Raw genomic sequence first — 112,395 nt, forward strand, 5'->3', positions numbered from 1 at the left:
ACCACCTGCCACTGCTCATCGGTCAACTCATGCCTGCGCACCACGGCACAAGATCAAAGCAGATCAACCCGACCGGCTTTGAGGACAGGCCCTAGGGTAGAAAGCCCCTTCGGCCGCCCCGTCCGCGGCCACGACCCCCGGAGGAGGCAGGCAGTGTCGCGCGCCCCGCTGGCCCTCCTCGCGGCCGGGTTCCGCCGCTACTCCACCTACCGCCAGGCCACCTTCGCCGGGATCTTCACCAACAGCGTGTTCGGCTTCCTGCGCTGCTACCTGCTGCTCTCGGTCGCCCAGGAGACGGGCTCGGTGGCGGGCTACAGCGGCTCGCAGTTGGTCACCTACGTCTGGCTCGGGCAGGGGATGCTCGCCACGGTCAACAGTTGGACGCCGCTGGACCTGGCCGAGCGGGTGCGGACCGGGGACGTGGTCGCCGACCTGCTGCGCCCGATCGATCCACTGTGGACCTACCTGTGGACCGACCTGGGCCGGGCCTGCTTCGCCGTGCTGACCCGGCTCGCCGTCCCGCTGGGGGTGGGCGCGTTCGCGTTCGGGCTGTACGTGCCGGACGACCCGCTGGTGTACCCGGTCCTGCTCCTGTCGCTGGTGCTGGCCGTGGTCACCGGCTTCGCCTGCCGCTACCTGATCGGCCTCACCGCGTTCTGGCTGCTCGACATCCGCGGGCTGAACATGGTGTGGGTGTTCTTCTCCGGCTTCGCCAGCGGCCTGTACTTCCCGCTGGCGGTCCTGCCGGAGTGGCTCTCGACGCTGCTGTGGGTGGCCACGCCGTTCCCGGTGCTGATGCAGTCCTCGATCGACATCGCGGTCGAGCGCGGCGGGCTCGGGCACGGGCTGCTGGTGCTCGCCGGTCAGGCCGCGTGGGCTCTCCTGCTGCTCTGGGCCTGCCGGGTGGTGCAGCGGCGCGGGGTGCGCAGGCTGGTCGTGCAGGGTGGCTAGCGCCCGCGTCTACGCGCACGTGGTCCGGGCGCAGGTCCGCTCCCAGGCGCAGTACCGCGCCTCGTTCCTGATCGACCTGTTCGGCAGCATGGCGGTCAACGCCCTCGACATCGCCACGGTCTTCGTGCTGTTCTCGGTGACCGGGGGGCTCGGCGGGTTCGGCGGCGGGCCGGTGCTGCTCATGGCGGCGCTGTCGGCGGCGTCGTTCTCCCTGGCCGACATGGCCGTGGGCACCGCCGACCGGCTGCGCGAGTACGTGCGCAGCGGGCAGTTCGACTCGCTGCTGCTGCGACCGCTGTCGACGCTGGCGCAGCTCGTGGCGGTGAACTTCGCCTTCCGCCGGGTCGGCCGCGTCGTGCAGGGGCTCGTGCTCTACGTCGTCGCGCTGGCCGTCGCGGGCGTGCACTGGACCCTCGGCGCGGCCGTGCTGGCGGTGGTCGCGCCGCTGGTGGGCGGGGTCTTCTTCGGCAGCCTGTTCGTCGCCGGGGCCACCGTGGCGTTCTGGTGGATCGAGTCCGGGGAGGTCGCCAACGCGTTCACCTACGGCGGCCGCGACTTCACCTCCTACCCGGTCACCATGTTCGGCGGCTGGTTCCGCGACCTGTTCGCCATCGCCCTGGGGTTCGCGTTCGTGGCGTACCTGCCCGCCCTCGCCCTGCTCGACCGCCCCGACCCGCTCGGCCTGCCGGACTGGCTGCGCTGGTGCTCGCCGGTGGTCGCGCTCGTCGCCGCCTGCCTCGCCGCGCTGTTCTGGCGCGTGGGGGTCCGCAACTACCGGAGCACAGGATCGTGATCATCGAGGTTTCCGGGCTGCGCAAGGACTTCACCGTCACCACGAAGGTGGGGCGGCTGCGCCGCGAGCGCACCGTCGTGTCCGCGGTGGACGGAGTGGACCTGGTCGTCGGGCGCGGTGAGCTGATCGGCTACATCGGGCCCAACGGCGCGGGGAAGTCGACCACGCTCAAGGTGCTCACCGGTGTGCTGACCCCCAGTGCCGGGCGCGTGCGGGTGTGCGGGCTGGACCCGGTGGCCGACCGCACGACGCTGGCCCGCCGGATCGGGGTGGTCTTCGGGCAGCGGTCGCAGTTGTGGTGGGACCTGCCGCTGGGGAGTCCTTCGAGCTGCTGCGCCACATCTACCGGGTGCCCGCCGCCGAGCACGCCGCCCGGCTGCGCACCTGCTCGGACCTGCTCGACCTCGACGGGTTCACCCGCACCCCGGTCCGCCAGCTCTCCCTCGGGCAGCGGATGCGCGGGGAGCTGACCGCGGCGCTGCTGCACGGCCCGGAGGTGCTGTTCCTCGACGAGCCGACCATCGGCCTCGACGTGCTGAGCAAGCAGGCCGTCCGCGGGTTCCTGGCCGAGCTGGACCGCCGCGGCGACACCACCGTCGTGCTGACCACGCACGACCTCGCCGACATCGAGAAGCTGTGCGAGCGGCTGGTGGTGATCGACCACGGCCGGGTCGTGCACGACGGCACCCTCGACGCCCTGCACACCCGCCACGGCTCCCGCCGCACGATCGTCGCCGACCTCGACGCGCCCTGGCCCGCCGGGCAGACCGTGCCGGGCGCCGCGGTGGCGGCGGTGGAGGCCGACGGCACCCGGGTCACGCTGACCCTCGACGGCCGGGCGGCGGGCGAGGTGGTCGCCGCGCTCGCCCGGATCGTGCCGCTGCGCGACCTGTCCGTGCAGGAACCCGACATCGAGGACGTCGTGGCCAGGATCTACCGGGGCTGAGCCAGCTCAACGGCGACCTCGGCGGCCACCCTGGTGTTGTCGGCGACCAGTTCGATGTTGGCGGTGAGGCTGGCGCCGCCACTGCCGCGGTGGAAGTGGTCGAGCAGCACCGGGGTGACGTCCTTGCCGCGGACGTCGCGCTCGCGCAGCAGGTCCATGCCCTCCAGCAGCAGCCGGTCGTGCAGCTCCCGGTCCAGCTCGTGCTCCGCCGGGATCGGGTTCACCAGCAGCACGCCCGCACCGCCGGGCACGTGGTCGCGGTGCGCGGCGATCGCGGCGGCGGCCTGCCTCGGGTCCTCGACCCGCCACGGCACCTCGAAGGCGGACACCCGCAGGTAGAAGCTGGGGAAGGAGTCCGTGCGGTAGCCCAGGACCGGGATCGACCGGGTCTCCAGCACCTCCACCGTCGCGGCGATGTCGAGGACCGACTTCACCCCGGAGCACACCACGGTCACCGGGGTCGCCGACAGCACGTCGAGGTCGGCGGAGACGTCCCAGGCCGCCGCGCCGCGCGGCACGGTCAGGTGCACGCCGCCGAGGCCGCCGGTGGCGAACACGCCGATGCCCGCCTGGGCGGCCAGGGTCGCGGTCGCGGCCACCGTGGTCGCCCCGTCGCGGCCCAGGGCCAGCGCCGGGCCCAGGTCGCGGCGGGAGAGCTTGCGCAGGCCGGAGTCGTCGGCGCACAGCCGCTGCAACCGCCCGTCGTCGAGGCCGACCCTGGCCCGGCCGTCGAGCAGGGCGATGGTCGCCGGGACCGCCCCGGCCGCCCGGACCACGTCCTCCAGGCGCCTGCCGACGTCCAGGCTCACCGACGCGGGCAGCCCGTGCGCCAGCAGGGTGCTCTCCAGCGCGACGACGCCGCGACCCTCGGCCAGCGCGTCGGCGACCTCTTCGGCCAGGTCCAGGTGCTCGGTTCCACTCACGCCGGGCATCATGCGTCAGCCGGGGTCCACCCGCGCGCCCGGGGTCGGCCGGGGCTCAGTCGAAGATGCCGCGCGGGGCCGCGACCTGCCGCAACCAGCCCTCCAGTTGCTGCTCCCAGTTCGCCCCGACCGCGGTGTGGGCCACGGTGAACGAGCCGAGGAACGCCTGCCCGCGGTTGCCCAGGCCACCGCCCCTGGCCACCCGCACCCGCTTGGTCACCTCCAGCACCACCCGCACGTCGGCGGGCCGGGCCAGGAACGTCACCACCACCCGGTCGAAGACGCGCTCGAACGCGGGGGAGGGGCCGAAGACGATCTCCTGGAAGAACGGGAGCTGCTGGTCGACGCCGTCGAGCCGGTCGCGCGCCATGCCCGCCTCGCGGAAGGTGAAGCCGAGCCTGCTCATCGCGTCCAGGACCCGGTGCTGGGCGGGCAGCGGCTCGACCGCCACCGCGTCCACGTCCTGCGGGTCCACCACCGCGCCCGCCAGGTCGAGGTTGGTCTGCAGGCCCACCGCCATGCCGGTCAGGTGCTTGCCGAACACCGTGGTCACCGGCGTCTCCCAGGGCAGGTGCACCTCGAACGGCACCTGCAGCCGAGCGCCCGCCCGGACCACCTCGTGGCCTGCCAGCCGCACGGTCTGCACCGGCAGGTCGGCGGTCTCGCCGTCGTCGCCGGTCTCCACCCTGGTCAGCAGGGTGACGCCGAGCGCGTCGACCTCCTGGTCGACCTGCCCGCCGAGGAGCAGCACCTCGCCGTGCAGGACGCCGCCCGGTCGGACGGCGCGGTCGAGGAGGCGGGCGTCGACCTTCGCCCCGCCGGAGCCGAAACCGGCCAGCACCTTCTGGAACATGCTCGGCATCCTGCCGCACGACGCCACCGCCCGAGCGGGTTTTCGGCGCGGTGTTGCATCATGGAGCCATGAGCGCACCCACCCAGACCCGCCCCGAGGTCGACACCCGCCCGGAGGGCACCGAGACCACCGGCGACGACACGCCGAAGATGTTCCACTACGTCCGCAAGAACAAGATCGCCGAGAGCGCGGTCATGGGCAACATGGTCGTGGCCCTGTGCGGTGAGGTCTTCCCGGTGACCAAGAGCCCCAAGCCCGGTTCCCCGGTCTGCCCCGACTGCAAGAAGATCTACGAGCAGATGAAGGACTGAGCGGCGTTCGCCCCTCCCGCGGCCGCTGCGCCTGGAGTGGGAAGGCCGCAGGAACGGCGAAGGGCCCCGCGCGCGGGGCCCTTCGCCGTCCGGGGGTCAGGCGGAGCTGGTGGCGGGCTCCGGCGACGGTTCGGCCGGGGCCTGCGGCGGCGGGGACTTCTTCGCCCGCCTGCGCTCCTTGAGGTTCTCGACCATCGTGTAGAGGGTCGGCACCAGGACCAGGGTCAGCACGGTCGAGCTGATCAGCCCGCCGATGACCACGATGGCCAGCGGCTTGCCGATGAACCCGCCCTCCCCGGTGACGCCCAGCGCCATCGGGACCAGGGCGAAGATGGTCGCCGCGGCGGTCATCAGGATGGGCCGCAACCTGCGGCGACCGCCCTCCACCACCGCGTCCACGACGGACATGCCGTCGGCCCGGTACTGGTTGACCAGGTCGATCAGCACGATCGCGTTGGTGACAACGATGCCCACCAGCATCAGCATCCCGATCAGCGACGGCAGGCCCAGCGGGGTGCCGGTGGCCAGCAGCAGCCCGATCGCGCCGGTGGCGGCGAACGGGATGGACACCAGCAGGATCAGCGGCTGCACCAGGCTGCGGAACGTGGCCACCATGATCATGAAGACGATCGCGATGGCCGCCAGCATGGCCAGCCCGAGGTCCTGGAACGTCGAGGCCTGGTCGGCGCTGACGCCGCCGATCTCGTACTCCGCGCCCCCGGTGAGGGTGGTCGCGTCCAGCCGGGCGGTCAGGTCGGCGGTGACCGCGCCCAGGTCGGCGCCGGTGGCCTTGGCCGAGACGGTGGTGCTGCGCTCGCCCCCGGTGCGCCGGACCTGGGTCGGACCGTCGACTGTGGACACCTGCGCCACCTCGCCCAGGGTGACCACGCCGCCCGCGCCGGGCAGCGGGAGGGCGCGCAGCGCGTCGACGTCACCGGGCGCGGTCCCGGTGCGCAGCACGACCTGCTGCCGGGTGCCGCCGATCGCCAACTCCGCGACTGGGGTGCCGCGCAGCGCCTGGGTGGCGAACTGGGCGACGGTCTGCGTGCTCAGCCCGCGCGCCGCGGCGGCCCGCTGGTCGACGAGCACCTGCACCCGGGGCGCGCTGACCGCGAGGTCGTTGCTGACCTCGGCCAGCCCCGGGGTCTCCGAGACGACCCGCTGCACGGCGTCCGCGGCGGTCTTGAGCGACGCCGCGTCCGGGGCGGTGACGACGACCTGCACGGTGTCGGAGGCGAACCCGGCCGCCGCCGCGCCGAACTTGACCGTGCCGCTGCCGGGCACGTTCGCCAGCCGCTCGGTCAGCCGGTCCTGCAACGCGGTCAGGTCGGTGCCCTCGCGGACGGTGGCGTTGGCCGAGGTGGCTCCGGTGCCACCGAGCCCGAAGGCCGCGAACTGCTGGTCGCCGCCGACGGTCACCTGGTAGGTCTCGACCTCCTCGGCCTCACCGAGCACGGTCTCCAGCTTGCGCGCCGCCTCGTCGCGGGCGGCCAGGCTCGCGCCGGGCGGCAGCTCCTGGGTCAGCCGCAGGGCCGTGTTGCCGGACTGGTCGAGGAAGTTGGTCGTCAACTGACCGGCCAGCACCCCCGTGCCGATGAAGATCAGCACGGCCACCAGCACCGTCGTCCCGCGCTTGCGGGTGGCGAACCGCAGCACCGGGACGTAGGCGCGTTGCAGCGGGCTCCTGCGCTCCTTGGCGATCGCGGCCTCGCGGGCGGTCTCGGCCGCGGCGGCGTCGGCGGGGACCGCGGGCGGCTTGAGGAACCAGTACGCCACCACCGGCACCACCGTCAGCGACACGACCAGCGAGGCCAGCAGCGCCACCGTCACGGTGATCGAGAACGGCCCGAACAGCTCACCGGCGATGCCGCCGACGAACGCGATCGGCAGGAACACCGCCACCGTGGTCAGCGTCGACGCGGTCACCGCGCCCGCCACCTCCCGGGTGCCGTCGAGCACCGCCCGCTGCTTGGGTTCGCCGTAACCCAGGTGTCGCTTGATGTTCTCCAGCACCACGATCGAGTCGTCGACGACCCGGCCGATGGCGATGGTCAGCGCGCCCAGCGTCAGCAGGTTCAGCGACAGGTCACCGATCCACAGCGCCAGCAGCGCCACCAGCACCGACAGCGGGATCGACACCGCCGTCACCAGCGTCGAGCGCAGCGACAGCAGGAACAGCAGGATCACCACCACCGCGAACAGCAGCCCCAGCAGCCCCTCGGTGGTCAGGCCGCTGATCGCCTTCCGCACCTGCGGCCCCTGGTCGGAGACGACGGTGAGCTTCGTGTCCGCCGAACGGCCCAGCTCGTCGAGCTTGCCGCGCACGGCCTGGGAGATGTCCACCGCGTTGCCGTCGGCGGTCATGGTCATCGACACGCCGAGGGTGGCCTGCCCGTCGGTGCGGGTGATCGCGGTCGGGGCGGCCAGGCCCTGCTCGACGGTGGCGATGTCGGCCAACCGCACCGGGCCCGCGCGGCCGGGGATGGTCAGCGCGCGCAGGTCGTCCACCGACCCCAGTGGGCCGCCCACCTGCACCGACAGCGTGTTGTCGCCCTCGCTGAGGGTTCCAGCGGGCGTCGAGCGGCCCGCGGCGGAGAGGGCGGCGGTCAACGCCGTCGGCTCCACCCCGGCCGCGGCCAGCCTCGCGTAGTCGAGGGTCACGGTGACCGTCTGTTCCCGGGCGCCGGTCAGCGACACCTCCCGCACACCGGGGATCTCCTCCAGGCCGGGCAGCACCTCCGCGCGCAGCCGGGCCGCCGTGGCGGCCTCGTCGGCGCCCACCGTGGCGGCCAGCGTGACGACCGGGATGTCGTCGGTGCTGCCCTGCGCGACGGTCGGCTCCACGTCCTGCGGAAGCTGCGGGCGCAGCCGGTTGACCGCCTGCTGGATCTGCGCGACCCCGTTGTCCAGGTCGGTGCCGTAGACGAACTGCACCTGCACCGTCGCCGAGCCCTCGGCGGAGCGGGTGGTGACCTGCTCGACGCCGGGGATGCCCCGGGCCGCCGCCGCGATCGGCTCGGCGATCTCGCTGTCGACCACGTCGGGCGAGGCACCCGGGTAGGGCGCGACGACCACCGCGGCGGGCAGTTGGATGGACGGGAAGAGCTGTTGGCGCAGCGACGGCAGGGCGATGACGCCGAACCCGATGACCAGCAGGCTGAGCAACCCCACCAGTCCCCGGTTGCTCAGGCTCAGTCTTGCCAGCACGGACATGGCTGTGTGTGTCCCCTCGGTGTGACCCCGGTGAAACCCCGGTGGCACCGCTGCCCGCGCGGGGTGGCGTCAGCCTGGCACACCGAACCTGAGAGCCGTTCCGGTCCACCGGGAACTCCGTCAGGGAGAGGGCTCACCCCGGGTGGGCGACGCCCGGCGCAACCCGTTCTCCTTGGTGCCCAAGGGTTCCGGTCCGTCCACAGTGCCGGCGGGAGGTTGGGCCGACCCGTCCACTGAGTCGGGTCCCCGGGTGCCGTTCCCGGCCGGGGCGTCCGGGTCCTCGTCGTGCCAGGCCCGGGCGCTCTCCTCGGAGTGGATCTGCCCGGCGGCCCGCTCCAGTTCCAGCCGCTGCCAGCGCCGCCGCTCCCGCCGGGTCATCCGCGCGGGCCACAGCTCCTGGATGGCGGAGTTGAAGTAGGCGCCGATCACCACCGCGAGCCCGATGAAGTAGGCGAACAGCAGGAACGCGATCGGGGTGGCCAGCGCGCCGTAGGTGTAGCCGGTGGAGGTGATGGCGCCGATGTAGAACCGCAGGCCGATGCTGGAGAAGATGAAGAACACCATCGCCAGCAGCGCGCCGGGGACCCCGCGGTGCCAGGGCAACTTCCGCGGCAGGGCCAGCTTGTAGAGCGTGGCCAGCGCCAGCACGATCAGCAGCCCGATCGCCGGGTAGTAGGTGAACGACAGGTAAGCGACGATCGTCGGCCGCCAGGACACCGGGAACAGGTTCGGCAACAGGTCCGGTCCCAGCGCCAGCACCGGCAGCCCCACGATCAGCAGCACCAGGCTGGCCATGTAGATCAGCAGCGAGAAGATCCGCTGCCACACCTCGTTGCGCACCCCGTACTGGTCGTGCGCCACGGTGATCGCGTCGACGAACGACGACATCGCCGACGAGCCCGCCCACAGCGAGATGAGGAAGCCGATCGAGACGATCTCGCCGCGCCCGACGGTGAGGATGTCGTTGACCGTCGGCTCGATGATCTGCGTCACCACGTTGCCGCTGAACGCGGTGCGGGAGATGTCGATGATGCTGGCCTGCACCGATTGGATGACGTCGCGGCCGAACCACTCCGCCACGTAACCGAGGCTGCCCAGCAGTCCCAGCAGCAGCGGCGGCAGCGACAGGACCTGCCAGAACGCCGACTCCGCCGCCTCGGAGAAGATGTTCCCGCCCCACGCCTTGCCCAGGGTGCGCTTGACCAGCCGCCACGGTCCCCGGCGCCGCGGGGGCGCGCCGTCGCGGCCGGTCGGGTGTCCGGACAGCGGGTTCATCGCGCCCAGCATGGCTCATCAGTGGTGATCCGGCCGCACGGCCCGGGCGATCGTTACCCGCGTGTCGCGTCAGGCGGCGATCACCGACGGGGGCCGGGTAGTCTCACGGACGCCCTCACACCGGGACCGACCGCCGCGCACCGCCGCCCGGCGCGAGCCGATTGAGGGCGTTCGCATGTGCGCCGAGTGGCTGGAAGGAGCTGGGGCATCCCGTGACCCGGGCCGAGGTTGAACCGGACACCCAGGAACAGCGGACCCCGCCCGCCCGACCGCTGCGGGCCTGGCAGCGCCGCGCGCTGACGATGTACCTCACCCGCAGGCCCAAGGACTTCCTCGCGGTGGCGACGCCGGGCGCGGGCAAGACGGTCTTCGGGCTGCGGGTCGCCGCCGAGCTGCTCGCCGACCGCACGGTCGAGCGGATCACCGTCGTCGCCCCGACCGAGCACCTCAAGCACCAGTGGGCGGCCTCGGCCGCGGCGGCGGGCATCCCGATCGACCCGAACTTCACCAACTCGATGGGCCAGACCTCCAGCGACTACCTGGGCGTCGCGGTCACCTACGCGCAGGTCGCCGCGCACCCCGCGCTGCACCGGGTGCGCACCGAGCAGCGCAAGACGCTGGTGGTCCTCGACGAGATCCACCACGGCGGCGACGCCAAGAGCTGGGGCGACGCGGTCCGCGAGGCGTTCACCCCGGCGACCAGGCGGCTGGCGCTGACCGGGACCCCGTTCCGCTCCGACGACTCGCCGATCCCGTTCATCCAGTACGAGCCGGACGGCGCGGGCTTCCAGCGCTCCAAGGCCGACCACACCTACGGCTACTCCGACGCGCTGCGCGACGGCGTGGTCCGGCCGGTGATCTTCCTGGCCTACTCCGGTGAGGCGAGCTGGCGCACCAGCGCGGGCGAGGAGTTCTCCGCCCGCCTCGGCGAGCCGCTGACCGCCGAGCAGACCGCCCGGGCCTGGCGCACGGCGCTGGACCCGTCGGGGGAGTGGATTCCGTCGGTGCTGGGCGCGGCGAACGTGCGGCTGACCCAGTTGCGCGAGGGCGGCATCCCGGACGCGGGCGGGCTGGTCATCGCCTCCGACCACGTCACCGCCAAGGCCTACGCCAAGATCCTGCACACCATGACCGGCGAGGAACCGGCCCTGGTGCTCTCCGACGACCCGAAGGCGTCGGGCCGCATCCAGGAGTTCTCCGACGGCACCGCCCGCTGGCTGGTCGCGGTCCGGATGGTCAGCGAGGGCGTCGACGTGCCCCGGCTGGCCGTGGGCGTCTACGCCACCAGCGCCTCGACGCCGCTGTTCTTCGCCCAGGCCATCGGCCGCTACGTGCGCGCCCGGCGCCCGGGGGAGACCGCGAGCATCTTCCTGCCGTCGGTGCCGGTGCTGCTCGACCTGGCCAGCGAGCTGGAGGCCGAGCGCGACCACGTCCTGGGCAAGCCGCACCGGGAGGAGGAGGGCTGGGCCGACGGCCTGCTCGCCGACGCCAACCGCACCAAGGACGAACCGGGCGAGGAGGAGAAGGCGTTCACGTCCCTGGGCGCCTCGGCGGAGCTGGACCAGGTCATCTTCGACGGCTCCTCGTTCGGCACCTCGGCGTTCTCCGGCTCCGACGAGGAGCAGGAGTACCTCGGCCTGCCCGGCCTGCTCGAACCCGACCAGGTCCGCGCCCTGCTCAAGCAGCGCCAGGACGACCAGCTCCAGGCCCGCTCGCGCAGGGCGGCGGAGGAGGCGGCCAAGCCCAGGGAGGTCCCGGTCGCCCGCCCGCAGTCGGTGCAGGAACGCCTGGCGACGCTGCGCAAGGAGCTCAACGCCCTGGTCGGCATGGCCCACCACCGCACCGGCAAGCCGCACGGCATGATCCACGGCGAGCTGCGCCGCACCTGCGGCGGCCCGCCCACCGCGATGGCCACCGTGGAGCAACTGGAAGAGCGCATCGCCACCCTGCGCTCCTGGTAGCGGCCCCGCTCGACCCCCGCGGCGGACACAGCCCGCGCCCCGAGTCGACTCGGTGACCTGCGGGAGCGGTCCGATGAGCGGATGCCCCGGTGTGCGCGCCTACGCGCGGCGCCCGATCGGACGCGATCCGTGCACCCGACCGGACGCATTGCGCGCAGATGTCCACTCCGTTGCCAAACCGTGTCCCACCGAATGGACCTGAATCGAGTCAGTCCGGTTTCCGACGCCGGTCGAACGGCATATGTTGTGGCCCACAACATTTGGAACGGTCAGCTCGCCCCGGGTCCAGGCGGCACCGTCCAGCGGCATCGAAAGGGACATCGTGATGCGCAGCAAGACTCTGGCATTCCTGGCCGCGGGGCTGGGTACGGCCCTGACCCTGACGGCGTGCGGGGCCAACCAGGCCGCCCCGCCCGCTTCCGGCGGGTCCAGCGACACCGCGAGCAGCGGCCCGGGCATCCCGGTCGGCGTGATCCTGCCGGAAACCGCGACGTCCGCCCGCTGGGAGGGCTTCGACAAGCCCATGCTGGAAGCGGCGATGAAGGCCAAGGGCCTCGAACCCGACATCCAGAACGCCCAGGGCGACGTGCAGAAGTTCACCACCCTCGCGGACGGCATGATCAGCCAGGGCGTCAAGGTCCTGGTCATCGCCTCGATCAACTCCGAGGTCGGCACCGCGGTGGCGGCCAAGGCCAAGGCCCGCGGCATCCCCACCATCGACTACGACCGCCTCAACCTCGGCGGCAGCTCCGACTACTACGTGTCCTTCGACAACGTGAAGGTCGGCGAACTCCAGGGCCAGGGCCTGGCCGACGCGCTCAAGGACAAGCCGGGCGCGCAGGTCATCGAGATCGAGGGCGCCCCGACCGACAACAACGCGACCCTGTTCTACAACGGCCAGCAGAACGTCCTCAAGCCGCTGTACGAGGCGGGCACGCTCAAGCTGGTGCAGAAGCAGGCCATCGACGGGTGGGACAACCAGAAGGGCGGCACCACCTTCGAGCAGATCCTGACCGGCAACGGCGGCAAGGTCGACGGCGTCGTGGCCGCCAACGACGGCCTCGCCGGTGCGGTGATCACCGTGCTGCGCAAGAACGGCCTCAACGGCAAGGTCCCGGTGACCGGCCAGGACGCCACCGCGGACGGCCTGATGGCCATCCTGCGCGGCGACCAGTACATGACCGTGTTCAAGCCGATCAAGGAGGAGGCGGAGAACACCGCCTCCCTGGCCGCCCTGCTGGCCAAGGGCGACACCGCGGGCGCCGACGCGCTGGCCAAGCAGAGCAGCGACGACACCAAGGCCAACCGCAAGGTGAAGTCGGTTCTGCTGGAGCCGAAGCTGACCACCAAGGACACCGTCAAGGAGGTCGTGACGCAGGGCTACGTGAAGGCGTCGGAGATCTGCGGCGGCGACCTCGCCCCGGTCTGCTCGCAGCTCGGCATCAGCTGACCGAAGTCCTCCGCCCCCGGCGCGGCGCGTCTCCCCCCACGCGCCGGGCCGGGGGCGGTCCTTCCCCGTAGGAGATCGCGCCATGAGCGAACCCATTCTGGAGATCACCGGGCTCAACAAGAGCTTCGGACCCGTCCACGTGCTGCACGACGTGGACTTCACCGTGCGCGCCGGTGAGGTCACCGCGCTCGTCGGCGACAACGGCGCGGGCAAGTCGACCCTGGTCAAGTGCGTGGCGGGCATCCACCCGACCGACTCCGGGCAGGTGTCCTTCAACGGCAGGCCGGTGACGATCAACGGCCCGCGCGACGCCGCCGACCTGGGCATCGAGGTCGTCTACCAGGACCTCGCGCTGGCCGACAACCTCGACATCGTGCAGAACATGTTCCTCGGCCGCGAGCGCGGCAGCGCCTGGATGCTCGACGAGGCCAGCATGGAGAAGGCCGCCCGCGACACCCTGGCCTCGCTGTCGGTGCGCACGGTCAAGTCGGTGCGCACCCCGGTCTCCTCGCTGTCGGGCGGGCAGCGGCAGACCGTGGCCATCGCCAAGTCGGTGCTGTGGGAGAGCAAGGTCGTGCTGCTCGACGAGCCGACCGCCGCGCTCGGCGTCGCCCAGACCCGGCAGGTGCTCGACCTGGTGCGCAGGCTGGCCGAGCAGGGCCTGGGTGTGGTGCTGATCAGCCACAACATGGCCGACGTGTTCGAGGTGGCCGACCGGATCGCCACCCTCTACCTGGGCCGCATGGTCGCCCAGGTGCCGACCAGGGACGTCACGCACGGCCAGGTCGTCGAGCTGATCACCGCGGGCCGATCCGGAGACCTCGGGCTGGCCCGCCCCGAGTCCGCGACAGTCTGATCACCGAGGCACACCAATGACTGAAACCCCAGCCACCGAGAAGACCGACACCGGCGGCGCCATCTCCGACTTCGGCATCGACACCACCACCCAGTCCAGCGGCGAGGCGCTGCGCGACTACTTCGCGCGGCTGCGCGGCGGCGAGCTGGGCTCGCTGCCCGCCGTGCTCGGCCTGGCCGTGATGGTGCTGGTGTTCTGGGTGCTGTCCGACAGCTTCCTCACCCTGGACAACACCGCGAACCTGCTCGCCCAGGGCGCGGGCAAGATGATCATCGCCATGGGGCTGGTGTTCGTCCTGCTGCTCGGCGAGATCGACCTGTCCGCGGGCACCGCCTCCGGTGTGGCCGCGGCGGTGATGGCCATGCACTACGTGCGCTCGGGCAACCTGCTCGGCGGCATGGGCTCCACCGTGTTCTACGTGTTCGTCGCCGGCCTGGTCGTCGCCGCGGGCCTGGCGCTGTTCATGCGCATCTGGGCGGGCGCGGTCATGGCCGGGATCGCCATCGTCATCGCCATGATCGGCGCGGCGCCCAACCCGTGGATCGAGATGCTGCTCGCGGTCTGCGTCGGCACCGCGATCGGCGTGGTCACCGGCTTCCTGGTCTCCAAGATCGGCATGCCGTCGTTCGTGGTGACCCTGGCGCTGTTCATCACCTGGCAGGGCGTCATCCTGCAGTTCATCGGCGACGGCGGCGTGTTCGGCATCGGCACCCAGCCGGTGCTGTTCTCCGTCGCCAACGGCAACCTGCCCGTGCTCGGGAGCTGGGTCCTGTTCGTCGTCGCGGCGGGCGGCTACGCCGCGGTCGTGCTCGGCGAGCACTTCAGCAGGCTCAAGCGCGGCCTGGTCACCATGCCGACGCCGCTGGTGCTGGCCAAGGTCGGCGCGGTCGCGCTCGTCTCCGCGGTGGCCACCTTCGCGCTGACGCTCAACCGCTCGCCCAACGAGTCCGTCGTCATCGAGGGCGTCCCGTACGTGGTGCCGATCGTGCTCGTGGTGCTGGTCATCGGCACCTACGTGCTCAACCGCACCCGCTACGGCCGCCACATCTACGCCGTCGGCGGCAACGCCGAGGCGGCTCGGCGCGCGGGCATCAACGTGGGCAAGATCCGGGCCAGCGTGTTCGTCGTCACCTCCTCCCTGGCGGCCCTGGGTGCGATCGTGTACTCGTCGAAGGTCGGCTCGGTCGACCCGCAGGCCGGTGGCCTCAACACCCTGCTGTTCGCGGTCGGCGCGGCCGTCATCGGCGGCACGTCGCTGTTCGGCGGGCGGGGCAAGGTGTTCCACGCGGTGGTCGGCGGTCTGGTGCTGGCGGTCGTGGAGAACGGCCTCGGCCTGCTCAAGCAGCCCGCCGCCGTGGTCAACATCGTCACCGGCCTCGTACTGTTGCTGGCGGCCACCGTCGACGCCCTCTCGCGCAGGCGCGCGGCGGTCTCCACCAGGTAGGCAACCGGAAGGCAGGCACGTGACCAGCACGCCCACGGCGGGAGCCCGTCCCGACGAGGTGCGCAGGCACAACCGGACCGCGCTGCTGCGCAGGCTGCACGTGGCGGGCCCCACCACCCGGGCGTCCCTGGCGACGGAACTGGGGCTCAACCGCAGCACCATCAAGGCACTGGTCGACGGGCTGGCGGAGTCCGGGGTGGTCGAGGAACGACTGCCCCGGGCCCGCTCCGGCGCGGGCAGGCCGTCGCTGCTGGTCCTCCCACAGGCGCACGCGGCGGTGGTCGTGGCGGTCGATATCCGGGTCGAGCAGGTGGCGATCGCCCTGGTCGGCCTGGGCGGGGAGATGCTCGGCCGCAACAGTTGGAACCTGCACGGCCGCGCCAGCGAACCGGACGAGGTCATCACCCACGTCATCGAGTCCACCCAGGTCCTCGCCGCCGAACTGGGCGTGCGGATGGTCGGGGCGGGCGTGTCGGTCCCGGGCGTCGTCCGCCGCTCCGACGGCTTCGTCCACGAGGCCCCGAACCTCCAGTGGACCAACGTCCCCCTCGGCGACCGCCTCGGCGGCGCCCTCTCGGTCCCCATCCGCATCGCCAACGACGCGGAGATCGCCGCCCTCGCCGAACACCTCCGCGGCGCCGCCCGCGGCTCCCTCGACGCCGTCTACGTCTCCGCCGACGTGGGCGTCGGCGGCGGCGTCATCTCCGACGGCTCGGCCCTGCGCGGCACCGCCGGGTACGTCGGCGAACTCGGCCACATGGTGGTCAACCCGCGCGGTCGCCCCTGCTACTGCGGCAGCCGGGGGTGCTGGGAGACCGAGGTGGGCGAACTGGCCCTGTGCCGCGCCCTCAAGCTGCCGGAGGGCACCCCGCGCGGCGCGGTCGTCGCCGAACTGCGCTCCCTGACCACCCCCGAGCGGATCACCGCCGTCCTGGGCGACTTCCGCGAGTTCCTGACCATCGGCCTGGTCAACATCGTCAACGTGTTCGGCCCGGAACTGGTCGTCCTGGGCGACCTGTTCACCGCCCTGCCCCCGACGCTGATCTCCGCCGTGGGCGCCGAGGTCAGCCGCCGCTCCCTGGTGAGCCGGGCAGTGGGCGGAACCCGCGTCCTCACCTCGGCGATGGGCTCGGACGTCAAGCTGATCGGCGCCGCCGAACTCGCCTTCGAACCGGTCCTCGACATGGTCTGAACCCCCGCGTCCGGGGCCCCAGCTCGCCCACACGCCTCCCGGCGGCGCTTCGAGGCCCCAGGAACACTGGTTCGTCGGTCGGACAACGAGGAGGGCCGGCACCCCGCAGCGGGATACCGGCCCTCGTCGTGTTCAGGCGCGACTGTCAGCCCTTCTGGAGCTCAGCCGCCAGCTCGCGCAAACGGTCCTCGTGCGCCCGAGCGTGGTGGCCGCAGAACAGGAGCTCTCCTCCGGAGGAAAGTACGGCGCGAACCTGAGCGGCCGCGCCGCACCGGTCGCAGCGGTCGGCAGCGGTCAGCTCGGGGCGGGTGAGCGTCGTAGTCGTCGTCATGGGAGTTCTCCCTCCGTCCCGGCACCGGGTGGACCCGGTGCCCTCATCGGCTGCGGTCACGGAGGCGGAAACTCCGCCGTGGTCGCACTTCCTACTCTTACAGACGTTTGGGCCCCCGGCAGTGTTCCCGTTTCCAGAGTTAAAGCCGGTAACCCGGGTTTTACTCGCGACCGTGGTCCAAAAAGGCCCTGGAGCTGGGCCTACGTCGGGCAAACGGAACCTGAATCCCCGATGATCTGAGATCCTGTTCACCACGGGCGAACGCCCCCGACGACCACATCCTGGACTTGATCGGCCGAACGGGGCATTTCACGCGAAGAAGCCGCCCCCATCGGGAGCGGCTTCTTCCGGTCGACCCGGGTTTACTCCAGGTAGTCGCGCAGGACCTGCGAGCGCGACGGGTGGCGCAGCTTCGACATGGTCTTGGACTCGATCTGGCGGATGCGCTCGCGGGTGACCCCGTAGACCTGGCCGATCTCGTCCAGGGTGCGCGGCTGGCCGTCGGTGAGGCCGAAGCGGAGGCGGACGACACCCGCCTCGCGCTCGGACAGGGTGGCCAGGACCGACTGGAGCTGGTCCTGCAGGAGCGTGAACGACACCGCGTCCACCGCGACCACGGCCTCGGAGTCCTCGATGAAGTCACCGAGCTGGCTGTCGCCCTCGTCGCCGATGGTCTGGTCCAGGGAGATGGGTTCCCGGGCGTACTGCTGGATCTCCAGCACCTTCTCCGGGGTGATGTCCATCTCCTTGGCGAGCTCCTCCGGGGTGGGCTCGCGGCCCAGGTCCTGGAGCAGTTCGCGCTGGATGCGGCCGAGCTTGTTGATGACCTCGACCATGTGCACCGGGATGCGGATGGTGCGGGCCTGGTCGGCCATGGCGCGGGTGATCGCCTGGCGAATCCACCAGGTGGCGTACGTGGAGAACTTGTAGCCCTTGGTGTAGTCGAACTTCTCCACCGCGCGGATCAGGCCGAGGTTGCCCTCCTGGATCAGGTCCAGGAACGCCATGCCGCGGCCGGTGTAGCGCTTGGCCAGCGACACCACGAGGCGCAGGTTGGCCTCGAGCAGGTGGTTCTTGGCCCGCTCGCCGTCGCGCACGATCCAGCGGAGGTCGCGGCGCATCTGCGGCTGGAGCTTCTCGTTCTCGTCCTCGGACTTGCGCACGCGCTCGGCGGCGTAGAGCCCGGCCTCGATGCGCTTGGCGAGTTCGACCTCCTCCTCGGCGTTGAGGAGGGCGACCTTGCCGATCTGCTTGAGGTAGGCGCGGACCGAGTCGGCGGAGGCGGTGAGCTCGGCGTCCTTGCGGGCCTGCCGCAGCGCCTCGGACTCCTCCTCGTCCCAGACGAAGTCGCCGTCCTTGGTCTCCTTGCCGCCGGTGTCCTTCTCCTCCGGCTCCTCCACGGCCTCCTCGACCGGGTCGACCTCGACCTCTTCGAGGTCGGCGAGGTCGGGGGCGTCCTCGTCCGGCTCCTCGCCGTCGGGACCGTCCCCGGCCTTCTTGGGGCCGGACTTGGCCGCGGTCTTCTTCGGCGCGCGCGGGGCCTTGGCCCCGGCGGCCTTCCGCGCCGTCGTCTTGGTCCCGTTCACGCCCGTCGGCTCTTCGCCCTCTGCCGGTGCGCTCTTGGTCGTCTTGGCGGCGCTAGCCGACGCGGTGGAGCGTCGGGTTGCGGTTCGTGCGGCTGCCACGTACGCCCTTTCACAACTGTCCATCACGGCTGCGTCCGAGTGTGGAAACGCCTGGTCACTGCCGGAGTTCGGGGGAGTGCCCGGTGGGCTTCTCAGCCGCGGGCCTGTTCCATTGTAGCGACGGGCGGCGTGTCCCGAGGACACGCCAAGCCCGAAATGTGCTCGTGCACCCGCTCAGGGGGCGGTTTCAGGGGTTGGCCCCCGCCGCGGCGGCCACCGCCGCCCCCACGATGCCCGCGTCGTTGCGCAGTTCGGCGGCCACGACCTTGGTCCGTACGTCGAGCAGCGGCAGCCACTTGTCGGCCTTCTTGCTCACCCCGCCGCCCGCGATGATGAGGTCCGGCCAGATCAGGTTCTCCAGGCCGTGGACGTAGCGGGTCACCCGCTTGGCCCACTGCTCCCAGGACAGGTCCTCCTCCTCCTTGGCCGAGGCCGCCGCGCGCGTCTCCGCGTCGTGGCCGTCGATCTCGAGGTGGCCGAACTCGGTGTTCGGGATGAGCTTGCCGTCGAGGAACAGCGCGCTGCCGATGCCGGTGCCGAAGGTCAGCAGCACCACCACACCGGTCTGGTCGTGCGGCTGGCCGTAGCGGACCTCGGCGATGCCCGCCGCGTCCGCGTCGTTGAGCACGGTCACCTGGTCCGCGGGCAGGCCGAGGCGGCCCGCGAACAGCGCGGCGGCGTCGGTGCCGATCCAGCTCTTGTCGATGTTGGCCGCCGAGTGCGCCACCCCGCGCTTGACCACCGACGGCAGGGTGACCCCGACCGGCCCGGTCCACCCGAAGTCCTTCACGATCGAGGCGACCACCTCCGACACCGCCTCCGGCGTCGACGGGGTCGGGGTGGGAATCCTGATCCGCTCGCCCTCGAGCTTGCCCCCGTCGAGGTCCACCACGCATCCCTTGATGCCGGAACCGCCGATGTCCACTCCGAAGCCGCGGGCTGCACCCATCCCCGGTTCCTTTCAAATTCGATTCAGTGGCCGTCGAGCGGTGACATTAGCCGTCCGGTCCCGGCTGTGGTCGGATGGACGGGTGGGCACCTCCGAACGCGACCTCGCCGAGATCGCCGAGACCGTGGCCGTGGCCGCCGCGGCGCTGGCCGAGTCGACGCGGGCCGCGGCGATCCGCGACGTCGACACCAAGAGCACCCGCACCGACGTGGTCACCGCGGGCGACCGGGCCGCCGAGGACCTGGTCCGGGCCCGGCTGGCCGAGCTGCGACCGGGCGACGCGGTGCTGGGCGAGGAGGGCGGCGGTGCGGCCGGACCGGGCCTGACCTGGGTCGTCGACCCGATCGACGGAACGGTGAACTACCTCTACGGCTACCCCTGGTACGCGGTGTCGCTGGCCGCACAGGTCGACGGGGTGTCGGTCGCCGGGGCGGTCGTGGAGCCGGTCAGCGGCAGGCGCTGGACCGCCGCCCGCGGGCACGGCGCCTGGCTCGACGGGCGCAGGCTGCGGGTCTCCGAACCCGCGGGGCTCGACGTGTCGCTGATCGCCACCGGGTTCTCCTACTCGGCGCAGCGCCGCCGCGACCACGCCGCGGTGGTCGCCCGGCTGCTGGGCCGGGTGCGCGACATCCGGCGGGCGGGGGCGGCGTCGCTGGACCTGTGCGCGGTCGCGGCGGGGTGGGTGGACGGGTACTGCGAGCGCGGGCTCTCCCGGTGGGACTGGGCGGCGGGGGCGCTGGTCGCGGAGGAGGCGGGTGCGGTGGTGTCGCTGCCGGGGGAGGCGCCTGAGCTGGGGGCGGACGCGGTGTTCGCGTGCGCGCCTGCCGTGGCGGGGGAGTTGCGGGCGGCGCTGGTGGAGTGCGGGATCGGCGGGTACGAGTAGCGGCTGGGTGTCTACGCGGGGCGTGCTGCGTGCTGCGTGCTCGCGGGTCAGCCGTGGGTTTCAGGGCTCGGGGTTTTGTGGGTGTGCCCGGCTGGGTGGATGTGTTTGGCCGGGGCCCCTATGGCGATCATGTGCTCCAGTGCGTCAGGTGGGGCTGAAAAGATGCCCCACCGCCCAGGCAGGCTGTCACATGATCGCCACCCCCGGCCAAACACATCCACCCACCCGGGCATTCGCTCGCCAGGCCGGCGGTTTTCGGGGTGGCCGGTTGGTGGCTGCGCCAGTGGCATTCGGGTGGCTGGTAGCCGGGCCGACGGTTCCTGGGGTGGTCGGCCTGCGTTCAGGACATCCACCCGCCGGGTAGTTGCTCGCAGGGCCAGCAGGTTCGGGGGTGGTGGCTGGGCGAGCGCATTCGCTCGCCCGGGCGTTTCCGTGGCCGGGCCGCCGGTTTTCAGGTGATCGGCTGGCCAAGCGCATCCACCCAGCCGGGCATTCGCTTGTCGGGCCGGCGGTTTCGGGGGTGGTCGGCCACCCACCCGGGCATTGGCGTGGCTGGGTCGGCGGTTTTGGGGGTGGCCGGAAGTCGGGTGGTGGTGTTCCGGGTGGGGCGAGCGGCGTTGGGCGGGTCTAGCAGCGGGTCTTCTCGATCGCGGCCAGCAGGGTCGGGTCCAGGGCGGGGCCGGTGCCCTCGGCGTTCTGCAGGCCGCCCTGCTGCGGGCCGTTCTGCGCCCAGTCGCTCAGTTGCTCCAGGATGCGGCGGGAGGCCGTGGTGGGTTCCAGGTGCGTGTAGCGCTGGCCGATGGCCAGGTCGACGGTGGCGTCCTGGCGTTCGTCGCGGACGAGTTCGGCGCAGGGTTCGATCAGGCTGAGGGTGCGGGCGGCGGGCATCCCCTGCTGGCCGAAGCGGATCTGGGCGCGGCAGGTGAGCGACCCGTTGGTGTAGATCGTGTCGTTGGCCGGGTCGGTGACCTGGGTGAAGCCCAGTTCGCGCAGGGCCTCGGTGACCGCTCCGGCCTGGCGCCGCTGGCCGCTGGCGTTGACCACGCGCAGCAGGCTGCCCCCGGGGGCGGCCGGGGTGGTGCGGTCGAGCGCGTCGTCGGGGAGGGGCTGGCCGAGCGCCGGGGCGGGCTGCCCGTCGGCGGCGGGCACCGGGGCGGGCGGCGGGGCGCAGGCGTTGGCGGCGTCGGCCTCGCTGTCGGAGCCGAGGACCTGGAACCACACGACCATCGCCACCAGGCAGAGGACGGCCAGGAAGATCAACGCGGGCAGTGGCCTGCGCTTGCGGTACGGGGCCTGGCCCCCGGCCGCGCTCAGCTCAACGGCGGCCACGTGCGGACCCTCCCAACGGACCCCATGGCCCCACCCCCGGGCATCGGAACCGGGTCTCCCCGACTCGATCGTCGTTGCAGTTCAGCCTATTGGCTCCGCCCGGATTCACCGCACCCGGGCGAAGGGGTGTGCGTCACCTGCCGTGATCGCCCCGTGCGACGGCGGCGTGGCGCACGGTCACCTCCCGGGTGAATCGCACCACGGGCGCACCCCGTCGACAAGGCCATCGCGGGCACAGCGCCCGATCGTGGCACCCGGTGACGGGTCGGTGACACGGATCGGACACGCCCTGGGGGTGAGGGTGTGCGCGGTCCCGGCGGGCATGGGCTACCCTCTGGCCGCTCCGGTGACCGAGAACCCCACGCCGAATCGATTCCGTCGGCTGGGATTCCGCCGCCACCGGCGAGACCTCCGTCACGCAATGGGCGGGCACAAACTGGGGCCGTGGATCGTTGACCAGCGGCACGACCCACATCCTGAACGACCGCAGGGGTGAATTAGATGGCGACCGACTACGACGCACCACGGCGCAGCGAGGCCGACGATCTCGCTGAGGACTCCCTCGAGGAGCTCAAGGCCCGGCGCAACGAGAACCAGTCCGGCGTCGTGGACGTGGACGAGACCGACACCGCGGAGAGCTTCGAACTCCCCGGTGCCGACCTCTCCGCGCTCTCCGGCGAGGACCTGACCGTCCGCGTCGTCCCCAAGCAGGCTGACGAGTTCACCTGCTCCAAGTGCTTCCTGGTCCACCACCGCAGCAGGTTGGCGGAGGACAACGGCGGCACCTTCGTCTGCCGCGACTGCGCCTGAGCCAGGCTCGGCGCCTGCCGAGAACCCGACTGCGGACGTCAGGAACAGCACGTCACCGGAGCCGGACACCCACTTCGGGTGTCCGGCTCCGGTCTATGTCCGCGAGGTGGAGCGCAGCGCCGCCGCCACCCGCTCCGGGTGCCGGGTGCTGAACAGCCAGTACGGCGTGGGGTCCGCCGGGTCGGTGACCCGCACCCGCACGACCGGGCCCACCCAGCCGCGGTGCACCACGAACGCCGCCGGGTCCAGGTGCGGCCCGAGCACCCGCCGCTTGTCCTTGGCCTCGACCACCTGCACCTCGCCCACGTGCTCCAGCGGCAGGTTCGCGTCGGCCACCAGCAGCTTCCCGTCGCGCACCGCCACCGGGGTGCGCCCGGCCCGCCAGAGCATCAGCACCGCCAGCGGCACGACCACCGCGTACGGCAGCCAGCTCCGCACGCCGGGGTGGCCCATGTGGATCTCTGCGGCGAGGATGCCCGCCGCCAGCAGTGGCAGCGGCCACCAGTACCAGGTGACGTGGAGCCGCTCGGCGTAGGAGGGGTCGACGCGCGTGGCGCCCGAGGAGTCCGTCACGACCTCAGGGTAGTCTCGCCGCTCGTGCCCAGCGTGGAGGTCCTCCCCATCCGGATCGCCCCGGGGGAGCGCGCGCCGGTGGGCGCCGGTGTCGCCACCGCGCTGCCGGACGGGTCGACCGGCGGGCACGCGGTGCTCACCGGGTCAGGGAAGGGGTCGGAGGACTAGTGGGACTGTTCGGACGCCGCAAGGGCGACGCCGGGGGGCGCCGGGGATCGGCGGAGACCCCCGGGGACGACTTCGACGGGGACGACTTCGACCAGGACGACCTCGACGGGGACGGACCCGGTGCGGCCGGGCCCTACGACGAGGCCGACGCCCCGGAGGACGAGTTCGCCCGGCTCGACCTGGGCTCGGTCCGCATCCCGGTGCCCGAGGGCGCCCAACTGCAGGTCGAGATGGACCCGGCGGGGCCGGTGCGCGCGGTGCACATCCTCACCCAGCTCGGCCAACTGACCCTCAACGCCTACGCCGCCCCCAAGTCCGGCGGCCTGTGGAAGGAGGTCTGCGGCGAGCTGGCGGAGCAACTGCGCGCCGACGGCGCCAAGGTCCGCAGCCTGGTCGGCGACTGGGGCCAGGAGCTGGCCGCGACGGCGGGTGAGGTGCAACTGCGCTTCGTCGGCGTCGACGGCCCCCGGTGGATGCTGCGCGGTGTCGTCGCCGGTCCCCAGGAGCTGACCGAGCACAGCGCGAGCGCGCTGCGCGAGCTGGTCCGCAACACCGTGGTCGTGCGCGGCACGCAGCCGATGCCGGTGCGCACCCCGCTGCAGATCGACCTGCCGCAGGCGATCGTCGAGCACATCGCCGCCGCCCAGCAGGGCGAGCAGGGCTGAGGCCGCGCGGTCCCGGGTGGGTTCAGGCCGCCCGGGCCCGCAGCAGGCCCAGGACCGCGGCCCGGCCGAGCGCCGCGCGGTCCACCCCCACGACCTCCAGGCGGGTCGTGCACAGCGCGGCGTTGGGCAGCGCCCGCGCCCACACCCGCGCCACGTCGGTGGGGTGCACCGGGTCGTCCAGGCAGGTCGCCACCCCGGCGGGGACGTCGAGGGTCGCCAGTTGCGCCTCGGTCGGGGCGGCGCGGCAGGCCGCGGCGGCCAGGGAGTCGGCCAGGCCGTCGCCGTGGCCGGTCCAGGCGCGGGTCAGCTCGTCGGCCAACCACGCGTCGACCCCCGCCACCGCCGACCGCAGCGCGGCCTCCGTCCCGCGGGCCCGGACGTCCGCCGCGCCGTGGGCGGCAGTGATGGCCCCCGGAGCGCCCTCCGCCGCGCCCGTCCAGCCCGGCAGGGCCAGCAGCAGCCCCGCGCACCGGTCCAGGTTGTCCACCGCCCACTCGGCCGCCACGTGGGCGCCCAGGGAGATCCCACCGACGATCACCGGGCCCCGGCGCGCGGCCTCGTCCAGGGCCGCCAGGTGGGCCTCGACCAGGTCCGGACCCGGCACCGGGGCGGGGGCCAGCAACCGCACCCCGACGGCCGCCAGGGCCTCGGTGAACACCTCCCGGACGAAGTGGTCGTCGGACCCCGTGCCGGGCAGCAGCACAGCCGTGTGACCGGCGTCGGGCGGCTGGGTGACACTCAAGTTCCGATCCTTGTCCTCAGAGGGCCTTAGCACGGTTACGCTGATTGTGCATGGATCGGTGTCGGGGCCGATCCCCACCACCGGGAGCGAGCACATGGGCACCACCACCAGGGGGGACGGGTACTGGCACCGTCTCGTCAAGAAGCTGACCACGGACGTGGAGCAGCTCGACGCGGCCGACCTGTCCGTCAACGCCGAGGCCCAGGGTGCCCGGCGCGCGTGCGACTGCAGCTCCGGTGAAGAGGTGACCGTCTACGGCAGGCTCCGCAGCGTGGAGATGTGCCCGAGGGACGCGGCCGCCACGCTGGAGGCGGAGCTGTTCGACGGGACCGAGGGTGTGACATTAGTCTGGCTGGGACGGCGCCGGATCGCGGGCATCGAGCCCGGCCGCACCGTCAAGGCCAAGGGCAGGCTCGCGGTGCGCGACGGCCGCAAGGTGCTCTACAACCCGTACTACGAGCTGCAGACGGCTCCCTGACGAACACGAAACCGGTGACATGACGCAACCGGCCCCCGAGGTCAACACCGCGGACGACAACCCCAAGAGCGACGACCCCGCGGAGGAGAACACCGCGGCGGAGGAGGAGCGCCCACCGACGCTGCTGGAGCAGATGGGCGGCGTCAGCGGCCTGCTCTACTCCTCGGTGCCGGTCGTGGTGTTCGTCCTCGCCAACGCCTTCTTCGGCCTGACCGTCGGCATCTGGAGCGCGATCGGGGTGGCGGTGGCGATCACCGTGGCCCGGATCGCGCGCAAGGAGCCGCTGCAACCGGCCATCTCCGGCTTCTTCGGCGTGGCCATCGCGGCGTTCATCGCCTACCGCACCGGCTCGGCCAAGGGCTTCTTCCTGTTCGGCATCTGGACCAGCCTGGCCTACGGCGGGGTGTTCCTGGCCTCGGTGCTGGTCCGCTGGCCGCTGGTCGGGGTGATCTGGTCGACCCTGAACGGGCACGGGCAGGGCTGGCGCCAGGACAAGAAGTCCCGCACCGCCTACGACATCGCCACGCTGACCTTCGTGGCCGTGTTCGCGGCGCGCTACGTCGTGCAGAAGTGGCTCTACGACGAGGACGCCACCGGCTGGCTGGCCTTCGCCCGCCTGGCCATGGGCTACCCGCTGTTCGCGGTGGCCCTGGGCGTCACGGTGTGGGCCGTGCGCCGCGCGCAGGTGCGGCACAAGGAACTCGAGGTCGACGGCGACGACAGCGACGCCGCCGTCGAGGCGCGGTTGCGGGAGAAGTACGCCGACCCGGCGTGACCCGCACTGACCCGTGGGCGAAGGCCCCTGCCCGTGCGGCAGGGGCCTTTTCTCATGCGCACCTCAGGAACCTCCCGTAGCCTACGGTTACGTAACCGTAGGTACGTCGTCTTGGGGGAAGACGCTCGTCGAGCGAGGAGCCCCGCCAGTGACAGCAACCCTCGAAGCGCCGCAGCGCGGCGCGAAGCCCATCCTCGGCCGCCGCCGCGGCGGTGCTGAGCAGGTCGGCGTCGTCCTGTTCGTCACCACCCCGCTGCTGGCCGTCGCCGCCGCCGTCCCGTTCGCCTGGGGCTGGGGCCTGGGCTGGTCCGACGTGGTCATCGGGGCGGTGTTCTTCGTCTTCACCGGCCTGGGCGTGACGGTCGGCTACCACCGCTTCTTCACCCACGGCGCGTTCAAGGCCACCCGCTGGCTCAAGGTCGTGCTGGCCGTCGCGGGCGGCATGTCCCTGCAGGGCTCGGTCACCGAGTGGGTCGCCGACCACCGCCGCCACCACGCCTTCTCCGACAAGGAGGGCGACCCGCACTCCCCGTGGCTGTTCGGCACCGGCCCGATCGCCGTCGCCAAGGGCTTCTGGCACTCGCACATGGGCTGGCTGTTCGACCGCGACCGCACCAACGCCGAGCGCTTCGCCCCCGACCTGCTCGCCGACGCCGACCTGCGCCGCGTCGACCGACTGTTCCCGGTGCTCACCGTCGTCAGCCTGCTGCTGCCCGCCGCGATCGGCGGCCTGGTCACCTGGTCCTGGCAGGGCGCGCTCACGGCCTTCTTCTGGGCGGGCATCATCCGCGTCGCCCTGCTGCACCACACCACCTGGTCGGTCAACTCCATCTGCCACATGATCGGCGAGCGCCCGTTCAGATCCCGCGACCGCGCCGCCAACTTCTGGCCGATGGCCCTGATCAGCTTCGGCGAGTCCTGGCACAACTCCCACCACGCCGACCCCACCTCGGCCCGGCACGGCGTGCTGCGCGGCCAACTGGACATCTCGGCGCGGCTGATCTGGTTCTTCGAGAAGCTCGGCTGGGCCTGGGACGTCCGCTGGCCCACCCCGGCCCGCATCGCCAAGCTCCGCACCACCGCCTGACCCCGGTCGACTTTGCGTCGGGGCAACCCCGCACGCTTTCGCGGGGTCACCCGATCCCGATGTCCGGCCCCCTGGAAGCATCCGGGGGGCCGGATTCGTCGAGGAAGGTCGACTGAGATGAGCTACACCGCGACAGTGGCCCGAGAGGGTCGCTTCTGGGTCGTCGATGTGCCTGCCGTGGGACGCACCCAGGGGCGCACCGCCGCCGAGGCGCGGGAAATGGCGGTGGACCTCATCGCCGTCATGGCCGGTGAGGACCCCGCGGGCATCGACCTGACGATGCGGTTCTCGTCAGGAACGCCCAGCTCGCCCGGATGACCGCGTTCGGCGTGGTCGCCTCCCCCGCGCCCGCACGTGGTCGTGCTGCCACCTCGTCCGGAGTCTCGCTCAGGGGCCACGCGCCACCGGCAGGCACCGTGGCCGCCTCAGTGGCTGAACGCCCTGCGGATCTCGCCCTCGACGTCGGCCGAGGCGACGAACAGCAGCTCGTCCCCGGGCTCCAGCGGGTCGTCCGGCTGCGGCACGATCACCCGGCCGCCGCGCAGGATGGTGACCAGGGCGGCGTCGCGGGGGAGCTTCACGTCGCGGACCGGGCGCCCGGCCCACCGCGTGTCCGCGGGCAGGGTCATCTCCACCAGGTTCGCCTGGCCCTGGCGCAGGGTCAGGAGCTGCACCAGCCCGCCGACGCTCACCGCCTCCTCGACCATCGCGGCCAGCACGCGCGGGGTCGACACCGCCACGTCCACGCCCCAGGCCGAGTTGAACAGCCACTCGTTGGCCGGGTGGTTGACCCTGGCCACCACCCGGCGCACGGCGAACACCGTCTTGGCCAGCAGCGACACCACCAGGTTGACCTTGTCGTCGCCGGTGGCGGCGATGACGCAGTCGCACAGCTGCAGGCCCGCGTCCTCCAGCGAGGCCAGCTCGCAGGCGTCGGCGAGGACCCACTCGGCCTGCTCGACGGTGTGCGGCTCGAACTGCTTGGCCTCGCGCTCGATCAGCATGACCTGGTGCTCGCCCGCGATCAGCTCGGCGGCGATGGACCGGCCCACGGCCCCGGCCCCGGCGATGGCGACCCGCATCAGTGCCCCTCCTCCGGTGCCTGCGCCGCCGCGGCGGTCACGTCGCTGATCGTGCCGGACAGCGTGGCGACGTACACCTGGTCGTCGGCCTGGATGACGGTCTTGGTCTGCGGCAGCACGGCGGTGCCGAAGCGCATGATGAACGCCACCCTGGCTCCGGTGGTCTGCTGGAACTCGCGCACGGTGTGCCCGACCCAGCCCTCGTCGAGGGGCACCTGGAGCAGGGCGACCTTGCCCGTGGGGTCCCGCCAGGCCGAGCCGACGCCGTCGGGCAGCAGGGTGCGCAGCAGCCGGTCGGTGGTCCACGGCACGGTCGCGACCGTGGGGATGCCCAGCCGCTCGTACACCTCGGCGCGCTTGGGGTCGTAGATGCGGGCCACGACGTGCTCGACGCCGAAGGTCTCGCGGGCCACCCGGGCGGAGATGATGTTGGAGTTGTCGCCGCTGGAGACCGCCGCGAAGGCGCCCGCCCGCTCGACCCCGGCCTCGATCAGCACCTGCCGGTCGAACCCGGGCCCCACCACCTGCTGGCCGTGGAAGTCGGACCCCAGCCTGCGGAAGGCCTGCGCGTCCTTGTCGATGACGGCCACGGTGTGGTCCAGCCGCTCCAGGGCGGCGGCCATCGAGGCCCCCACCCGGCCGCAGCCCATGATCACCACGTGCACGACCATCCTCCTGTCGGAAAATCTGGAAACGGACACCGTCGCGGGTGACTGCGACGAACCTACCGGTGGCTGGTCCGAAACGGTGACGGGACCGCCTACGCTGTGACCCCGTGTCCAAGTTCTCCACGGCGGCGAAACGTCTGGTGGTCGGCAGGCCGTTTCGCAGCGACCGGTTGGCCCACACGCTGCTGCCCAAGCGCATCGCCCTGCCGGTCTTCGCCTCCGACGCCATGTCGTCGGTGGCCTACGCCCCGGAAGAGATCTTCCTGGTCCTGTCCGTGGCGGGCCTGTCCGCCTACACCATGGCGCCCTGGGTGGGGGTCGTGGTGGTCGTCGTCATGCTGACGGTGGTGGCCAGCTACCGGCAGAACGTCCGCGCCTACCCCTCCGGCGGCGGCGACTACGAGGTCGCCACGGTGAACCTCGGCAAGCGGGCCGGGCTGACCGTGGCCAGCGCGCTGCTGGTCGACTACGTGCTGACCGTGGCGGTGTCGATCGCCTCGGCGATGGCCAACATCGGTTCGGCGATCCCGTTCGTGGCCGACCACAAGGTGGAGTTCGCCGTCATCGCCATCGTGGTGCTCACCGCGATCAACCTGCGCGGCATCCGGGAGTCCGGCGGCGCCTTCGCCGTGCCCACCTACGCCTTCATGGCGGGCATCATCGCGATGATCCTGTTCGGCCTGTTCCGCGGCCTGGTCCTCGGCGAGGACATGCCCGCCGAGAGCTCTGGCTTCCAGGTCGAGTCCGAGCACGGGGAACTGGCCGGGCTGGCGCTGGTGTTCCTGGTCCTGCGCGCCTTCTCCTCCGGCTGCGCGGCGCTGACCGGTGTCGAGGCGATCAGCAACGGCGTGCCCGCCTTCCGCAAGCCCAAGTCCAAGAACGCGGCCACCACGCTGCTGCTGATGGGGGCGATCGCGGTGGTCATGCTGATGGGCCTGATCGTGCTGGCCCAGCTCACCGACGTGCGCGTCGCCGAGGACCCCGCCCACCAGCTCGTCGGCGCCCCACCCGGGTACGAGCAGAAGACGATGGTCGCCCAGATCGCCGAGGCGGTCTTCTCCGGCTTCCCGATCGGCTTCTTCTTCATCACCGTGGTCACCGCGCTGATCCTCGTGCTGGCCGCGAACACCGCGTTCAACGGCTTCCCGGTGCTCGGCTCGATCCTCGCCCAGGACCGCTACCTGCCCCGGCAACTGCACACCCGGGGCGACCGGCTGGCGTTCTCCAACGGCATCGTCGGCCTGGCGGGCTTCGCGATCGTGCTCGTCATCGCGTTCGACGCCGAGGTCACCAAGCTCATCCAGCTCTACATCGTCGGCGTGTTCGTGTCCTTCACCATGAGCCAGACCGGCATGATCCGGCACTGGAACCGCCACCTGGCCACCGAGACCGACCCGGCCGCGCGCCGCCGGATGCGCCGCTCGCAGCTCATCAACACCTTCGGGCTGCTGATGACCGGCTCGGTGCTGGTGGTCGTGCTGATCACCAAGTTCCTGCTCGGCGCCTGGATCGCCATCGTCGCCATGATCGCGATCTACGTGCTGATGACCGGCATCCGCCGCCACTACGACCGGGTCGCCGACGAGCTGGCCACCGCCGAGGGCGAGCGCGTCTTCGTGCTGCCCTCGCGCATCCACTCCATCGTCCTGGTCTCCAAGCTGCACCTGCCCACCCGCCGCGCGCTGGCCTACGCCCGCGCGACCCGCCCGGACGTCCTGGAGGCGATCACCGTCAACGTCGACGACGTGGACACCAAACGACTGGTCTCGGACTGGGAGAAGGAGAACTTCCCGGTGCCGCTGAAGGTCGTCGAGTCCCCCTACCGGGAGATCACCAAGCCGGTGCTGGACTACGTGAAGCGCATCCGCACCGACAACCCGCGCGACGTGGTCACCGTGTTCATCCCCGAGTACGTGGTCGGCCGCTGGTGGGAGCAGGTGCTGCACAACCAGAGCGCGCTGCGGCTCAAGAGCAGGCTGCTGTTCCAGCCGGGGGTGATGGTGACCAGCGTGCCGTGGCAGTTGGAATCCTCGGAGAAGGTCGCCGACCACGACGTGCTGGTGCCGGGTGCGGTGCGGCGCGGGTTCACCGCAACGGACAAGGAGCCCGGCAAATGACCGACTGGACCGGACGCCGATTCGAGGTCGAGGTGGGCGCCGTCGCCCACGGCGGGCACTGCGTGGCCCGCGCCGAGGGGCGGGTGGTCTTCGTCCGCCACGCCCTCCCCGGTGAACGCGTGGTCGTCGCCATCACCGAGGACCGGGGCGGCTCCTTCTGCCGGGGCGACGCGGTGGAGGTCCTGGAGGCATCCCCGGAACGGGTCGAGCCCCCGTGCCCGGTCGCCGTCCCCGGCGGCTGCGGCGGCTGCGACTGGCAGCACGCCTCGGCGGTCGAACAGCGCAGGCTCAAGGCGGTCGTGGTCGCCGAGCAGTTGCACCGGCTCGCCGGGGTGGACCGCGAGGTCGAGGTGGAGGAACTGGCGGGCGGGCTCGCCCACTGGCGCACCCGCGTCCGCCTCGCCGTCGACCGCACCGGGCACCTGGGCTTCCACGCCCACCGCAGCTCCCGGATCGTCCCGGTCGCCGACTGCGTCATCGCCGCCCCCGGCACCGTCGACGTCCTCGTCGGTCGCGAGTGGACACCCGGCGCCGAACTCGACGTGTCGGTCGACGCCACCGGGCGCACCCACGCCAGCGAACTGGTCCCGGACAAGGGCAGGCGGCGCAGCGGGAAACCGGTGCTGCGGTCGCAGCGCGTGCTCGGCTCGGCGGTCGCGGTGGAACAGGCCGCCCGCCGCGAGTGGGAACTCGACGCCCAGGGCTTCTGGCAGGTCCACCCGGACGCCGCCGACGTCCTCGCCGAGGCCGTGGCGCTGTGGTCCGACGCCCGACCGGGACAGGTCGCGTGGGACCTCTACGCCGGGGTCGGTCTGTTCGCCTCCGTCCTCGCCGGGCAGGTCGGTCCGGAAGGGACGGTCATCGCGGTCGAATCCGGCCGCCAGGCGGCGGAGGACGCGGCGGACAACCTCGCCGACCTGCCGTCGGTGCGGGTCTTCGCGGGCAAGGTCGAGCACGTCATCACCGACCCCGAACTGCCGGACCCGCACGTGGTCGTCCTGGACCCACCGCGCAAGGGCGCCGGGAAGGACGTTGTGACGGCGATCGCCGACCGCGCACCGGCCCGGGTGGTCTACGTGGCCTGCGACCCGGCGGCCCTGGCCCGCGACATCGCCCTGTTCGCCGATCGCGGCTACCGGCTGGCGGACCTGCGCGCGTTCGACACGTTCCCGATGACGCACCACGTTGAGTGCGTGGCACTGCTGGAGAACTGAGGCACGGCGGGCCTGGCGGTCAGCGCTGCGGGCCCTGCGGCCGGGGCGGGGGGTTCCCGCCCCGGCCAGGGGCAGGCCGCTGCGGCGGTGCGGCGTGACGCGGACCGGGCGGGCGCAGGCCCTGACCGGTGGCACCGGGTTGGTGCTGTGCCGGGCCGCTCGCCGGGGTGTGGTTGGGGTTGCCGGGGTGGTGCGGGCCTGGGCCGCCCGCCGGGGTGTCGCCCACGGGGCCGGGGTGGGTTTGGGCTGGGCCACCCGGTGGGGTGTGGGGGTGGTTCTGCCCTGTGGTGCTGGAGTGGTGTCGGGCAGAGCCTGCCTGCGGGTTGTGGTCTGCGGTGCCGGGCTGGTGCTGCGGGGGGTTTTCCGACCGGGGGTGGCTGCTCGCGCCTGGTTGCCGGTGGGCGTTGCCCGGTGTGGTGCCTGGCTGGTGGGTGGGGCTGCCAGGCCGGTCGGGAGCGGGTGCGCCGGGCTGCTGTCGGGGCGGTGTGTTCGGGCCGGGGCGGTGGGCACCCGGGTACTGGGGCGCGGGGCCGCTTCCCGGTCGTGGGCCGGTCTCGGTGGGGTCGGGCGTCCGGTGTGGTGGGAGACCAGGGTGGTGTGGGCTGGTGTGGTGTTGCGGTCCGGTGGCCTGGCCGCCCGCGTGGCGGGGGCCTGCGGTCCGGCTGGAGTCGTCTTCCGGGGACGAGCCGTCCGGGTGCGCGTGCCTGCCGGAGCGCCGGGGTGCGGGGTCCTGGGCTGTGGTGCTCCGGTCGCCCGCGTGCTCCGGGCCGGTGTCGCCCGGGGCGGGCGGCTGGTGTCCTCCGGTCCCGGTGCTCGGTGCCGGGGTGCCGGGGTGGTGTGGTGCCGGGTTCTGGCCGGTGTGGCCGCTGGGGACCTGCGGTCCCGTGGTGGCCGGGTGCGGTACCGGGGGAGTGCCGGTGCTGCTCGGTGCGGAGCCCTCCGGGGCACCGGGGTGCTCCTGGGCGGCACCCGGAGGGTGGGGGGCGGCGTTCGGGTCTGCGGCGCCGGGCCTGCCGGGAGCCGTCGAAGCCAGGGGCTGCTGAGTGGGTGGGGTGGGCGGTGGCGGGGGAGGGGCGGGCGGGAGGCCCGCGCGGGCGCGCAGCCAGTCGGGGAGGTGGGCGTCGGTGCGGGGGTGGGCGCGGAGTTCGTCCTGGAAGCCGATCTGCGGTGGCACTCGGCGCCAGACCGGTTCGACGTCGGGTTCGAAGTCGCAGGTGAAGGCGCCGGGTGGTTCGATCTCGTAGACCGCGCGCAGCCAGGTGCCCCGGCCCGGCTCGTACATGGCCTCGCGGATGCGGCCCAAGCCCTCGACCACCTCGAGCGGTGGGCGGATCGCCAGCGGCCTGCCGTCCGGCCCGGCGATCAGCACGTCCACCTCGACGTGCCTGCCCGCCGCCCGGTACTCGGCCCGGATCAGCGTCCAGCTGTCCCCGGCCGCGCGGACCAGTGCCCGACCGACCCGCTTGGTCAGCCGGGGCAGGTCGACCTCGTCCGGCGCGTTCATCCCCGTCCCCCCGGATCGTCCCCCCACGTGCCCGGCCGACCCTACCCGGTCGGTTCCGCCGCCAGTGTCGGGTTCGGACCGAAGGACAGGCCCAATTCGAACGGGTGCCTGCCCCACGCGTCGATGGCGAACCCGGTCAGCGGCCCGGCCGCGCGCAGCGCCACGTCGGTGACCGGGGAGGCGAGCACCTGCCCCTTGGTGGCCACCGGCTGCCGGTCCACCCAGATCGGCGCGCCCTCGGGCACCGGGGATGCCTCGACCACGGAGAACGACTCGCCTTCCGGGCCCGGCCGCACCATGATCAGCACGCACGGGCGCAGCGGCACGTCCCAACCGCCGGTCTCCACCGCGAGGTACTCGCCCCGCTCGGCGGCGGCGCGCACGGTCTCCCCGAGCCACGAGTACAACTCCGCCCGCGCCGTCGGGGTGGCCGCCGCGAACGCCTGCTCCTCGGTGGCCTCCCGCAGTTCGACGCTCTCCCCGATGATCCCGCCGTCGGAGTTGCGGTACCGGTCCATCAGCAGCATCGTCCGACTCGCCAGGTCGACCGCCGCCACCTCCCGGAACCGCCGCTTGTCGATCTCGGTCCGGGACACGGTGCCCCGCCCCAACCGCGACAGCACCCGCCCGGGGTTGTCCAACCGCCAGTGGCTCACCCGGCCGTCGTGGTGCCACAGCGGCAGGTACCCGGCCACCGGCAACCCCAGCGCCACGATCTCCAGCGAACTGCCCACCCGGACCGCGGGCCCGCTGACGACGTGCTCGACCCGGTCCGCCCCGGACTCCTCACCGCCGGCCGCCGCCTGCTCGGAGGGGTCCATCGGGAACTCCGGCGCAGGTTCGGGTTCGCTCCCGCCTGACTCCGGTGCCGGGCTGGGTTCGCCGCGGCTGGGCTGTGCCGCCGCGCCGGACCTGTTGTCACCCGATTCCGGTGTGGGGCTGCTGTGGCTGGGTTGCGGAGCTGCGCCAGATCCATCGTCACCGGTTTCCGGTGCCGGGTCGGGGTTGCCACGGCCGGGTTGCGGTGCCGGGTCGGGTTCGTTCCCACCGGATTTCGGTGTCGGGCTGGGGTTGGCGCGGCTGGGTTGCGGTGCCGGGTCGGGTTCGTTCCCACTGGATTTCGGTGCCGGGCCGGGGTTGCTGCGGCTGGGTTGCGGTGCCGGGCCAGATCCATCGTCACCGGTTTCCGGTGCCGGGTCGGGTTCGTTGCCTGCGGACCCCGGTTCCAGGCCGAGTTCGCTCCGGGCAGCCTCCGGAGCCGCGCTGGGTTCGCCACCGCCGGACTCCGGTGCCAGGTCGGCATCGCTCCGATCGGACTGCGGGGCCGGGGTGGGCTCGTCGGTCACCAGGTCGTCCGTGGGGTCGGACTCGCTGGTTGCCGGGTTCCCCGCGTGCTCCGGCTCGTCGTTCGCCGGGGCCTGGTCGTTCGCTGGGCCTGGTGTGGGTGCGGGGCTCCCGGTCGTGGAGTCCGGTGTGGGTTCCTGCTCCGGGGCGGCGGGCGGTGCCTCGTCCGGTTCTCGGTTCGTGGGCTCCGGTGTCTGTTCGGGTGCCGGGGTGTCCTCCACGGGGGTGCGGCGGGGCTCGGCTTGGAAGCCATTCCGGAACGTTGTGAGTGCTTCCCCACGCACCGTCGGGAACTCGGCGTCCGGTGCGTGTCCGTTCGCGGCGGGCGCGTGCTCGGGGCCGGTGATCGGTGCTGAACCGTTGGCGGACAGGTGGCGCGGGGTGGGGCCGTCGGTGTTGTGCCCGTTGTGCCGCTCGGGTCCTGCGGTCGGTCCGTCCGCGTTCCGCTTGGGTGCCTTGGTCCGCCGGTGGGTGCCCCGGACCGGCGGCGTCGGCTTTTCCCGCTTGGAGGTCTCGGTCTCCTGGACCGGGGCGGACGGCTCCTCTGTGCCCGCCTTCCGCGCCCGATCGAGGTTCCGGGTGCCCTCGGGCGCGTCGGCGGCCTTGTCCTTGTCGGACCGGGACAGCCGCACGGGGCGCAGGACCTGCGTCGGCGACTGGTCCGCCTCGGGCTGGGGCTGGTCGGTCGGGGTCGAGCGCGCGGTCTTGGCACGGCCGCCCGGCTTGGTGCTCTGCTCGGCATCGGACGGCGGGGTGGTGCCTTTGCCCTTGCCCTTGGTGCGGGCGGGCCGGTCCGTGGTGTCGCGGACCAGCTCCCCCTGCCGGGGGTGCCACGGCCGGTTGCGCCGGTCGCTCGCCCGCGCGGGCCGTGCGGCGGGCGGCGCTTGCTTCTCCGGTTGCTGCTTCTCGGGCTGCTGGTCCTCCGGCTCCGCCCCCGCCTGCTCACCGTCCCCACCCAGCACGTCACCGGTCGACGTGGGGAACGCGATGCGCACCCCACCCGGTCGCCACGGGTGCCACGGCCGCGCGGGCCCGGCTTCCTCTGGTTCAACCGGCTCCGGTTCGACCGGCGGAGCGGGCTTCGACTGCTTCTTCTGCGCGGGCGGCAACGCCAACGGGATCGTCGCCCGCTGCCGCACCGGCAACGGCGCCTGCTTCCCGGCCTTCAACACCAGCGGCGGTTTCCCCTCCGCCACCGGCACCCCCTCTGCCACCGGCTTTCCGCGCGCCGCTGACTTCCCGCCCGTTGCCGACTTCCCACCCGACGGTGTTCCGCCCGCCGCTGACTTCCCAGCCGATGGTGACTTTCCGCTTGCTGACGTCTTCCTGCCCGGCGGCGGGTTCCCGCTCGACGGTGACTTTCCCTCCGCAGGCGACTTCCCCGGTGGCAGGGACTTCCTGCCCGACAGCGGCGGCACCCCGACCGGGGGTGCCAGGCCCGAGGGCGGTTCCCCGTTCGACACCGGCTCCGCGAGCAGTGCCTCCTCGGCCAACTGGTGCGAATCCCCGAGCTGCACCACCGGCACCGGCTGCCCACCCGGTTGCAGCGCCCAACTGGGCCGCGTCACCGGTTGCTCGCCCACCTGCGGGCGGGCCTGCTTCGCCGAGGTGAAGAACGTGCCCACCTGGGTGGCCCGGATCGCGTTGCTGGTCGAGTTCGCCTGCGACTGCCCGGGGGCGTCGTCGGTGTCGGACCTGCCGCGCTTCTTGCCGATCGCCACGGCCAACCACTGCCGGAACCCCCGTTCCCGCTTGCGGTGCGCGGGCTGGCGGATTCCGAACCGCGTCTTGCCCTCGCCCTCCTCGCCCTGGTCCGGCTCGGGCTCCTCGACCGGGGTGGCGGGGAAGGCCTTGCTCGGGGCGTCGGGGTCGTGGAACGGGTTGGGCAGGTTGGCCGCCAGGAACGGGTTCGGCTGACCGGGCCTGCTGACGCCGTAGGGGTGCTGCTGCTCCGGAGCGCCCGGGTAGGCGGGCGTCTGGGTCGGGAAGACCGCCGGGGCATTCGACACCTGGTTCGGCGCAGCCTGGGCCGGAGGGCCCGGCGCTTGTGCCTGGCTCGGTGAAGCCTGCGGCACCGGGGTGCCTGCCACCTGCGCTTGGTTCGAGGGTGCCGGGGTGCCGGGCGCTTGCACCTGGTGCGAGGTGGCGGCGTCCGGCGCCTGCGACCGGGACGCTTGCGAGGCGGCGGCCTGCGCTGCGACACCCGGCGCCTGCGTTTGGTTCGGGGGCGCCTGGACTGGGGTGGTCTGCGCTGCGGCTGAAACGCCTGAGGCTGGTGTTGGGTTCGGGGAGGCTTGCGTGGTGGTGCTCTGCGCCTGCGTACCCGGTGCTTGTGCTTGGGCCGGGGGCGCCTGTGGTGTGGTGGTCTGTCCTGGCACACCCGGCGCTTGGTTCGGGGAGGCTTGCGGGGGTGTGGTCTGTGCCAGCGTGCCCGGTGCTCGCGCCTCGTCCGGGAGTGCCTGCGGTGACGGGGTTGCGGTCGTCTGTGCTGGGTGCGGGGAGCCCTGTGCGGTTGGCGTGCCTGGTGCTTGCGCCTGGTTGGTGGCGGTCTGTGCCGTTGAGGTGGGGTCTGCGGTGGGCTGCTGGGGGATCGCCTGCGTGGCAGCGTCTTGCGGCACCACAGGCCGCATCCGCAGGGTCTGCTCGGAGGGCGACCCTTGCCCGGCGGCTTCGCCTGCGGCTGTCTCGGAGGCTGCCTGCTGTGCCGCGGCTTCCTGCGCGGCCTTTTCCCGGGCCGCGGCTTCGCGCTCGGCCGCGCCCATGCTGGGGGCCACCAGGTCCGGGGTCCGGAACGGCTGCCACGACGGTATCCGGCTCTCCCACTCCCGCGGGTTGATCCGGAACGGGCGCGGCGTGAAGTCCGGCCCGGTGTAGTCCTCGGCCGCTCCGGCGGCTGCTTCCTCCGCCGGCCCGGGGGGAACGGACTGCTCGGCTCCACCCGTGGCGGCGGCGAGTGCGGCCGCGGCCTCCGGGGTCGGTTTGCTCACCGACATGTCTGCCTGCGGTTGCGCGGCGGTCGGTCCCGCGTCGGAGGGCGGCTCGGCGGGCAGGGTCTGCTGCTCGGCCGATCCTGCCGAAGCGGTTGGGTCTGCCTGCTGGGCTGCTCCTGCCTGTTCGGCCGGGGTTGCTTGCGCGGACGGGATCGGGGGCGTCTGGTTCGCTGCCGGTGGGCTCGCGACGGCCTTGGGGTGCGCGGTGGTGACCGGATCGGTTGTGGCTTCCGGTTCAGACCTGCCTGCTGCGGGAGCCACCGTGTTTCCCGGAGTGGCCGGAGCGGCCGGAGTCGACGGGCTGGCGGGGAGTGCGGTGGTCAGGTCGGCAGGTGAGGTCGCGTTTGTGGGGGCCATCGGGGTGCTGGGTGCGCCGGTTGGTGCGGGCGGGGTTGCGTTGGCCGGAGCCATTCCGGTTGCCTCCGGAGCCGGGGGCAGTGGCGAAGCCGGGGCCGGGGGCAGTGCCGTGGATGGGGATGGCGGCGGTGCGGGGGTTGCTGGCGCCTGGGGTGTTGCCACTGCAGCCGGGTGGGGAACGGCCGGTGGGGTCGCTTGTGTGGCGGGAGGCGTTTGCGTCGGTGGGTTTGGCGGAATTGGTGTTGCCGCTGGGGTTGTCGCCGCTTGGGCTGGGTTCGTCGGGTTGGTGTGGTGGCTCGAGGCCGTCTTGCCCGGAGGTGTGGGAACTGTTTGGGGTGCCGGGGGGTGCTGGGTGTTCGGCGTTGCCGGGGTCTGCGGGGCGGCGCCGGGTGTCTTGGGGGTTGGGTGCGGCTGTGGGGCTGCGCTGGGGGTGGTCGGGAGGGGAGGTTCGGCGGGCGTGGCGGGGGTGCCTCCCGGGTGCGGGAGCCTGGGGATGACCGCCGTTGGCTGCGGCTCTGCGGTCGGTGGGTGCGGGGCTTGTTCGGCTGCTGCGCTCGTGGATTGTGGGGACGCCGTGGGCTGGTGGGCACCCGGTGTGTCAGCCTGCGGTTGGGTTCGCGTGGGCTGCTCGGTGTGTGGCTGGACCTCGCTCGGCTGTGCGGGGCGGTCCGGTGTGGCTGCGGCGGATGCGGCTGAGTGGATCGTGGTGGGCTGCGTCCGGCTGCTCGTCTGCGCGACGGCATCTTCCGGGGCCGCGGTGGCCGGTGTGGACGCCTCTGCGGGCTCCTGAGCGGACACGGGAGACGCGATGGCCTCGGTCGGCTGGGCGGACCCCTGCGGGACGCCAGGCGTCAGGGCGCCCTCGCTCACGGGCTTCGCCGGATCGGATGCCACGGCTGGAGCCGCCTGCATCGCCGGATTCGGCTCAATGGCCGGAGTGGCGGGCGGCGCCTGGGCAGGCTCAGCAGTTGGGGCGAAGGCTGCCGCTGAGGCCGGCTCGGTGGCCGGGGCGGCGGGCGTCGCCGGGGCCGGTTCGGGAACTGGGGTGACGTGGGGCACTGGGTCCGGCTCGGCGGCCGGTGCGGCGTCTGTCGCCGGGGCAGGCTCAGTGGTCGGGGTGGTGTGCGTTGCCGGGGTGGGTGTGACGGCTGGCGTTCGCGGCGTGGCCGGTGCCGGTGCCGCGTTCGCCTCGGTGGGCGGCGCGGGTGTGGTTGCTCCCCGTGTCGAGTCGTGCTCGGCGGGTGGGGGTGCCTGAGCCGGCTTGGGTTTTGTGGTTGTGGGGGGTGCTGGGTCGGTGGCTGGGGTCGGTTGTCCGGCCGCTGGCTGTCTGGCCGTTGACTGCCCGGTCGCGGGCGGTTCGGTGGTGGGTCGGTCGGTGTGGGGGTCTGTTCCCGTGGGGAGCTGACCTGCGGCGGGCGGGGTGTGCCCGGGTCGGGGGGACGTGGGGGATTCCGGCTGGTCAGGGATGCCGGTGGCGAGTTCCTTGGTGGCGCCCTCGGGGATGGGACGAGGGTCGCCACCTTGCGTAATTGGATCACTCGATGTGGTGATCCCCTGCGGGGTGGCCTGGGGGTGGTTCGTCACCGGGTGGAAGGGGGGCAGGTGGGCGAAGCCGGGGTGCACCCTGGCCGTCGCGACCGTGTGGCGGGCCCAGGACCGGATGCGGGTCAGCGGGTGGTCGGGGAACTGCGGGTCCCACTGCGCGTCGTCGGCGAAACTGGTGGTGACCTGGGGGAGGTCGGGGGTGTACGGGTGCCGGACGGTGAGCGGGTGGTCGCCGATGAGGCGGGCGACCGCCAGTTCCCGGGCGTCTCCCGCGGCACCGGTGACCGACTGGAGCTTGAGGACCGCGCTGCACTGCGCCTTGGGCAGGATGAAGCTGCCGATGTAGACCGTCTCACCCGCGCGGGACGGGTGCGGGATGCGCACGATCTGGAACAGCGCCGGGGAGGTGTCGATCAACAGGGCCCACGCCTCGACGAGTGTTCCGCCCTCTGCCGCGCAGGTCAGGGCCATCGCGCGGCGGAGCGCGGGGAGGTCCTCCAGCGGGGCGGGCAGGTCCGGCACCAGGTCGAAGTAGCTGAGCACGACGAGGTCGTCTGACCCGCCGACCTGCCAGGTCGACTGGTCGACCTGCCGGAGGCCGGTGGTGTCGAACGCGATGGGCACTTGAAGAGGATAGGCAGAACGGGTGACGAAGCTGTGTGGATCGGGGTATGTGGGCCACGCCTCGCCGAGCCCCGCCGCCGGACACTCGTATGCTGGATCGAGCCGGCGGGATGGCGGGCCTGCGAATCGACGACAGGACGAGGTGACGACAGGGTGACCCTGCTCGAGTCCGTTAGCGGACCGGCTGATCTGCGACGCATGACCCACGAGGAGTTGGACCGGCTGAGCGTGGAGATCCGCTCCTTCCTGGTCGACAAGGTGACCAGGACCGGTGGCCACCTCGGTCCCAACCTCGGTGTCGTCGAACTCACCATCGCCCTGCACCGGGTGTTCGACTCGCCCGCCGACCCGATCGTCTTCGACGTCGGCCACCAGGGCTACGTGCACAAGGTCCTCACCGGCCGCCGCGAGGCGTTCGACGACCTGCGCAAGCAGGACGGGGTGTCCGGGTACCCGTGCCGGGCCGAGAGCGACCACGACCTCGTCGAGAACAGCCACGCCTCGACCGCGCTGTCCTACGCCGACGGCCTGGCCAAGGCCTACCAACTGCGCGGTGAGCGGCGCAGCGTCGTCGCCGTCGTCGGTGACGGGGCGCTGACCGGGGGCATGTGCTGGGAGGCGTTGAACAACATCGCCGCGGGCACCGACCGGTCGGTCGTCATCGTCGTCAACGACAACGGTCGCTCCTACTCCCCGACCATCGGCGGTCTTGCCGACCACCTGGCCACGCTGCGGCTGCGCCCCGGCTACGAGCGCGCCCTGGAGGGCGGCAAGCGGGTCCTGCAGGGCACCCCCGTCGTCGGGAAGCCGCTCTACACCGCGCTGCACGCCGCCAAGCGCGGCATCAAGGACGTGCTGAGCCCGCAGGCGATGTTCGAGGACCTCGGCCTCAAGTACCTGGGCCCGGTCGACGGGCACGACTTCGAGTCGCTGGAGGGCGCGCTGCGCCGGGCCAAGGACTTCGGCGGCCCGGTGATCGTGCACGCGGTGACCCGCAAGGGCAACGGCTACCCGCTGGCCGAGAACGACGTGCTCGACCAGATGCACCAGACCGACCCGATCGACCCGGTGACCGGCAAGCCGCGCACCTCCAAGGGCACGGTGTGGACCTCGGTGTTCGCCGAGGAGCTGGCCGCGATCGGCGCCGAGCGCGAGGACGTGGTGGCGATCACCGCGGCCATGCTGCGCTCGACCGGGCTGGCGCCGTTCGCCGAGCGCTTCCCCGACCGCGTGTTCGACGTGGGCATCGCCGAGCAGCACGCGATCACCTCCGCCGCGGGCATGGCGATGGCCGGGCTGCACCCGGTGGTGGCGATCTACTCCACGTTCCTCAACCGCGCCTTCGACCAGATGCTGATGGACGTGGCCCTGCACAAGCAGCCCGTGACGGTGGTGCTGGACCGGGCGGGCATCACCGGCCCGGACGGCGCCAGCCACCACGGCATGTGGGACCTGTCGATCCTCGGTGTCATCCCGGGCATCCACATCGCCGCCCCGCGCGACGCGGCCACCCTGCGCGAGGAGCTGCGCGAGGCGGTGGCCATCGACGACGGGCCGTCGGTGCTGCGCTTCCCGAAGGCGACCGTGGGCGCGGACATCGCCTCGGTCGAGCGGATCGGCACGGTGGACGTGCTGCGCAGGCCCGCCGCGGGCGAGTCGGCGGACGTCCTGCTGGTCACCGTGGGCTCGTTCGCCGAGCTGGGGCTGGCGGCGGCGGAGCGGCTGGCCGCGCAGGGCATCGGCGTGACCGTGGCCGACCCGCGCTGGGTGGCCCCGGTGCCGACCGAGCTGGCCGCGCTGGCCGCGGAGCACCGCTTGGTGGTCACGGTGGAGGACAGCGGCCGCCACGGCGGGTTCGGCTGGGCGCTGGCCGCCCTGCTGCGCGACCACGACGTGGACGTCCCGCTGCGCGACCTGGGCATCCCCAACGAGTTCCACGCCCACGGCACCCGCGACGAGGTGCTGGTCCGCCTGGGTCTCACCGCCCAGGACGTCGCCCGCCGGGTCACCGGCTGGGCGTCGAACCTGCTGGGGCGCGACCAGGTCGAGGCGAAGGTCTCCGACACGGCGTGACCCGTGGCCGGGTGCGGTCCTCCGGGGCCGCACCCTGGTGGCCCTGTTTTGCCGGACCCGGCATAGGGCATGTTGTACCCATGAACGAGACGATCGAACATGGAATCGATCCCGCGCTGGTCGAAGCTCTCCTGGCGGCTGCGGCGCACCCCACCGAGCCCGCCGGCGCGCTGACCACGGTGCTGCACCTGGCCACCGCGGCGGGGCGCACCCCGGCGGGCCTGCGCGCGAGCGTCCAGGCGGCGCACGACACGGCGACCGGAGACCGGGCCCGCCAGGCCCTCCACGCCTCCCTCGACGGCCTGACCGGCCCGGTGCCCGCACCGCGCCCCTACCTCTGACCTCGACCCGGCGGAGGTGTCCCGGGAGGGCACCTCCGCCGCGTTCGGAGGCTCAGCGGAGGGGGCGGGTACTCCCGTAGGCCTTGGCGCTCACCTGGGCCTCGTACTCGGCGCGCTGGGCCCGGTCGAGGGTCCGCGGGGTGCCCAGCGACGACGCCCGCCAATACAGCTCGCAACCCCACTCCAGCAGCAGCGTCCGGTGCAGCGCGGCCTCCAGGTCCGGGCCGTGCGCGATCCCGCCGTGGTTGGCCATCAGCGCCGCCGTGCCGTTCTCCAGCGCGTCCAGCACCGCCTCGGCCAGCTCGGGGGTGCCGAAGGTGCGGTACGGCGCCACCGGCACGGTTCCGCCCAGCTCCACCAACTGGTAGTGCACGCACGGCAGCTCGTCGAGCACCAGGGACATCGCGGTGGCCATCGGCGCGTGCGTGTGCACCACCGCGCCCGCCCGGTAGCGGCGGTAGATCCCCAGGTGCAGGTCCAGTTCCGAGGTCGGCGCGAGCGCCCCGTCGACCGGGTGGCCGTCCGGGTCGACCACCGTGACCTCCTCGGCCCGCAGCTCGGCCAGGCGGGCCCCGGTGGGGGTGATGGCGATGAGGTCGCCCTGGCGGGCGCTGACGTTGCCCGCCGTGCCCAGCACCAGCCCCTCGGCGGCGAGCCGACGGGAGGAGGAGGCCACCTGTTCGCGCAACGCCCGCAGCACCATGGGGTCGATCATGCCCAATCGGGACGCCCCGGGGGCGGGTGTGGCACGGTTGTGGAGTGCGGATTCTGATAGTGGAGGACGAGGAGCCCCTCGCCGAGGCAGTGGCCAGGGGTCTGCGGCGCGAGGGGATGGCCGTCGACGTCGCGTTGGACGGGAACGAGGGCCACGAGAAGGCGACCGTCACCCGCTACGACGTGGTCGTGCTGGACCGGGACCTGCCCGGCATGCACGGCGACGAGCTGTGCCGGGAGATCGTCGCCTCCGGGGCGCTGACCAGGGTGCTGATGCTCACCGCCAGCGACGCGGTCGCCGACCGGGTCGAGGGCCTGTCGCTGGGCGCCGACGACTACCTGGCCAAGCCGTTCGCGTTCCCCGAGCTGGTGGCCAGGGTGCGCGCGCTGGCCCGCCGGGCGACCCCGGTCACCCCGCCGGTGCTGGTCGCGGGCGACGTGGAGCTGGACCCGGCGCGGCGCACGGTGGCGCGCGCGGGCAAGCCGGTGGAGCTGACCCGCAAGGAGTTCGGCGTGCTGGAGGTGCTGCTGGCCGCCCGCGGCTCGGTGGTGAGCAGCGAGGAACTGCTGGAGCGGGTGTGGGACGAGAACGCCGACCCGTTCACCACCACCGTCCGGGTCACGGTGATGACCCTGCGCAAGAAACTCGGCGACCCCGGCGTGATCGACACCGTGGTGGGGTCGGGCTACCGGGTGCCCGCGTCGGCGGCCGAGAGCGGGGGGTGACGGCCGCACCCCGGCGCGGTCGGGGGCTGCGCGCCCGGATCACCCTGCTCGCCACCGGCCTGGTCGCCGCGGTCAGCGCGCTGCTGCTGTGGCTGGGCTGGCTGCTCGCCGGTGGGGTCGTCGCGTCCGTGCCGTCGCTGCCGAAGGGGAGCACGGTGGTGGTCAACGGCGTCCGGGTCGACGCCGAACGGCTCGCCGAAGCCCTCGCCGACGACGCCCGCGAACGGGTGCTGCTGGCCGGGTCGGTCGCCTTCGTCTGCGTGGTGCTGGCCACCGCCATGCTGGCCTGGGTGATCACCGGGCACGTGCTGCGCCCGCTGCGCGAGGTCACCGTCACCGCCCAGCGGCTGTCGGTGGAGTCGCTGGAGGAGCGCATCGGCCACCGCGGCGCCCGCGACGAGGTCGCCGAACTGGCCGACACCTTCGACGCCATGCTCGACCGGTTGCAGGCGGCGTTCTCCGCGCAGCGGCAGTTCGTGGCCAACGCCAGCCACGAGCTGCGCACCCCGCTCGCGGTCATCCGCACCGAGCTGGACGTCACCCTGGCCGACCCGGACGCCGACACCGCGGAGCTGCGCCGCATGGCCGACGTGGTCCGCGCGGCCACCCTGCGCGCGGGTCAGCTCGTCGAGGCCCTGCTCGTGCTCGCCCGCACCGACGGCCTCGGGGTGGGCGCCACCGGCCCGGTCGACCTCGCCACCGTCGTCACCGGCGCCTGGCGCTCCACCCGCGCCGAAGCCGAGCGCCGCGGCATCACCGCCACCTTCCACCACGGCCACGCCACCGTCCTCGGCGACGCCGCCCTGCTGGAACGCGTCGCCGGGAACCTGTTGGAGAACGCCGTCCGCCACAACACCGACGGCGGCTGGATCGACGCCAGGACCACCAGCGGTCCGCAGTGGACGACGTTGTCGGTGGCTTCCTCCGGCCCGCCGATCGACCCGGACCGCGTCCCGGAGCTGTTCGAGCCCTTCCGCCGCGGCGCCGTCGACCGCATCGGCACCGGCACCGGCCTGGGCCTGTCCATCGTCCGCGCGGTCGCCAGGGCCCACGGCGGCACCGTCGCGGGCGAACCCGTCCCCGGCGGCGGCCTCCGCGTCGAGGTCACCTTCCCGTCGGTCTGAGCCTCAGCGCTTGGCCACCCGGCGCAACTGGGCGTCGAGGTAGGCGCGGGCCCGCCGCTGCCCACCGCGCTCGGCGATGGCCGACTCCAAGGCCAGCAGGACGCGGCTGACGCGCTCGGCGTCGGCGGGCCAGCCGCGGCGCAGGCACTCGGCGAGCCAGTCGGCCGGGCTGGTGTGCCCGCGCAGGCGGTTGCAGCGGCGGCAGGCGGCGACCTCGTTCTCCAGCCACGACGGGCCGCCCTTGACCCTCGGCACCAGGTGGTCGGTGGTGGCCGGGACGCGGCCGGACACGTCCAGGCCGCACCAGGCGCAGGTGGGGCCGTCCCTGGTCAGGATCAGCCGCATCCGCTCGGCGCGGCCGGGTTGCTGGGCCTGCATCAGCGGAACCGGTCGGCCAGGGCGCGCGCGTCGCCGGGGGCCTTGACCTTCGCGTCGTTGTCGAAGTAGACGTGGACGTCGCGCGGCCCGGTGGCCCCGGCCGGACCGGCGACGGTGAACTCCGACTCCACGTCGCCGCCGTCGCGCCAGGTTCGGACCTTCGCGGCCCACTCGTCGAGGGCGTCGTCGCCGTAGCCGCTGGCGTACAGCTCGGTGTCGCCGTGCAGGCGGACGTAGGCGAAGTCGGCGGTCACGTCCTCCAGGCGCGGCCAGGTGCCCGCCGTGTCGGCGGCGACCAGGGCGACGCCGTGCGCGCGCAGCAGGTCGACGAACGCGGCCGTGGCGAAGCCGGGGTGGCGGACCTCCAGCGCGTGCCGCACCGGGCGGTCGGCGTCGGTCTCCGTCCACGCGCGACCGTCCAACCGGGAGTCGTGCGCCTCGGCCAGTGCCGCCGCCTCCGCCGTGCTGCGCGGGAGCTGCCCGAGGAACGCCGTCAGCACGTCGGGTTCGAACGGCAGGTTCGCCGGGGTCTGCCACAGGATCGGCCCCAGCTTCCCGCGCAGCGCCAGCACCCCCGAGGCGAAGAAGTTCGCCAGCGGGGTGTGCGCGTCCTTGAGCCGCTTCATGTGCGTGATGAACCGGGGGCCCTTCACCGAGAACACGAAGTCCTCCGGCGTCTCGTCGCGCCAGCGGGCGTAGCTCTCCGGGCGTTGCAGCGAGTAGAACGAACCGTTGATCTCCACGGAGCCGAGCTGACCGGCGAGGTAGGCCAGTTCTTTGCGCTGCACCAGCCCCTCGGGGTAGAACACGCCGCGCCACGGCGGGTACACCCACCCCGACGTCCCGATGTGCACTCGCCCGCCCATGCCCCCATGGTGCGCCACCGCGTGCCGGACCGCTCGACGTGCGCGGGAGCGGTCTCAGGTGCCGGTGAAGATCCGGTCGAGCCGGTAGTCGACGATGCTCGTGGCCCGGTCCAGGTCGTAGGCGCCGATCAGCATCCCGCTGACGAGACCGGCGGCCATGACCGCGAGGGTGTCGGCCTCCAGTCGCGGGTCGAGGTGCGCCGGGACCGTCCCCTTCGCCTGGGCTCGTCCGATCTGCTCGGCCAGTCCCCGGACCAGGTGGGGGCCGAGTGCTTCCTCGTCGCCCGCCTGGCCGCCGCGGGTGACGTCGACGGCGAAGTAGGCGATCTGGACCGCGCACAGCACGCGGCTGCGCTCGTCGGTCGGCAGGACGCCGAACAGGTAGGCCCGCACGACAGCGCGCTCGTCCCCGGTCCGCAGCGCCCGCAGGACGCCCTCCCCGGCGCGCTCACCGCTCAGCTCGACCATCCGCTGCCAGGCGAACCGCAGCATCTCCTCCTTGGTGGGGAAGTAGTACTGCACCAGGTTCATCGAGATGCCCGCCTCGGCGGCGACCGCACGCAACGTGACCGCGGGCAGGCCCTGGGCCGCGGCGATCCGGTACAGCGCCGCCACGATCTCGTGCCTTCTCTGCCGGTGGTCGACGCGCTTGGGCACGCGGTCACTCTGCCACACCCTGGTCCGGCCGTGCACGCACTGTTATAGTGCAGTTGCACCATAAAAAATGAGGAGGGGCTGTGCTGGGGGAGTTCACCGATGAGAAGGCGCGGGAGCGCTACTTCGCCGCCTACGACACCGTGCTGCGGGAGTGGCCCGTTCCCGCCGGGGAACTGGATGTCGACACCCGCTTCGGCACCACCCGCGTCCGGCGGAGCGGCGCGGCCCCCGGCACGCCGGTCGTGCTGCTGTCCGGCATCTTCGGCACGTCGTTGTCGTGGTACCCGCACATCGCCGACCTGGCCGCGCGGCACCCGGTGTACGCCATCGACACCATCGGCGAACCGGGGCGCTCGACGCAGACGCGCCCGGTCCAGACCCCCGAGGCCTGCGCGGACTGGCTCACCGACGTCCTCGCGGGCCTCGGCCACGAGGAGGTGCACCTGGCGGGCGTTTCCCGAGGCGGCTGGTTCGCGCTGAACCTGGCCGCCCGCTCGTCGGACGGGCTCGCCGGTGTCACCGCGTTCGAGCCCGCGGGGTTCTCCGTGCTCGGCAAGCGGTTCATGCTCTGGGGCCTCGCCGAACTGCTCCGGTCGCTCGCCCCGCAGGCGGTCCTGCGCCTGACCACCCCCGGCGACCCGGCGGTGCGGCGGACCCTGCGCCCGCTGCTGTCCCGCGGTCTCAAGTACCGGATGCACCTGCCGCCGCAGCACGTGTTCACCGACGACGAGCTGCGCTCGATCGCCGTGCCCACCCGGGTCGTCCTCGGCGAGCGCAGCGTCGTCCACCGCTCCCGGGAGGTGCTCGCCCGCCTGGGGGCGGTCAACCCCCGCATCCGCGTGGAGATCGTGCCCGGCACGACCCACTCCCTGTCCCTGGAGGAGCCCGGGCTCGTCACCGCCCGCATCCTGGAAGACGTGGGATGACCTGGTTGAAAGACTGGGCCCCCGGCCGGAAGCCGGGGGCCCAGTGCTGTCCTACCGCGTCACGCCACCGGCACCGAGGCGACGCCCGGGGCCAGGAACGGCTTGCCGTTGACCTTCTCCGAGATGCCCTCGCGGTCCAGGTACGGGGTGATGCCGCCCAGCCAGAACGGCCAGCCGCCGCCGAGGATCATGCACAGGTCGATGTCCTGTGCCTCGGCGACCACACCCTCGTCGAGCATGATCCGGATTTCCTCGGCCACGCCCTCCAGCACGCGGCGGCGCACCTCCTCCGAGGTCAGCTCCACCGAGCCGAACTCCCAGAGCGCCTGCACCTCGGGGTCGACCGACTGGTTGCCCGCGGCGTCCCAGACGTAGACCGAGGACTTGCCCGCGTCCACGAACTTCTTCATGTTCGGGCTGGCGCCGAAGCGGTCCGGGAACGCGCCGTGCATGGTCTCCGCGACGTGCAGGGCCACCGGGGCGCCCACGAGCTGCAGCAGCACCAGCGGGCTCATCGGCAGGCCCAGCGGCTCGGTCGCCTTGTCGGCCACCTCGAACGGGGTGCCCTCGTCGATCGCCTTGACGACCTCGCCCATGAAGCGGGTGAGCAGCCGGTTGACCACGAACGCCGGGGCGTCCTTGACCAGGACCGACGACTTCTTCAGCGACTTGCCGGTCGCGAACGCCGTCGCCAGGGTGGCGTCGTCGGTCTTCTCGGCGCGGACGATCTCCAGCAGCGGCATGACCGCGACCGGGTTGAAGAAGTGGAAGCCGACCACGCGCTCGGGGTGCTTGAGGCCCGCGGCCATGTCCGTGATCGACAGCGACGAGGTGTTGGTGGCCAGCACGCACTCGGCCGAGACGTGCTCCTCGACCTCGGCGAACACCTTCTGCTTGACGCCCAGCTCCTCGAACACCGCCTCGATGACGAAGTCGGCGTCGGCGAAGGCGGCCTTGTCCAGCGAGCCGGTCACCAGCGCCTTGAGGCGGTTGGCGGCGTCCGGGCTCAGGCGGCCCTTGCCCTGGAGCTTGTCGATTTCGGTGTGCACGTAGGACACGCCCTTGTCGACCCTGGCCTGGTCGATGTCGGTCAGCACGACCGGCACCTTGAGCTGGCGGGCGAACAGCAGCGCCATCTGCGAGGCCATCAGGCCCGCGCCGACGATGCCGACCTTGCCCACCTTGCGCGCCAGCGACTTGTCCGGGGCGCCCGCGGGCTTGCGCGCGCGCTTCTGGACCAGGTTGAACGAGTACAGCCCGGCCCGCAGCGGGTCGGTCATGAGCACGTCCGCCAGCGCCTGCGTCTCGGCCGCGTAACCCGCGTCCAGGTCGTTGTTGCGGGCGATCTCCAGCAGCTCCAAGGCCTTCTGCGCGCCCGGGGACGCACCCTTGGTCTTGCCGTGCACGATGGCCTTGGCGCGCTCGACGGCCGCGTCCCACCCCGCGCCGCGGTCGATCTCGCGGCGGGCCGGGATGATCTTGCCGTTGACCACGTCGGCGGCCCAGAGCAGCGACTGCTCCAGGTAGTCCGCCGAGCCCAGCAGCGCGTCGGTGATGCCCAGCTCCGCGGCCTGCTTCGGCTTGAGCATCCGGTTCTGCGACAGCGCGTTCTCGAAGATCACCGTCACGGCCGCGTCCGGGCCGATCAGGTTCGGCAGGAGCTGCGTGCCGCCCCAGCCAGGGAACAGGCCGAGGAAGACCTCGGGCAGCGCGATGGCCGCGGTGTTCTCCGACAGGGTGCGGTAGTGGCAGGACAGCGCCAGCTCCAGGCCGCCGCCCATGACCGCGCCGTTGACGAACGCGAAGGTCGGGATCTTCGACTCGGTGAACCGGCGGAACACGTCGTGGCCGGTCTGGGCGATGTCGAGGGCCAGCGAGCGGTCCGCGATCTGCTCCACGCCGGACAGGTCGGCGCCGACGGCGAAGATGAACGGCTTGCCGGTGACCGCGATCGCCGCCGGGTCGGCCGCCACCGCCGCGTCGAACGCGGCGTTGAGGCTCACCAGGCTCTGCGGCCCGAAGGTCGAGGGTCGGGTGTGGTCGAAGCCGTTGTCGATGGTGATCAGCGCGACGGGCTTGTCCAGGCCCGGCACCTTGACCACGCGGGTGACGGCCTTGGTCACGACCTCGTCGGGGAAGGCCTTCTCGGCCTGCTCCTGCGTCAGCATCAGTTGTCGCCCCCGGTGTAGTGCGGGTTCTCCCAGATCACGGTGCCGCCCATGCCGATGCCGATGCACATCGAGGTCAGGCCGTAGCGGACCTCGGGGTGCTCGGCGAACTGGCGGGAGAGCTGCGTCATCAGCCGCACGCCGGAGGAGGCCAGCGGGTGGCCGCAGGCGATGGCGCCGCCCCACAGGTTCACCCTGGGGTCGTCGTCATCGATGCCGAAGTGGTCGAGGAACGCCAGCACCTGCACGGCGAACGCCTCGTTCAGCTCGAACAGGCCGATGTCCTCGATGGACAAGCCCGCCCGCTTGAGCGCCTTCTCCGTCGCCGGGACCGGGCCGATGCCCATGACCTCGGGCTCGACGCCGACGAAGGAGTAGCCCACCAGGCGCATGCCGATCGGCAGGCCCAGCTCCTTGGCGGTCTCCTCCTCGGCCAGGATGCAGCCGGTGGCGCCGTCGTTGAGGCCCGCCGCGTTGCCCGCGGTGACCCGGCCGTGCGGGCGGAACGGGGTCTTGAGGGCGGCGAGCTGCTCGACCGTGGTGCCCGGCCGCGGCGGCTCGTCCTCGGTGGCCAGGCCCCAGCCCAGCTCGGCCGAGCGGGTGGAGACGGGGACCAGCTCGGGGCCGATCTTGCCCGCCTTCACCGCGTCGGCGTACTTCTCCTGGCTGCGCGCGGCGTAGGCGTCGCAGCGCTCCTTGGTCAGCCGCGGGAAGCGGTCGTGCACGTTCTCCGCGGTCTGGCCCATGACCAGGGCGGTCGGGTCGACGAGCTTGTCGGCCACGATCCGCGGGTTCGGGTCGACGCCCTCACCCATCGGGTGGCGGCCCATGTGCTCGACGCCGCCCGCGATGGCGATGTCGTAGGCGCCGAAGGCGATGCCGCCCGCGAGGGTGGTCACCGAGGTCATCGCGCCCGCGCACATCCGGTCGATGGCGTAGCCGGGAACGGTCTTGGGCAGGCCGGACAGCAGCGCGGCGGTGCGGCCGATGGTCAGGCCCTGGTCGCCGATCTGCGTGGTCGCGGCGACGGCGACCTCGTCCACCCGCTCCGGGGGCAGCTCGGGGTGCCTGCGCAGCAGTTCACGGATGACCTTGACGACGAGGTCGTCGGCACGGGTCTCCGCGTAGATGCCCTTCGGGCCTGCCTTGCCGAACGGTGTGCGGACACCGTCGACGAAGACCACGTTCCGAACGGCGCGCGCGGCTGCGTCAGCAGCGGGTGCGGCCACGAGGGTGCTCCTTAGTCGGGATTGGCTACCGGTTGGTAACACCACTCTAGCCCTTGTTACCCACTGGTAACTACGGCTGCGGCCCTATGGCGTGGGCCACATTCGGCGACCGGAGCCCCAGGAACGCCGCCATCTCGCGCACGGTGTGGTCGAAGAACGCGTCGGCCGGGTCGGCGCTGCCCACCAGTTGGCCGAACAGCTCGAAGCCGATCATCCCGAACAACTGGGTCCAGGTGATCATCACCCGCGCCATCGCCCCCGGGGTCAGCGTCGAGCCCGCCAGTCCGAGCACGTGCTCCACCTGCGCGCGCAGCTCCGCGGGCAGGTCGCCGTCCGGCAGGTCCGCCGCCTCGGCGACGCGCACCAGGGCCAGCGGGATGCGCGCGGCGGGCGCCACGGTGTCGTGCGGGGCGCGGTAGCCGGGCACGGGGGAGCCGAAGATCAGCGCGTACTCGTGCCGGTTGGCCAGCGCCCAGCCGCGCACGGCGGTGCACACCGCGTGCCACCACAGCGCCGGTTCCGCCACGGGCTCCACCGCCTCCACGGCCTCGCCCAGCGCGTCGTAGGCGTCGATGATCAGCGCCGTCAGCAGCTCGTCGCGGCTGGGGAAGTAGCGGTAGATGGCCGAGGAGGCCATGCCGAGCGCCCTGGCCACCGCGCGCAGGGAGAGCTGGTGCGCGCCGTCGACCGCGAGCTGGCGCCGGGCCTCGTCTTTGATCGCACCCGTCAGCTCGGCCCTGGCTCGTTCCCGCGCGGTCTGTCCGGCAGTCATGCGGTCGAGTGTGACATGTGAGAGCAGTGCTCGCAGATGAGAGCACTGCTCTTGACTTCGGGTCGGCCGGGCGGTTCACTGGGAGCACACCGAGAGCAGTGCTCTCGCTCTGGACCGAGGAGACGACCATGACCACGGCGAACGAGAACGCCCAGGCCCGCTACCTGCGCCCCGGCCGGATCGCCCGGGCCCTGCACTTCGACGACGTCGTCGCCTTCCTGGTCAAGCGCGGCGTCAACGTCTGGGGCTCCCGGGTCCTGTCGGTCCGCGGCCGCACGAGCGGCGAGATGCGCTCCACCCCGGTCAACCTGCTCCAGTTCGAGGGCGCCTGCTACCTCATCGCCCCCCGGGGCCACACCCAGTGGGTCCGCAACCTCCGCGCCGCGGGCGAGGGCGAACTGCGCGTCGGCAAGACCGTCCAGAGGTTCACCGCCGTCGAACTCGACGACGCCGTGAAGCCGCCGCTGCTGCGCGCCTACCTCAAGCGCTGGGCCTTCGAGACCGGCGCCTTCTTCGACGGCCTCACCCACAGGTCCACCGAGGACGAACTGCTCGCCGCGGGCCCCAAGCACCCGGCGTTCCGCATCACCACCGTGTCCTGAGGGTCCACACCGGACCTCAGTCCACGACGACCGGCAGGCTCCGCAGGCCGCGGATGCGGAAACCCTCGACCCACTCGGCGGTGAAGTCCGGGTCTGCCAGGCGCAGGCGCGGGAAGCGGGTCAGCAGCGCGGTGAACGCGATCTGACCCTCCACCCTGGCCAGCGGCGCCCCGAGGCAGTGGTGGATGCCGTGGCCGAACGCCAGGTGCCCCGCCGTGGGGCGGGTCAGGTCCAGGGTGTCCGGGTCGGGGAAGCGGGCCGGGTCGCGGTTGGCGGCGGTGAGGGCGACGTGGACGAACTCGCCCTCGGCCACCCCGACCCCGGCGATCTCCAGCGCCTCGCCCGCGTAGCGCAGGGTGGCGAAGCCGACCGGGCCGTCGTGGCGGAGGAATTCCTCGACCGCGGCGGGCACCAGCGCCGGGTCGGCGCACAGGGCGGCGAGCCGGTCGGGGGCGCGCAGCAGCGCGTGGACGCCGTTGCCGATGAGGTTCACCGTGGTCTCGTGGCCCGCGAACAGCAGCAGGAACGCCATCCTGGTCAGCTCGAGGCCGTCCAGGCCGTCCTCGTCGTCGCGGGCGCGGACCAGGGCGGAGAGGATGTCCTCGGCAGGCGCGGCCTGCTTGGCGGCGACCAATGCGGACAGGAAGGCCATCAGCGGCGCCACGGTCTCCGGGGTCGGGCCCTGGGCCGTGGCGTCGGTCAGCCTGCGGAACTCGGTGCGGTCGGCCTCGGCCACCCCGAGCAGTTCGCCGATCACGGTGATGGGCAGCGGCAGCGCGAACGCGGGCAGCAGGTCCACTTCGCCGGACATCCGGTCGAGCAGGCCCTCGGTGATCTCGCTGATCCTGGGCCGCAGCGCCTCGACCGCGCCCGGGGTGAACGCCTTGGTGACCAGTCTGCGCAGCCGGGTGTGGTCCGGCGGGTCGGCGTCGAGCATGTGCGTGTTGCGCGGGGGACCGGGCGGCATCGGCGACCCGCCCGGCCCCGACGCCATCCACCGGGCGTTCGCCCCGGACTTGCGCAGCCGCGGGTCGGCCAGGGCCGCGCGGGCCTCGGCGTACCCGGTCACCACCCAGCCGACCCGGCCGTCCGGGAAGCGGACCCGGTGGATCGGGCCACCCCCGGACCACCGGCGGTAGAACCGGTGCGGGTCGGCGAAGAACTCGGGGCTCAGCTCGGCTGCGGGCTCCACGCCCTCAGCCTGCCGTGGCCCGCAGTGCCGTCGCCACCGCCTCGGCCACCAGGTTCGTCTGCCAGGTGCGGGCGCCGCCCGCGTGCAGGGTCTCGGTGACCGCCTCGACGTCGAGGTCGGCGGGCGGGGTCCAGCAGGTGCGGCGCAGCAGGTCGGGTTGCAGCAGGTTCTCCACCGGCAGCCGGTTCTCCTCGGCGATCTTGCCCAGGGCCGTGCGGGCCGCGGACAGCCGGGCGGCGGCCTCCGGGTCCTTGTCCGCCCACCGGTTGGCGGGTGGCGGGCCGTCGGTCGCGGGCGCCGGGTCGGGCAGCTCGGACTTGGGCAGCTCGGCGGCGGTGCGCAGCGCGCGCATCCAGGTGCCCACCTGCCGCCGCTGCGCCCGGCCCTTGAAGACCGGTAGCTGCAACAGCGCCGACTCGTCGGCGGGGTTCACCGACGCGGCCTGGATGATCGCGCTGTCCGGCAGCACCCGGCCCGGGGCGATGTCGCGTTCGCGGGCGAGGGTGTCGCGGGCCTCCCACAGCGCCCGGATGCCCGCCAGCCCGCGCTGGGTGCGCACGCTGTGGATGCCCGACGTGCGCCGCCACGGCTCCTTGCGCGGCGGGGCGGGCGGGGCGGTGCGCAGCGCCTCGAACTCCTCCAGCGCCCACTCCAGCTTGCCCTGCTCGCGCAGCTCGGCCTCCAGCGCGTCGCGTAGCTGCACCAGCAGCTCGACGTCCAGGGCGGCGTAGTTGAGCCAGTCGACCGGCAGCGGTCTGCGCGACCAGTCGGCCGCGCCGTGGCCCTTCTCCAGGTGGTAGCCCAGCAGCAGCTCGACCAGGGTGCCCAGGGCGACCCGCTCGAAGCCCGCGAGCCTGCCCGCCAGCTCGGTGTCGAACAGCTTGGCCGGGTGCAGGCCCAGGTCGGCCAGGCAGGGCAGGTCCTGGGAGGCCGCGTGCAGCACCCACTCGCCGGTGCCCAGCGCCTCGACCAGCGGTTCGACCCGGTCGTCCACGGCGACGGGGTCGATCAGGAAGGTGCCAGCGCCCTCGCGGCGGACCTGCACGAGGTAGGCGCGTTGCGAGTAGCGGTAGCCGGAGGCGCGCTCGGTGTCCACGGCGATGGGGCCGGTCCCGGCGGCGATGCGACGGGCGGCACGCTCGAGGGTGTCGAGGTCGGCAACCACGTCGGGGGTGCCCTCCGCAGGCTCGGTGAGCAGCACCGGAGCAGGCGGTTCGGACCCGGACGGTCCTGAGGCGGGGGTAGTCACGGCCGATCACCCTACGGCACGGCGACCGGTCACCGCGGGCAGATCAACAGCCGTGTCCGGTTGTGATTCGGCGTCGGTTCGGCGACGGAGCGGTACGCGGGCTGCCAGATCAGCAGCAGTCGTGTGGCTGGGCCATGCCCAGCCCAGCCACACGACTGCTGTTGTCTAGCGGATGACGCCTGCCCGCATCGCGAGCGCGACCATCTGTGCCCGGTCGCCGGTGCCCAACTTGCGGCCGATCCGCGACAGGTGAGACTTCACCGTGAGCGCCGAGAGGTTCAGCGCCTCGCCGATCTCCTTGTTGGACTGACCGTCCGCGACCAACTGGAGCACCTCGACCTCGCGTGCCGACAGCTCACGCGGAGTGTTGTCGGTGCCAGGGACCCTGGTTCCCGTGGCGAGGACCGGCGCGACGCTCGGGTCGGCGTAGACGCCGCCCTCGAGCACCCGGCGGACCCCGTCGGTCACCACGACCGGTGAGGCGGACTTCAGCAGGTAGGCCTGAGCGCCTGCCTGGAAGGCCGACCGCACCGCGTACGGGTCGTCGGACGAAGCCAGCACGACGATCCGCGGCCAACCGTGGCTGCGGAGCTCCGTGACCAGCTCGATCCCGCTGCCGTCCGGCAGTCCGAGGTCCAGGATCGCGAGGTCGCACGGGCCGGTGGCCTGTGCGCGCGCCCTTGCCTCGGCCACCGTGGCGGCCTCGTGCACTGTGCCCGCGCCCATCTGCGTGAGCCGAGCAGCTATCGCCTCCCTCAACAGTGGGTGGTCGTCGACCACCAGCACTGAGAACAGCTCCTCCCGCGGGTGCGGGACCATGTTCGCCGGCAAAGAGCCGGCAGGCGTGGTTCGAACGGCCTGACCTAAGCCGACGGCAGCCACGTCACTACCTCCCTGGAGTCGGTCGTTGCCCCCCGACCGGCACTGGGACTTTCGACCAAACAGCCGCGCCGCCGTTGGACCGAAAGTGGTGTCGACGAAGGCAGCCTAGCCGCCCAAGCGGGTTAGCGGGACGATCAATCGGGTAAGTATCCGAATGGGTTGTGACTGAGGGCCGGTTCGGTCACACGATCGGGTGAGTCTCTGATCGGTGACGTAACGGATTCGACTCAGCACTCGATGAAATGGGGTCACCGGTAGTGCACAACTCCGCCGACGCCCGCGTTCGCGCGCTCCTCGCCCGCTCCCCGCTGATCGACGGCCACAACGACCTCCCGTGGGCGCTGCGCGAGCGGACGGGCCCCGATCCCCGGGCGGCCGTCACCGGCACCGACCTCACCGTCGAACAGCCTGACCTGCACACGGACCTGATCAAGCTGCGCCGAGGCCAGGTGGGTGGCCAGTTCTGGTCGGTCTACGTGCCCGCCCAGTTCGAAGGTCACGCCGCGGTCACCGCCGTGCTGGAACAGATAGAGATCGTGCACGCGCTGATCGACCGCCACCCCGACCACTTGGCCCTGGCCACCACCGCTGACCAGGCGGAATCCGTGTTCGCCTCAGGTCGGACCGCCTCGCTCCTCGGTGCCGAGGGCGGGCACTGCATCGCCGAGTCCATCGGTGCCCTGCGCGCACTGCACCGCCTCGGTGTGCGATACATGACGTTGACACACAACGACAGCACCGCCTGGGCCGATTCGGCCACCGACGAGCCGCGGGCGGGCGGCCTCTCCGACTTCGGGGAGGAGGTCGTCGCCGAGATGAACCGCCTGGGGATGCTCGTCGACCTCTCGCACGTCGCCGACACCACCATGAACGCCGCCCTGGACGTCTCCGCGGCGCCGGTCGTGTTCAGCCACTCGTCCTGCCGGGCGGTCACCGACCACCCCCGCAACGTGCCCGATGACGTGCTGGAACGCCTCCCCGGCAACGGGGGTGTGGTCATGGTCACCTTCGTGCCGAGGTTCGTCTCCACCGCCATCGCCGACTGGGACACCGAACTGGCCGAGGCGATGGCCGCGGCCGGGGAGAAGCACGCCGACCTGGCGGCGCGCGAGCGGTTCCTGGCCTCCTGGAGCGGTCGGGACAGGCAGCCGGAAGCCACCTCGGCGGACGTCGTGGCGCACCTGGAGCACGCCCGCGAAGTCGTCGGCATCGACCACGTGGGCATCGGCGGGGACTACGACGGCTGCGCCCGGCTGCCCCGGGGACTGGCCGACGTGGGCACCTACCCCGCCCTGTTCGGCCTCCTGCTGGACCGCGGGTGGAGCGAAGCGGACTGCGAAAAAGTTGCAGGGCGTAACGTCCTACGTGTGCTCCGCTCGGCCGAAGAGGTGGCCCGCCCACACTCTTAACTGGCAAAAGTTAATAACCCGGAGTCATCACCAATGCACAGAGAGCCCCCTGTCCCGCGTGGGCCGTTCGGCCCAGCGGGCCGACAACTGGCAACGGGTAAGGACCCGCGCTCCCCCCGCCCGTGACAGCGTCGCCTCCGGAGCCCTCACCGGACCCGGGGCTCCGGAGGGGAGTGCGCAGTGAGGGCATCGGTCAGGCGCGGGCGGACGGGCCTCGCGGTCGGGTTGGGGCTGGCGCTGGTCGCCGGTCTCAGCACGGTCGCGGCCACCACCGCCACCGCGGCGGACAACATCCTGCGGGCCGACCAGGCGGTCGCCCGCTCCTGCTTCGCCAAGCCCCTGCCGCCGGGCACCCGGGGGGTCGACCGGCGGGAGGTGACCGCAGGCGTCGACGGGCTGCTCCAGGCCCGGCTCACCGCGGCCGCCGCGGGCGCGGGCGACTGGGACCTGGCGGTGTTCGACCAGGTCAGCGGTGCGGTGCTGGCCGCGTCGGCCGGGCTGCGCGACGTCGAACTCGCCGAGGGGTTCGTCGCCGCGGGGCAGAAGCTGCTGGTGCAGGCCTGCCGCTACGGCGGCTCGACCCGCACGGTGAAGCTCGGCGTCGACTTCCTGGCGCTGACCCCGCAGGGCGGCCCGAGCGCCGCCCAGGTCGTGCGGGTGCAGACGCCGACCAGGGCGGACAAGGACACCCTGCTCGGCCTCGACCTCGACGTCACCGAGAAGGCCGACGCCACCGGGGTCGAGGTCGTGCTGGCCGACGACGCCGACCGCAAGACCCTCGCCGACAGCGGCCTGCGCAGCAGCGTCGTCCAGGCGGACCTCTCGGCCAGGTCCGTGGCCAACGCCCGGCAGGACCGGGCCTACGCCGCCAAGGCGCCCCGGTCGGCGCTCCCGTCCGGCCGCACGAGCTACCGCCACCTCTACGACTACCAGTTCGAGGCGAAGGAGCTGGCGCGGGCCAACCCCCGGCTCGTGCGCGCCTTCACGCTGCCCGAACCGAGCTGGGAGGGCCGCGACGTCGTCGGCCTGGAGATCGCCACCGGCCTCGACGCGCCGAACGACGGCAAGGCGGTCAACGTGGTCATGGGCGTGCACCACGCCCGCGAGTGGCCCGCGGGCGAGCACGCGATGGAGTGGGCCGTCGAACTGGTCAACGGCTACAAGGCGGGCGGGGCGACCAAGGCCCTCGTCGGCAAGACCCGCAACATCGTCGTCCCCGTCGTCAACGTCGACGGTTTCTCCATCTCCCGCGAGGCCGAGCCCAAGGGCGACTTCAGCCGCTTCGACTACGAGATGAAGCGCAAGAATTGCAATGTCAACGATTCGCCCGCGCAATTCCGCACCGGTGTGTGCGCGGCCAACCCCGCCGGTCGCACCCGCGGCACCGACCCCAACCGCAACTACGCGGGCTTCTGGGGCGGCGCGGGCGCATCGGCGAACTGGAGCAGCGACACCTTCCGCGGCGGCGGGCCGTTCTCCGAGCCGGAGACGCGCAACGTCCGCTGGCTCGTCTCCACCCGGCAGGTCACCAACCTGATCACCCTGCACACCTACTCGAACCTGGTCCTGCGCGTCCCCGGCGTCGCCGCCGTCCGCCCGCCGCTGGACGAACCGGTGTACAAGGCGCTCGGCGACCGGATGGCCTCCCGCAACGGCTACACCAGCCAGCCGTCCTGGGCCCTCTACGACACCACCGGCTCCACAGAGGACTGGTCGTACTTCGCCACCGGCGGCTTCGGCTTCACCTTCGAGATCGGCAGCACCGAGTTCCACCCGCCGTTCGAGACCGGTGTCGTCGCCGAGTACGCGGGCCTGGCCCCCGCGGCGGGCGCGGGCAAGGGCGGCAACCGGCAGGCGTTCCTGGACATGCTGGGCAACGCCGCCGATCCCGCCGCGCACTCCACGCTCGTCGGCTCCGCGCCCAAGGGCCACCGGCTGACCCTGCGCAAGGCGTTCCAGACCCCCACCTCGCCGGTGCTCAACCCCGACGGCACGGTCGGACCGCCGCTGTACGTCGCCGACACGCTTACCTCGTCGCTGGACTCCACCGGCGGCCGGTTTAGCTGGGCGGTCAACCCGTCCACCCGCCCCTACGTCGCGGGCCGCTACGGCCGCGACCCGAAGGGCCCCGCCCAGGCCCCCATCGCCCTGGCCAACCCTCCCGGCGTCCCGCCGCGCAACCAGGACTTCCCGAACGACCCCACCGCCGAGGTCATCCCGTTCCACGTGGACGGCCTGCCCGTGGTCGACAACGGGAAGCTGACCGTCTCCACGAGCTGGGCCACCGAGGGCACCGACTGGGACCTCTACGTCTACGACGCGGCGGGCAACCTGGTCTCCTCCTCGGCCAGCGGCGGCACCACCGCGGAGAACGCCGTGCTCTACGACCCGCCCGCCGGGGACTACACGGCGGTGCTGGTCAACTACGACCAGGCGGACCCGACCGCGCCGGACGACTACACCGGCCTGCGGGTGGAGTTCGCCTCACCGGTCCCCGCCACCTACGGGCCCAAGGAGCCCTACCAGTTGACCTGCGCGGACAAGCGCGGCCGGATCGTCGGCCTGGCCGACGTCTACGTCGACCGGGGCCAGACGGTCGACGTCGGCGAGGTCTGCTCCGGCACGGCGCGGGCGGGCAAGCGCCGCTGAGGTCACGGGCAGGCACCCCGCAGGGGTATATGTGGGGTGCCAGCCCGTCGCCCGGAGGTGCCCCCTGCCCGAGATCAACGCCCGCCCGCTCGACGCCGGGGCGGGGAACACCTGATGCCCCGCCTCCTCCTGCTGGCCACCGGCGACACCCTCGCCCAGCTCCGCCACAGCTCACCGCCCCGCATCGCCGACGGCGCCGAACTCCTGACCCGCGTCGCCGCACCCGAGGGCACCGAGGTGGAGGACGTGCGCGCCGAACCCTCCTGGGACACCAGCCCCGGCACCCAACTCCTGCTCGCCCGCCGCACCCGCAGCGCCCTACTCGACGACGGCTACGACGGCGTGGTCATCACCCACGGCCTCGACACGATCGAGGAAACGGCCTTCCTCACCGACGTCCTGCTGGGCCCCGCCGCCGACCTGGGCGCGGTCGTCCTCACCGGCGCCACCCGCTGCCTCGACGACCCGGCCACCGACGGCCCGATCAACCTCGCCGCCGCCCTCACCGCGGCGGCCGACCCGGTCACCCCCGGCCTCGGCGCGGTCCTGTGCCTGGACGGGGAACTGCACGCCGCCCGCCGGGCCCACCTCGCCGACACCACCCGCTCGCCATCGATCACCTCGGCACCGCACCCGCGCCTGGGCCACATCGCGGGCGGCCGGGTCGTGCTCACCGACGGGGCACCACCCCGGCCGCCGGTGATCACCGACCTGCCGGAGACGAACGTGGCACTGGTCAAGACGTACCCGGGGATGCCCACCTCGCTGCTGACCGCGGTCACCGACGCGGGGGCGCTCGGGGTGGTGGTCGAGGGGACCGGGCGGGGGAACGTGCCGGTGGAGCTGCTGATGCCGATCCGGGAGCTGCTGTCGTGGGACATCCCGGTGGTGGTGGCCTCCCGGGCGCACTCGACGGGGTCGGGGGATCGGGAGGTGGCTTCGTCGGCTGTGGGCGGGCCGCCCGGGGTGTTGGGGATGGACGCGGTGGACCTGGCCGGGCGGGTCGGTGCGATCAGTGCCTGCGGGTTGCGGCCTGCTCAGGCGCGGGTGGCGCTCATGGCCGCTCTTGCCTCTGGCGGGGGTGTTGCCGCGGCCAGGGCTTACTTCGCCGGTCTGTGAGCGGGGTTGAGCCTGGTGGTCAGTCGCCGTGGCGTTGGCTGAAGAGGGTGACGCCGACCGGGGGGAGGCCGACCACGCTGGCCATCAGGTCGCAGAAGGCCTCGCCGTGGGGGGCCAGGTCGGGGCTCCGGGGGGTCCAGGAGGCGCGCAGTTCCAGGTCGTCGGTGCGGGCGGGGCCCGCTATGTCGCCGAAGCGGGCTGAGGAGGTGTCGGTGACCGTTCCGCCCAGGGCGGTGAAGTCGGCCTCGGCGGCTGCCAGCGCGTCGGTGAGCCAGGACCAGCCGACGTTGGGCAGCAGGGGGTCGTCGGCGAGTTCGGCGTCCAGTTCGGCGCGGACGTAGGCGACCAACCGCAGCACCCCGTCCCAGGTCTCCTGGCCGTCGGGGTCGTGCAGGAGGATGAGCCTGCCGGTGGCGTGCACGTCGGCGGGGCCGGTGGCCTCGGCGGTCAGGGCGAACGCGTACGGTGCCAGCCGCTGCGGGGGCCGCACCTCGGCCAGCGTCAGTTCGGCCCGAGGCCGCAATGACTTCAGCGCCTCGACAGCCTGGACGAACAACTCAGGCGCAGTCGACGTTCCGGTCACGACTGGTAACTGTAGGACCACCCGAGTCGGTGAGGTCGTACGCCGCGCCGAGCGCCCCCGGCCCGTTTCCACCACCGTCAGTACAACTGTGCACCATCTGTCCCCTTTGTCACAGGAGCAACGGTCTTCTCGTCGTGCGCGGTCGAATGCCGGCGGGGGGCGCGCAAGTTCGGCTTTTCAACAGCGGGCAGACCCGGTGGGCCGGGTGGTGCCGCTGGTGGTGGGGGACCTCCGCGCAGAGCGGGGCGGGCGGGCGTGGGACGATGGGGAGGCGATGACTGAACTCATTCACCCGGCCTCGGCGCCCGCTGCCTGCCGCCGGGAACTCGTGGACGCTCCGTTCCTGGTGGCCGCTCGTGGGGGTGTGCCCCGGCGGGTGCCGGTGTGGTTCATGCGCCAGGCGGGGCGGTCGCTGCCGGAGTACCGGGAGCTGCGGGCCGGGACCGGGATGCTGGCCGCCTGCTTCGACCCGGAGATGGTCCGGGAGATCACGCTGCAACCCGTGCGCAGGCACGACGTGGACGCGGCGATCCTGTTCAGCGACATCGTGGTGCCCCTGGTCGCGGCCGGGGTGGACCTGGACATCGTGGCGGGCACCGGGCCGGTGGTGGCGCAGCCGATCCGCTCGGCCGCCGACGTCGCCGGGTTGCCCGAGCTGGACGCCGGGCAGGTCGAGCCGGTGGCCGAGGCGGTGCGGCTGCTGGTCGCCGCGCTGGGGGAGACGCCGCTGATCGGGTTCGCCGGGGCGCCGTTCACCCTGGCCTCCTACCTGGTCGAGGGCGGTCCGAGCCGCAACCACGAGCGGACCAAGGCGCTCATGTACGCCGACCCCGGGACCTGGCACGCGCTGCTCGACCGGCTCGCCGACATCGCGCTGACGTTCCTGCGCGCGCAGGTGGCCGCCGGGGTGGACGCCGTGCAGCTTTTCGACTCGTGGGCCGGGGCGCTGTCCCCGCGCGACTACCGCGAGTACGTGCTGCCGCACTCGGCCAAGGTCCTCGGCGGGCTCGCGGACGCGGGCGTGCCGCGCACCCACTTCGGCGTCGGCACCGGCGCCCTGCTCGGTGCCATGCGGGAGGCGGGCGCCGACGTCGTCGGCGTCGACTGGCGCACCCCGCTGGACGAGGCCGCCCGCCGCGTCGAGGCCGAGACCGGCCGGGGCGGTGTGGTCGTGCAGGGCAACCTCGACCCGGCCACCCTCTTCGCGGGCGACGACGTCGTCCGGCGCGAGGCGACCCGCATCGTGGACGAGGGCCGGGCGGCCGCGGGCCACGTCTTCAACCTCGGGCACGGGGTCCTGCCGGACACCGACCCGGACGTCCTCACCCGCCTCGTCACCTACCTGCACACCCTCACCCCCGGGAAGTGACTCGGTGACCGGCCGTCGCGGTGGGCCCGGTGGCGCGACTGGCGAAGCGGGGCGCGCGCCGCGAGTCGCCGTGGTGGGGGCCGGGATCTCCGGGCTCACCGCCGCGCACCGGCTGCGCGCCCTGCTCGGCCCGGCCGCCGAGGTCGTCGTCGTCGAGCAGGGCGACCGGGTGGGCGGCAAGCTGCGCACCGCCGAGGTGGGCGGGGTGCGGTACGACGTGGGCGCGGAGGCCTACCTGGCGCGCAGGCCGGAGGTCACCGACCTGCTCACCGAGCTGGGCCTCGCCGACCAGGTCGTGCACCCGGCCAAGGCGCGGTCCACCGTCCGCGCGGGCGGGGTCACCAGGCTGATCCCCGGCCGCACGGTGATGGGGGTGCCCACGGCCGCCGACGCCGTCGCCGACCTGCTCACCGACGAGGGCGCGCGCCGCGTCGCCGCCGAACCCGGGCTGCCACCGGTCGACTGGGACGGCGACGCCGCCCTCGGCGCCCTGCTGCGCGACCGCTTCGGCGACGAACTGCCGGACCGGCTGGTCGACCCGCTGCTCGGCGGTGTCTACGCGGGCAGCGTGGACGGCCTCGGCCTGCGCGCCACCATGCCCGGCCTGGCCAAGGCCCTCGACGACGGCGCCCCCTCGCTGACCGCCGCCGCTGCCACCGCCACCCCGGTGCCAGCCGGGGGACCGGTCTTCGGCACCGTCGCCACCGGCCTGGGCACCCTCGTCGACCGGCTCGTCGACTCCGCCGCGGCCGACCTGCGGCTGGGCGTCCCGGTGCGCGCGCTCGAACGCCGCGAGCACGGCTGGCGGCTGCACCTGGGCGCGGCGACCCCGGCACACGCCCCCGAGGACCCGGTGCTCGACGTGGACGCGGTCGTGCTGGCCGTGCCCGCACCCGCCGCGCGGCGCCTGCTGGCCGAACCGGTGCCCGCCGCCTCCGCCGCCTACGGGCGGGTCGAGGTCGCCTCGATGGCCGTGGTCGCCGTGGCGCTGCCCGGGGGCGCCGAACTGCCCGGCACCTCCGGGGTCCTGCTCGGCGCGGGCGAACGGCGGCTCGACGGCACCCGGTTCGCGGTGAAGGCCTTCACCTTCTCCGCGACCAAGTGGCCGCACCTGGCCGACCGCGACGTCGTGGTGGTGCGCGGGTCCGTGGGCAGGCACGGGGACCCCGGTGCCCTGCACGCCGACGACGACGAACTGGTCCGGCTGGTGCGCGCCGACCTCGTGGAGCTGACCGGGGTCACCGCCCCACCGGTCGACGCCGCGGTGACCCGCTGGGGTGGCGGGCTGCCGCAGTACGCGGTCGGGCACACCGGGCTGGTCGAGGAGATCGAACGCGCGGTTTCCCACCACCCCGACCTCGCCGTGGCAGGCGCAACCCTGCACGGAGTGGGCATCCCCGCGTGCGTCGCCACGGGCGACGCCGCCGCGCACCGGATCGCGACACACCTCGCCACCCGGGCCCACCCCGCCCGCTGACGCGGCGGCCTGGTCTGCCGGGCCTGCCTCGCCCGCACTGTCGGCGACGAGCGGTACCCGTCCTCGTTGAACGCCTTCCCCGCGGTGGCTCCCGGTCGGATGACCACGCGTCGGTCGTCGCGGTGCCGGTGGGCGGGGTGCGGTACCCGAGCGGGAGTGCGGGTTCGACCTGTTCGTGTCGTTCAGGGCGCCGACGCGGCCGGGGAGCCTCGGCTGACCGAGCGGTCCAGGGCGTCGAGCAGCCAGGTGTGCGTGACACCGACCGGCGCGGGTTCGCCGGTGATCTCGCCTGCGAGGTGCCAGTAGCGGCGCAACCGCGGGTGCCGGTCGGCGGCGGTGCGGCGGTTCAGCGCGCGCCGGAACCCCGGGGTGTCGCCGGTGCCCAGCGCGGCGGCGTGGGCCGCGACGAACAGGTCGAGTGCGGGACCCGGTTGCGGCCGAGCTCCGACCGCCACCTGCGGGAACGCCAGCTCGCAGGCCGCGCCGACGGCGGCGTGCAGGGCGCCGAGGTCGGCGATGCGGTCGTGGTCGACCAGCGTGCTGGCCCGCAGCCGGGTGGCCAGCGCGCGGTCGGTGGCGAGCAGCACCAGCTCGGCGTACGCGACGACCTGAGCCGGGGTCGGCAGCTCCGGCGGTCGCGGCGCGCTGATGTCGAGGAACATGCGGGCCGTGTCCGGCGGGATCGGGCCGGTGGTCATCGGGCGCCAGAGGCGGACGAGGACGTCGTGCGCGGCGAACCCGTCGGCCACCGCGCACAGCAGTTCGAGCCGGGCGGCGCGGTCGGTGGGCGGCGCCTCCTCGACCGCGCGGAGCACCGAGCGCCGCCAGGCCAGCGCCGCCACCTCGCGGTCGAGCGCGGCGCGCTCGGCGGCCACGGTGTCGGTGAGGGAACGCTGCCCGGTGAGGACGTCCGTGATCGACTTCAGGCCCAGCCCGAGCCCGCGCAGCCGCCGCACCAGGTTCAGGCGGCCGACCGCGGTCGGGTCGAACCGGCGGTGCCCACCGACGCTGCGCGCGGGCGCCAGCAGCCCCTCGTCGCAGTAGAAGCGGATCGTGCGGACGGGCACGCCGGTCCGCCGCGCCAGGTCGCCGATCCCGAGTGTGTCGCCGGTCACCATCGGTGGAATCTCCAGTCGAGTGGAGTTCCTACGGTACGACCATGGAAACCGCGCGACTTGTCCAGGGACTGCACGAGCACACCGCCGGGTTCGCGGAGGCGGTGACCGGCGCCGACCCGGAGGCCCGGGTGCCCACGTGCCCGGAGTGGCCGCTGCGGGTGCTGGTCGGACACATCGGCCAGGCGCACCGCTGGGCGGCGGACGTCATCCGGTCCGGGCCGACCCCGGTGCCGGACCCGTTCGACGCGGACCCCGGCTCGCCCGACGGGTGGTCCGACTGGCTGCACGAAGGCGCCGCGCACCTCACCGACGCGGTGCTGACCGCCGCCGAGAGTCCGGTGTGGACCTTCTTCGGCCCGCGACCGGCGGCGTTCTGGCTGCGTCGGATGCTCCACGACACGACCGTGCACCACGCGGACGCGGCGCTCGCCACGGGCACCGCGTTCGAGGTGGCGCCGGACCTCGCGGCCGACGCGATCAGCGAGTGGCTGGAGGTGCTGTCCGACCCGGTCGCGCCAACGCTGAAACCGGCCTTCTCAGCACTGCGCGGCACCGGCCAGACCCTGCTGGTCCACCCCGACACCGGCTCGGGCTGGCTGGTCACCCGCACCCCCGACGGCGTGCGGTGGGCACGTGCCGCGGACACCGCGGACGCGACACTGGCAGGCCCCGTCGGGGACCTGTTGCTGGTGCTCACCCGGCGGCTGCCTGCCGGTCGGATCACCATCACCGGCGACCGCGCCCTGGCCGACCACTGGCTGGCGCACACGGCGGCGTGAGCGCGGTGCCGTTCCGAAGCGCAAGGCCCCGTGCGCACCGATGCGGCGCACGGGGCACCACCCCGCCGACGTTCCCGGCCCCGTCCCGGTCCACCGAGCAGGCACGTGGCAGAACCCGATCGCCGGGCACACCGGCGAAGCGGCGGACCCCAGGGCAGGGCCACCCGGACCGCGATGCGCCCAGCGCACCACTGCCGGAACCCGCCTCGCCCGGACCCGCCTCGCCTGGTGGTGCCGCAACTTGGCTGGCCGGGTTGTGGTGGATTTCGCCGACCGGGTGCACCTGGTGCGGTGGCGCCCTGCCCGCCAGGCATGGACCCGCCTCGCCTGGTAGGGCCACAACCTGGCTGGCCGGGTTGTGGTGGACCTCGCCGACCAGGTGCACCTGGTGCGGTGGCGCCCTGCCCGCCAGGCATGGACCCGCCTCGCCTGGTAGGGCCACAACCTGGCTGGCCGGGTTGTGGTGGACCTCGCCGACCGGGTGCGCCCGGCGCGGTGGCGCCCTGCCCACCGGGCATGGACGCACCTCGCCCGGTGGTGCCGCACCAGGTGGTGCCGTATGTGGTCGGTCGGGGGCTCCCGTCGGGTGATGCGCCACACCCCGCCGTCGGGTGCGTCTCGCCCAGTGCCGCGCCCCCGGGCCGTCCAGGGCTCCGCCGGGTGGCGCGGCGATGCCTGGCGGGCTGCGGCGGCTCGGTGGTTCACCGCCCACAGGCCGGGGCATCCACGCGCACGACTCGCTGTGCAGTTGTGATTCTGTTTCGTTTCTCCTCCTGCGGGTCTCGGATCGGTGCTCGTCCTGTCACGGGTTCGTGGCCCGCTGTGAGCTTGCCCCGATCCCCCGGGGCTGTCGAACAGTTGTCCACAGGGGCAGTGTTCGATTGGGACGGGAACGGAATCGGGGTCGGTTGTCGTGAAGGTGTTATGAGCACCCCCGCCGAGGACGTGAGCATGACCGACGACCCCCTGCTGTCCGACGACGAGATCGAGGCCCTGCGGCGCGAGGACCTGCTCGAAGACCCCGAGCGGGCGACCCCCGACGAGTACCCCCGGTTGTGGAACCTCTCCGCCGGGTCGCTGTTCCGCGCGGTCATCCGGGCCAGGGACCCCAAGCCCCCGGAGTACGTCACGGTCCCGGTGGTGGCCGCGGACAGCCTGGAGTTGGCCGGGGCGATCTCGCAGTGGAACCTGCTGTGGGAGGCCGCCCAGTACCGCGGGCTGCTCGTCGGCGCGGACGAGCTGCCGGTCGAGTTGCGGCGGGTGGCCGGGAGCGGGGACGCGAACGTCATGTTCATCCCGCGCACCAGGACCCGGTACCACGAGTACGCGCCGCTGTTCCACCTGTTGCCGCGCCGCGCCGTGGAGCGGCACGGGTTGCCGCTGCTGGGCAGCGGGCAGTGGCCGTTCCTGGCGGAGTCGAGCAGCGTCGACCGGTACCTGCCCGCCGACTTCGAGGCGCGGTTGTCGCGCGCGTGGGCGGCGACCGTGTGGCGCCACCTCATGCCGGGTTCGCCGATCAGCGGGTTCACCCCCGTCGACCCGATCCGGCTGCTGGCGCACAACCTGGACTTCTGGCTGCCCCCGATCACGCGGGTGATGCAGGAGATCCTGCGCGGGTTGCCGGTGGTCGACAACGGTGTCCCGGCCGTGCCCCTGCCGCTGGCCGACGGCACCCTGACCGACGACGTGGTGCTGGCGAACCCGCGGGTGGGCGCCGACCTGTGGCGCGGTGAGGAGGACGCGGCGGAGACCGTGGTGCGCACGGTGGAGGCCGCCGACCACGACGGGAGGCTGCGCGGAATCCTGGAGGCGGTGCGGGCGAACCGGGTGGAGGACGACTTCAGCGAGCGGTGGACCTTCGCCAGGGAGGACTTCGAGCGCAAGCTCTACCGGAAGCGGTCGAAGGTCAAGGTGCGGTTCGTGGAGCTGACCGACACCATCCCGGTGCAGGGGCCGGAGACCGAGGTCGAGGACCGGGTGGTCTTCGGCGACTTCATGGCCCTGCTCGACGAGCGGGACCGGCAGGTCGTGGTGCTCCTGCGCAGCGGTTACACCAACCTGACCGAGGTGGCGGGCATCCTGGGCTACCGCGGTCACAGCCCGGTCTCCAAGCGGCTCAAGCGCATCCGCGAGCAGGCCGCGCGGTTCTTCGACGAGCGCTGAGCGCCGCGGTGGCGATCCTGGCCACCTGGGGCGGCGGGCCGGGTCGGGGGAGTGCGACGATGGGCGCATGTCGCGCCTCAACTACGCCGAGCTGAACGACACCATCCGGTACACCATGTGGTCGGTGTTCCGGGTCGACGCGGGCACGCTGCCCGAGGACCGGGCGGACGCCGCCGCGGAGACCACCGAGTACCTCGACGCCCTGGAGGGGAAGGGGGTGGTGGTGCGCGGGGTGTACGACGTGGCCGGGCTGCGGGCGGACGCGGACTACATGATCTGGTGGCACGCGGAGGCCGTCGAGGACGTGCAGGCCGCCTACACCGGTTTCCGCCGCACCGCGCTGGGCCGGGCGTCGACGCCCGTGTGGAGCCAGGTGGCGCTGCACCGGCCCGCGGAGTTCAACCGCAGCCACATCCCGGCGTTCCTGGCCGGTGAGGAGGCGCGCAAGTTCATCTGCGTGTACCCGTTCGTCCGGTCCTACGAGTGGTACCTGCTCCCGGACGAGGACCGCCGCCGGATGCTCGCCGACCACGGCAAGGAGGCCAGGGACTACCCCGACGTGCGGGCGAACACCGTGGCCTCGTTCGCGCTGGGCGACTACGAGTGGATTCTGGCGTTCGAGGCCGACGAGCTGCACCGCATCGTGGACCTGATGCGCCACCTGCGCGGCACCGAGGCGCGGCGGCACGTGCGCGAGGAGGTCCCGTTCTACACCGGCACCCGCGTGCCCCCGGCGGAGCTGGTCACCAACCTGCCGTGACCGGCGCGGGCGAGCGCGTCGTCGCGGGCCCGTTCCGGGTCGCGCACGCCGCCGCCTGGTGCGTGCGGCGGGTGACCGGGGCGGCGGCCGAGCTGTTGCGCGAGCGCGGCACCGACCCCGGTCCGGTGTCGGTCGACCTGCTGCACGCGGTGGAGTCGTTCCGCAGTGAGCGGCACCTGCTGGTCGACGGCGCCTCGCCCGGCCCGGTGTGGGCGCCGCTGTCGGGCGACTACCGGGCCGCCGACGGTTGGGTGCGGTTGCACTGCAACCACCCGCTCCACGAGGCGGCCGCGCGGTCGGTGCTCGGCGACGACGTCGCGGCCGGGGTGCTGCGGCGCCCGGCCGAGCAGGTCGCCGACCTGGTGCTGGCCGCCGGGGGCGCCGCCGCCGCGCTGCGGCCCGCCGCGCGGTGGCGCGGGCACCCGCAGGGGGTCGCGGTGGCGGCCGAGCCGCTGGTGGCGGTGGACCGGGTGGGCGACGGGTCCGCGCGCCCGCTGCCCAGGGCCGACCGGCCGCTCGCGGGCGTGCGGGTGCTCGACCTGACCCACGTCATCGCGGGCCCGGTGTGCGGGCGCACGCTGGCCGCGCACGGTGCCGACGTGCTGCACGTGGGTGCCGCGCACCTGCCCACCGCGCACCCGCTGGCCGTGGACACCGGGTTCGGCAAGCGCACCACCCACCTCGACCTGCGCGCCGAGGAGAACCGGGCGGTGCTGCGCGCGCTGCTGGCCGACGGCGACGTCCTGGTCCAGTCCTTCCGACCGGATTCGTTGGCCGCCAAGGGTTTCGGTGAGCGCGATCTGCCGCCGGGGGCGATCCTGGTCAGCCTGAGCGCCTACGGCCACAGTGGACCGTGGCGGACCCGGCGCGGGTTCGACAGCCTGGTGCAACTGGCCACCGGCATCGCGGCCGGGGCGGACGAGCCGGTCCCGCTGCCCGCGCAGGCCCTCGACCACGGCACCGGCTGGTTGGCCGCGTTCGGCGTGATCACCGCGCTGCGCAGGCGGGCCGTCGAGGGCGGCACCTGGCACGTGCGGGTCTCGCTGGCCCGCACCGCGCACTGGCTCGACGGCCTGGGCCGGATCGACTCCACCGAGCACGGCGGCCCGGTGGACGCGTACCTGTCCGAGGTGGACAGCGCGTTCGGGCGGCTCCGGCACGTGCGGGTCCCCGGTGGGTTGCCCGGGTCGCCGCCGCGGTGGGACAGCGCTCCCCGCACGCCGGGTGCCGACCCGGCCCAGTGGTGGTGACAGCGCGGGAGCGACCCACCCGGTCCGGGTGGGCCGCCCCCGTGCTGCGGTTACTTGACCTTGTACGCCCGGATCACGGTCTGCTCGACCGAGTTGCCGCGGTGGTCCTCGGCCGAGGCCCGCAGGGACACCGAACCGGCGCCCTTCGGGTGGTCGAGCACCACCAGCGACTTGGCGATCACCTGCGCCCGCGACCAGGTCTTGCCCTCGTCGTAGGAAACGTCCACGGTCAGCTTCTTCGCGAGGTCGGGCTGACCGGTCTCCCGCTCCAAGGACACCGGCAGGTAGTAGCGCCCGGACGGTGCCGCGTTGTCGGCGTCGAGCGCGCCGTGGAAGCGGACCGCGGAGAGCTGGATGGCTTCCTGCTCGGGGCTCGACCGGAAGGTCCACTTGGCGTCGACGTGCGTGGCGAAGCCGTAGGCCGGGTCGCGGTCGCCGGTCGTGGCCACCTCGAACGTGCCGGAGGCGTCGCCCACCTCGAAGACCCCGTACCCGCCCTCCGCGCTCTCACCGATGACCTTGCCGTCCTTGGACAGCGTCGTGGTGCCGGTGAAGTCGCTGAACCCGGAGTTGCCCGCGCCGTCGGAGACCAGGCCGGGACGCGCGAACAGGTAGTCGCCGCCCCGCAGGAACCCCGAGTTCGCGCCGGACTTCACGTCGGGCCCGAAGATCCCCACGTGCATCCGCCGCTCGGTGGTGCGGCCCGCCCGGAGGGTGAGCGGCGGGCTCCAGTACTCGACCGGCAGCGATCCCTCGAAGTAGGCGTTCACGGCCCACCGCACGCCGTCGTCGGTGTTGACGAACTGGGTCGTCCCGCTGAGCGACGCCGGGGAGATCAGGACGAACCCAGACGACAGGCCACCGGGGGTCGAGGCGTAGGCGCTCCACGACAGGGTGGCGTCCGGCGCGGTCTTGCCGAAGGTCGTCTTCAGCGTGGCCAGCTCGGCCGCCCGGGGGTGCCTGGTCAACCCGGTGGGGTAGTCGCCCGGGACGCCGTAGAACAGGTTGTAGAAGCCCTTGTCGCTGGTGTACGTGCCCTCGACAGCGGAGTCCACCGCGATGCCCTGCGGCTTCGGGCCCAGGCGCGCGGTGCGGATCGAGCTGAACGAGTCGACCAGGGTGAAGCTGCCGAAGCTGCTGCGCTCGGTCCTCGCCGTGAACCCGATCGCGCCGAGCCGCTGCTCCGCCCCGGCGTCGGGGACGGTGACGTCGATCGGCCTGGTGGTGCGGCTGTCGGCGACGACCGCGGTGTCCTTCGTGACCTCCAGCAGGGGCTGCACCACGGTCCGCAGGGTCCGGTCCGCCTCCGACGAGAAGAAGGCGTCGAACGCGTACCGGCCCTTGGGCACCCGCAGGGTGAAGGTGCCGGTGGGGCTGGCGCCGTCGTGGAAGCCGGGGTCGTCGTAGCCGAACAGGCTGGCGCTCGCGTCACCGGTCGGCTTGCCGTCGGGGCCGATCAGGGTCACCGCGACGTCGTAGCTCTCGACCTCCCGGTCGACGCCGACCGCGGTGCGGGTGGTCGTCCCGCCGCCGGTGGCCACGACGGAGCCGCCGAAGAGGCCGTCGACCGCGCCGACGCGGGTGTCCACGCCGACGGTGGCCGTCGCGGTGCCGCCCGCGGGGACGGTGAGCCGGGCCGGGGTGACGGTGAACATGCCCGCCGGGGCCGCCTTGCCGTCCGGGCCGACGACGTCAGCGGTCAGGTCCAGGGTGACCGGCTCGGTGCCGCCGTTGCGGTAGGTCAGCTCCCCGGTGGCGGGGGCGTCGTCGGCGTGCGGCCACACCGCGGTCGGGAAGCTGACCGACGTCGGTTCCGTGGTGACCCGCGCCGCCAGCGCGGCGGGCACGTCGACCCGGCCGGAGCCCTGGGCGAACGAGCTCAGGCCCGGGGTCGGCTTGGCCGAGCCGGTCAGCGCCGCCTTGAGCTGCTGCCCGGTCCAGTCCGGGTGCCGCTGGGCGAGCAGCGCCGCGGACCCGGCCACGTGCGGGGTGGCCATCGAGGTGCCCGACAGCGCGATGTAGCCGTCCTCGGCGGGGTCGCCGATGATCGCCTCGGCCGCCTTCGCCGCCACGATGTCCTCGCCCGGCGCGGTGATGTCCGGCTTCACGGCGCCGTCGACGCGCGGGCCGCGGCTGGAGAACTCCGACAGCGCGTCCTCGCGGTCGACCGAACCGACGGTCAGCGCGGCGTCGGCGCTGCCCGGTGAGCCGATCGTCTTGGCCGCGCCGCTGTTGCCCGCGGCGATGACGAACAGGGTTCCGGAACTGGCCGAGAGCCGGTTGACGGCCTCCTCCAGCGGGTCCACCTCGGGGGTGTCGTAGCCGCCGAGGCTCAGGTTGACCACGTCGGCGCCCTGCGCGACGGCCCACTCCATGCCCGCCACGATCCACGACTCCTGGCCGGAGCCGAAGTCGTTGAGCACCTTGCCGTCGAGGAGGTGCGCGCCGTGCGCGATGCCCCGGTACTTCGCGCCGGTGCCAGCGACGGTCGAGGCGACGTGCGTGCCGTGGCCGAACCGGTCCACGGCGTCGGCGGCGTCGCTGAAGTTGTGCTCGCCGACCTCGCGGCTCGCCAGGTCCGGGTGGGTCTGGTCGACGCCGGTGTCGAGCACGGCGACCGTCACCCCCTCGCCGGTCACCCCCGCCTGCCAGGCCTGCGGCGCGCCGATCTGCGCGGCGCTGCGGTCGAGGGTGGCGGTCACCTTGCCGTCGAGCCAGACCCGGCCCGTCGAGGCGAGCGCGCGCCAGGAACCCGCCAGCGCGGACTTGTCGGCGCTGAGCGCGCGGCCGTCCGAGGCGGGCAGGTCGCGCACGGTGCGCACCCCGGCGACCGCCGCGCGCGGCGCCGGGCCGGTGGTGATCAGCGGCAGGTCGCCGCGGCGGTTGTCGTAGCCCTGCTCGAGCAGGCCGGTGACGTCGAACAGCCGCGGGTCGAGCCTGCCCGAGGACAGCAGCGCCTGCGCGTCGGCCGGGACGACGTGCAGGTGGCCGCCCGTGGTGCGCACCCGGAACGCGACGTGCTCGCGCCCGGCGGCGGGCCGGACCTCGGGCCGGGCGTCCGGGCCTGCGAGGAAGACCTGGTCACCGCTGAGCAGGGTCACGGTGCGGGCCGGGTCGGCCGGGCCGGTGGCCGCCGCCGCGGGAGCGGCGGTGGCGGGCAGGCCTGCGAGGACGAGTGCCGCGGTGGTCGCGGCGAGTACTGGTGTGCGACTTCGCACGGGTACCTCCGGTCGTGAGCGGACAGGACCAAAGGACCGGATGACCGGTGATGAAAAAGATTCCCCCCGATATCGAGCCCCCTGTGGGAAAGAAACTATGCACTGGGGGAATAGTCCACAATCCGCCGTACGGTTGAACGGGTCAGCGGTTGGTGAGGTTGCCCGCGGCCGTCAGCCCGACCCGGCCCTGCACGCCCGCGGCGCCGCAGTCGGGACCGTTCGGGTACACCGCCGCCGGGGTGACCGTGGTCCGGAATTCGCGGTCACCGGCGGTCAGCGTGACTTCCAGCGGCTGCTCGCCCAGCCCGTCGACCTCGGCGAAACCCACCTGACCGCCCGTGGGCGCCACCTGCGCCGAGCAGACCCCGCCGGAGCACCCGCTCGCCCCGGTGCCGGTCGCCGGTTCCAGCGGCACGGGCACGTCCCGGCACCGCCCGTCGGCGCAGAGGGTCAGCAGCGCGGGGGTGTCGAGGACCGGTGCCCCGGGGTCCACCACGACGCCGATCCCGGTCCGGCCGCCGATGAGCGTGCAGGCGCGTTCACCGCCCCCGGGGCCGGAACCGCAGCCGGTCAGCGCGAGCAGGCAGAGGGCGACCCAGCAGAGGTGCCGCATCCAGTCCTCCCCGGTGCCGGTGCGCTGCGGTGTTCGAGCCCAAGCCGCAAGGTCACCCTACCGGGATTTCCAGGGAGGGGTCCCCGAATCGGTGCCGGGAAGCCATTCGGCCGAATACCAACGGGTTCAGCCCCGTCTCCCGCCCTGCCACCACCGGCGCTTCGGGCGGCGCGCTTCGACCCACGCGGCGAACGCGGCGGCGTCCTCCCGCGCCCGGGAGCCGTCGCGGCGTGGGTTCCCCCTGGCGTACTCGGCGAACAGCGGCGCGAAGTCCTCACCGCAGGACTCGGCGACCTCCGGGTCGATCAGGGCGACCACGCGGCGGCGCTTGGCCAGCAGGGCATCCGCCTCCACCCGCAGCGCCTCGGCGTCGAACCCGGCGGGCGCCGGGCCGTCGGCCAGCAGCGCCGCCAACAGCTCCGCCTGCCGCGCGGCCAGCCGTTCGCGCGCGCTCACCCGGCCACCACGGCGCGGATCGCGGCCAGTTCGGCGGCGAGTTCGGCGTCGGCGGGGTAGCGGTCGTCGCGCTCCAGGAGCACCCCGGGCGGCGAGACCCGGCGGCACAGCTCGCCCAGCAGCTCCAGCACCTCCGGCGGCACCGGGTGCGCGTGCGTGTCGTGGTAGACCCCGTCGCGCACCACCCCGCCCGCGACGTGCACGTAAGCCAGGCGCTCCAACGGAAGCCCGTCGAGCAGCGCCACCGGGTCCTCACCCAGGTTGCGGGCGTTGGCCCACATGTTCGCCACGTCCAGCAGCAGCAGGCAGTCGGTGCGCTCGGTCAGCTCGGTGAGGAACTGCGCCTCGGTCAGCTCGGCGTCCGGCCAGCGCAGCAGCGCGGCGATGTTCTCCAGCGCCAGCGGCACCCCGAGCCCGGCCTGCGCGGTCTTCACGTTGTCCACCAACACCTCCAGCGCCTCGCGGGTGCGCGGCACCGGCATCAGGTGACCGGAGTCCAACCCGCCCGCGCGCACGAAGCACACGTGGTCGCTGACCATCGGGGCGTCCAGCATCGCGGCCACCTCGGCGAGGTGCTCAACCCGGGCGGGGTCGACCGGGTCGGCCCCGCCCAGGGACAGCGAGACGGCATGGGGGAGCACGGGAACCCCGCGCCCGCGCAGGATGCGCACCGACTCCGGCAGGTGGTCGCGGTGCAGGTTCTCCGCCACGACCTCCACGAAGTCGACACCCGGCAGCCGCTCCACGGTCAGGTCGATCTCCGACCGCCAGCCGATGCCGATCCCCAGCTCTCCCATGCCGCCCATTGTGCCCCTCCCCGTGACGTCCGCGGGTCAGCCGCCGCAGCCTCCCCCGCCGCAGCCACCGCCACCGCAACCGCCACTGCCGCCCGAGCTCGCGCAGCCGCTCCCTCCACCGCTGCCGAAGCCCGTCGTCGACCCGGCGTCGGAATAGCTCCACGTCGAGTTCGACCCGGCCGCACCCGCGACGCCGCCGTAGGACTGCGCCGCCACCAGCTTCAGCTCCAGAACGGAGCTGATCTCGGCGTCGGGGAACGCCGCCAAGCCGCCGAACGCCACCAGGCCCGCGACACCACCGAGCAGCGCCGCACCCGAGTCCTCCCCGACCCGCACGGCCCCGGCCTCCGCCAGCACCCGCTGCCCGGCGTGGGTCGTCGTCGGCAGCGGTCGCCTGGCCAGCACGACCCAGGTGAGCAGCGTGACCGCCAGGAACAGCAGCAGCCACCCGAAGGGGCGCCCACCCGCCGCCCCCGCGACCAACCGCACCACCCCCACCGCGAACAGCAGACCGAGCGCCAGCACCGACCCCACCCGGTACCGCGGGCCCTGATCGACCAGCAACCCCTTGCCGGTCAGCGCCGCGCGGACATCGTCCACCGCGCCGCTCCGACCCACCTTGTCGATCAGGACCCGCACCGTCCGATGCCGGAAGCCCCCGGCATCCGACAGCAGCGCCCGGTCCACCCGGTTCGCGCTGGTGGCCCCCGCCACCACCTGGACCTGCCCGGAGCGGCTGGGCCGCACCAGGCCCCCGTCGAGCAACCGCGCCAGCGCCGTCTCCGCCACCCGCCTCGGGCCGCCCGCCAGGTAGGCCAGCTCGTCGAGCGTCAGCAGGCTGTGCGGTGAGGCGTCGGCCGAGGTGCTGCGCGGGCCGGAGCGGGCGATGAGCCGCACCGCCACCCAGCACAGCACCGCGACGGCGAAGGCGACGGCGTAGCCGCGCAGGAAGTCAGGTCCGGTGATCCCCCACGTTTCTCCCATGTCGATCCCCCCTGCCCAGGGAAGTGGTCGAACCCGGTCGCCCACCCGCATCGGTCAACGCCCGAGTGGTGCCCTTTCCCTTGCCGTTCCACCGGTTCGTGCGATCCGGCGGTGACCCATGCTCAACCCGGTGTGAGCGCGGGCACAAGGTGACTTGAGCAAGATTTAAGGGGCACGTGAGATGGATTTAGGCTTTCCCCGAAAGCACCGATCCCGCGCCCGGGGACCGGACGCGGGATCGGTGGACGGCTGCGCTCAGCCGGTCGGGTTCCCGTCCTCGACCAGGCGCAGGGAGATGCTGTTGATGCAGTACCGCTGGTCCGTCGGGGTGGGGTAGCCCTCGCCCTCGAAGACGTGGCCGAGGTGGCTGTGGCAGCTCGCGCACAGCACCTCGGTGCGGACCATGCCGTGCGCCCGGTCCTCGCGCAGCACCACGCTCTCCCCGGCCAGCGGGGAGAAGAACGACGGCCACCCGCAGTGCGACTCGAACTTCGCGTCGCTGCGGAACAGCTCCGCCCCGCACGCCCGGCACTCGTAGACGCCGGTGGACTTGGTGTCGGTGTACTCACCGGTGAACGCGGGCTCGGTGCCCGCCTGCCGCAGCACCGCGAACTCGCGCGGGTCGAGCTGCGCGCGCCACTCCTGCTCCGACTTGACCACCCGGGGGGTGGCCCCGACGACGGGCTTCATGCCGACCACGATGTGTCTCCTCCAAGTTCCCGGTCGCAAGTCCTCGGCCGCTCAGCCGAACAGCACACCCAGGATGAACACCAGCGCATCCCAGGCGGCGACCACCACTCCCAACAGGATCAGGGCCACCAGGATTCCCGCCGTGAGCCGGTGGTGCCCGCCGAGCCGGTTCGCGCCCTCGGCGAAGTCGCGCACCCCGCCCAGGTAGCCCTCGACGGTGTAGCCGGGGCGCACCTTCTCCACCCGGTCGAGGTGCTCGGCGAACGCGCGCGCCTCGGGGTCGGCCGGGTCCAGCCCCACGAGGTCGTCGTGGAAGCGGTCCTGGCGCCCGGTGTCCGCCCCGGGGCGGCGGTCGTCCTCGGACGACGCGCCCTGGGTGCCTGTCGAGACCATGCTCCGAGGGTAGCTCGGCAGCGGCGAAATGTCGGCTACCCGTCGCCCAGAGCACGCAGCTCAGGCGTGTCCCCGGTGTCGGCGCGCAGGTGCGCGAAGGAGGTGAAACCCCACTCCTGGAGCCGTCCGAGCTGGGCGCCGAACTTCCCGCGCCTGCGGACCGGGGACACCGCGGTCCCTTCGGCGCGCAGTTGCCTGGCGAGGCTCGTCACCCTGGTGAGCGGCACGTCCGCCTCGTAGAGCACGGCGACCGCCGCGGTGCGCGGACCCGCGTCGATCAGGTCCACGATGCGCTCGAAGCCGATGGAGAACCCGCAGGCCGGGACGTCCTTGCCCAGCGAGCGGCCGACCAGCCGGTCGTAGCGCCCGCCACCGGCCACCGAACCGGACGACGCCGGGTGGGTGATCTCGAAGATCTGGCCGGTGTAGTAGCCCATGCCGCGCACCAGCGTCGGGTCGAACTCCCAGCTCACCGGCCTGGTCCCGGCCAGCGCGGCCAGGGCGTCGGCGGTCTGCGCCAGGTCGGCGACCACCTCGTCGGGCAGGCCGGGGACGGTGTCGGCCAGGGTGTCGCCCAGCTTCGCCGGGTCCACCCCGCGCAGGCCGACGATGGTCTCCTGCAACCGGTCGATGCGGGCGGTGTCCAGGCCGCGCTCGGGCAGCTCGGCGCGCACGCCGTCCCAGCCGATCTTGTCCAGCTTGTCCAGGGTGATGAACAGGCCGGTCCACGCCTCTTCCGGCAGGTCGGCGGCCCTGGCCAGGGCGGAGAGGAACCGCCGGTCGGAGACCCGCACGGTGGTGCCGCCCAGGCCCGCGGCGGCCAGCGCCTCGGTCGTCGCCTCGATCAGCTCCACCTCGGCGAGCACGCTCTCCTCGCCGATCATGTCGATGTCGCACTGGTTGAACTGGCGGTAGCGGCCCTTCTGCGGGCGCTCGGCGCGCCAGACCGGGCCGAACTGGAACGAGCGGAACGGCGTCGGCAGCGTGGCGTGGTTGTTGCCGTAGAAGCGGGTCAGCGGGACCGTGAGGTCGTAGCGCAGCCCCAGGTCGACCAGGTCCTTGACCTCGGTGCCCGCGGCGACGGTCTCGTCCAGGCCGCGGCGCAGCACCCGGTAGATCAGCTTCTCGTTCTCCCCGCCCTGACCGCCGGAGAGCCGCTCGATGCCCTCCAGGGCGGGCGTCTCGATCCGCTGGTAGCCGAACCGGTGGTAGACCTCCGTGATGGTGGCCAGCACGTGGTCGCGCACGGCCACGGTCGCGGGCAGCAGGTCACGGGTGCCCCTGGCGGGGCTGTTGTCCATCTTCACCGGGTGGTTTCCTCGCTCGGAAGTCGTGTGCGTAACGCTCACGTGCACTTTAGCGAGGCCGCGCCAGTTTGTTTCCGCAGGCTGAGGTCGTGCTGGCCGATCCGCGCGTTGCGGGTTTCCCGCGCGTCTGTCGGTGGGCACCCGTAGATTGCCCCGCATGGCGACTCCCGCGGTCGAGTTAGACGTCGATGGTCCGCACGGCACCAGGAAGGTGCGGGTGTCCAGTCCGGACAAGCCGTACTTCCCCGAGCTGGGCGTGACCAAGCTCCAGGTGGTGGAGTACTTCCTCGCGGTGGGCGAGGGCGTCCTGGGCGCGCTGCGGGACCGGCCGACCACGCTGGAGCGCTGGCCGGGCGGGGTGGTCGAGGGCGCGCAGCTCTCCACCCGCCAGGACCAGCGGGGCGACGCGTTCTACCAGAAGCGCGCTCCCAAGGGCGCCCCCGACTGGGTCGAGACCGCGCGGATCACCTTCCCCAGCGGTCGCCCGGCCGACGAGGTGTGCCCGACGGAGGTGGCCGTGGTCGCCTGGGCGGCGAACCTGGGCACGCTCACCTTCCACCCGTGGCCGGTCACCCGCGCCGCCCCCGATTCCCCGGACCAGTTGCGGATCGACCTCGACCCGCAGCCGGGCACCGACTTCGCCGACGCCGTGGTGGTGGCCGGGGAGGCCCGCGCGCTGCTGGCGGAGCTGGGGATGGAGGCGTTCCCCAAGACCTCCGGGGGGCGCGGTCTGCACCTCTACGTGCCGATCGAGCCGCGCTGGACCTTCGTCGAGGCGCGTCGGGCGCTGATCGCCCTCGGCCGCGAGCTGGAGCGGCGGATGCCCGATCGGGTGACGATGAGCTGGTGGAAGGAGGAGCGCGGCAGCCGCGTGTTCATCGACTACAACCAGATGGCCCGCGACCGCACCATCGCCTCCGCCTACTCCATCCGCCCCACCCCGCGCGCCCTCGTCTCCACGCCGCTGACCTGGGACGAGGTGCCCCGGGTCAGCCCGGAGGACTTCACCGTGCGCACCGTGCCCGCCCGCTTCGCCGAGGTCAGCGACCCGCACGCGGCGATCACCGGGAACGCGTTCTCGCTCGAACCGCTGCTGGAGCTGTCGGACCGGCAGGGCGCGGGCGACCTGCCCTACCCGCCGGACTACCCGAAGATGCCCGGCGAGCCCAAGCGGGTGCAGCCCTCCAAGGCCCGTCCGGACACCGAGTAGGTCGCCCGGGCAGGCCGCTCCGGGTCAGCCGAGGTCGCGCAGGGCGCGCTGGGCGGCCTCCAGTTCGGCCTTGAGCTGGGTCACCCGGAGCTCCTGGCGCTCCTTGGCCGCCTCCAGCGCCACCCCGATGGCCTCGCCGACCTCGCTCGGCAGGTGCTTGGCCAGCCGCCCCACCTCACCCGCGGGCACCGGGACCCAGCGGACCGTGCGCTTCTTGCCGACCAGCACGTCGACCGTCCACTCGCCCTCGGGCGTGGAGTGCAGCGTCACGGTGATCTCCACCGGCTGCTGCTTGCGGGACCGCGACGGCGACGGCTGCCGCTTCGGCGGTTCCGCGCCGCCCTCGATGCCCACCACCACCTCCCCGGACGGCGGTGCGAACTGCGGTGCGGCCGCGGGCCGGGGCGCGGGCTTGGGCTTCGGGGCGGGCTTCACCGTGGTCAGCTCGGCGGGGGAGAAGGACAGCACGTCCCGCGACCCGGTGGGCCGGACCTGGATGTAGTCGCCCTCGGCGGGTTCGTCGAACGCGACGACCTTCGCCGAGGCCCCCGGGTCGACGCCCACCGCGGCCTCGGTGAACCACACCGGCGTGGGCTTGCCCCCCGCCAGGGCCGCCCGCAGGCCCTCGATGTCCTCCGCCGACAGCGCTCTCGCCGACGGTGCTCCCGTCGACTGCGCTCCTGTCGACTGCGCTCCTGTCGACACTGGCTTCGCCATGTCCACCCTCACTCCCCGCTCGATGATCACGGACAGTCTGCCCGGACCCCCCGACAGTTCCGGCCGGCGGGCGACACCCGTTCGCGTGGTCCGATTCGCCGGGTTCCGCCCGCGAACCTAGGTTCCCGGAGATGAGGATCAGGTACCTGTGGTGGCGAAGCTGTTACGACGGTGTCCTGCACGCCTTCCCGGTGGCGCCCAACACCCGGCTCGCGCACCAGCACTACCGCGCGTCCTGCACCCACGCCGCCCCGCCGGACCTGGCGGGCGGCGAGGCCGGGCCGCGGTGCGCGCTGTGTTTGCTCATCATTTCCGGGCCGGTCGTTGCCCCGGCGGGCTGAGGCGTCGCATGGTGGGGGACCACCGATCACCCGGAGGCCCCCGTGCGCGCGCTCCTGATCACCCTGCTCACCCTGTTGGCCGCCACCCCGGCCGCCGCGGGCACCACCCCGGCGGGCTCCGCGCACCGACCGGTCGCGCTGCGGGTGCTGAGCTTCAACACCCACACCGGCATCGGCGCCGACGGCCGCCTCGACCTCGACCGGGTGGCGGCCACCATCCGCGCCGCCCGCCCGGACGTGGTGGGGTTGCAGGAGGTCGACGTGCACTGGTCCGAGCGCAGCGGGTTCGCCGACCAGGCCCGCGAACTGGCCCGCCGCACCGGCCTGCGGGTGTTCTTCGCCCCGATCTACGACGAGCCGGGCACCCCGCGCCGCCGCTACGGGGTGGCCGTCCTGAGCGCGCTGCCCGTACTGCGCACGGAGAACCACGAGATCACCCGCCTGTCCACACAGGACCCGACTCTTCCTCCGACGCCGATGCCCGGCTTCGCCGAGGCGGTCGTGCTGACCAGGGGCGGCCCGGTGCACGTCTACTCGACGCACCTGGACCACCGCCCCGACCCCTCGGTCCGGGCCGCCCAGGTGGCGGACACCCTGCGGGTGCTGGCGCGGGCGAACGGCCCGAAGGTGCTGCTGGGCGACCTCAACGCCGAACCCGGCGCACCCGAACTGGCACCCCTGTGGACCGCGCTGCGCTCAGCCCCCACCGGCCCGACCTACCCCGCCGGGGCCCCGGCCGAGAAGCTCGACCACGTCGCGGTGTCCCCGGGCGTGCGGGTGGCATCGGCGACCGTCGTGGACAGTGCCGCCTCCGACCACCGGCCCGTGCTGGCCGACCTGGTCCTGGGTTCCTAGTCCTGGGCCAGGTCGCGTTCTTCCGCCTCGCGCAGCCGGTACTCGCAGCCGTACTCCAGCGCGTAGTGCAGGTCGTAGTGGTGCACGATCTTGGGGCCACCGTGCAGGTGCACGTGCGTGACCGTCTCCCTCGGCTCGTCCGGCAGCCCGGGCAGCGTGTCCACGCGCCCGTCGAGAGGACCGCCGACATACCGGACCAGGTACGCGTCCGACATGGTGAACCTCCCTTCCGTCACGGCCGTCGCTGAGCAGTGTAGGCGCGGCGGCGGACGATTCCAGGGGTGCAACACGGCCGGGAGCGGTCATCCACCGATCGGACCAGCGGGTGCCACCGCGCGGTGCGCCGGGGTGACGGATCGGGTTCGGCTGTCCACAGGGCGACGGTGCGACCCGGGACCGGGTCCGCGGGGGAGGGCGGTCAGGGCGGGCAGACGGTGCCGTCGCGCGGCACCGCGCCCTCGGTGATGAACGCCGCGGCGGCCTCGGTGGCGCACGCCGAGGAACCCAGCGCCCCGTGGCCCGCGCCCTGCCAGGTCACCAGGGACGCCGTCGCCAGTTGCTGCGCGGCGTGGTCGGTGCCGGAAAGCGGGGTCACCGGGTCGGTGGCGGTGCCCAGCACCACGATCGGCGGCGCGGTGCGCGCCGAGGGCTGCGGCAGCTCCCGCGACGGGATCGGCCACGGGCTGCACACCGCCAGCCACTGCGCGGTCAGCGCGCCGAACACCGGGAAGCGGGTGTTCCAGTCCTTCGCCGCCGCGGTCAACTGCTCGGTGGCCAACCGCGACTTGGTGTCGTTGCACCGCGTCACCAGCGTGGCGTCGAAGGTGGCGGCCCGGTTCTCGGTCTCCCGCAGCACCGGGGTGATGGCGGCGGCCACCCCCGAGGTGTTCCCGGACCGCAGGTCGGCCAGGGCGCGGGACAGGGTGGGCCAGGACTGGCGGTCGGACAGGCCCGCGAGCAGCACGCGCAGCACGACGCCGGGGGTGATCCCGATGTCGTCCGGGGTGCTCAGCGGGTCGGTCTCGGCCCGGTCCAGGATCTCGGTCAGCGCGGCCCTGGCGTTGCCCAGCTCGCAGCCGCGGGCCGCGCAGTCCTCGGCGAACGCCCCGAAGGTCGCGTCCGCCCCCTCGGCCACGCCCTCGAGCACGATCTTGGCGTCCGGGTTCGGGTCGGGCAGGCCGTCCAGCACCAGCCTGCCGACCCGGTCCGGGTAGCGCTCGGCGAACACCGACAGCACCCGCGAACCCTCGCCGTGGCCGATGGCGTGCAGCCGGGTCATGCCCAGGCCGACCCGCAGCGTCTCCGCGTCGCCCGCGCTGCGCCAGGTGTCCAGGGCCTGCAACCGGACCTCCAGCGTGATCGAGCACTGCTGCCCCGCCGTCCTGGCCTGGTCCACCGCCGCCTCGACGTCGAGTTCCCTCGGGTCCAGGCCCACGATGCCGGTGCGGGTCTCCTCCGGCACGCAGCGCGCCGGGTCGCTGCCCCCGGTGCCGCGCCGGTCCACCCCGACCAGGGAAACCTCGGTCAGCAGCGCGGGCGGCAGGGCGGCGGCGAGCCGGGCCGCGTACACCGTCCCCGGCACCCCGTCGACGTCGTTGAACACCGCCACCGGCACCGGACCGGACCCGATCTTGAGCACCTGGAGCCGGGCCAGCCCCTGCCCCGGCAGGGACGGCGAGTCCAGGACCGCGCTGACCCGGGCGCACTCGGTCGGCAGGGTGGTCCGCGGCAGCGTCGCGGTGATCTCCGCGGCGCAGGGGGACCACCGGATCTTCGCGTTGGCGGGGGTGCCGAGCTCGGGCAGCGGCGCCGGGCCGCTCGGCTGCGCCACGGGCGGGGCCTGCTGCTGCACCCCGTCGTTGACGACGATGCCGGGGCGGGTCGACGGTCCGGCCGTGCAGGCGGACAGCAGGGCGAGTGGCACCAGCCAGGTCCAGCGTCCGACCCTCACGCGTTGCCCGTCCCTCTTCCCACGCAGCGGTCCCATGTTCGCCGTCGAGCCTGTCACCACGCAGGTGAGACCCCCGTGAACACCCAGACATAGGATGACTGCACCCGGGACGGGCGGTGGAGAGGAGCGTGCGGCTGTGGTGTTCGCACAGGTGGAGCGGACCCCGCGCGGCCCGCTGGCGTGGCCGGCCACCGCCACCCCGCGGCTGACCGGCGCCATCCCGCCCACCGCGCAGGTCCTGCTGGGCATCGTCAGCGTCCAGATCGGCGCCGCCCTGGCCAAGCACCTGTTCGCCACCGCGGGCGCCACCGGCGTGGTCGCCCTCCGCCTGGTCTTCGCCGCGGCGGTCCTGCTGCTGATCTGGCGCCCCTCGCTGCGCGTCGACCGCCGCACCCTCACCGTCGTCGTCGGCTACGGCGTGGTCCTGGCGGCGATGAACACCCTGTTCTACCTCGCCCTGGACCGGATTCCGCTGGGCATCGCCGTCACCGTCGAGTTCCTGGGACCGCTGACCCTGGCCCTGGCGGGCTCCCGCCGCTGGCTCGACGCCCTGTGGGCGCTGCTGGCGGGCGCGGGTGTCGTCCTCCTCGCCCGCGGCGGTGAAGGCGACGTGTCCGTCGTGGGCCTGCTGCTCGCCCTCGGCGCGGGCCTGTGCTGGGCCGGGTACATCCTGCTGGGCGCCGCCCTGGGCCGCGCCAGCGCCGACGGCACCGGCCTGGCCCTGGCCATGGGCGTCGCCGGGCTGGTCGTGCTCCCGATCGGGGCCCTGGACGCGGGCGCCGGGCTGCTGTCCCCGACGGTCCTGCTGGTCGGGCTCGGTGTGGCGCTGATGTCGTCGGTGATCCCGTACTCGCTGGAGCTGGAGGCGCTGCGCAAGATCCCGCCGCGGGTGTTCGGCGTGCTGATGAGCCTGGAACCGGCGGTCGCGGCGATCGCCGGGCTGGTGGTGTTGCGGGAGGCGCTGGCGCCTTACCAGTGGGTGGCGATCTGCTGTGTTGTCGCGGCTTCCGCCGGGGCGACGCGTCATGCGCGTTCTTCGGATGCTTGAGGAACCTGAGATGGCGACGAGGCCGTGTGGCCCGTCGGGGGGACATCGCGTTCTCTAACGGCCCAAGCGGTCCAGCAGTTCGCCGAGCAGCGCGCGTTCGCCCGGCGTGAGGTCGCCGGGGTCGTCGGCGGCCAGGGCGCGCAGGGTGAGCGCGGTGCTCGCGCGGGTGGCCGGGACGCCTGCTGACGGTGTGTGCAGCACGCCTGCCAGCACGGTCTCGCGGAGGCGTCCGGACAGTCCGAAGTCCGGTTCCGGCTGGGTGATCAGGGTCAGCGTGATGCCGACGTTCGCGGCGAGCAGTTGCTCCGCGGCGTCGTCCGCGGGCACCTTCAGCAGGCCGCGCGCGGCGGCCTCGGTGAACCGCTCCCGCAACGCGGCGTGCGCGGGTGCCGTGACGGCACAGGGCTTTCCCGGCTCGGCGCGACCGTAGAGCAGGCCGTAGAACGTCGGGTGCTCCAGCCCGAACCGCACGTGCCGGTCCCAGCCCGTCCGCAGGTCCTCCAGCGGGTCGCCGGAGCTCTCGACCGCCGTGTACTGGGTGAAGCCGTGGTTCACCACGGCGTCGATCAGGCCCTGCTTGCTGCCGAAGTGGTGGTACAGCGTCGGCGCTTGCACGCCTGCGCGTTCGCACACCGCCCGCGTGGACACCGCGCCGCCGCCCTCCAGCAACTCCGCCGCAGCGAGCAGGAGGCGATCCCGTGCGTTCTGCATGGTTGCTACATTAGCGCATGTACCGCTACATTGGCTGTTATAGCGAAAGGAGAAGTCCATGAGGACCTGGTTCATCACGGGTGGGACACCGGGAGGGTTCGGCCTGGTCTACGCCGAGGCCGCGCTGGAACAGGGCGATCAGGTGGTGGTGACAGCGCGTCGGCCCGCTGAACTGCGGGAATGGGCCGAGCCGTACGGAGACCGCGTGCTGGTCCTCCAGCTCGACGTCACCGATGCCGAACAGGTGCGCGCGGCGGTCGAGGCGGCGGAGGAGCGGTTCGGCGGGATCGACGTGCTCGTCAACAACGCGGGCCGCGGCTGGTTCGGCTCGGTCGAGGGCGCCCCCGATGACACGGTCCGCCGCACGTTCGACCTCAACCTGTTCGCCGTGGTCGAGGTGCTGCGCGCGGTCCTGCCAGGCATGCGGACCCGCGGCGACGGCTGGATCGTGAACATGTCGTCGGTGGCGGGCCTCGTCGGCACGCAGGGGTTCGGCTACTACTCGGCGGCGAAGTTCGCCCTCGAAGGGCTGTCGGAGGCACTGCGCCAAGAGGTCGAGCCGTTCGGTGTGCGCGTGCTCGTCGTGGAGCCGGGAGCGTTTCGCACCAAGGCCTTCGCGGGCTTCCAGGACGAGCCCGTCAACGAGACCGTCGACGCCCACGTGCCGATGGTCGAGGGCGTCAAGGCGGCGTTCGTGGACCACAACGGCAAGCAGGAGGGCGACCCCGAACGCGGGGTGCGGGCCGTGATCAGCGCGATGAACGCACCCGTCCCGCCGCGACGGATCGTGCTCGGCAACTCCGGCTACGACGTCGTCGTCGCGATGCACGAGAATGCACTCGCCGAGCTGCGCGCGAACGAGAAGCTCTCGCGCGGTGCGGACTTCTGAGCCTGTTGCCAGAAGTCGAGGCTGCGACTCGTCTCGTTCGCGGGCGACCGGCTGGTGCCCGGGTGGGTGGTTTTCGCTGCGCCCGGTGGGGCTTGGCGTGGCTGGTTGCCGGGCTGGCGGTTTTTTTCAGGAGCCCTGTTCTTTGGCCCTGACCTCGCCGCGCAGGACCGACTCCAGGTCGTAGGTGGCCGGTTCTTCCAGTTGCTCGTACGTGCAGGATGACGGTTCGCGGTCGGGGCGCCAGTGGCGGAACTGGGCGGTGTGGCGGAAGCGGCTGGGGTAGCCGCCCTCGGTGTGCTCGTAGGCGACCTCCACCACCCGCTCCAGCCGCAGGGGGACCCAGGGCTGTTCGGTGGTCCGCCACCGGCTGATGGCCCCGGGCATCCGCGACGCCCCGTTGTCCGGTTGGGACCAGGGGTGGGCCTCGGCTCCGCCGGGGATCAGTTCGGCCATCTCGACCGCCAGTTCGCGGCGGCGGGTGGCGGTGAAGGAGCCGACCACGCCGACGTGGTTGAGGGCGCCGGTGTTGTCGTAGAGGCCCAGCATCAGCGACCCGACCGCCTCGCCGGGTTCGGTGTCCTTGTGCCAGCGCAGGCCCGAGACCACGCAGTCGGCCGTGCGGGCGTGCTTGAACTTGAGCATGGTGCGCTTGTTGGGCGTGTACGGGCCGTTCGGCTTGCCCATCACCCCGTCGAGGCCCGCGCCCTCGAAGATGGTGAACCACTGGCGGGCCAGGTCCGCGTCGGTGGTGGCCGGGGTGAGGTGGACCGAGCCGGTGGGGGTGAGCAGGTCTTCCAGGGTGCGGCGGCGCTCGACGGCGGGGGTTTCCAGGAGGACGGCGTCGCCGAGGGCGAGGACGTCGAAGGCGATGAAGCGGGAGGGGGTCTGCTCGGCGAGGAGGTCCACCCGGCTCTTGGCGGGGTGGATGCGCTCGGAGAGGGCGTCGAAGTCGAGGCGGCCGTCGCGGTCGACAACCAGTTCGCCGTCGAGGACGACCCGGTCGGGCAAGGCCGTCGACAGGGCCGCCACCGCCTCGGGGAAGTAGCGGTTGAGCGGCTTGCCCGAGCGCGACTGGAGGGTCACCTCGGGGCCGTCGCGGAAGACCAGGCAGCGGAAGCCGTCCCACTTGGGCTCGAACACCAGGTCGGCGCCGTCCGGGATGGATTTCGACGGCTTGGCGAGCATGGGTTGGACCGGCGGGGTCAGCGGGAGCGCCACGGGGCACATCCTGCCCTGCGAGCCCCGCTCAGCGCACCCGTTGCCGCTCCGCGGTGCCCAGTTCCACGCGGACCGCGGTCGGCAGGGTGTCCACGCCGAGCGATTCGCGGGCCCGGGTCAGCACCGACCCGTCCAGTTCGCGCCACACGTCCTTGAGCCGGGTGCCCTCGTGCAGCCACACGCTCAGCCGCAGCGCGGGCTCCTCGGGGTCGCCGACCACGGTGGCCCTGGCCCGGCTGACCCCGTCGACCTGCTCGGCGTCCACGGCGATCGCCTCGGCGATGGCCGACGCGGTCACCACCAGGCCGGAACCGACCGAGCGGTCCAGCGCCAGGTCCGGGTGCCGCTCGGGCCGCAGCGTCCGGGCGGCCAGCAGGAGGCCCAGCACCAGCAGCAGCACCCCGAGCACGATCGCGCCCACCCTGGCGTGGGTCTGCCAGTTCCGCAGCGTGTCGAGCGCGATCGAGTCGAGCACCGGCCGCACCGCGCGGAACGAACCCAGCCACCCCTGGCCCACCACCAGGGCGGTGGCACCCGTGAGCAGCGCCAGCAGACCGATCAGCGTGGTGACGACCCGCTCGGCGCGGTGGGAGCGGGCCAGGGCGGCGACGGACGGCGATTTCATGGGCGTTCCCGGTGTGGGTCGGGGCGGTGGGCGGTCACGAGCGGTCCCGGGGCGAGTCGACGACGACGCTGACCCGGGGCCTGCGGGTCAGCGGCAGGTCTTCGAGCGTGGTGCGCACGACCTCCTGCAACCGGGGCCGCAACTGCTCCTCGGACTCCAGGCCGCTGCTCGCCCGCACCCGCACCTTGCGCGCGGTGGCGGTGACGGAGGCGCCGCTGACGTTCTCCTCGGCGCGCACCCGCGTCCCGACGATCCGGGCGAGCGAGCGCGGTGAGGTGCGGACGGTGACGCCGGGGGTCGGGTCGAGCAGTTCGACGTCCTTGCGCCGGGCGGTCAGCGCCACCAGCAGCAGCACCAGACCGGCCCCGGCGACCACCCAGGCGGTGACCCTGACCTCGGTGTCCTGCCAGGTCAGCCCGGCCAGCCGGTCGCGCCAGGCGGGCCAGGGGACCAGCAGCGGGCCGTCCACCGGACGGGCCCAGGTCCAGCCGACCTCCAGGGCCAGCAGTGCTCCCGCGGCGGCCAGGGCCAGGCCGAGCAGGAGGCTCAGGATTCGGACGAAGACGCGCACTGCCTCACTCCACTCGCGCGCGGATCTCGGGCAGCAGCGCGGAGACGGTGACGTCCACTCCGAGCACCCGGTAGGAGGTGATCCGCTCGACCTCCCCGGTGACCGCGGCGCGCACGTCTGCCACGACCTGGCGCACCGCCGCGGGGTAGTGCAGCGCCAGGTCCACCCGCAGCGACACGGTGTCCCCGGTGCCGTCGACGGTGGCGGTGGCGCCGTGCGAGCCGATGAACTTGCGCTTGACCGCCGTGGTGCCGGGGGCGGCGTCGGCCGCGTGCTCGGCGATCTTGCGCACCACGACCGGGTCGATGCTCAGCGTGCCCCGGTCGTCCACCTCGATCACCTGTCCCTGCCCCGGCCGCCGAACATGTCGGACAGGTCCAGTTCGCCGTCGACGATCCGGCCGACGACCAGGCCGACGAAGCCGATGGCCAGGGTGATGACGAAGGCCAGGAAGCCCTGCGAGGCGGCCAGGCCCAGGATGAGGCCGGCGAAGATGCCGGTCTGGGTCGCGTTCATGTGTCCCTACTCGTTCCTGGCGGGTCAGCGGACCCGGGGTTTGCGGAAGCGCCTGCTGTGCCAGCGGCGCACCCGGTCGGTCAGACCGCGCACGCCACCCGGTCGGGTGTCCCCGACGACCGGACCGTCCCACCTGCGACCGTCCGGATCGGACTGATCGGCCGCGGCGGCCCGCAGGCGGGCCAGTCCGGTGACGAACTCGTCGTGGTCGCCGCCGACGTCCGGGTGGGCGCGGCGGACGAACTCGCGCCGGGCGGCCCGCTCGCGCGGGTCGGTCACGGCACGTCCACGTCGCTGACGTGGACGTCGACCGGGACCGGCCCGGCCAGCGCCCGGACCGCGCCGCGCACCCGCGCGGCGGCGGCCGGGACGGTGGTGCCCAGGGCCAGCACCACGGAAACCTCGATCGGGTCCCCGGGGGCGCCGACCCGGACACCGACGACCCGCCGCCCGGGCAGCGCGGTGGCGACGGCGCCGAACGCGCCGCCGTCGAGCCGCAGCACCGCGGGGTCGGCGAGCACGGCCGCGCCGATGGAGTCGGCCAGCGCGCCGGGGGAGGCCGCCGGGTCCACGGTCGTCACTCCACTCGGGACGTGGTGGGCGCCTCGTCGTCGCCGTTCTCGTCCGGCAGGTGGATGTCGTTGACCGAGATGTTGACCTCGATGACCTCCAGGCCGGTCATCCGCTCCACGGCGGTGATCACGTTGCGGCGCACCGCCCGCGCCAGCTCGACGATGCCCGCGCCGTACTCCACGACGATGTCGAGGTCGATCGCGGCCTGCTTCTCGCCGACCTCCACCGACACCCCGGAGGTGGACACGGTGCCCGCGCCGGGGATGCGCTCGCGGATCGCGCCGAAGGCCCGGGAGACCCCGCCGCCCATCGCGTACACACCGGACACCTCGCGGGCCGCCATGCCCGCGATCTTCTGCACCACGTTGGAGGCGATGGTGGTCTTGCCGTGCGACTGGTCGTCGGCCAGGCGGGCCGGGGCCACGCCGGTGCGGGTGGCGGGGGAGGTGTCGGCGGCCTGGTCGGGCTTGATCGGGTTCGTGGTTGCCATCGTCGGCAGTTCCTTCCGAATGGGCTGAGGGCTCACCGCCCCTGACGCTGCTGCGTTCGGGGCCGTGCACTCAGTCAGATGCCCGCACCCGCCGACAACTCTCGCCAAGTCACCCGGATGGGGGATGGGTCACATCGACCACCCGGACGTCGACCACCGGCACCCGCTCACCCAGGTGCGGGGCCAGGCTCGCCAGGACGTGGGCGCGCAGCCGCTCGGCGAGCGGATCGATGGCCGTGCCGAACCGGACGGCCAGTCCCAACTCGACGGTCCCGGGTCCGGTGGTGACGGACCGCAGGTGCCCGCCGCCCGTGTCCGCCAGGTACTCCGCGGCCGCCGCCCGCGCCGCCAGGGCGACGACCCGCTCGGACACCCGCAGCGCCCCGCCCTCCTGGTCCACCTCCACGACGCCGCCCGCACCGCGCACCGCCCGCACCGCGGCCAGCGCCCGCTCGGCCAGCCCCGGCGGGGTGGGCAGCGGCACGGCGGCCGCCGCGCGCACCCGCGCCCAGTCGTCCTCCGCCGCGGCCAGCACCGGCGCGCAGTGCGGGCAGGCCGCGGCGTGCTCGGCCAGGGCCGGGTCGGTGGCGTGGCCGTCGGCGGCGAACGCCACCAGGTCGGCCCGGTCGCGCCCGCAGGGCAGTGCGCCCGGATCGGTTCGGGGGTCGGTCATCGCAGTTCCTCCAGCTTGGCGAGCAGGGCGACCCGGGCCCGGTACAGCCGCTTGTGCAGCACCGACACGCTGACCTGGAGCACGCCCGCCACCTCCTCGTAGCTCAGGCCCTCCAGCTCGCGCAGCACCAGGGGCACGCGCTGGGAGGGCTCCAGGGTGGCGATCGCCCGGTGCACCGCGCTCGCCCGCTCGCCGAGCAGCGCCCACGCCTCCGGCGACGGCTGGGCGTCGGTCAGCCTGCCCGCGGGCACCTCGTCGAGCGCCACCGTGGGCCTGCGGCGGCGCAGGTGGGCCATGGCGGTGTTGGTGACCACCCGGTACAGCCAGGTCGACACGGCCGCGTCGCCGCGGAAGGACGCCCGGCCGCGCCAGGCGGCGATCCAGGCGTCCTGCACCACGTCCTCGGCCTCGGCCGGGTCGCCGCACAGCCGCAGCGCCACCCGGTACATCCGGTCGGTGTGCGCGCGCACCAGATCGTCGAACGCCTCCGGGTCCAGTGCCACGGCGTCAGTCCCCCCGCCGGTAGCGCAGCATCAGGAAGCCGTCGTCGGACAGCACCGAGGCCAGGGCCAGCCGCCGCGGCACCGGCACCGGGCCGCCGCCGGTGATCCGGCCGATCCCGCCGCCCGCGAGCAGCGGCGCCACCGTCAGGCAAAGCTGGTCGACCAGGTCGGCGGCGACCAGGTCCCCGAACAGCCGCGGCCCGCCCTCGCAGCACACCCGGCGCAGCCCGCGCTCGTCCAGCGCGGCCAGCGCGGCGACCGGGTCGAGTTCGCGCCCACCCGCCACGACGACGTCCGCCCCGGCCGCGGTGAGCGCGGCCCGGTCGGCCGCCGCCGAGGCCCCGGTGGTGATCACGATCGGGGGAACGGCGGTGTCGGTGAGCAGCGGCGAGTCCGGGGGGACCGAGCAGCGCGGGGTCACCACCGCGATCGGCGGCAGCTCCGCCAGCCCGCGCCGCAGCCGCCGGTCGGTCCGCGTCTCGGTGCGCTTGAGGCCCCGGTAGCCCTCGTCGCGAGCGGTGCCCCAGCCGACCAGCACGACGTCGGCGAGGTCGCGGCCGAGCGCGAACACCTTCTTGTCCGCCGGGCTCGACAGGCCCGCCGAGTGCCCGTCGACGGCCACCGCGCCGTCCGCGCTGGTGACGAAGTTGACCTGCACCCACGGCCGGTCGAGGTCGTCGGGGTAGTCGTAGAGCCGTTCGAGCGCGGTGTCGTCCACCACAGTGGGCGAACCGCCGGGGGAGGGGGGCCACAGCCTGTGCACCCGCCCAGCCAAGCACGCGGATACGCTCCCGGCATGTCCGCCGGGAAACTCACCGACCGCCAGCCCGAGATCGGCGCCGACGAGCTGGTCGCCGCGCTGGCACCGCCGCCGCGCTTCGGCGGGGTCCGGTTCGACACCTACGTGCCCAACCCGGACGAGCCCAGCCAGGCCGCCGCGGTCGAGGCGGGCTCGGCCTTCGCCGCGCGGGTCGGCGCGGGCGGCGGGGAGCGGTCGTTCCTCAAGCGGGTGTTCGGCGGCAAGGCCGACCCGGGCAAGCCGGGCCTCTACCTCGACGGCGGCTTCGGCGTCGGCAAGACCCACCTGCTGGCCTCGCTCTGGCACGCGGTGCCCGGACCCAAGGCGTTCGGCACGTTCGTCGAGATCACCAACCTGGTCGGCGCCCTCGGCTTCCGCGAGGCGGTCACCCGGCTCTCCGGGCACCGGCTGCTGGCCATCGACGAGTTCGAACTCGACGACCCCGGCGACACCATGCTGGTCACCCGCCTGCTCGCCGAGCTGACCGACGCGGGCGTGCACGTCGCGGCCACGTCGAACACGCTGCCGGACAAGCTGGGGGAGGGGCGGTTCGCCGCCGAGGACTTCCTGCGCGAGATCCAGGCCCTGTCCGCCCGCTTCGACGTCGTGCGGGTCGACGGCCCGGACTACCGCCACCGCGGCCTGCCCGACGCCCCCGACCCGATGACCGACGCCGACCTGGCCGCCAGTGCCGAACGGGTCGAGGGGTCCACACTGGACGACTTCACCGCGCTGTGCGCGCACCTGGCCCGGGTGCACCCCTCGCGCTACGGCAGGCTCGTCGACGGGGTGACCGCGGTGCACCTGCGCGGGGTGGCGCCGCTGACCGGGCAGGACGTGGCGCTGCGGCTGGTCGCGTTCGCCGACCGGCTCTACGACCGCGCGGTGCCGGTCGTGGTCTCCGGCGCACCGGTGTCGGCGCTGTTCACCGAGGAGATGCTGCGCGGCGGGTACCGCAAGAAGTACCTGCGGGCGGTCAGCAGGCTGGTGGCCCTGTCCCGGGACGCGGCGTCGTTGCCGGGCGCCCAGGACTGAACCGCGGTACCGGCCGGGACCGGGAACCGGCTGGTGGGGCTAGGTGTGGCGGCCGGTCGGGGTGGACTTGTGCTCGTCGATCAGCGCCCACACGGACACGCCGGTCTTCGACCCCGCCGCACGCGCCCCCGACTGCCTGCGGGGGCGTGGAGCGGTCTCGGTCGCGTCGTGCCTGCTCTCCGAGAAACCGAGTTCCTGGTTGATCTGGTCGTAGATGGGTGTGTCGGTCACCGCCATCCTCTCCGTCGCGAAAGGCCGCTCTGCCAGGTTACGCACCGTACGCCCCCGGTTTCAGGGCGCCACGCGGTGGTCCCCCCGCCACTTCGGGTGACGACCCGCCACGCTACCGGTGGAGCCGTCCGGGCGCCGGGCCGCCGACCGCGCGGACACCGGCAGGCGGTCGATCCCCGCCGCGACCACGATCACGGCCCCGACCGCCCAGAACAGCGCTCCGACGGTGTCACTCGGGTAGTGGTAGGCGAGCCCGACGATCGCGGCTGCCGCGACCGCGGTCAGGACCAGCCCCGCCACCCCCGACAGCAGCGCGGTCCGCAGCCGGGCGCCCGCCGGGGCACTGCCCGCGCCCACCAGCGTGATCACCGCCAGGATCGACACCAGCGTGCCGGTGTGCCCGCTCGGGTAGGCGAGGTAGTCGTCGTGCGTGCGGTCGAACAGCGGCTTGAGCACCCAGGTGTTCACGGCGGCGGTGAACACCGGCCCGGCCACCGCCAGCAGCGCCACCCGCGGCCTGCGCAGCCGCAGCGCGATCACCACCAGCACCACCATGAGCCCGACCATCGCCGCGGGGGCCGTCGAGTACGACAGCGGCTCCAGCACGCCGGGCACCCCGGCGAACACCCGGTCCACCGCCCCGGTCACCGCCGCGTCCGCGGCCCCGGCGTCGGCCTGGCCCGCCACCGGCAGGCCCAGTGCGAGCACGGCGGCGAAGCAGACCGCGGCCACCGCGGCGGCGGGACCGCGCAGCGGTCGGGGCAGCAGGCGGTCTCGTTCCACGGGTCCACTATGCCTGCGGTGACCCGACCGGGCAGGACCCGGCCCAGGGCGTCCGACGGCGAAGGCGCCGGTCGGTCCGCCTCTCAGGATCGGTGGTTCAACGCGTGGGTGACGGCGTCCTGGGGTGTGCTCGCACGGATCGTGTCATCGGTGAGGGGGTTGCCGTGGTGGTCGGTGATGGTCCAGCCGCCCAGGGTGATGACGGGGATGGTGCCGCGCCGTTTGGCGAGGGCGATCTCGGAGAGGGTGCCCCAGGAGCCGCCGATGGCGATGACGGCGTCGGCGGACCAGACGATGACGGCGTTGCGGGCTTCGCCGAGGTTGGTGACGATGACGGCGGACAGGTGCGGGTCGGCGTCGGCGGCGGTGTCACCGGGGCGGACGCCGATGACCAGGCCGCCTTCGGCGTGGGCTCCGGCGGCGACGGCGGCCATGACTCCGATGCCGCCGCCACAGATCACCGTCGCGTCCGCGCGGGCGAGCAGGCGCCCGACCTCGCGGGCGTGCTGCTCGTCCTGGGGTGTGCAGTGGCGCGGCCCGCAGACGGCGACCTGGAACGGCATGTGTTGGCGGCCTTCCCTGCTGTGATGGGTGCTCAGTCGGTGATGCCGTGGTCGAGCTCGCGGCTGGTGGGAACTTCGGTGTCGTTGCAGGTGCGGAAATGGGAGACGGTGTGAGCACACCCGGTGCACGGGTGTGCTGTGGTCATGTCGGCGGCGCGGCAGGATCGAATGGTGCCCGCGGTGTCGAGGGCCGCGATACCGATCGCAATGGCTTCGGCGGGGTCGCCGGTGGCCATGGTCAGTGAGGCGAGCTTGATGCTGGAGATGGCCTTGGAGCGAGTGAACTCGGCGGTGTGGCCGTCGACCGCGGCGGTGAGGCGGGCACGGGCTTCGGTGGGGGAATGGTCGCTGATGGCAAGGTCGAACAGGGCGTGTCCGGTGTCTCCTGCGTGCTGGGCGTCGTCGTAGTAGCCCATCCACTCCGGGTCGTTGACAGGGGTTGCCCTGGCGAAGTGGTCGTCTCGTCTTCTTCGTCAATCTCGCAACTGATGATATTCCCATTTTGCAACTCAATATCGGAGAATTTACGCTCTTCGTCTACATGTCTAACTCGACCAATTAATCCCACTGGGCCAGTGTCATCTGAACCCATACTGTCATGATAACACTATCGGATTACGTTGTAAGATATGTGTTGTGACCGCTGCATCGCACATCCTCGCCACCTGTATGGGCTTCAACCGTGCCCGTGACCCCTGGCAACCGTCTCCGGTCTTCCGATACGCCTTCGAGTTGGCAGGCAACCTGACCAAGCCCAAGGTCTGCTTCATCCCGACCGCCAGCGATGACGACACGGCCAGCATCGAGAGCTTTTACGCGGCCTTCGCCGACACCGATGTAGAGACAAGTCATCTCGCGCTGTCGGCCGACGACCGGCCGCGCGACTTGGCACGTTTTCTCGGTGAGAAAACCCTTGTCTGGGTCGATCGTGGCAACGTGGCCAAGGCTCTGGAGGTCTGGCGGGAGCATGGCCTTGATCAGGTGCTTCGTGACTGCTACGAGCACGGTGTCATCCTCGGTGGAGAGTCCGCGGGTTCGCTGTGCTGGTTTGCTGGCGGTGTCACCGACTCGTTCGGTGAGGTACAGGCACACCGGGACGGCCTGGGCCTGCTGCCGTATAGCAACGCTGTGCACTACGGCGACCGCCGCCAAGTATTTGAGGGCGCGATGCGAGCAGGAGAACTGCCGTCAGAGGGTTATGCCATGGACACTGGAGCCGGACTGCACTTCCAAGGCCACGAGTTGGTGCGCGCGATCAGCGACCGCAAGCACGCCGGGGCTTACCGGGTGACAGCGAACGGCAGCGATGTCCACGAGGAGCCACTGGACGTAACTCGCCTCAAACGGTCCTGACTTGCAAACGGCGGAGCACAGCCTGCATGTCCTCACGACCTCGCCAGCGGGCGAAGGTACGGGCAGCTCGCCCCAGTTCGGCTCGGGCCGACTGTGAGCCGACTGCTTCAATGTCATCGAGGGCAGCCAAGGCGTGATGTGCGGCTTCTTCGGGTTGCCCGATGTTGGCGTAGGCCCGCGCCACCTTGGCTCTGGTGATCGTGGCAGTACGAGCCGAAGATGACGACAAGCTGTCCAGGCGCGGTGCCAGGCTGGCAATGGCCTGCTCACCGCGGCCTAGGTAGATGTCGCAGGTGGTCTGGAAGATCGTGAAGAGGTCTTCGGTCAAGACGCTGCGTTGTCCCAGCAGCGCGTCACCGCCCTGGACCGGCTTGGACAGCAGCGTCACGGCTTGGTCGAGGGTGCGCGTGCTTGCCTCCTGGTCGCCGAGCAGCGCATGGCCGAAGGCTATCTGTTTGGCAGCCAAGCCCCGCATCCGTGGCGACGACTGGGACTGGGAGAAGACCGTTGTTGCGTTGTCGATAGCCCGGCGGCCGTCTCCTGAGAAGCTGACGACCATCATGGAGCGTCGCACGAACCCGTACGCGGACATGGCGTGCCAGTCAGCGGCTTGACCCCACTGGGAGGCTCGGTCGATCCAGTACATCGCGCTCGGTAGGTCGCCTGCCTCCTCGCTGAGCCAACTGAGACTTTCAGCGAAGCGCGCCTGCATCTGGTGGTACTGGGGCTGTTCCTTGCTGCCTGCGCGGCGGCGAAGTCCGTCCAAGACGGCCACGCTGCCGGTCAGGCCGTCAATCAGCCGGTGAGGATGAAGCGACCGGGTAGCAACTTGGAAGCCGTTGTAGGTTGCGGCGAAGTGGTCAAGCGGATCGGTGGTCATATCAAGCGCTTCAACCACTCTCTCGAAGCGGCGGTTCAGCACCGTACCTGCGACACCAACGCTCAGAGAGGCCAGCAGTTCTCGCCGAGAGAGCGGCATCGCTTCACCTCCAAGCAGCGACACAACGAACACATCGCTCTCAGAAGGTACCCCGAATGGGGGCGAATCAGACATGGTGACGGTGCCGTGCAGAAGCGAGACCACTACACCACCTGTGCCGTAGACCTCGTCCAGCTTGGCCGCAAGCCACTCGTGGAGCTGACGTTGGCCACTCTCGACGTATGAGAGCAACGACGGTGCACAGCGGACCTGGCTAGCGACAGCACCCAATGTCAACCCCCGTGCTGTCCGCAGTTCGCGGAGCACTGCTCCTAGCTCAGCATTCCCGGGCACTGCCGCTCCTTGACAGTTCTTCACAACTGGCCGCGACCGATCGACTGCACCCAGTGAAGCACACAAAACTCGTGGTCAGGCACCCGCTGCCTTGAACCCCGCCCCGGGGCGGCGGGTGCCACCCTTACCCCCGAGCCAGGGAGCCGAGACGGATGACCTCACGTCAGGTTGCCAGTCAGCAGCGCACGAGCCGTACCCCGCGTGTTCGGCAGAGGGCAACCGGTCCGCCTGCCTTCAGGGAGGCTGCGCCCCGGCGGAGGTGGTCTTCGGCTACGTCCGCAGTGGCAGTGACCGGCCGGGCTACCTGGAGGGCTGCAAGGAGACCTTGGCGAGCTGGTGTGCCCGGGAGGGCTGGGAGCTGTGGACGGTGTTCACCGACGTCTGTTCGGGGGTCCTGGAGGCCGATGAGCGGCCAGGCTTCACGGGCCTGCTCAATGCCCTCGACGAGCGCCAAGTCGCCGCCGTGGTGGTGCTCGACGGCGGTCACCTGTCGCACCGGGTGGAGGTGGTGGCCTCGTTGGTGCGGGAGCCGGTGCTGCGGGACGTCGAGCCGTGGGGCATGGACGGCGGCTTGCCCCCGGACGTCGAGCGAGCGCTGTCCGGTCGCCAGTCGCGGGCCTGGAGCGCCGGTGTGGGGGCATGCCGCGCAGGAAGCCCCGGAGTGAACCTGAGGCATCCGTGACGGTGTCGCTGACGCTCACGGAGCTGGCGGCCGTGGCGCGAGCGACTTGGGCGGTGACGTCCCTGGGTGAGCCGCGCGAGATCAACGGAGCCGACAGCGCCATCCGCAAGCTGCGCCAAGCCGCCAAGGCTCATCCCGCATTACCGGAGCGGTTAGGCGAGCAGTCGTAGAGCAACAGCCGCGTTCTGACCGCCACTACTTCCAACTTATTCCTTGCCACAGAACGGATGCGTTCCCATGGCTGACCCGAACGACATGCCCTCCAATGCCGCTGAGTCGGACAACCCCTGGAGAGATGACCAGGTGCTCTTGGGTGGCCTGGCCCAGGTCAACGAAGCCTCGTCCGTGTACCTGGTGGCGGCAAGGAGGCGATGACGTGGTGAGCAGTGCGTCGCGGACACCGGTGATGCCCGGCGGGGTCGGTGATCCGGGTGGGCGATCCGTGGTCTGGTGGGGGTCGAACTCCCACTTCCCGGACGAGGTGCACGTCGTGCGGTGTCCCCCTCCGGATGGTGTCGATGACTGGGTGTGGAGCACGTGCCGGGTTCCGGTGGACCTGGTGGGGCCACATCGCCCGCCGAACTTGTTCCTGTGTTCGTGGTGTGCCTGCGCGTTGGTGCGGTTGTTGTTCCCGGGCGGACCGGCCTGGTGCGGGGGTGGCCGGTGACGACGCGGTTCCTGACCCCGTCCGCCCGGATCGGTCGGGTGGCGTGCTCCCGGGTCTTCGAGGGCGGGCACACGTTCCGCCTCGCGGCCGGTGACACCGTGATCGTGGTGTTCCGGGGGGTCTGCATCGAGGAAAAGCGTGTCCTCGTCCTCGTGGACCGCCGGTTTCCCGGTGTGGTGATCGAGGGGCCTCAGCCGGTGGTGGCCACGATCCCGAAACCCCTGGGGTTGCAGTGGGCCGACGACCGGGGACTGACCACGATCGCCCGGGCGTGGCTCGCCGGAACAGCACCGCCCCGGACACCGAACGCCTCCTGGGCAGGCCGCTCCGCGGCCGGGCGCGAGCGGGGTGGGGTGCGATGACGGACGTGCACATCCGTCATCGGGTGTTGGGCATGGCCCTGGCCCGGTGCCGTCGCGATCGTGGACTCACGACCCGGCAGGCCGCGCCCCGGTTGGGGATGTCCTCGGCGGCGGTGAACCGGTCGGAGAACGCCAAACGCCCCTTCGGCCCGGTGGAGGTGGGCGCCGCGCTGGCCGTCTACCAGCCGCCGCCGGATGAGCGTGCCCGGGTGCTGGCCCTCGCCCAGGGGCAACCCGCCACCGGGTGGTGGCAGGTTCCGGGGGCTTTCGGGCCGCACGACGAGGCGGTGGCGGTACTCGAAGCGAGTGCCCGGTCGGTGGTCGAGTTCTCCGCGACCGCACTTCCGCTGGTCGCCCAGACCCCGCACTACACCCGGGCGTTGTGCTGGCACCGCCGCCACGAGGAACACGCGGCCCTGACCCGCGCGGGGCGCAGGCGCGAGATCCTGCTGGACCCCACCCAACCCGACCGCACCCTCATCCTCGACGAAGCCGTCCTGCGTCGCCCCGTCGGCGGTCCGACGGCGATGGCACAGCAGTTGCGGCACCTGGTGGCCTTGGTGCGGGGCAGGCCGGTGGCGGTGCGGGTGGTCCCGTTCCGGGAAGGCGGGTACCGGTCCCCGGGCGACTGCGCGGTGTACCGGATCACCGACGCCCCCACCGTCGTGCACCTGCACTCCGACGCCGCCTCCGGACTGCTCGACGACCCCGCCGACACGCGGGTGGTCGAGGACACGCTGCACGGGCTGCTCTCGATCGCGGCCTCCCCGGACGACAGCGTCGATCTGCTGACCCGCTTCGCCGCCGACCACGAACGCACCGCAGGCCTGTACCCGTGACCACCCACGCCATTGACCGGAAGGCCTTCACCATGGCAACGATGAACGCGCGGTACTCGCGTGTGGTGTCCGGCGCGGATGCCGTCTCCCCGGCGGAGTTGCGCCGCGAACTGCTGGCCGATGGGTGGAACCTGCTCGCCCGCCGGGCCGGTGACACGGTCATCGGGGGCTACCGCCTCGGCGACGGGCACCGGGAGTTCGTGGTGATGGACGAAACCGGGACCGGGCAGGTCTTCCTCGGCCGGTGGGTCGCGGCATCGGACCTCGTCTGGGTCCGGATGGCCGACGGCTGGCGGGAGACGACCCACCTGTTGGACACCTTCCCAGCCGAACCAGCCGAACCCTGGCTCCCCGCCCGGCTCGGGGAACTCCTGGCCGCCGCAGAACAACGACAAGCCGCACTCCTGGCCCACACCACCGCACCCCGACCCGACGAACGACCACGAGGAACCCGCACCCATGCCAGAACACGGCACCGCCTTTGACACCCCGCGCGCGGACGGCAACGGCGTCCGCGCGAAGACCCTGCGGGGACTGCTGGTGGCCCGCGAACTCGACACCGCTCGGCTGGCCCGCGGTCTCACCACCCGGGAACTCGCCGGGCAGATGAACATGTCGCCCGCGATGCTCAACCGGGTCATGACGGGCCGCCGCGTTCCCACCGCCCTGGAGATCGGCGGGCTGTGCGGCCTGCTCGACATCGACCCGGCCCGCCGACCCCACCTCTACCGGCTGACCGCCGACGCCGACCTGACCGAGTGGATCATCTGCCCCGGCGCCGGGACGAGCGCGCTCGGCGCGATCGAGGAGGTCGCGGACACCGCCACCTGGCTCGAACCCCTGCTCATCCCCCGCCCGCTGCGGACCGCCGCGTACCACCACGCCCTCGGTCACCCGATCGGTGATCACCAGTCCCCCGAGCCGGCGGCCCCGCCGACCGACCGGTTCCTCCTGCACCCCCGTGCCCTCACCCACCCCGCGATACCCGCGGACGTCATGGGCGAGCAGTTGCGGCACCTGTGCCACACCGCCCCGAACACCATCCGCCTGCTGCCCGCCACCTTCCCGCCACACCCGGGTTTCCGGGTCCTGCACATCGACCACTTCCCACCCGTGGTCCACATCGACCACCACGGCACCCACGTCATCCTGGAAAGCCCCGACTCCACCGTCGCGCACACGACACTGCTGCGCGCCGCCACGACGGCCGCGGCCACCGCGGAACACACCCGGCGGACACTGACCGATCTCGCGGCACGGACGGGCACCGTCGGATGAGTCCACCCGGAGCCCTCCGCGATGCTCGACGGCACCGAACGCGCGCGGCGACGGACCCCCACGTCGAGTACGACGCGGGGGTCCGTCGCCGTCCTGAGTCGAGCGGCGCCTCGGTACCCGGGATCAGCCCCAGGGGTCGGCGTAGGTGATCCTGGCCAGCTCCGCCGCCACGTCGTAGGTCGGCTCCGGCGGCGTCGGCGCCAGCTCCTCCAGCGTCTCCAGCAGCACGTTCGCCACGGCCCAGTTCCGGTACCACTTGCGGTCGGCGGGGACGATGTACCAGGGGGCCGCCGCGGTCCCGCACCGCTCCAGCGCCGCCCGGTAGGCCTCCTCGTACTCCGTCCACCGCGACCGGGCCACCAGGTCGGCCGGGTCGTACTTCCACTGCTTGGCCGGGTTCTCCAGCCGGGCGATCAGCCGCTCCCGCTGCTCCTCCGGGGAGATGTGCAGGAACACCTTCACCACGGTCGTGCCCGCCTCGGCCAGCTCGGCCTCGAACTCGTTGATCGCGAAGTACCGCGCGTCCCACACCTCGCGCGGCACCAGCTCCTGCACCCGCGCGATCAGCACGTCCTCGTAGTGCGAGCGGTCGAACACGCCGATGTACCCCGGCGGGGGCACCTGCTTGCGGACCCGCCACAGGAAGTCGTGCCGCAGCTCCTGCCGGGTCGGCGCCTTGAACGAGGTGACCCGCAGGCCCTGCGGGTTGACCAGCCCGCAGACGTGGGAGACCGTGCCGCCCTTGCCCGAGGTGTCCATGCCCTGCAGCACCAGCAGCACCGAGCGGCGGGACTCCGCGTACAGCGCCTCCTGCAGCACGGCGAGCCGCTCGCCCGTCGCGGCGAGGAGGTCGGCCGCCTCGGCCTTGGTCGCCGGGCCCACCGGGGTGTCGCGCGGACCCAGGTGCAGGCCCGAACCGGGGCGCACCCGCAGCGCGTCCCGAACGGACGGGACCGTCTTCTTCGCCATGCCCGAGAGCGTAGCCGGGCGGATGCAACGAACCCGCGCCAGAGTCGGTCAGCGCGCAACGAATGCACGCCACAAGCAACACCCGACGGCTGAAACCGACGTCCACGTGCGCCTAGCCTGGTCGCATGACCGCGACCGTGCCCCCCGCCACCACCCTGCCCGACCACATCGCGCTGGCCGAGCAGTGGAGCACGCACAACTACCACCCGCTGCCGGTGGTGGTCGCCGAGGCGCAGGGGGCCTGGGTGACCGATGTGCGCGGTCGGCGGTACCTGGATTTCCTGGCAGGCTACTCGGCGCTCAACTTCGGGCACCGCCACCCGGCGCTGGTCGCCGCCGCCGTCGACCAGCTCGGGAAGCTGACCCTGACCAGCCGCGCGTTCCACCACGACCAGTTCGGGCTGTTCTGCCGGGAGCTGGCGGAGCTGACCGGCACCGACCTCGTGCTGACGATGAACACCGGCGCCGAGGCGGTCGAGTCCGCGATCAAGGTCGCCCGGAAGTGGGCGTACGAGGTCAAGGGCGTCCCGGCCGACACCGCCGAGGTCATCGTGGTGGGCGGCAACTTCCACGGCCGCACCACCACCATCGTCTCCTTCTCCACCGACCCCACCGCCCGCGACGGCTTCGGCCCGTTCACCCCCGGTTTCCGCGTGGTCCCCTACGGCGACACCGCAGCGTTGCAGGCGGCCATCACCGACCGCACCGCCGCCGTCCTGGTCGAACCCATCCAGGGCGAGGCGGGCGTGGTCGTCCCGCCGCCGGACTACCTCCCCGCCGTCCGCCGCCTCTGCGACGCCAACGACGTGCTGCTCATCGCCGACGAGATCCAATCCGGCCTGGCCCGCACCGGCACCCTGTTCGCCCTCGACCACGAGGGCGTCCGCGCCGACCTCTACACCCTGGGCAAGGCCCTCGGCGGCGGCATCCTCCCCGTCTCCGCGGTCGTCGGCCGCCGCGACGTGCTCGGCGTGCTGCGCCCCGGCGAACACGGCTCCACCTTCGGCGGCAACCCGCTGGCCTGCGCCGTCGGCCGGGCCGTGGTGCGCCTGCTGGCCACCGGCGAGTTCCAGGAGCGCTCCACCACCCTCGGCGCCCACCTGCACGGCAGGCTCGGCGACCTCGTCGGCCACGGCGTGACCCGGGTCCACGGCCGCGGCCTGTGGGCGGGCGTCGAACTCACCGACCGGACCGGCCGCGCCGCGTCGGAGGCCCTGATGGCGCGCGGGGTGCTGTGCAAGGAGACCCACGGCACCACGCTGCGCATGGCCCCGCCCCTGGTCGTCACCGAAGCCGAGATCGACCACGGCATCGACACCCTGGCGCAGGTCATCGCCTGACCCCGTTCCCGCCCACCCGCACCCCGGCCTGCCCGCGACGCCCGTCGCGGGCAGGCCGGTCCCGTTCGGTCGGTGCGCCCGGAGTGCCCGCGCGGCTGCCTCCGAGGGCAACGGCGACCGCGGTCGCGCCCCTACCGTTGGCGGGGCAACACCGAGACCTGCCGCTCCCGGCCGGTGCCGCGACCAGGTGAAGGGAAGAGGCGCAGATGGACCAGGCCCTCGACGGCGCGCTGCGTGTCCTGCTTGACCACGACGTGCGCGACCCCGAGCTGCTGTTCACCGTGGTGGTCGAGGTCTACCAGGACCTGGACTCCGCGGGCAGCTCCGACTTCGACGCCCTGCGCGCCGCCCTCCTCGACCGCGCCGCGGTGGAGGGGTTCCCCGCCGCGGGCGAGGAATTGGCGCGGTACGCGGAGGGCAACGGCGGGGTGGAGCTGTTCCGCGCGGCCCAGGACGCCGGGGTCGCGACGCTGGCGGCGGAATTGCGGGGCATGGCCGCCGCCACCGAAGCGGAGCCCGAGGTGGACGACACGGCGTACGACGAGGGGGAGTGGGCCGCGTTCCTGCAGGAGTACGGGCCCTCCTGGGACGGGCAGGAGGAGAACTGGTCCGGGTTCGTGGACTACTTCCTCTTCTACGCCGCGGAGCGCGGCGTCGCCGCGCCCGCCAGGTCCTTCGTCGAGTACGCCGCGGACTCCGGGGACCGGGTGGGCTTCTTCGCGGGCTACGGCATCGCGATCGCGACCGCCGCGGAACCGGAGGCCGAACCCGACCCCGAGGTGTGGGCGGCGTTCCTGGCCGAGTTCGGACCGTCCTGGGACGGCACCGAGGAGGCGTGGGAGACCTTCACCCCGTACTTCCTCTTCTACGCCGACGAACGCGGTGTGCGGTCCTTCGCCGAGGCGTTCCTGGAGCACGCCCCGGCCACCACACCCGAGCGGGTCGAGTACTTCGCCGACTACGGCATCGTGATCGCCACCCCGGTGCCAGCGGCCCAGTCCGATGAGGACGACGTGCTCGAAGCGCTGGAGAACCTGTTCAGCCCCGAGGAGATCGCCGAGGCGCAGGACCGGTTCGGCGAGATCGCCCAGGAGTCCGACGCGATCCCGGACGCGGCCGTGGACGACATGAACGAGGCCTTCGCCCAGCTCGTCGCCGAGATGCCGGAAGCGGCCGCGCTGTCGCGGGAGCAGATGGCGCAACTGCTGGCGAGCATCCCGGCCGACCGGCTGTGAACACCCGCACCCACGCCGAACGAGAGGACCACCAGCCGTGACCAGCCAGGAAGCGGTCGACCTGACGGCGTTCCTAGAGCCGCTGCTCGCCAAGTACCGCGCCGTCAAGACCGCGCGGGGCGAGGACGGCGCGGCGATCACCGAGGCCGACCTGGCGCTGCTGATCGCCGAGTTGCAGGAGAGCGCCCTCAACCCCGCCGTCGAACAGGTGCTGGCGGAGGTGCCCGGCGCCGCCGCGCTGCCGCCGGAGCAGCTCGGCGAGATCCTGTCCACCGCCCTGGCCGAGGTCATCGTGAAAGCGATGGCGGGCGAAGCGAGCTGAACCCCCGCACCACCCACCCAGGACCCGCCCACGGTCACCAGAGGAGCGCGAAGCGATGACCGACCCCACCCCCGCCGCGGACCCGGCCGCGGTGCTGGCCGCGGCCAAGACCGCCATCCAGCAGCACGCCCGCCCGGCGCTTGCCCGGATCGGTCGCCAGAACGCCGACGTCACCGCCCCCGCCCCCGCGGCCGTCGCCGCGCTCACCTTCGGCCCGGTCGTGCAGACCCTGACCACGCACGCCCCGGTCGCCGCCCTGCTCCAGGGCGGCGTCGACCCGGCGCTGCGGCAGCGGGTGGACGAGTACCGGCTGCTCTTCGACAACCACATGGCCTTCTCGAACGGGATGCTCGCCCAGTGCGGGGACGTCATGGCCGCCTGTGACAGGCTGGCCGACTTCGAGTTCATGCACGCCACCGGGCACGGCAAGGCCGCCCTCGCCGCGCGGGCCGCGTTGCAGGACTGCGTGGTGCGCGGCCTGGCGGCGGAGAACGCGCTGCGCAGGCACGCCCAGTCGATCCCCCTGGCGCGCACCGACGCGGACTTCGCGAAGTTCGACGTGTTCGTCCGCGAGGAACTGGTCCCGCTGATCGAGCAGACGAAGCAGGTCATGACCAAGGCGGGGGCGGACTTCGCCGGGGCCGTCGAGTTCGAGTCCATCAAGGCGCTCGTGGTCCTGGACCCCGGCAAGCAGCGCAAGGCCCTGCAGGCCGGGCTGTGGATCATCGACCAGTGCGCCAACGCGATGCAGTTCAGCGGTGGCCTGTTCGGGGTGGTGCCCTCGCCGTTCACCACACCGGTGGCGGTGGGGTTGAGCAACGCCGCGACCGGCATCAAGGTGCTGATGGCCTTCGCGGGCAAGGCCGCGCTGTCCGCGCAGGCCGCCGCGGCGGTGAAGGACTACCAGGCGAACCACCAGAAGGGCGCGCAGTTCGCCGAGCACAACGCCGACCCCACCAAGATGCACCGGATGCTGACCGAGAAGCACATGGCGAACCTGGAGATCACCCTGGTGTGCGCCGACGGGCTGATCGGCGTGGGCACCAGCTTCTTCTCACCGCTGGGCCTGGTCTGGGACGTCGCCCGCAAGGGCATCACCAGCGCGATGCAGGGCTACCTCGGCCAGCGCCTGGCCCTGCTCCAGGAACTGCTGGGCAAGACGCAGGACACCGAGTCGGTCATCGTGTCGTTCGGCACGAGCCTGTTCGAGGAGTTCCGGGGCAACATCTTCACCATCCTCAACCCGCTGGACGCGCTCAAGGGCGCGGTGCTCGACCAGCTCGGCACCCGCATCGCCGAGATGATCGTGGAACGGTTGCCGATCGACCCGGCGCAGCCGGTGAACGGCTCGGCCATGCAGGCGGGCGTCGACTCCCTCGCCGAGGCGATGATCGCCGGGATGCCCAAGGTCGCGGTGGTCCAACCGCCCACGCCCGCCGCCACCGCGGCGGCGAGCAGGCCCACGGCCGACAACGCGGGCAACCCCGTGCAGTCGATCCTCAGCGGGGTCAAGACCGACGACCAGAACCGCGAGTACCGCAACGTCAAGATCGGTGGGCGGACCGGCGCGCTGTACGCGGACAACGGGGAGTTCGTGCCGGGGCCGATGGACGTGGTCAGCGAGGCGCTGATGGCCGTGCTGCCCGGCAGCGACGCCAAGGGCAGGCCGGTCGCGGAGGTCGACCTCGACACCGACTTCGCACCGGGCGCGCCCGGCACTGAGGGGGCGGACTTCAAGGGGCGCCCGCTGCGGGTGCGCGTCGCGGGCTACTGGGGCTTCATCGACTCCGCGGCCCCGAACGCCTTCTGGCCGATGGACGTCGACCCGACCGGGTTCGCCGACTGGAGCGACCGCGAGATCAAGCCGGACGGCTACATGCAGGCGGGCAAGCTGGTGAAGGGCCGGTGGCACAAGCCCTTCCCCGAGCGCTCCCACCTGCTCTTCGCGGCGGAGGACGGCACGCACCACTGGGCCAAGCCGCAGGACAACACCGGCAACGGCAAGGGCGCGGGCGCCACGATCGCCAGCCTGGCCACGAAGGTCAAGGACGGCTACGACCTGCGCGAGCTGTAGGCGGGAACCGCCCCGCACCGGCCGCCACCGGTGCGGGGCGGCCCGGTCAGCGCAGTGCCGGGATCACCTCGTCCCCGTAGGCCGCCAGCGTCTTCTCCCGCTCGTCGTGCATCAGGTAGACCGCGAACTGGTCCACCCCCAGCTCCTTGAGCTGCTGGAGCCGCCGCACGTGCGCCGAGGCGGGACCCACCAGGCAGAAGCGGTCCACGATGTCGTCGGGCACGAAGTCCGTCGACGGGTTGCCCGCCCTGCCGTGGTGGGCGTAGTCGTAGGACTCGCGGCCCCGGATGTACTCGGTCAGCTCCTTCGGGACCGGCCCGGACTCGCCGTAGCGGGCGACCAGGTCGGCCACGTGGTTGCCGACCATGCCGCCGAACCAGCGGAGCTGGTCGCGCTGGTGGGCGAGGTCGTCGCCGACGTAGGCCGGGGCGGCGACGCACACGGTGATCCCGCCCGGGTCGCGTCCCGCCGCGCCCGCCGCCTCGCGCACCGCGCCGATGGTCCACTCGGCGATCGCCGGGTCGGCGGTTTGCAGGATGAACCCGTCGGCGTGCTCGCCGACCAGCTTCAACGCCTTCGGCCCGTACGCGGCCATCCACACCTCCAGCCGCCCGTCGCGCACCCACGGGATGCGGACCGGTCCGCCGTGGTGTGCGACCTCGCGGCCCTCGGCCAGTTCCCGGATGACGTGCATCGACTCGCGCAGCACCGCCAGCGACGCGGGCCGCTGCCCGATCACCCGGCGGGCCGAGTCGCCCCGGCCGATGCCGCAGACGGTGCGGTTGCCGAACATGTCGTTGAGGGTGGCGAACAGCGACGCCGTCACCGACCAGTCGCGGGTGCTCGGGTTGGTCACCATCGGCCCGACCACCAGCGACCGGGTCTGGGCCAGGATCTGCGAGTAGACGACGAACGGTTCCTGCCACAGCACGCACGAGTCGAACGTCCAGCCGTGGCTGAACCCGCGCTGCTCGGCCTCCACCATCAGCCGCACCACGTCGCTCGCGGGCGGGTCGGTCTGCAACACCACACCGAAGTCCATGCCGGCCTCCTAGAGCTCTGTTTGATCTCTCCCGCCACCCGCCCCCTCGTCCCCACCCGGCACTGTCCCCGACTTGGCAGGGAGGGCGCAGCGGGCGTCGCGGAGAGTTCAGAGCAGGTACTGGGAGAGGTCGCGCTTCAGAAATCGTCCGTGTCCGGGCTTGCCGTGGAAAGCGCCGTCGGCGATGACCACCGAACCCCGGGAGAGCACCACGTCGACCCTGCCGGTGATCTCCATGCCCTCGTAGGCGGAGTAGTCCACGTTCATGTGGTGGGTCAGCGCGGAGATGGTCTGCGTCGCCGCCGGGTCGTAGACCACCACGTCGGCGTCGGCGCCGGGGGAAATGGTCCCCTTGCGGCCGGTCAGGCCGAACATCCGAGCCGGGGTGGTGGAGCTGATCTCCACCCAGCGCTCCAGGGTGATCTCCCCGGCCACCACGCCCTGGTGCAGCAGGTCCATCCGGTGCTCCACCCCGGGCATCCCGTTCGGGATCTTGGAGAAGTCGTCCCTGCCGAGCACCTTCTGGTCCTCGAAGCAGAACGGGCAGTGGTCGGTGGAGACCACCGACAGGTCGTTGGTCCGCAGCCCCCGCCACAGGTCGGCCTGGTGGTCCCTGGTCCGCAGCGGCGGCGAGGCCACGTACTTGGCGCCCTCGAAACCGGGTCTCGCCATGTCCTCGATCGACAGGTACAGGTACTGCGGGCAGGTCTCGGCGAACACGTTCTGCCCGGTGTTCCTGGCCGCCGCCACCGCCTCCAGCGCGTGCCGGGCCGACAGGTGCACGATGTAGAGCGGCGCCCCGGTGACCCCCGCCAGGGCGATCGCCCGCGACGTCGCCTCGCCCTCCAGTTCCGGCGGCCGGGTCAGCCCGTGCTCCACCGGGGCGGTCCGGCCCTCGGCCAGCGCCTGCGCCACGAGCTGGTCGATGGCGATGCCGTTCTCCGCGTGCATCATGATCATCGAGCCGGTCTCGGTGGCCCGCCGCATGGCGCGCAGGATGTCGCCGTCGGTGGAGTAGAAGACGCCGGGGTAGGCCATGAACATCTTGAAGCTGTTCACGCCCGCGTCGATGCACGGCTGCATCTCCTTGAGCGAGTTGTCGTCCACCTCAGAGATGATCATGTGGAAGCCGTAGTCGACGGCGCAGTCGCCGTCCGCCTTCGCGTGCCACTTGTCCAGGGTGGCCAGCAGCGACGTGCCGCGCGCCTGCACCGCGAAGTCGATGATCGTGGTGGTCCCGCCCCACGCCGCCGCCTCGGTGCCGGTGGCGAAGGTGTCGTGCGAGAACGTCCCGCCGAAGGGCATCTCCATGTGCGTGTGCGCGTCGATGCCGCCGGGGATCACGTACTTGCCGGTGGCGTCGATCGTCCGGTCCGCCTCGGTGATCAACCCCGGGGCGGTGACCGCGGTGATGACCTCGCCGTCCACGACCACGTCCGCGTGCGCGCGGCCGGTGGCGTTGACGACGGTCCCTCCCGTGATGATGGTGCGCATCCGTGGGCCTTTCAGGGCTTGGTGAGCGAGTCGTAGCTGTCGGGGCGGCGGTCCCGGTAGAACTGCCACAGGTCCCGCACCTCGGCGAGCAACCCCATGTCCAGATCGCGCACCACGACCTCCTCCTCCGTGTCCGACGCCGCCTCCCCGACGAGCTGCCCGCGCGGGTCGGCGAAGTAGGTCTGCCCATAGAAGTCGTTGTCGCCCAGCGGTTCCACACCCACCCGGTTGATCGCGCCGACGAAGTACTCGTTCGCCACCGCCGCCGCGGGCTGCTCCAACCGCCACAGGTACTGCGACAGGCCCCGGCTCGTCGCCGACGGGTTGAACACGATCTTCGCCCCGGCCAGGCCCAGCGCCCGCCAACCCTCCGGGAAGTGCCGGTCGTAGCAGATGTAGACGCCGATGCGGCCCACCGCGGTGTCGAAGATCGGGTAGTCCATGTTGCCGGGGCGGAAGTAGAACTTCTCCCAGAACCCCTTCACCTGCGGGATGTGGTTCTTGCGGTACTTGCCCAGGTAGGTGCCGTCGGCGTCGATCACCGCGGCGGTGTTGTAGTAGACGCCCACCTGCTCCTGCTCGTACATCGGCGCGACGATGACGATCCCGTGCCGGGCCGCGACCTCGCACAGCAGCTCGGTCGTCGGGCCGTCGGGGATGCCCTCGGTGTAGGAGTAGTAGTCCGCGTCCTGCACCTGGCAGAAGTACGGGCCGTAGAACAGCTCCTGGAGGCACACCACCTGGGCGCCCTGCGACGCCGCGGTCGCGATGTGGTCCACCGCGGCCCTGATCATCGAATCCTTGTCGCCGGTCCACTTCTGCTGGATGAGACCGGCCCTGACGACGTCAGACACGGACTTCCCCTTCCTGTGGGCGGGAGTTGTCCCGGTTGGGCAGTGACACGACGGTGTGGACGAGGAGGGCGGAGACGAACCCGACCGCCCAGTTGTAGTCGTAGAGCGGCTTGAGGAACGGGATCAGCCCGTCGTCGGGGAACGGCCCGCCGTACGCGCCGCCCACGGCCAGCACGGCACCGACCACCGTCGCCAGCACGGCCCTGGGGTTCCACCCGCCGGTGAACCAGTAGCGGCCCCCCTCGGCGTAGAGGTCGGCCACGTCGAGCCGGGTCTTGAGGACGAACCAGTACCCCGCGACCAGCACCCCCGCGATCGCCGCGAGCACCCCGCCGTAGAAGCCCAGCCAGGCGAAGATGTAGATGCCCGGGTCGGAGATCAGCCGCCACGGCATGATCACGACCCCGATCACCCCGGTGATCAGCCCACCCGCGGCGAAGGTGATCCGCTTCGGGAACGCGTTGGAGAAGTCGTAGGACGGGCTGACCACGTTCGCCGCGAGGTTGCACGAGACGGTCGCCAGCACCAGCGCCACCAGGGCGATCACCACCAGCACCGGGTTGTCGAACTTCGCCGCCAGCAGCGCCGGGTCCCACAGGTCCGGGTCCTCCCCGTAGAGCAACTGCCCACCGGAGGTCGTCAGGATCGCCACCACCGCGATGAACGTCATGGTCGTCGGCAGCCCCAGGACCTGCCCGCGCACCTGGGTCTTCTGCCCGCCGCCGAACCGGGTGAAGTCCGGCATGTTCAGCGACAGCGTCGCCCAGAACGCGATCATCGCCATCAGCGAGGGCGCGAACACCGCCCAGAACCCCGACCCCCACCCCAGCCTCGACGGCGCCGCCAGGATCGGCCCCAGTCCACCGGCCTTGACCAGCACATACCCCAGCAGGATCAGGAACCCCACCGACACCAGCGGGGCGGTCCAGTTCTCGAACCGCCGGATCGCCTCCATCCCCCGCCAGATGATCGCCATCTGCACCACCCAGAACAGCAGGAAGCTCACCCACAGCGTCCACGGCTGGTCGGCCACCCGCGCCGCGTCCACCCACCCGGCCCCGGCGAGCTTGCCCACGATCACGTACACCGCCTGCCCGCCCACCCAGGTCTGGATGCCGAACCACCCGCAGGCGATGAACCCCCGCAGCAGCGCCGCCAGGTTCGCCCCGCGCACCCCGAAGAACGCCC

General features: G+C 72.7%; 111 protein-coding genes and 1 pseudogene (1 of these 112 only partly in view). 52 read left to right on the plus strand and 60 right to left on the minus strand.

Features of this window, described 5'->3' with window-relative positions; translation table 11 throughout:
- Positions 1-153: 153 nt before the first annotated feature.
- Genes DFQ13_RS14160 through DFQ13_RS35615 form a run of 4 tightly spaced genes read left to right on the plus strand, consistent with a single transcriptional unit; the run spans position 154 to position 2,690 of the window.
- A complete protein-coding gene (locus DFQ13_RS14160; RefSeq protein ID WP_110080175.1) occupies positions 154-951 on the plus strand; it encodes an ABC transporter permease in 798 nt (265 codons plus the stop codon).
- Positions 944-1,744, plus strand: a complete 801-nt coding sequence (locus DFQ13_RS14165) for an ABC transporter permease (protein WP_233438406.1) — start codon at positions 944-946, stop codon at positions 1,742-1,744. Before DFQ13_RS14160 ends, DFQ13_RS14165 begins: the two co-directional genes overlap by 8 nt.
- A complete protein-coding gene (locus tag DFQ13_RS35610; RefSeq protein ID WP_267897657.1) occupies positions 1,741-2,214 on the plus strand; it encodes an ATP-binding cassette domain-containing protein in 474 nt (157 codons plus the stop codon). The genes DFQ13_RS14165 and DFQ13_RS35610 overlap by 4 nt, the downstream gene beginning before the upstream one ends.
- Entirely contained in the window at positions 2,139-2,690 is a 552-nt protein-coding gene (locus DFQ13_RS35615) for an ATP-binding cassette domain-containing protein (protein WP_267897662.1), read from the plus strand. Before DFQ13_RS35610 ends, DFQ13_RS35615 begins: the two co-directional genes overlap by 76 nt.
- Here the strand turns inward: DFQ13_RS35615 and DFQ13_RS14175 are convergent.
- Together DFQ13_RS14175 and DFQ13_RS14180 are read right to left on the minus strand one after the other, a co-directional pair.
- Positions 2,678-3,613 (minus strand): pseudouridine-5'-phosphate glycosidase, encoded by a 936-nt coding sequence (locus DFQ13_RS14175; protein WP_233438407.1) that lies wholly within the window; start codon positions 3,611-3,613, stop codon positions 2,678-2,680. The genes DFQ13_RS35615 and DFQ13_RS14175 overlap by 13 nt on opposite strands.
- A gap of 55 nt (positions 3,614-3,668) precedes the next feature.
- Positions 3,669-4,466 (minus strand): sporulation protein, encoded by a 798-nt coding sequence (locus tag DFQ13_RS14180; protein ID WP_110080177.1) that lies wholly within the window; start codon positions 4,464-4,466, stop codon positions 3,669-3,671.
- A 68-nt stretch (positions 4,467-4,534) separates the two neighbouring features.
- On the opposite strand from DFQ13_RS14180, the gene DFQ13_RS14185 reads away from it, so the two are divergent.
- Positions 4,535-4,777: a DUF3039 domain-containing protein gene (locus DFQ13_RS14185; RefSeq protein WP_035280047.1), complete on the plus strand. Its 243-nt coding sequence runs from the start codon at positions 4,535-4,537 to the stop codon at positions 4,775-4,777.
- Between the two features lie 96 nt (positions 4,778-4,873).
- Here DFQ13_RS14185 and DFQ13_RS14190 read toward each other — a convergent pair whose 3' ends face one another.
- Both DFQ13_RS14190 and DFQ13_RS14195 read right to left on the minus strand, forming a co-directional pair.
- Positions 4,874-7,990, minus strand: a complete 3,117-nt coding sequence (locus DFQ13_RS14190) for an efflux RND transporter permease subunit (RefSeq protein ID WP_110080178.1) — start codon at positions 7,988-7,990, stop codon at positions 4,874-4,876.
- 120 nt (positions 7,991-8,110) lie between these two features.
- The gene (locus DFQ13_RS14195; protein ID WP_181399982.1) at positions 8,111-9,265 is read right to left on the minus strand and encodes a YihY/virulence factor BrkB family protein; all 1,155 of its coding nucleotides are present in this window, start codon (positions 9,263-9,265) and stop codon (positions 8,111-8,113) included.
- A 212-nt stretch (positions 9,266-9,477) separates the two neighbouring features.
- Here DFQ13_RS14195 and DFQ13_RS14200 point away from each other — a divergent pair, with 212 nt between their 5' ends.
- From DFQ13_RS14200 to DFQ13_RS14220, 5 genes are all read left to right on the plus strand, one after another.
- Positions 9,478-11,226: a DEAD/DEAH box helicase gene (locus DFQ13_RS14200; protein ID WP_035280045.1), complete on the plus strand. Its 1,749-nt coding sequence runs from the start codon at positions 9,478-9,480 to the stop codon at positions 11,224-11,226.
- A 325-nt stretch (positions 11,227-11,551) separates the two neighbouring features.
- Positions 11,552-12,676, plus strand: a complete 1,125-nt coding sequence (locus tag DFQ13_RS14205) for a sugar ABC transporter substrate-binding protein (RefSeq protein ID WP_035280044.1) — start codon at positions 11,552-11,554, stop codon at positions 12,674-12,676.
- Positions 12,677-12,758: 82 nt separating this feature from the next.
- Positions 12,759-13,532: an ATP-binding cassette domain-containing protein gene (locus DFQ13_RS14210; RefSeq protein WP_035280042.1), complete on the plus strand. Its 774-nt coding sequence runs from the start codon at positions 12,759-12,761 to the stop codon at positions 13,530-13,532.
- A gap of 16 nt (positions 13,533-13,548) precedes the next feature.
- Entirely contained in the window at positions 13,549-14,976 is a 1,428-nt protein-coding gene (locus DFQ13_RS14215; protein WP_110080180.1) for a sugar ABC transporter permease, read from the plus strand.
- A 58-nt stretch (positions 14,977-15,034) separates the two neighbouring features.
- A complete protein-coding gene (locus DFQ13_RS14220; RefSeq protein WP_035280040.1) occupies positions 15,035-16,168 on the plus strand; it encodes an ROK family protein in 1,134 nt (377 codons plus the stop codon).
- 145 nt (positions 16,169-16,313) lie between these two features.
- Here DFQ13_RS14220 and DFQ13_RS14225 read toward each other — a convergent pair whose 3' ends face one another.
- From DFQ13_RS14225 to ppgK, 3 genes are all read right to left on the minus strand, one after another.
- Positions 16,314-16,499, minus strand: a complete 186-nt coding sequence (locus tag DFQ13_RS14225) for a DUF7455 domain-containing protein (protein ID WP_035280038.1) — start codon at positions 16,497-16,499, stop codon at positions 16,314-16,316.
- A 362-nt stretch (positions 16,500-16,861) separates the two neighbouring features.
- A complete protein-coding gene (locus DFQ13_RS14230) occupies positions 16,862-18,184 on the minus strand; it encodes an RNA polymerase sigma factor (protein WP_110080182.1) in 1,323 nt (440 codons plus the stop codon).
- A 187-nt stretch (positions 18,185-18,371) separates the two neighbouring features.
- Entirely contained in the window at positions 18,372-19,133 is a 762-nt protein-coding gene (gene ppgK, locus DFQ13_RS14235) for a polyphosphate--glucose phosphotransferase (protein WP_035280036.1), read from the minus strand.
- An 82-nt stretch (positions 19,134-19,215) separates the two neighbouring features.
- Here ppgK and DFQ13_RS14240 point away from each other — a divergent pair, with 82 nt between their 5' ends.
- Positions 19,216-20,016, plus strand: coding sequence for an inositol monophosphatase family protein (locus tag DFQ13_RS14240; protein ID WP_035280035.1), 801 nt, complete (start codon positions 19,216-19,218; stop codon positions 20,014-20,016).
- A 627-nt stretch (positions 20,017-20,643) separates the two neighbouring features.
- Here the strand turns inward: DFQ13_RS14240 and cei are convergent.
- Positions 20,644-21,345 carry an envelope integrity protein Cei gene (gene cei, locus DFQ13_RS14245; protein WP_052021191.1) on the minus strand — a complete coding sequence of 234 codons (702 nt, stop codon included), beginning with the start codon at positions 21,343-21,345 and terminating at the stop codon, positions 20,644-20,646.
- 501 nt (positions 21,346-21,846) lie between these two features.
- On the opposite strand from cei, the gene DFQ13_RS14250 reads away from it, so the two are divergent.
- Positions 21,847-22,155 carry a DUF4193 domain-containing protein gene (locus DFQ13_RS14250; protein ID WP_035283018.1) on the plus strand — a complete coding sequence of 103 codons (309 nt, stop codon included), beginning with the start codon at positions 21,847-21,849 and terminating at the stop codon, positions 22,153-22,155.
- 93 nt (positions 22,156-22,248) lie between these two features.
- Here DFQ13_RS14250 and DFQ13_RS14255 read toward each other — a convergent pair whose 3' ends face one another.
- On the minus strand, positions 22,249-22,728 hold the full coding sequence (locus DFQ13_RS14255; RefSeq protein ID WP_035283016.1) for a DUF3093 domain-containing protein: 480 nt from the start codon (positions 22,726-22,728) through the stop codon (positions 22,249-22,251).
- A 24-nt stretch (positions 22,729-22,752) separates the two neighbouring features.
- Between DFQ13_RS14255 and DFQ13_RS33855 the strand changes: the two genes are divergently transcribed.
- Both DFQ13_RS33855 and DFQ13_RS14260 read left to right on the plus strand, forming a co-directional pair.
- On the plus strand, positions 22,753-22,896 hold the full coding sequence (locus DFQ13_RS33855; protein WP_161784470.1) for a hypothetical protein: 144 nt from the start codon (positions 22,753-22,755) through the stop codon (positions 22,894-22,896).
- On the plus strand, positions 22,896-23,561 hold the full coding sequence (locus DFQ13_RS14260; protein ID WP_110080183.1) for a DUF3710 domain-containing protein: 666 nt from the start codon (positions 22,896-22,898) through the stop codon (positions 23,559-23,561). Before DFQ13_RS33855 ends, DFQ13_RS14260 begins: the two co-directional genes overlap by 1 nt.
- A gap of 22 nt (positions 23,562-23,583) precedes the next feature.
- Here the strand turns inward: DFQ13_RS14260 and DFQ13_RS14265 are convergent, their stop codons facing one another.
- Positions 23,584-24,303: an alpha/beta fold hydrolase gene (locus DFQ13_RS14265; RefSeq protein ID WP_233427583.1), complete on the minus strand. Its 720-nt coding sequence runs from the start codon at positions 24,301-24,303 to the stop codon at positions 23,584-23,586.
- Between the two features lie 94 nt (positions 24,304-24,397).
- Between DFQ13_RS14265 and DFQ13_RS14270 the strand changes: the two genes are divergently transcribed.
- The 4 genes from DFQ13_RS14270 to DFQ13_RS14285 all read left to right on the plus strand — a co-directional run bounded on the left by DFQ13_RS14270 (position 24,398) and on the right by DFQ13_RS14285 (position 26,961).
- The gene (locus DFQ13_RS14270; protein ID WP_035283046.1) at positions 24,398-24,781 is read left to right on the plus strand and encodes an OB-fold nucleic acid binding domain-containing protein; all 384 of its coding nucleotides are present in this window, start codon (positions 24,398-24,400) and stop codon (positions 24,779-24,781) included.
- 19 nt (positions 24,782-24,800) lie between these two features.
- Complete coding sequence (locus DFQ13_RS14275; protein WP_110080184.1) at positions 24,801-25,556, plus strand: DUF3159 domain-containing protein; 756 nt, start codon at positions 24,801-24,803, stop codon at positions 25,554-25,556.
- A gap of 148 nt (positions 25,557-25,704) precedes the next feature.
- Entirely contained in the window at positions 25,705-26,643 is a 939-nt protein-coding gene (locus DFQ13_RS14280; protein WP_110080185.1) for an acyl-CoA desaturase, read from the plus strand.
- Positions 26,644-26,760: 117 nt separating this feature from the next.
- On the plus strand, positions 26,761-26,961 hold the full coding sequence (locus tag DFQ13_RS14285; RefSeq protein ID WP_110080186.1) for a hypothetical protein: 201 nt from the start codon (positions 26,761-26,763) through the stop codon (positions 26,959-26,961).
- A gap of 107 nt (positions 26,962-27,068) precedes the next feature.
- Here the strand turns inward: DFQ13_RS14285 and DFQ13_RS14290 are convergent, their stop codons facing one another.
- Both DFQ13_RS14290 and DFQ13_RS14295 read right to left on the minus strand, forming a co-directional pair.
- Positions 27,069-27,725, minus strand: a complete 657-nt coding sequence (locus tag DFQ13_RS14290; RefSeq protein ID WP_035283008.1) for a potassium channel family protein — start codon at positions 27,723-27,725, stop codon at positions 27,069-27,071.
- Positions 27,725-28,390 (minus strand): potassium channel family protein, encoded by a 666-nt coding sequence (locus DFQ13_RS14295; protein WP_035283045.1) that lies wholly within the window; start codon positions 28,388-28,390, stop codon positions 27,725-27,727. Before DFQ13_RS14295 ends, DFQ13_RS14290 begins: the two co-directional genes overlap by 1 nt.
- Positions 28,391-28,500: 110 nt before the next feature.
- Here DFQ13_RS14295 and DFQ13_RS14300 point away from each other — a divergent pair, with 110 nt between their 5' ends.
- Positions 28,501-30,510 carry an APC family permease gene (locus DFQ13_RS14300; RefSeq protein WP_110080187.1) on the plus strand — a complete coding sequence of 670 codons (2,010 nt, stop codon included), beginning with the start codon at positions 28,501-28,503 and terminating at the stop codon, positions 30,508-30,510.
- Positions 30,507-31,724 carry a class I SAM-dependent RNA methyltransferase gene (locus DFQ13_RS14305; RefSeq protein ID WP_110080188.1) on the plus strand — a complete coding sequence of 406 codons (1,218 nt, stop codon included), beginning with the start codon at positions 30,507-30,509 and terminating at the stop codon, positions 31,722-31,724. Before DFQ13_RS14300 ends, DFQ13_RS14305 begins: the two co-directional genes overlap by 4 nt.
- A 19-nt stretch (positions 31,725-31,743) precedes the next feature.
- Here the strand turns inward: DFQ13_RS14305 and DFQ13_RS14310 are convergent, their stop codons facing one another.
- Positions 31,744-33,228 carry a hypothetical protein gene (locus DFQ13_RS14310; RefSeq protein ID WP_110080189.1) on the minus strand — a complete coding sequence of 495 codons (1,485 nt, stop codon included), beginning with the start codon at positions 33,226-33,228 and terminating at the stop codon, positions 31,744-31,746.
- Between the two features lie 41 nt (positions 33,229-33,269).
- Positions 33,270-36,581 carry a hypothetical protein gene (locus tag DFQ13_RS14315; RefSeq protein WP_110080190.1) on the minus strand — a complete coding sequence of 1,104 codons (3,312 nt, stop codon included), beginning with the start codon at positions 36,579-36,581 and terminating at the stop codon, positions 33,270-33,272.
- 3,090 nt (positions 36,582-39,671) lie between these two features.
- Between DFQ13_RS14315 and DFQ13_RS33115 the strand changes: the two genes are divergently transcribed.
- The 3 genes from DFQ13_RS33115 (at position 39,672) to DFQ13_RS14330 (ending at position 42,502) form a co-directional block, all read left to right on the plus strand.
- On the plus strand, positions 39,672-40,022 hold the full coding sequence (locus tag DFQ13_RS33115) for a hypothetical protein (RefSeq protein WP_146241234.1): 351 nt from the start codon (positions 39,672-39,674) through the stop codon (positions 40,020-40,022).
- 219 nt (positions 40,023-40,241) lie between these two features.
- On the plus strand, positions 40,242-42,161 hold the full coding sequence (dxs, locus tag DFQ13_RS14325) for a 1-deoxy-D-xylulose-5-phosphate synthase (RefSeq protein WP_110080192.1): 1,920 nt from the start codon (positions 40,242-40,244) through the stop codon (positions 42,159-42,161).
- 80 nt (positions 42,162-42,241) lie between these two features.
- Positions 42,242-42,502 carry a hypothetical protein gene (locus DFQ13_RS14330; protein WP_110080193.1) on the plus strand — a complete coding sequence of 87 codons (261 nt, stop codon included), beginning with the start codon at positions 42,242-42,244 and terminating at the stop codon, positions 42,500-42,502.
- 52 nt (positions 42,503-42,554) lie between these two features.
- On the opposite strand, the gene DFQ13_RS14335 is transcribed toward DFQ13_RS14330, so the two are convergent.
- Entirely contained in the window at positions 42,555-43,217 is a 663-nt protein-coding gene (locus DFQ13_RS14335; protein WP_325050933.1) for a class II aldolase/adducin family protein, read from the minus strand.
- A 44-nt stretch (positions 43,218-43,261) separates the two neighbouring features.
- Here DFQ13_RS14335 and DFQ13_RS14340 point away from each other — a divergent pair, with 44 nt between their 5' ends.
- Positions 43,262-43,942 (plus strand): response regulator transcription factor, encoded by a 681-nt coding sequence (locus DFQ13_RS14340; RefSeq protein WP_035283000.1) that lies wholly within the window; start codon positions 43,262-43,264, stop codon positions 43,940-43,942.
- Positions 43,939-45,066 carry a sensor histidine kinase gene (locus DFQ13_RS14345; protein ID WP_110080194.1) on the plus strand — a complete coding sequence of 376 codons (1,128 nt, stop codon included), beginning with the start codon at positions 43,939-43,941 and terminating at the stop codon, positions 45,064-45,066. Before DFQ13_RS14340 ends, DFQ13_RS14345 begins: the two co-directional genes overlap by 4 nt.
- Before the next feature lie 3 nt (positions 45,067-45,069).
- On the opposite strand, the gene DFQ13_RS14350 is transcribed toward DFQ13_RS14345, so the two are convergent.
- Genes DFQ13_RS14350 through DFQ13_RS14360 form a run of 3 tightly spaced genes read right to left on the minus strand, consistent with a single transcriptional unit; the run spans position 45,070 to position 46,967 of the window.
- Positions 45,070-45,444, minus strand: a complete 375-nt coding sequence (locus DFQ13_RS14350; RefSeq protein WP_181399984.1) for an HNH endonuclease — start codon at positions 45,442-45,444, stop codon at positions 45,070-45,072.
- Positions 45,444-46,310: a DUF72 domain-containing protein gene (locus DFQ13_RS14355; RefSeq protein ID WP_110080195.1), complete on the minus strand. Its 867-nt coding sequence runs from the start codon at positions 46,308-46,310 to the stop codon at positions 45,444-45,446. Before DFQ13_RS14355 ends, DFQ13_RS14350 begins: the two co-directional genes overlap by 1 nt.
- Positions 46,311-46,364: 54 nt before the next feature.
- Positions 46,365-46,967, minus strand: coding sequence for a TetR/AcrR family transcriptional regulator (locus DFQ13_RS14360; protein WP_035282995.1), 603 nt, complete (start codon positions 46,965-46,967; stop codon positions 46,365-46,367).
- Between the two features lie 80 nt (positions 46,968-47,047).
- On the opposite strand from DFQ13_RS14360, the gene DFQ13_RS14365 reads away from it, so the two are divergent.
- Positions 47,048-47,893, plus strand: a complete 846-nt coding sequence (locus DFQ13_RS14365) for an alpha/beta fold hydrolase (RefSeq protein ID WP_110080196.1) — start codon at positions 47,048-47,050, stop codon at positions 47,891-47,893.
- A gap of 59 nt (positions 47,894-47,952) precedes the next feature.
- Here DFQ13_RS14365 and DFQ13_RS14370 read toward each other — a convergent pair whose 3' ends face one another.
- The 3 genes from DFQ13_RS14370 to DFQ13_RS14380 form a co-directional block, all read right to left on the minus strand.
- Positions 47,953-50,061: a 3-hydroxyacyl-CoA dehydrogenase NAD-binding domain-containing protein gene (locus tag DFQ13_RS14370; RefSeq protein WP_110080197.1), complete on the minus strand. Its 2,109-nt coding sequence runs from the start codon at positions 50,059-50,061 to the stop codon at positions 47,953-47,955.
- Positions 50,061-51,290, minus strand: a complete 1,230-nt coding sequence (locus DFQ13_RS14375; protein ID WP_110080198.1) for a thiolase family protein — start codon at positions 51,288-51,290, stop codon at positions 50,061-50,063. The genes DFQ13_RS14370 and DFQ13_RS14375 overlap by 1 nt, the downstream gene beginning before the upstream one ends.
- Before the next feature lie 70 nt (positions 51,291-51,360).
- Positions 51,361-52,062: a TetR/AcrR family transcriptional regulator gene (locus DFQ13_RS14380; protein ID WP_035282992.1), complete on the minus strand. Its 702-nt coding sequence runs from the start codon at positions 52,060-52,062 to the stop codon at positions 51,361-51,363.
- Positions 52,063-52,190: 128 nt separating this feature from the next.
- Here DFQ13_RS14380 and DFQ13_RS14385 point away from each other — a divergent pair, with 128 nt between their 5' ends.
- Complete coding sequence (locus tag DFQ13_RS14385) at positions 52,191-52,664, plus strand: nitroreductase family deazaflavin-dependent oxidoreductase (protein ID WP_110080512.1); 474 nt, start codon at positions 52,191-52,193, stop codon at positions 52,662-52,664.
- A 16-nt stretch (positions 52,665-52,680) separates the two neighbouring features.
- On the opposite strand, the gene DFQ13_RS14390 is transcribed toward DFQ13_RS14385, so the two are convergent.
- The 3 genes from DFQ13_RS14390 to DFQ13_RS14400 all read right to left on the minus strand — a co-directional run bounded on the left by DFQ13_RS14390 (position 52,681) and on the right by DFQ13_RS14400 (position 55,987).
- Positions 52,681-53,856: a cytochrome P450 family protein gene (locus tag DFQ13_RS14390; protein WP_110080199.1), complete on the minus strand. Its 1,176-nt coding sequence runs from the start codon at positions 53,854-53,856 to the stop codon at positions 52,681-52,683.
- A 4-nt stretch (positions 53,857-53,860) separates the two neighbouring features.
- Positions 53,861-55,105, minus strand: a complete 1,245-nt coding sequence (locus DFQ13_RS14395) for an HRDC domain-containing protein (RefSeq protein WP_233438408.1) — start codon at positions 55,103-55,105, stop codon at positions 53,861-53,863.
- 165 nt (positions 55,106-55,270) lie between these two features.
- Complete coding sequence (locus tag DFQ13_RS14400) at positions 55,271-55,987, minus strand: response regulator (RefSeq protein WP_035282988.1); 717 nt, start codon at positions 55,985-55,987, stop codon at positions 55,271-55,273.
- Positions 55,988-56,229: 242 nt separating this feature from the next.
- Between DFQ13_RS14400 and DFQ13_RS14405 the strand changes: the two genes are divergently transcribed.
- The 3 genes from DFQ13_RS14405 (at position 56,230) to DFQ13_RS14415 (ending at position 61,164) form a co-directional block, all read left to right on the plus strand.
- Complete coding sequence (locus DFQ13_RS14405; protein WP_110080201.1) at positions 56,230-57,396, plus strand: dipeptidase; 1,167 nt, start codon at positions 56,230-56,232, stop codon at positions 57,394-57,396.
- 231 nt (positions 57,397-57,627) lie between these two features.
- Positions 57,628-60,045 (plus strand): M14 family zinc carboxypeptidase, encoded by a 2,418-nt coding sequence (locus DFQ13_RS14410; protein ID WP_407643174.1) that lies wholly within the window; start codon positions 57,628-57,630, stop codon positions 60,043-60,045.
- Positions 60,046-60,159: 114 nt separating this feature from the next.
- Entirely contained in the window at positions 60,160-61,164 is a 1,005-nt protein-coding gene (locus DFQ13_RS14415) for an asparaginase domain-containing protein (protein ID WP_110080202.1), read from the plus strand.
- Positions 61,165-61,183: 19 nt separating this feature from the next.
- On the opposite strand, the gene DFQ13_RS14420 is transcribed toward DFQ13_RS14415, so the two are convergent.
- The gene (locus DFQ13_RS14420) at positions 61,184-61,747 is read right to left on the minus strand and encodes a DUF3000 domain-containing protein (protein ID WP_035282985.1); all 564 of its coding nucleotides are present in this window, start codon (positions 61,745-61,747) and stop codon (positions 61,184-61,186) included.
- Positions 61,748-62,021: 274 nt separating this feature from the next.
- On the opposite strand from DFQ13_RS14420, the gene hemE reads away from it, so the two are divergent.
- Positions 62,022-63,116 carry a uroporphyrinogen decarboxylase gene (gene hemE / locus DFQ13_RS14425; protein ID WP_110080514.1) on the plus strand — a complete coding sequence of 365 codons (1,095 nt, stop codon included), beginning with the start codon at positions 62,022-62,024 and terminating at the stop codon, positions 63,114-63,116.
- 70 nt (positions 63,117-63,186) lie between these two features.
- Positions 63,187-64,593, plus strand: coding sequence for a protoporphyrinogen oxidase (gene hemG, locus DFQ13_RS14430; protein WP_233438409.1), 1,407 nt, complete (start codon positions 63,187-63,189; stop codon positions 64,591-64,593).
- 182 nt (positions 64,594-64,775) lie between these two features.
- On the opposite strand, the gene DFQ13_RS14435 is transcribed toward hemG, so the two are convergent.
- Complete coding sequence (locus DFQ13_RS14435) at positions 64,776-65,711, minus strand: MerR family transcriptional regulator (RefSeq protein ID WP_233438410.1); 936 nt, start codon at positions 65,709-65,711, stop codon at positions 64,776-64,778.
- A gap of 41 nt (positions 65,712-65,752) precedes the next feature.
- Here DFQ13_RS14435 and DFQ13_RS14440 point away from each other — a divergent pair, with 41 nt between their 5' ends.
- The 4 genes from DFQ13_RS14440 (at position 65,753) to DFQ13_RS14455 (ending at position 70,663) form a co-directional block, all read left to right on the plus strand.
- On the plus strand, positions 65,753-66,490 hold the full coding sequence (locus DFQ13_RS14440) for a maleylpyruvate isomerase family mycothiol-dependent enzyme (RefSeq protein ID WP_110080204.1): 738 nt from the start codon (positions 65,753-65,755) through the stop codon (positions 66,488-66,490).
- 924 nt (positions 66,491-67,414) lie between these two features.
- Positions 67,415-68,653: a sigma-70 family RNA polymerase sigma factor gene (locus DFQ13_RS14445; protein ID WP_233438411.1), complete on the plus strand. Its 1,239-nt coding sequence runs from the start codon at positions 67,415-67,417 to the stop codon at positions 68,651-68,653.
- Between the two features lie 67 nt (positions 68,654-68,720).
- Positions 68,721-69,413: a hydrogen peroxide-dependent heme synthase gene (hemQ, locus tag DFQ13_RS14450; RefSeq protein WP_035282977.1), complete on the plus strand. Its 693-nt coding sequence runs from the start codon at positions 68,721-68,723 to the stop codon at positions 69,411-69,413.
- Positions 69,410-70,663 (plus strand): CoA transferase, encoded by a 1,254-nt coding sequence (locus DFQ13_RS14455; protein WP_110080205.1) that lies wholly within the window; start codon positions 69,410-69,412, stop codon positions 70,661-70,663. Before hemQ ends, DFQ13_RS14455 begins: the two co-directional genes overlap by 4 nt.
- 50 nt (positions 70,664-70,713) lie before the next feature.
- Here DFQ13_RS14455 and DFQ13_RS14460 read toward each other — a convergent pair whose 3' ends face one another.
- The 8 genes from DFQ13_RS14460 to hisS form a co-directional block, all read right to left on the minus strand.
- On the minus strand, positions 70,714-73,881 hold the full coding sequence (locus DFQ13_RS14460) for a S8 family peptidase (RefSeq protein WP_110080206.1): 3,168 nt from the start codon (positions 73,879-73,881) through the stop codon (positions 70,714-70,716).
- A 142-nt stretch (positions 73,882-74,023) separates the two neighbouring features.
- Positions 74,024-74,494 carry a hypothetical protein gene (locus DFQ13_RS14465; protein WP_110080207.1) on the minus strand — a complete coding sequence of 157 codons (471 nt, stop codon included), beginning with the start codon at positions 74,492-74,494 and terminating at the stop codon, positions 74,024-74,026.
- A 126-nt stretch (positions 74,495-74,620) separates the two neighbouring features.
- Entirely contained in the window at positions 74,621-74,950 is a 330-nt protein-coding gene (locus DFQ13_RS14470; RefSeq protein ID WP_110080208.1) for a hypothetical protein, read from the minus strand.
- Entirely contained in the window at positions 74,947-75,747 is an 801-nt protein-coding gene (locus tag DFQ13_RS14475) for a DUF692 domain-containing protein (protein WP_110080517.1), read from the minus strand. Before DFQ13_RS14475 ends, DFQ13_RS14470 begins: the two co-directional genes overlap by 4 nt.
- Positions 75,748-75,783: 36 nt before the next feature.
- Positions 75,784-76,731, minus strand: a complete 948-nt coding sequence (locus DFQ13_RS14480) for a TIGR04222 domain-containing membrane protein (protein WP_181399985.1) — start codon at positions 76,729-76,731, stop codon at positions 75,784-75,786.
- Positions 76,732-76,986: 255 nt separating this feature from the next.
- The gene (gene msrB, locus DFQ13_RS14485; RefSeq protein WP_035283038.1) at positions 76,987-77,421 is read right to left on the minus strand and encodes a peptide-methionine (R)-S-oxide reductase MsrB; all 435 of its coding nucleotides are present in this window, start codon (positions 77,419-77,421) and stop codon (positions 76,987-76,989) included.
- A gap of 51 nt (positions 77,422-77,472) precedes the next feature.
- Positions 77,473-77,814, minus strand: a complete 342-nt coding sequence (locus DFQ13_RS14490) for a hypothetical protein (RefSeq protein WP_035282965.1) — start codon at positions 77,812-77,814, stop codon at positions 77,473-77,475.
- A 35-nt stretch (positions 77,815-77,849) separates the two neighbouring features.
- Positions 77,850-79,115 carry a histidine--tRNA ligase gene (gene hisS, locus DFQ13_RS14495; protein ID WP_110080518.1) on the minus strand — a complete coding sequence of 422 codons (1,266 nt, stop codon included), beginning with the start codon at positions 79,113-79,115 and terminating at the stop codon, positions 77,850-77,852.
- Between the two features lie 163 nt (positions 79,116-79,278).
- On the opposite strand from hisS, the gene ligD reads away from it, so the two are divergent.
- Positions 79,279-80,331, plus strand: a complete 1,053-nt coding sequence (gene ligD / locus DFQ13_RS14500) for a non-homologous end-joining DNA ligase (RefSeq protein WP_110080210.1) — start codon at positions 79,279-79,281, stop codon at positions 80,329-80,331.
- Positions 80,332-80,355: 24 nt separating this feature from the next.
- On the opposite strand, the gene DFQ13_RS14505 is transcribed toward ligD, so the two are convergent.
- Entirely contained in the window at positions 80,356-81,048 is a 693-nt protein-coding gene (locus DFQ13_RS14505; RefSeq protein WP_219994455.1) for a DUF6319 family protein, read from the minus strand.
- A 131-nt stretch (positions 81,049-81,179) separates the two neighbouring features.
- On the opposite strand from DFQ13_RS14505, the gene DFQ13_RS14510 reads away from it, so the two are divergent.
- Together DFQ13_RS14510 and DFQ13_RS14515 are read left to right on the plus strand one after the other, a co-directional pair.
- Positions 81,180-81,389 carry a hypothetical protein gene (locus tag DFQ13_RS14510; RefSeq protein WP_035282961.1) on the plus strand — a complete coding sequence of 70 codons (210 nt, stop codon included), beginning with the start codon at positions 81,180-81,182 and terminating at the stop codon, positions 81,387-81,389.
- 42 nt (positions 81,390-81,431) lie between these two features.
- Positions 81,432-82,244, plus strand: a complete 813-nt coding sequence (locus DFQ13_RS14515) for an endonuclease/exonuclease/phosphatase family protein (RefSeq protein WP_110080211.1) — start codon at positions 81,432-81,434, stop codon at positions 82,242-82,244.
- Here DFQ13_RS14515 and DFQ13_RS14520 read toward each other — a convergent pair.
- Positions 82,241-82,459: a hypothetical protein gene (locus DFQ13_RS14520; RefSeq protein WP_035282957.1), complete on the minus strand. Its 219-nt coding sequence runs from the start codon at positions 82,457-82,459 to the stop codon at positions 82,241-82,243. The two genes, DFQ13_RS14515 and DFQ13_RS14520, sit on opposite strands and share 4 nt — an antisense overlap.
- Before the next feature lie 203 nt (positions 82,460-82,662).
- Entirely contained in the window at positions 82,663-84,195 is a 1,533-nt protein-coding gene (locus DFQ13_RS14525; RefSeq protein WP_052021183.1) for an alpha/beta hydrolase, read from the minus strand.
- 136 nt (positions 84,196-84,331) lie between these two features.
- Between DFQ13_RS14525 and DFQ13_RS14530 the strand changes: the two genes are divergently transcribed.
- Positions 84,332-85,243 carry an EamA family transporter gene (locus DFQ13_RS14530; RefSeq protein WP_110080212.1) on the plus strand — a complete coding sequence of 304 codons (912 nt, stop codon included), beginning with the start codon at positions 84,332-84,334 and terminating at the stop codon, positions 85,241-85,243.
- A gap of 54 nt (positions 85,244-85,297) precedes the next feature.
- On the opposite strand, the gene DFQ13_RS14535 is transcribed toward DFQ13_RS14530, so the two are convergent.
- On the minus strand, positions 85,298-85,954 hold the full coding sequence (locus tag DFQ13_RS14535; protein WP_110080213.1) for a TetR/AcrR family transcriptional regulator: 657 nt from the start codon (positions 85,952-85,954) through the stop codon (positions 85,298-85,300).
- Positions 85,955-86,012: 58 nt separating this feature from the next.
- Between DFQ13_RS14535 and DFQ13_RS14540 the strand changes: the two genes are divergently transcribed.
- Entirely contained in the window at positions 86,013-86,843 is an 831-nt protein-coding gene (locus DFQ13_RS14540; protein ID WP_035282951.1) for an SDR family NAD(P)-dependent oxidoreductase, read from the plus strand.
- Between the two features lie 126 nt (positions 86,844-86,969).
- Here the strand turns inward: DFQ13_RS14540 and DFQ13_RS14545 are convergent, their stop codons facing one another.
- From DFQ13_RS14545 to DFQ13_RS14595, 11 genes are all read right to left on the minus strand, one after another.
- Positions 86,970-88,070 (minus strand): ATP-dependent DNA ligase, encoded by a 1,101-nt coding sequence (locus DFQ13_RS14545; protein ID WP_181399988.1) that lies wholly within the window; start codon positions 88,068-88,070, stop codon positions 86,970-86,972.
- A gap of 19 nt (positions 88,071-88,089) precedes the next feature.
- Positions 88,090-88,686 carry an alkaline shock response membrane anchor protein AmaP gene (locus DFQ13_RS14550; protein ID WP_110080215.1) on the minus strand — a complete coding sequence of 199 codons (597 nt, stop codon included), beginning with the start codon at positions 88,684-88,686 and terminating at the stop codon, positions 88,090-88,092.
- 34 nt (positions 88,687-88,720) lie between these two features.
- Complete coding sequence (locus DFQ13_RS14555; protein ID WP_035282948.1) at positions 88,721-89,257, minus strand: DUF6286 domain-containing protein; 537 nt, start codon at positions 89,255-89,257, stop codon at positions 88,721-88,723.
- 4 nt (positions 89,258-89,261) lie between these two features.
- Positions 89,262-89,597, minus strand: coding sequence for an Asp23/Gls24 family envelope stress response protein (locus DFQ13_RS14560; protein ID WP_110080216.1), 336 nt, complete (start codon positions 89,595-89,597; stop codon positions 89,262-89,264).
- Entirely contained in the window at positions 89,594-89,773 is a 180-nt protein-coding gene (locus tag DFQ13_RS14565; RefSeq protein WP_035282946.1) for a hypothetical protein, read from the minus strand. The genes DFQ13_RS14560 and DFQ13_RS14565 overlap by 4 nt, the downstream gene beginning before the upstream one ends.
- A 24-nt stretch (positions 89,774-89,797) precedes the next feature.
- A complete protein-coding gene (locus DFQ13_RS14570) occupies positions 89,798-90,052 on the minus strand; it encodes a hypothetical protein (protein ID WP_035282944.1) in 255 nt (84 codons plus the stop codon).
- Positions 90,049-90,345, minus strand: a complete 297-nt coding sequence (locus DFQ13_RS14575) for a hypothetical protein (RefSeq protein ID WP_110080519.1) — start codon at positions 90,343-90,345, stop codon at positions 90,049-90,051. Before DFQ13_RS14575 ends, DFQ13_RS14570 begins: the two co-directional genes overlap by 4 nt.
- Before the next feature lie 5 nt (positions 90,346-90,350).
- Positions 90,351-90,836 (minus strand): Asp23/Gls24 family envelope stress response protein, encoded by a 486-nt coding sequence (locus DFQ13_RS14580; protein ID WP_035282943.1) that lies wholly within the window; start codon positions 90,834-90,836, stop codon positions 90,351-90,353.
- Positions 90,837-90,945: 109 nt separating this feature from the next.
- Positions 90,946-91,509: a hypothetical protein gene (locus tag DFQ13_RS14585; RefSeq protein ID WP_110080217.1), complete on the minus strand. Its 564-nt coding sequence runs from the start codon at positions 91,507-91,509 to the stop codon at positions 90,946-90,948.
- A complete protein-coding gene (locus DFQ13_RS14590; RefSeq protein WP_267897658.1) occupies positions 91,506-92,012 on the minus strand; it encodes an RNA polymerase sigma factor in 507 nt (168 codons plus the stop codon). Before DFQ13_RS14590 ends, DFQ13_RS14585 begins: the two co-directional genes overlap by 4 nt.
- A gap of 4 nt (positions 92,013-92,016) precedes the next feature.
- Entirely contained in the window at positions 92,017-92,775 is a 759-nt protein-coding gene (locus tag DFQ13_RS14595; protein ID WP_233438412.1) for a pyrimidine reductase family protein, read from the minus strand.
- 33 nt (positions 92,776-92,808) lie between these two features.
- On the opposite strand from DFQ13_RS14595, the gene zapE reads away from it, so the two are divergent.
- Complete coding sequence (zapE, locus tag DFQ13_RS14600) at positions 92,809-93,846, plus strand: cell division protein ZapE (protein ID WP_110080219.1); 1,038 nt, start codon at positions 92,809-92,811, stop codon at positions 93,844-93,846.
- A 39-nt stretch (positions 93,847-93,885) separates the two neighbouring features.
- Here the strand turns inward: zapE and DFQ13_RS14605 are convergent, their stop codons facing one another.
- From DFQ13_RS14605 to DFQ13_RS14620, 4 genes are all read right to left on the minus strand, one after another.
- Positions 93,886-94,077: a hypothetical protein gene (locus DFQ13_RS14605; protein WP_146241235.1), complete on the minus strand. Its 192-nt coding sequence runs from the start codon at positions 94,075-94,077 to the stop codon at positions 93,886-93,888.
- A gap of 60 nt (positions 94,078-94,137) precedes the next feature.
- A complete protein-coding gene (locus DFQ13_RS14610) occupies positions 94,138-94,860 on the minus strand; it encodes a phosphatase PAP2 family protein (RefSeq protein WP_110080220.1) in 723 nt (240 codons plus the stop codon).
- Positions 94,861-94,943: 83 nt separating this feature from the next.
- Positions 94,944-95,423: an SLOG cluster 4 domain-containing protein gene (locus DFQ13_RS14615; protein ID WP_110080221.1), complete on the minus strand. Its 480-nt coding sequence runs from the start codon at positions 95,421-95,423 to the stop codon at positions 94,944-94,946.
- 32 nt (positions 95,424-95,455) lie between these two features.
- Complete coding sequence (locus DFQ13_RS14620; protein ID WP_181399989.1) at positions 95,456-95,839, minus strand: hypothetical protein; 384 nt, start codon at positions 95,837-95,839, stop codon at positions 95,456-95,458.
- Between the two features lie 220 nt (positions 95,840-96,059).
- Between DFQ13_RS14620 and DFQ13_RS14625 the strand changes: the two genes are divergently transcribed.
- The gene (locus tag DFQ13_RS14625) at positions 96,060-96,776 is read left to right on the plus strand and encodes a Type 1 glutamine amidotransferase-like domain-containing protein (protein WP_233427581.1); all 717 of its coding nucleotides are present in this window, start codon (positions 96,060-96,062) and stop codon (positions 96,774-96,776) included.
- On the opposite strand, the gene DFQ13_RS14630 is transcribed toward DFQ13_RS14625, so the two are convergent.
- Both DFQ13_RS14630 and DFQ13_RS35975 read right to left on the minus strand, forming a co-directional pair.
- Positions 96,763-97,860, minus strand: a complete 1,098-nt coding sequence (locus DFQ13_RS14630; protein ID WP_233438413.1) for a hypothetical protein — start codon at positions 97,858-97,860, stop codon at positions 96,763-96,765. The genes DFQ13_RS14625 and DFQ13_RS14630 overlap by 14 nt on opposite strands.
- 6 nt (positions 97,861-97,866) lie before the next feature.
- Positions 97,867-98,073: pseudogene (locus DFQ13_RS35975) on the minus strand (helix-turn-helix domain-containing protein); the annotation flags it as partial.
- Between the two features lie 235 nt (positions 98,074-98,308).
- On the opposite strand from DFQ13_RS35975, the gene DFQ13_RS14635 reads away from it, so the two are divergent.
- The 5 genes from DFQ13_RS14635 to DFQ13_RS14655 all read left to right on the plus strand — a co-directional run bounded on the left by DFQ13_RS14635 (position 98,309) and on the right by DFQ13_RS14655 (position 101,877).
- Positions 98,309-98,731 (plus strand): recombinase family protein, encoded by a 423-nt coding sequence (locus DFQ13_RS14635; RefSeq protein WP_181399991.1) that lies wholly within the window; start codon positions 98,309-98,311, stop codon positions 98,729-98,731.
- Positions 98,732-99,394: 663 nt separating this feature from the next.
- Entirely contained in the window at positions 99,395-99,760 is a 366-nt protein-coding gene (locus DFQ13_RS14640) for a hypothetical protein (protein WP_110080224.1), read from the plus strand.
- Entirely contained in the window at positions 99,757-100,599 is an 843-nt protein-coding gene (locus tag DFQ13_RS14645; RefSeq protein ID WP_110080225.1) for a helix-turn-helix domain-containing protein, read from the plus strand. The genes DFQ13_RS14640 and DFQ13_RS14645 overlap by 4 nt, the downstream gene beginning before the upstream one ends.
- A 41-nt stretch (positions 100,600-100,640) precedes the next feature.
- A complete protein-coding gene (locus tag DFQ13_RS14650) occupies positions 100,641-101,084 on the plus strand; it encodes a hypothetical protein (RefSeq protein WP_146241236.1) in 444 nt (147 codons plus the stop codon).
- A complete protein-coding gene (locus DFQ13_RS14655) occupies positions 101,059-101,877 on the plus strand; it encodes a helix-turn-helix domain-containing protein (RefSeq protein WP_110080227.1) in 819 nt (272 codons plus the stop codon). Before DFQ13_RS14650 ends, DFQ13_RS14655 begins: the two co-directional genes overlap by 26 nt.
- Before the next feature lie 123 nt (positions 101,878-102,000).
- Here the strand turns inward: DFQ13_RS14655 and DFQ13_RS14660 are convergent, their stop codons facing one another.
- Positions 102,001-102,846, minus strand: coding sequence for a polyphosphate kinase 2 family protein (locus DFQ13_RS14660; RefSeq protein ID WP_110080228.1), 846 nt, complete (start codon positions 102,844-102,846; stop codon positions 102,001-102,003).
- 125 nt (positions 102,847-102,971) lie between these two features.
- Here DFQ13_RS14660 and rocD point away from each other — a divergent pair, with 125 nt between their 5' ends.
- The 4 genes from rocD to DFQ13_RS14680 all read left to right on the plus strand — a co-directional run bounded on the left by rocD (position 102,972) and on the right by DFQ13_RS14680 (position 107,817).
- Complete coding sequence (gene rocD / locus DFQ13_RS14665; RefSeq protein ID WP_035282916.1) at positions 102,972-104,186, plus strand: ornithine--oxo-acid transaminase; 1,215 nt, start codon at positions 102,972-102,974, stop codon at positions 104,184-104,186.
- Between the two features lie 206 nt (positions 104,187-104,392).
- The gene (locus tag DFQ13_RS14670) at positions 104,393-105,421 is read left to right on the plus strand and encodes a hypothetical protein (protein WP_110080229.1); all 1,029 of its coding nucleotides are present in this window, start codon (positions 104,393-104,395) and stop codon (positions 105,419-105,421) included.
- 37 nt (positions 105,422-105,458) lie between these two features.
- Positions 105,459-105,743 carry a hypothetical protein gene (locus DFQ13_RS14675; protein WP_035282912.1) on the plus strand — a complete coding sequence of 95 codons (285 nt, stop codon included), beginning with the start codon at positions 105,459-105,461 and terminating at the stop codon, positions 105,741-105,743.
- Positions 105,744-105,798: 55 nt separating this feature from the next.
- A complete protein-coding gene (locus DFQ13_RS14680) occupies positions 105,799-107,817 on the plus strand; it encodes a hypothetical protein (protein WP_035282910.1) in 2,019 nt (672 codons plus the stop codon).
- Between the two features lie 46 nt (positions 107,818-107,863).
- On the opposite strand, the gene DFQ13_RS14685 is transcribed toward DFQ13_RS14680, so the two are convergent.
- The 4 genes from DFQ13_RS14685 to DFQ13_RS14700 all read right to left on the minus strand — a co-directional run.
- Complete coding sequence (locus DFQ13_RS14685; protein ID WP_110080230.1) at positions 107,864-108,859, minus strand: TIGR03842 family LLM class F420-dependent oxidoreductase; 996 nt, start codon at positions 108,857-108,859, stop codon at positions 107,864-107,866.
- A 108-nt stretch (positions 108,860-108,967) separates the two neighbouring features.
- Entirely contained in the window at positions 108,968-110,353 is a 1,386-nt protein-coding gene (gene hydA / locus DFQ13_RS14690; protein WP_110080231.1) for a dihydropyrimidinase, read from the minus strand.
- A gap of 11 nt (positions 110,354-110,364) precedes the next feature.
- On the minus strand, positions 110,365-111,207 hold the full coding sequence (locus tag DFQ13_RS14695; protein WP_035282905.1) for a nitrilase-related carbon-nitrogen hydrolase: 843 nt from the start codon (positions 111,205-111,207) through the stop codon (positions 110,365-110,367).
- Positions 111,200-112,395 carry the 3' portion of an NCS1 family nucleobase:cation symporter-1 gene (locus DFQ13_RS14700; protein WP_407643168.1) on the minus strand. Its footprint extends 343 nt past the window's final position, so only the last 1,196 of its 1,539 coding nucleotides appear in the window; its start codon lies beyond the right edge, outside the window — the gene reads right to left on this strand; it ends in the stop codon at positions 111,200-111,202. The genes DFQ13_RS14695 and DFQ13_RS14700 overlap by 8 nt, the downstream gene beginning before the upstream one ends.

This window comes from Actinokineospora spheciospongiae (assembly GCF_003182415.1).
Lineage (GTDB): Bacteria > Actinomycetota > Actinomycetes > Mycobacteriales > Pseudonocardiaceae > Actinokineospora > Actinokineospora spheciospongiae.

Bases quoted from the DNA above. Each gene is read 5' to 3' on its own strand.
- DFQ13_RS14180 (WP_110080177.1), bottom strand. From the start codon at position 4,466: ATGTTCCAGAAGGTGCTGGCCGGTTTCGGCTCCGGCGGGGCGAAGGTC.
- DFQ13_RS14185 (WP_035280047.1), top strand. From the start codon at position 4,535: ATGAGCGCACCCACCCAGACCCGCCCCGAGGTCGACACCCGCCCGGAG.
- DFQ13_RS14190 (WP_110080178.1), bottom strand. From the start codon at position 7,990: ATGTCCGTGCTGGCAAGACTGAGCCTGAGCAACCGGGGACTGGTGGGG.
- DFQ13_RS14195 (WP_181399982.1), bottom strand. From the start codon at position 9,265: ATGAACCCGCTGTCCGGACACCCGACCGGCCGCGACGGCGCGCCCCCG.
- DFQ13_RS14205 (WP_035280044.1), top strand. From the start codon at position 11,552: ATGCGCAGCAAGACTCTGGCATTCCTGGCCGCGGGGCTGGGTACGGCC.
- DFQ13_RS14210 (WP_035280042.1), top strand. From the start codon at position 12,759: ATGAGCGAACCCATTCTGGAGATCACCGGGCTCAACAAGAGCTTCGGA.
- DFQ13_RS14215 (WP_110080180.1), top strand. From the start codon at position 13,549: ATGACTGAAACCCCAGCCACCGAGAAGACCGACACCGGCGGCGCCATC.
- DFQ13_RS14225 (WP_035280038.1), bottom strand. From the start codon at position 16,499: ATGACGACGACTACGACGCTCACCCGCCCCGAGCTGACCGCTGCCGAC.
- ppgK (WP_035280036.1), bottom strand. From the start codon at position 19,133: ATGGGTGCAGCCCGCGGCTTCGGAGTGGACATCGGCGGTTCCGGCATC.
- DFQ13_RS14250 (WP_035283018.1), top strand. From the start codon at position 21,847: ATGGCGACCGACTACGACGCACCACGGCGCAGCGAGGCCGACGATCTC.
- DFQ13_RS14270 (WP_035283046.1), top strand. From the start codon at position 24,398: ATGGGCACCACCACCAGGGGGGACGGGTACTGGCACCGTCTCGTCAAG.
- DFQ13_RS14275 (WP_110080184.1), top strand. From the start codon at position 24,801: ATGACGCAACCGGCCCCCGAGGTCAACACCGCGGACGACAACCCCAAG.
- DFQ13_RS14285 (WP_110080186.1), top strand. From the start codon at position 26,761: ATGAGCTACACCGCGACAGTGGCCCGAGAGGGTCGCTTCTGGGTCGTC.
- DFQ13_RS14290 (WP_035283008.1), bottom strand. From the start codon at position 27,725: ATGCGGGTCGCCATCGCCGGGGCCGGGGCCGTGGGCCGGTCCATCGCC.
- DFQ13_RS14305 (WP_110080188.1), top strand. From the start codon at position 30,507: ATGACCGACTGGACCGGACGCCGATTCGAGGTCGAGGTGGGCGCCGTC.
- DFQ13_RS14310 (WP_110080189.1), bottom strand. From the start codon at position 33,228: ATGAACGCGCCGGACGAGGTCGACCTGCCCCGGCTGACCAAGCGGGTC.
- DFQ13_RS14330 (WP_110080193.1), top strand. From the start codon at position 42,242: ATGAACGAGACGATCGAACATGGAATCGATCCCGCGCTGGTCGAAGCT.
- DFQ13_RS14335 (WP_325050933.1), bottom strand. From the start codon at position 43,217: ATGATCGACCCCATGGTGCTGCGGGCGTTGCGCGAACAGGTGGCCTCC.
- DFQ13_RS14350 (WP_181399984.1), bottom strand. From the start codon at position 45,444: ATGCAGGCCCAGCAACCCGGCCGCGCCGAGCGGATGCGGCTGATCCTG.
- DFQ13_RS14355 (WP_110080195.1), bottom strand. From the start codon at position 46,310: ATGGGCGGGCGAGTGCACATCGGGACGTCGGGGTGGGTGTACCCGCCG.
- DFQ13_RS14370 (WP_110080197.1), bottom strand. From the start codon at position 50,061: ATGCTGACGCAGGAGCAGGCCGAGAAGGCCTTCCCCGACGAGGTCGTG.
- DFQ13_RS14380 (WP_035282992.1), bottom strand. From the start codon at position 52,062: ATGACTGCCGGACAGACCGCGCGGGAACGAGCCAGGGCCGAGCTGACG.
- DFQ13_RS14385 (WP_110080512.1), top strand. From the start codon at position 52,191: ATGACCACGGCGAACGAGAACGCCCAGGCCCGCTACCTGCGCCCCGGC.
- DFQ13_RS14405 (WP_110080201.1), top strand. From the start codon at position 56,230: ATGGGGTCACCGGTAGTGCACAACTCCGCCGACGCCCGCGTTCGCGCG.
- DFQ13_RS14415 (WP_110080202.1), top strand. From the start codon at position 60,160: ATGCCCCGCCTCCTCCTGCTGGCCACCGGCGACACCCTCGCCCAGCTC.
- hemE (WP_110080514.1), top strand. From the start codon at position 62,022: ATGACTGAACTCATTCACCCGGCCTCGGCGCCCGCTGCCTGCCGCCGG.
- DFQ13_RS14435 (WP_233438410.1), bottom strand. From the start codon at position 65,711: ATGGTGACCGGCGACACACTCGGGATCGGCGACCTGGCGCGGCGGACC.
- DFQ13_RS14440 (WP_110080204.1), top strand. From the start codon at position 65,753: ATGGAAACCGCGCGACTTGTCCAGGGACTGCACGAGCACACCGCCGGG.
- DFQ13_RS14445 (WP_233438411.1), top strand. From the start codon at position 67,415: ATGAGCACCCCCGCCGAGGACGTGAGCATGACCGACGACCCCCTGCTG.
- hemQ (WP_035282977.1), top strand. From the start codon at position 68,721: ATGTCGCGCCTCAACTACGCCGAGCTGAACGACACCATCCGGTACACC.
- DFQ13_RS14465 (WP_110080207.1), bottom strand. From the start codon at position 74,494: ATGCGGCACCTCTGCTGGGTCGCCCTCTGCCTGCTCGCGCTGACCGGC.
- DFQ13_RS14475 (WP_110080517.1), bottom strand. From the start codon at position 75,747: ATGGGAGAGCTGGGGATCGGCATCGGCTGGCGGTCGGAGATCGACCTG.
- DFQ13_RS14480 (WP_181399985.1), bottom strand. From the start codon at position 76,731: ATGGGAGAAACGTGGGGGATCACCGGACCTGACTTCCTGCGCGGCTAC.
- msrB (WP_035283038.1), bottom strand. From the start codon at position 77,421: ATGAAGCCCGTCGTCGGGGCCACCCCCCGGGTGGTCAAGTCGGAGCAG.
- DFQ13_RS14490 (WP_035282965.1), bottom strand. From the start codon at position 77,814: ATGGTCTCGACAGGCACCCAGGGCGCGTCGTCCGAGGACGACCGCCGC.
- hisS (WP_110080518.1), bottom strand. From the start codon at position 79,115: ATGGACAACAGCCCCGCCAGGGGCACCCGTGACCTGCTGCCCGCGACC.
- ligD (WP_110080210.1), top strand. From the start codon at position 79,279: ATGGCGACTCCCGCGGTCGAGTTAGACGTCGATGGTCCGCACGGCACC.
- DFQ13_RS14505 (WP_219994455.1), bottom strand. From the start codon at position 81,048: ATGGCGAAGCCAGTGTCGACAGGAGCGCAGTCGACAGGAGCGCAGTCG.
- DFQ13_RS14510 (WP_035282961.1), top strand. From the start codon at position 81,180: ATGAGGATCAGGTACCTGTGGTGGCGAAGCTGTTACGACGGTGTCCTG.
- DFQ13_RS14520 (WP_035282957.1), bottom strand. From the start codon at position 82,459: ATGTCGGACGCGTACCTGGTCCGGTATGTCGGCGGTCCTCTCGACGGG.
- DFQ13_RS14535 (WP_110080213.1), bottom strand. From the start codon at position 85,954: ATGCAGAACGCACGGGATCGCCTCCTGCTCGCTGCGGCGGAGTTGCTG.
- DFQ13_RS14540 (WP_035282951.1), top strand. From the start codon at position 86,013: ATGAGGACCTGGTTCATCACGGGTGGGACACCGGGAGGGTTCGGCCTG.
- DFQ13_RS14545 (WP_181399988.1), bottom strand. From the start codon at position 88,070: ATGTGCCCCGTGGCGCTCCCGCTGACCCCGCCGGTCCAACCCATGCTC.
- DFQ13_RS14550 (WP_110080215.1), bottom strand. From the start codon at position 88,686: ATGAAATCGCCGTCCGTCGCCGCCCTGGCCCGCTCCCACCGCGCCGAG.
- DFQ13_RS14565 (WP_035282946.1), bottom strand. From the start codon at position 89,773: ATGAACGCGACCCAGACCGGCATCTTCGCCGGCCTCATCCTGGGCCTG.
- DFQ13_RS14580 (WP_035282943.1), bottom strand. From the start codon at position 90,836: ATGGCAACCACGAACCCGATCAAGCCCGACCAGGCCGCCGACACCTCC.
- DFQ13_RS14585 (WP_110080217.1), bottom strand. From the start codon at position 91,509: ATGACCGACCCCCGAACCGATCCGGGCGCACTGCCCTGCGGGCGCGAC.
- zapE (WP_110080219.1), top strand. From the start codon at position 92,809: ATGTCCGCCGGGAAACTCACCGACCGCCAGCCCGAGATCGGCGCCGAC.
- DFQ13_RS14615 (WP_110080221.1), bottom strand. From the start codon at position 95,423: ATGCCGTTCCAGGTCGCCGTCTGCGGGCCGCGCCACTGCACACCCCAG.
- DFQ13_RS14620 (WP_181399989.1), bottom strand. From the start codon at position 95,839: ATGGGCTACTACGACGACGCCCAGCACGCAGGAGACACCGGACACGCC.
- DFQ13_RS14645 (WP_110080225.1), top strand. From the start codon at position 99,757: ATGACGGACGTGCACATCCGTCATCGGGTGTTGGGCATGGCCCTGGCC.
- DFQ13_RS14650 (WP_146241236.1), top strand. From the start codon at position 100,641: ATGAACGCGCGGTACTCGCGTGTGGTGTCCGGCGCGGATGCCGTCTCC.
- DFQ13_RS14655 (WP_110080227.1), top strand. From the start codon at position 101,059: ATGCCAGAACACGGCACCGCCTTTGACACCCCGCGCGCGGACGGCAAC.
- DFQ13_RS14660 (WP_110080228.1), bottom strand. From the start codon at position 102,846: ATGGCGAAGAAGACGGTCCCGTCCGTTCGGGACGCGCTGCGGGTGCGC.
- rocD (WP_035282916.1), top strand. From the start codon at position 102,972: ATGACCGCGACCGTGCCCCCCGCCACCACCCTGCCCGACCACATCGCG.
- DFQ13_RS14670 (WP_110080229.1), top strand. From the start codon at position 104,393: ATGGACCAGGCCCTCGACGGCGCGCTGCGTGTCCTGCTTGACCACGAC.
- DFQ13_RS14680 (WP_035282910.1), top strand. From the start codon at position 105,799: ATGACCGACCCCACCCCCGCCGCGGACCCGGCCGCGGTGCTGGCCGCG.
- DFQ13_RS14685 (WP_110080230.1), bottom strand. From the start codon at position 108,859: ATGGACTTCGGTGTGGTGTTGCAGACCGACCCGCCCGCGAGCGACGTG.
- hydA (WP_110080231.1), bottom strand. From the start codon at position 110,353: ATGCGCACCATCATCACGGGAGGGACCGTCGTCAACGCCACCGGCCGC.